The following is a 110,493-nucleotide window of genomic DNA, read 5'->3' on the forward strand; positions in this document are numbered from 1 at the left end:
TCGGCACCCGGGCCTGGCCGCCCAGCTGCCCCTCGGTGCCGACCTCCCGGGCCACCCGGGTCACCTCGTCGGCGAACGCGCTGAGCGTGCCGACCATCGTGTTGATGGTCTGGGCGAGCACGGCGACCTCGCCCTTGGCCTCGACGGTGATCTGCCGGCTCAGGTCGCCCTGGGCGACGGCGGTGGCGACCAACGCGATGGAGCGCACCTGGTTGGTCAGGTTGTTCGCCATCTCGTTGACGTTGTCGGTCAGGTCCTTCCAGGTGCCGGCCACGTTGGAGACCCGGGCCTGACCGCCGAGCCGGCCCTCGGTGCCCACCTCGCGGGCCACCCGGGTCACCTCGTCGGCGAACGCGGAGAGCTGGTCGACCATCGTGTTGATGGTTTCCTTCAGGGCGAGGATCTCGCCCCGGGCGTCGACGCGGATCTTCTGCGTCAGGTCGCCCTTGGCGACCGCGGTGGTGACCTCGGCGATGCTGCGGACCTGGGCGGTGAGGTTGTCGGCCATGACGTTCACCGACTCGGTGAGGTCCTTCCAGGTGCCGGAGACGCCCTTGACGTCGGCCTGGCCGCCGAGGCGACCCTCGGTGCCGACCTCCCGGGCCACCCGGGTCACCTCGTCGGCGAACGACGAGAGCTGGTCCACCATCGTGTTGATGGTGTTCTTCAACTCCAGGATCTCGCCGTGCGCGGTGACGGTGATCTTCTGGGACAGGTCGCCCCGGGCCACCGCCGTGGCCACCTGGGCGATGCTGCGCACCTGGTCGGTGAGGTTGACGGCCATCGAGTTCACCGAGTCGGTCAGGTCGCGCCAGGTGCCGGCGACGCCGCTGACCTGGGCCTGCCCGCCGAGCCGGCCGTCGGTGCCGACCTCCCGGGCCACCCGGGTCACCTCGTCGGCGAACGACGAGAGCTGGTCCACCATCGTGTTGATGGTGCTCTTGAGCTCCAGGATCTCGCCCCGGGCGTCGACGGTGATCTTCTGCGACAGGTCACCGCGCGCCACGGCCGTGGTCACCTGGGCGATGTTGCGCACCTGGCTGGTCAGGTTGCCGGCCATGAAGTTCACCGAGTCGGTCAGGTCGCGCCAGGTGCCGGCGACGCCGGGCACCTCGGCCTGCCCGCCCAGGCGGCCCTCGCTGCCGACCTCCCGGGCCACCCGGGTCACCTCGTCGGCGAACGACGAGAGCTGGTCCACCATCGTGTTGATGGTGACCTTCAGCTCCAGGATCTCGCCGCGCACATCGACGGTGATCTTCTGCGACAGGTCACCCCGGGCCACCGCCGTGGCCACCTCGGCGATGTCGCGCACCTGGTCGGTCAGGTTGCCGGCCATCGCGTTGACCGAATCGGTCAGGTCCTTCCACGTACCCGAGACGCCGGGCACGTCGGCCTGGCCGCCGAGCTGCCCCTCGGTGCCGACCTCCCGGGCCACCCGGGTGACCTCGGAGGTGAACAGGGAGAGCTGGTCGACCATGCCGTTGAAGACGGTGGCGATCTCGCCGAGCAGCCCGTCGGCGTCCTCCGGCAGGCGGGTGCCGAAGTCGCCGTCCCGGACCGCGGTGAGACCGGCCAGCAGCTGCCGGAGGTCCGGGTCGGCCACCGGAACGCCGGCCGCCGGGGTCGTTTCGCGTCGCCGCAAGATCGTCTGGTCGACCACCACTACCGCCTCCGGGACAGCCGGGTGTCCCCCGGCAACGATTGCAACCGCGCAAGTATGCACAGAGCCGCCCCGGCCCGGCACGGGCGAGGCGGGTGGAGAGGAAAACGCACCGCCACCGAGGGGAGTCGGTGGCGGTGCGTGGGTCAGGGCGCGGCGGCAGCGCTCGCGTCGGACCGGGCGGTGAACGGCCGGACGGCGGACCGCCCGGAACGGATCAGGCCTCGGTGAGCTGGCCTCGCAGCTTGGTCAGCGCGCGGGCGAGCAGCCGGGACACGTGCATCTGGGACACGCCGACCCGGGCGGCGATCTCGCTCTGGGTCAGGTTGCCGTAGAAGCGCAGGGTGAGGATCTTCTGCTCACGCTCGTCGAGGGTGGCGAGCGCCGGGCCGAGGGAGGCGCGCAGCTCGGCCAGCTCGTACTCGTTGTCCTCGGTGCCGATGGTGTCGCCCAGCTCGGTGGCGCTGTCGCCGTCACCGATCGGGGTGGAGAGCGAGACGGCGTTGTAGGCGCGAGCGCCCTCCAGGCCCTCGAGCACCTCTTCCTCGGTGACGTCGAGGTGGCTGGCGATGTCGGCGACCGTCGGGGCCCGGTTGAGGGTCTGGGTCAGCGTGCTGTTCGCCTCGGAGATGCGCAGCCGCAGCTCCTGGAGGCGGCGCGGGACCCGGATGTTCCAGGTGCGGTCGCGGAAGTGCCGCTTGATCTCACCCAGGATGGTCGGGATGGCGAAGCCCGCGAAGTCCACGCCCCGGGAGGCGTCGAACCGGTCCACGGCCTTGATCAGGCCGAGGGCCGCGGTCTGGGCCAGGTCGCCGGCCGGCTCGCCGCGGCCGCTGTAGCGGGCGGCGAGGTGGTTGGCCAGCGGCAGCCACGCCTCGATGACCTGGTTGCGCAGGGCCGGGCGCCCGGGGTGGCCCTCGGGCAGCTCGGCCAGGGCGGCGATCAGCTCGCTGGCCCGGGTCTCCTCGCCGGTCACCGCCGTGCGGTGCACCTCGCCGGTCGTGGTCGGCGCGATGGTCGTCGTGGTCATGCTGCCCTTCCTGTCCTGAGGAGAACGGGTGCCTCCTGAGCACCGGTCGTGCCAGTCACCCTAGACCAAAGTCTGCCGCCTGATCAACCGAACGGACGATGGATATTTCCCTCAGAAGTGGACAAATACCCCGTGCCGCACGCCACTTTGACGGTCAGCGGTCCAGCAACGGCCGGTAGTCGGCGGCGGTGAGAGGCAGCGACGAGACGTTCCCGTCGGCCCGGGGCACCTCCAGCGGCTGCCCGTCCCGGCGGAACGCGACGCTGTCCACGTCGGGGCGCTGGGTCAGTGTGCAGACGATCTGCCCGAAGGCGAGGACCTCGTCGTTGCGGCCGGTCTCCTCGCCGGCCTGCCGCACGTCGACGGTCACCACGGTGCCGGCGAGGGTGGCCCCGGCCACGGCTACCGTGCCGGGCAGGGCGGTGGCCAGCCCGCGGTCCCGCTCCGCGCTGTCCGGCCCGGCCAGCAGGTGCTGCAGATGGGTGTCCACCCCCGGTAGGCCGTCGACCCGGCGGGTGACCGCCGCCAGCCCGTCGCCCCGGACGAAGCAGAGCGGCTCGTCCACCCGCCCGTCCGGCTCGGCCGTCGCGGTGCCCGCCGGGGTCGGGAAGCCGCCCGCCGGCGGCCGCACCGGGCGGGGCTCGTCGTCGACCGGCACCCCGCAGCCGCCCAGCAGGGCCGCGGCGATCAGCACCGGGAGCAGCCGCCGGGTCATGCGCCCGCCCCCGGCAGCTCGACCCGGAACCGGGCGCCCGGCTCCCGGTCCACCACGGCCGCGTGCCCGCCGTGCGCGGCGGCGTGCTGGGCCACCAGGGCGAGACCGAGGCCGGTGCCGTCGGTGCCGGCCCGGGCGTGCGCGGCCCGGCCACGGACGAAGCGGTCGAAGATGACCTCCCGATCGGCCTCCGGCACGCCCGGTCCCTCGTCGTCGACCTCCAGGACGCCGATCCCGTCGTGCAGCCCGAGGCGTACGGCGACCGGGCCGCCGCCGTAGCGCACGGCGTTGTCGAGCAGGTTCAGCAGGATCTGCTCGACCCGGCGCCGGTCGACACGCCACCGGGCCGGCGTGCCGTCGACCACCTCGACGAGGCTCTCCGGCAGCGCCCGCTCGCGGCAGGCGGCGCGGGCCAGCGCGGCCACGTCGACCGTGTCGCGGTGCGCGGGCTGCTCGGTGCGGGCCAGCTGGATCAGGTCGTCCACCAGGCGCTGGAACCGGGCCACCTCGTCGGCGACGAGTCCGGCCGCGGTCGCGGTCCGCGCGTCCTGGTGCTCCCGGCGGCGGGTCAGCACGCTCGCGGCGGCGGCCAGGGTCTGCAACGGTGAGCGCAGCTCGTGGCTCACGTCGGCGGCGAACCGGCGGTCCCGCTCGATCCGCCGCACCAACTGGTCGACCATGTGGTTGAACGAGGTGGAGAGCCGGGTGAGGTCCGGGTCGGTGGTGGGGTCGAGCCGGGTGGCGAAGTCGCCGGCGGCGATCCGCTCGGCGGCGTCGGCGACCGCGGTGAGCGGCCGGACGCTGTGCCGCGTCGCGTACCAGCCGAGGGCCGCGCCGGCCCCGGCCACCATGATGGCCACCGCGGTCAGCGCCAGCCCGACCACCTGGAAGGTTCCCTCGACCTCGCGCAAGGAGGTCAGCTCGTAGTAGCCCCGCTCACCGGAGAGCGGGACGCCGACCAGCAGCGTCGGCTGCCCGTCGAGGCGGACCCGCTGCACGGCCGGCTGGCCGTCCGCGACCAGGCGTTGCAGCTCCACCGGGACCGAGCCGGCACCGACGTCGGCGGTGCGGGCGTACCAGCCGTCGCGCAGGTGCAGCAGCGGACGGCGGCTGCTGCCGGTGTCCAGCGAGCGCAGCACCGCCACCACGTCCGGGGTCCCGGTGTCCAGCCCCGAGCGGACCACGGCGGCGTCGTAGTAGGCGGCCCGGACGGCCGCACGCTCCCGCTCGTCGAGCAGCGAGCGGCGGGTCAGGTCGTACGAGAAGAGGGCCATCACGGCGGCGAGCAGCAACGCGCCGACGGCGAACGCGGCGGTGACCCGGGCGCGCAGTCCGAGGCGGGTCATCGCTGGAGCTTGTAGCCGAGGCCGCGGAGGGTGACCAGGTGCCGCGGGTTGGCCGGGTCCGGCTCGATCTTCTGCCGCAGCCGGCCCACGTGCACGTCGACCAGGCGCTCGTCGCCGGTCTCGTACCCCCAGACCCGGCGCAGCAGCTGCTGCCGGGACAGCACCCGGCCGGCGTGTTCGGCCAGCTCGCAGAGCAGCCGGAACTCGGTGCGGGTCACCGCGACGGGCCGGCCCGCGCGGCGGACCTCGCCGGCCTCGGCGCTGATCTCCAGGTCACCGAAGACCTGGGCCGGGACGGCGTCCGTCACGACCCGGCCGCGCCGGCGCAGGGCCCGCAGCCGGGCGGACAGCTCCTTGATCGCCACGGGCTTGACCACGTAGTCGTCGGCGCCGGCCTCCAGCGCCGCGACGATGTCGTGGGTGTCGTCGCGGGCGCTGACCACCACGATCGGGACGTCGTCGTCGCGGCGCAGCCGGCGGATGCACTCGAACCCGTCGAGGCCGGGCAGCATGAGGTCGACCAGCACGTGGTCGGCCGGGTCCTCACGCTGCCGGCGCAGCCCCTCCTCGGCGGTGGCCGCCCCCGACGCGGAATAGCCCTCCTCCTCCAGGGCGAGCAGCAGCGCGAGCCGGATGCGGTCGTCGTCCTCGATCACCAGTACGGCCGTCATATGCGCATCATGACGGCCCGCCCCCGGGGCGCCCAACCACGTCAGCCGTTCCCGGCTTTTGTCATGGAACTGTCACACAACCGCGCGGCGCCCTCCACGGTCACTGCGCAGGGTGGGAGCCGGACCGGACAGTCGCGGGCGGCGAGGGAGGAACGGTGAACGGCAGCACGCTGGTCGGGGCGCTCGTCGTCGGGCTCGCCGTCGGCGCGGTGGGTCGCCTGGTCGTGCCCGGGCGCACGGCCGCGCCGGTCTGGCTGACCCTCGCACTCGGGGTGGCCGCCGCGCTGCTCGGCGCGATCGTCGTGGGCCTGGTCGACACCGGTCCCGGCGGGCCGGCGGTGTGGCCGCTGGTCGTGCAGTCCGGGTTCGCCGCCGTCGCGGTCGTCCTCGCGGTGCTGGCCGCCGGGCGTCCGGCGGCCGGGAAGGAACCGCCGCCCCGACCGGGCGCGCGGCGGAAGGAGGGATTGTGACGGTCGTACCCGCGGAGCACCTGATGCTGCTCATCTGCGACGGCTGCGGCGACAGCGTCACGGGCACCGGCTGCATCCTGCCGGATGCCGAGGTGGTCTGGACGCTGGTGTTCGAGAACGGCTGGGTCGGCTCCCCCTTCGCGTCCGGGCCGCACCACTGCCCCCGGTGCGGCGCGCGGGCCACCCTGCACGACGGCGGCCTCGGCGTCGACGACCTCGACGAGGTGGGCGGGGCGCCGGCCGTCCCCGAGGCCGACTCCGCCGAGCGGGTACGCCGGGCGCTGGCGGAGGCCGCCACGGTGGGCGACCGGGTGCTGGTCGACCTCACCGAGGTTGAGGTGATCGACTCGGCCGGGCTCGGGCTGCTGGTCCGGGCCCACCAGGAGACCCGGCGGGACGGGCGACGGCTGTGCCTGGTGGCGCCGTCCCGGTTCGTGCGCACCGTGCTGCACACGATGCGGCTGGACGGGGTCTTCGCGGTCGTCGACAGCCGGGCCCGGGCGCTGGGCGGGTCGGTCGGTCCGGCGCCGCGCCGTCCCGCGGCTCCGGTGGAGAGCCGAGAACGAGCCGAAGGAGCCCGCAGCTCGTGATGTCCTGGCCGTACCCCGACTTCCCGTTCGCCGGCGACGGGCCCCCGCCCGACGGCGCGGACGTGCGGCTCGCCGCCCTGGTGGCGCAGCGGTTGAGCATCGACTGGACCACCCGGCGCCAGCAGATCACGGTCACGGCGCAGAACGGGGTGGTGATCCTGGCCGGGGTGGTGACCGACGCGGAGACCCGGCGGGCGGCCGGCGAGCTGGCCTGGGACGTCTCCGGGGTGTTCGACGTCTGCAACGCGCTCCGGCTGCGCTCCGGGTGGCGCCGGGGCCGCTGAGTGGTTGCACGGATCGGCGCCCGCCTCCCTCGGGGGTCGCCGCCGGTCAGTCCGCCAGGAGGCCGGCGCGGCGCCAGAGCAGCCGGCCCGGACCGGCGATCAGGCCCAGCTCGGTGAGGTGCTCGGCGATCCGCTGGGCCGACCAGCGCAGCGTGGCCCGCCAGTGCGGGTTCGCCCGGGCTGCGGCCACCCCGTCCGCCGGCGGGATGCCGACGGCCGCGTAGGCCCGCGGGTTGACCAGGCGGCGGGTGATCGAGTACGCGGCCCGCCCGATCACCAGCCGCGCGTAGCCCAGCGCGACCGGACCGGCGGCCTCGACCTGACGGGCCAGCTCGTCGCGGGCGAAACGCACGTGCCGGGCCTCCTCGACCACGTGGATCCGGGACACCATCCGGATCAGCGGCTGGATCGACTCGTCGGCCATGGCCTCCCGCTGGAACGCGTCGAGCATCTCCTCGGCGATGAGGATGGCCGCGTACATCTGCGGGCCGGTGGCGGTGGCCTTGAGCCAGCGCCCGAGTAGGTGGTCGACCGGGTCGGCCCGGTAGACCGGGCAGCCGAGGGCCTCGATGAGCCGACCGAACATGATGGAGTGCCGGCACTCGTCGGCGACCTCGGTGAGCGCGTACTGGGCGTGCCGGCTGGTCGGGTCGGCGTCGTAGTAGTGCCGGATGAGCATCTGCATGAGGATCGTCTCGAACCACAGCCCGGCGCTGGCCACGCCGGCCACCTCGTGCCTGGTCAGCGCGATCCGCTGCTCCTCGCTCATTCCCTCCCACAGCGCGGTGCCGTAGAGGCTGCTGCGCTGCGGCGGCATCCAGTACGCCCCGGGGACGTGCGGCGCCGACCAGTCGATGTCGACGACGGGGTCATAGCTCGTGCGCACCGAGGCGGCGAGCAGGCGGGTGGCCACCGCCTCGCGCGGGAATCCGGCCGACGTCCCCTCCATGGCCCCTCCTAGTTGACGTAACTTCGAGTAACTGTTACGAGTGGTAGCATGCGACGCACCTCCACCGATGTCAATGCCCCGGGCACCCCGCCGGAGCCCGCCGAGCCCGCGCGCAGCGGCCGGCGCGACCGCTGGGCCGACCACCGCGAGCAGCGGCGGCAGGAGCTCGTCGGGGCCGCCGTGCAGGCGCTGCTGCGGCACGGGCCGACCGTCGACATGGATCAGGTGGCCGCCACGGCCGGGGTCAGCAAGCCGGTGCTCTACCGCTACTTCGCCGACAAGGCGCAGCTCTGGCTGGCCGTCAGCGAGGTGGTGGCGGCCCGGGTCGTCGACGCCGTGGCCCCCGCCGTCGAGCGGGTCCGCGAGGAGCGCGCGCTGGTCGAGGCCACCATCGACGCGTACCTGAGCATCATCGAGTCCGAGCCGACGCTCTACCGGTTCCTGCTGCACGAGGCCGGGCATCCCGGCATCCAGCAGGTGGTGACCGGCACGAGCCGGCAGGTGGCCACCGGCCTGGCCCGGGTCATCGGCGACCGGCTGCGCGCGCTCGGGCTCGACGCCGGCCCCGCCGAACCCTGGGCGTACGGGCTGGTCGGGTTCGTGCAGGCGGTCGGCGACTGGTGGGCCACGCACGGCCAGCCGATCCGCCGGGCCGCGCTCACCGACTACCTCACCACGCTGCTCTGGAGCGGCATCGAGGGCGTCCGGCGCGGCGCCGACCTGCCCCCCGAACTGACCCGCGCGCACGAGCGGATCGAGCGGTGAGCTGGCAGGGCCCGGCGGAGATCGCCGGCACCCCGGTCCGGCTGCACGCGAGCGGCCGCTGGGAACCGGTCGACGGGCGCTACCACTGGGCCGGGCGGATCGAGCCGGAGCCCCGCATGCTGCGGCTGCTCCGCTCCGGCCGGCGCGACGTCGAGGTCCGGGTCGGCGAGCGGGTCGCCCGGGGCCGGCTCGCCGAGGCCGACCCGTGGGGCGGGGTACGGATCACCGGCGTGGGCGCCCCGCCATGGCCGCCCGACGCCGAGGAGGACTGACCGCCGCGCGGCGCGGGCGAGGCCGACCGCCAGCCGGCGTACCGTGGGTCGGATGACGCCGACCGCCACCGTCCTGCTGGTGTTCGGACGCGGGGTGGTCGCGGGCGACGACGGCTACCGGCTCAGCGCCGACAGCGCCGCCCGGGCCGGCGCGGCCATCGGGTACGTCCGCGCGCACGCGGCCGAGTTCCGGCGGGCCGCCGGGGCGCGGGTGGTGTTCACCGGCGGCTGGCCGCACGGCCCCGCCGGGGCGCCGGGCCCGCCCGCCGGGTACCGGGAGGGCGAGCTCATGCTGGCCCTGGCCCGCGCCGCCGGGCTCGACGGATGCGCCCGGCTGCACGCCGAGACGCGGTCCCGGACCACCCTGCAGAACCTCGCGCACACCGTCCAGGACGGACTGCTCGCCGGTGAGGTCTTCACCCCGGCCCGGCCGCTCGGGCTGGTCTCCCACCCGTGGCACCTGCCCCGGATCCGGTTCCTCGCCGGCAAGGTGCTCGGGCTGTCCGGCGCGGCGCTGCTGGACGTGCCCGTGGCCGGGCCCGACCCGGTGCCCGCCGGCCGCGAGCGGGTGGCCCGGGCCGCCAGCCGCGTGTGCTATCTCGGCCTGCGCAGCCCGGAGGCGCTGCTGCGGCGGGAACGCCGCCTGGCCCGCTCGGCGCAGCGCGTCGCGGGCCTGTTTCCTGACTGCCCTGGATTCGCCGGCCGGCGGCACGGGTGAGGACGGTCGCCGATCGGCCGGTCGGCGACGGGTCCGCGCGGGAGCAGCTGCCAGTGGTTGCTTTCCTTCCTAAAGCTGAACACAATTTCGTTGTGGCCAACCAGGAGCCGCTGCGCCCGCAGCATGAGTTGGTCGAGGACCTCTTGGGCGTCGCCGGCTCCTTCTCGTACTGGCTGTGCGGTTTGCGCCGCTACGAAAAGGAGCTGGAAAGGTCGGACTTGACAATGGAGGGTGACCGGTGAAGGTCACCCGGATCGCCTACTCGGCCCAGCTGAATCCGGGCAAGTACGCTGCCGTGATGGAGCAGGCCCGCCGGTTGGGTCGGGTGCGCAGCGAGGTGTGGCAGCGCTACGGGTCGATCAACGGGGTCGGGGCCGGGCTGCGGGACCGGCAGGTGCGCGACCGGTGGCTGGCCGACGGCACACACGCGTTGTTTGGTGTGCTGGCGAATGCGTGGAAGGAAACCGTTCGCGACGCGATGGCCGATATCGCAGCGAGCCTGGCGGCGGCCAAGGTCGACGTCCGGCGGGCGATCAGCCGACGCACGAGCGATCCGGCCGAGCGTCAGCGGATGTTCACGGCGTTGAAGGCGGACCAGTGGGCCAGCGATCCGTTCCTGGCCCGGCAGATGCGCAAGCATTGGCGGCGGGGCCGCAACCGCACGCACGATCAGATTGTGGTGCGCGCCGACAAGTACAACACCGCCCTGGATGGGCGGGGCCGGTTGTGGCTGGCGATTCCCGGTCTGGAGCCCCGCAAGATGGTCAGAATCCCGCTGTCCACGGCCGTCGCCCCGACCGGGACGCTGAGGCTGATCCTGCGCGGCGGTCGGGTGGAAATCCACTATCAAGTGGACGCTTCGCAGATGCGCTCATCACAGCGACCGTGCGGCGATGCAACGGTCGGCGTGGACAAGGGCTACACCGAAGCCCTCACCGACTCCGACGGCCAGCCCCACGGTGTACAGCTCGGCGAGCTGCTCACCCGCGAGTCGGACCGGTTGAAGGAACGTAACCGCCGTCGGGCGAAGCTGCGCTCAATCGCCAACAACGCCGCCCTGCGTGGCGACCACGCAAAAGCGCACCGGATCAAGGTCAACAACCTCGGCACCGTTAAGCGGGACCGGCAGGCCGCCCGGCACCGAGCGCGGGTGCGCACGGAGATCTTCACCGCCGTGCACCAGGTCGTGGACAAGGCCAACGCCGTGATCGCCGAAGACCTCACCCAACGCTTCACCGGCCGCAAAAACCTTCCTAAGAACATCAACCGGCGTCTCGCCGCGTGGACCAAGGGAGTCACCGCCGAGGCCCTGAGAAACGTGTCGGAGCGCAGAGGTTCTGCGCTCGTGCACGTCAACGCCGCCTACACCTCACAAACCTGTCACCGCTGCGCTCGGTTCGGCCGACGTCGTGGGGACCGGTTTCACTGCACCTCGTGCGGGGTGGTGTGGCAGGCCGACGTGAACGCCGCGATCAACATCCTGCACCGAGCCGGCGACCCCGACATCGCCCTGCACACCCCACACCACAGGGTGAAGCAGATCCTGCAGGACCGGACCGATCGCCACCGGACCAGACTGCCGGTCCAGGACTCCAGCCCAGCGACCGCCGGGCGGAGAGCGAACTATCCGAACTGCTCAGCCATAAACAACAGTTAGGAAGCAGGTTTCGTGATCGTTCTGGTGCCGGTGTACCGACCCGGGGACCGCCTGCCGCGGCTCGTCGTCGACCTGGCCGCCGCGCTGCCCGCGGCGCACGTCGTGGTCGTCGACGACGGCAGCGGCCCGACCGCTGCCGGGGTGCTCGCGGCCGCCCGCGACCGGGGCGCCACCGTGCTGAGGCGCCGCGTCAACCGGGGCAAGGGCATCGTGCTGAAGACGGGCTTCCGGTACGTCGCCGGCCACCACCCGGGTCGCGACGTGGTGTGCGTGGACGCCGACGGGCAGCACCTGATCCCCGACGTCGTCCGGGTCGCCAACCGGATGCGCGACACCGGGGCGTTGGCACTGGGCGTGCGCCGGTTCGACGGCGAGGTGCCGCCGCGCAGCCGGCTCGGCAACACGGTGACCCGGGCCGCGTTCCGCCTCGCCACCGGCGTCCCCGTGCGGGACACCCAGACCGGGCTGCGGGCGTACCCGGCCGGGCTGCTCGGCTGGCTGCGGACCGTCCCCGGCGAGCGGTTCGAGTACGAGATGAACGTGCTGCTGCACGCGGCCCGGGCCGGACTGCCGATCGCGCAGGTCCCGATCGCCACCCGCTACCAGGGCGGCAACGCCTCGTCGCACTTCTCCTCGCTGACCGACTCGGCCCGGATCTACGGGCCGCTGGCGCGGTTCGCCGCCGCCCGGTTGCTCGGGCCGGATCGACGTGGTGACGGGGTGGCCTCGGCCGAGGTCACGTCGTCTCGTCCCACACCTGCGACTCGAACTCCCTGAGCTGGTGCCGCAGTTCCTCCGGCCACGCCGTCCGGAAGGGATGGTGGTCGGCGGGGATCACCCGGACCATCTCCTCGACCATCTCCCGCGGGTCGCGCTGGTGCTGCAGGAAGTCGGCGAAGTCGGGCCGGTCCAGCAGGGCGGTCGAGGAGTCCCACCACTGGGACATCGCCTCGACCCCGGTGTCGTTGTAGCCGGTCCGGTAGGGGCCGGGGTTGATCACAGCCACCCGGACGCCGCGCGGTTCCAGCTCGCCCTTCATGGCCCAGGCCAGCGCCTCGATGGCGTGCTTCGTGGCGGCGTAGACGCCGATGAACGGCCGGGTCCGGATGCCGACCGCGGAGGACACCCAGACGACCTTGCCGGCGCCCCGCTGAAGCATCGGCGGCACGAGGTCCTGCACGAGCTGCACGTGCGAGAACACGTTCACCTCGAAGGACCGGCGGATCCGGTCCATCGGGATCTCCACCACCGCCCCGGCCTCCTGGACGCCGGCGTTGAGCACCAGGATGTCCGCGCGGTGCCGCCGGGCGGCGGCGCGGTCGGCCGGGTCCGTCACGTCCAACTTGATCACGTCGAGGGTCACCCCGGCGTGCTCGGCCTCGGCGCGCAGGTCGCGCACCTGCGGCCAGATCTCCGCGCCGGCGATCACGTGGTGGCCGGCCCGGGCCAGGCCGAGGGCGGCACCCCGGCCGAGGCCGCTGCCGGCCCCGGTGATGAGGATGTCGGCCACCTCGGTCAGCCCTGCCGGGCCTTCTGCCGGGGATCCGCCTTGTTGAGCACGAACACCTTGCCTCGGCGGCGTACCACGATCGAGTTGGCCTTGCGCTTCAGCGCGCGCAGGGAGCTTCGGACCTTCATCCCGTTCCTCCGTTCCCGCTGGTTTCCCCGTTCGGGGTCGGGTACCCGCCGGGGCCACCGTCATGCGCGGGAACCGGGGGCGGCAGGCTCGCCTGCCGCCCCCGGGCCCGGTCAGGGGTAGCTGACCACGTTCACCGGGACGGTGTTCGTGCCCTGGGCCGTGCCACCGGTGTCGTTGATGATGTGGGTGATCGACCCGTTGCCACCCAGCGAGACGGTGAGCAGGCTGTGGAACCGCACGCCGGCCCTGGTCGGCGCCTCGAAGCCGTGGTACGCGGCGATGGTCGGGTCGACGTTGAAGTAGCAGTAGCTGCCCATCCCCCAGCCCTCGAACGCGCTGACAGCGTCGGCCACCTTGAACGCGGCGTAGCCGACCCGCGAGCCGTTCATCCAGGCCGACGCGCTCGGCGGGTCGTACGGCAACTCGTTCTGGAAGAAGATCGTCCGTCCGTTGTTGCCGTTCCAGATCACCTCGTACTTCTGGTAGTGCTCGACGAAGAGCCCGAGCGCGGTCACGTTGTTGCCGTTGACGATCAGGCCCGTGTCGGCGGTGTTCACGGTCCAGCCGACGCCGCTGCCGTGGTCGGCACGCCAGGCCCAGATGTGGTCGATCAACGCGTCGTTCTGGTTGACCACCAGGCTCGTGGTGGCCTTGCCCGCGCCGGCGCCGCCGATGCGGAAGAAGACGTCCTGGATCGAGGTCGGGTTGGCGGCGTGGCTCGCGGTCGCGCCGGTCGGGCCGACCTGGAGGAGCACCGGCGAGTTGGTCGGGCCGGCGTCGAAGAGCAGCCCGGCCAGCCGGACCCCGTCCACGTCGCCGACGGTCATGGGTACGACCCCGTTCTGCGGGATCAGCGTCGGGTAGCCCACGCCGAGCACCACGGTGCCGGGACGGGTGACCGTGATGGTCTGGCTGACCGGGTAGACGCCGGGGGTGAAGAGCAGGTTCAGGCCCTGCGCCAGGGCGGCGTTGATGGTGGCGGCCGAGTCGCCCGGCTTGGCGACGTAGAACTGGCTCAGCGGCACCGAGGTGCCGGGGGTGGCGCCGCCCAGCCAGGACGCGCCGCTGGCGTTGGTCCGGGTCGACGGGACGAAGACCTGGTAGGTGCCGCCGCCGTCGAGGTAGAGGTACGGGATGTCGCGGCTGACCGGGGTCTGCGCCAGGGTGGTGTACGCCGGGTTGGGGAAGCTGGTGGCCGGCGCGCCGACCACCCCGGAGTTGGTCATGTTCCAGACCGCGTTGAGGTAGCCGCCCACGTTGCTGTCGCGGGTGTACCACTGCTGCTGCGAGTACGGCTGGACCACGCCGGTGATCCGGCTGTCCGCGATGTAGCCGCCGCTGGCCCAGCCGTAGCCGTTCGGGGCCAGGTTGAGGTCGCCCTGGATGTCCATCCGCCGGAACGGCGCGGCCTGCGAGACGGCCCAGCGGGTGAACCCGGCCGACGGGAACACCTGCATGTTCGACGCCGACCGCCAGAAGTTCTGGGTGGCGTTGCCGTTGAACCAGCCGGCGTCGACGGTGACGTCCCCGTGAATCCGGACGTCGCCCGGGTTCCGGCCGAGCCCCATGATCGAGGTGTAGAAGCCGATCTGCGCGTTGATGCCCGAGTAGTCGCCCGGCTTGAACATGAGGGCGTACCGCTGGGTGCCGAACTGGTTCGACTCCTGGGTGCGGAAGACCGCGTCGAGCTGGCTCTGGATGCTCGCGCTGGACATCGACGGGTCGAAGGTGATGACGTTCGGCCCGAGCGAGCCGCCGCCCGGGATGGTGCCGCCGCCGGTGGTGTTCACGGTGAGCTCCCAGAGCGAGTATCCCCAGCCGGTGGCGCGGGCGGTGCCGTACATCCGCACGTAGCGGCCGGAGCCGCTCACGGTGAGGGTGTCGGTCCCCCCGTCCCCGGTGGTGGTGGCGTACACGGTGGTCCAGGCGGCGCCGTCGGTCGAGGTCTGGATCTGGTACGCCCGTCCGTAGGCGGCCTCCCAGGTCAGCACGACCCGGCAGAGAGTGCGGACGCTGCCGAGGTCGACCTGGAGCCACTGCGGATCGCTCGCCGCGCTGGCCCACCGGGTGGTCGCGCTGCCGTCCACCGCCGCCCCGGCGGGGGTGCCGGCGTTCTCGGTGGACGAGGCGGTGGCCGGGCGCCCCTGAGCCGCGTTGGTCGCGGTGTCGCAGCCGGCGCCGCCGCCGGTGGCGCCGTAGACCTGGAACTCCCACAGCGAGTAGCCGTAGGCGGTGGCCCGGGCGGTGCCGGTCATCCGCACGTAGCGGCCGGTGCCGCTGACCGTGAGGTCGTCGGTGCCGCCGTCACCGGCCGCGGTGCTGAAGACGGTGGTCCAGGTGGCGCCGTCGGTGGAGGTCTGGATCTGGTACGCCCGGGCGTACGCGGCCTCCCACACCAGGGTGACCCGGGAGACGGTGGCGGTGGCGCCCAGGTCGACCTGGATCCACTGGGGATCACCGAAGGCGCTGGACCACCGGGTGCCGGTGTTGCCGTCGGTGGCGTTGCTGGCCGGTACGCCGGCGTTCTCCACCGAGGAGGCGGTGGTGGGCCGCCCCTGGGAGAGCAGCGGGTCGGCGGCCCGGGCCGGGGACGGCGGCGCCACCAGGGCCACGGTGGCGAGCAGCGCGGCCAGCACGGCGAGCAGCCGGCGCAGCGGCGGGCGGGGTGGGCTGTGGTGCGGCGGGACGGGTGACATGGGCGTCTCCGTGGCGGGGGTGGTGGGGAGCGGAATGACGAACCGGTTTCCGGCATGTTGCCGTCACCGTTCCGCTGGACCCTTCCTCCGGGCAGGGATACATGTCAATTCTTCGAAGCCACGTCGGAGGCCTTTTTCGCGCCTTGTGAAAAGTCCGGAACTAAGCGGGGACGGCCGCCGGGAGCGCCCTCCCGGCGGCCGCCGCCCGGGTCACGTGACGGCGCAGGGGGTGCCGTTGAGGCTGAAGGCGGTGGGCCGCCCGGTGTTGCCCGTGTGGATGGCCTGGAAGCCGATGCTCACCGAGCCGTTCGGGGCGATGGTGCCGTTGTAGGAGACGTTGCGGGCGGTCACCGCCCCGCTGGCCGGGGCGTACGTGGCGTTCCAGCCGCCGGTGATGCTCTGCCCGCCGGGCAGGATGAAGGCGAGGGCCCAGCCGTTGACCGCCGTGGCGGCCGTGTTGGTGATCGTCACGGCCGCCGTGAGCCCGGTGTTCCACGCGTTCACCCCGTACGCGACCCGGCAACCGCCGGACGGCGGCGGCGTGCTCGGCGGCGGCGTCGTGGGCGGAGGGCTCGTCGGCGGCGGGCTGGTGGGCGGCGGACTGGTCGGCGGCGTCGTGGTGTCCAGACCGAAGAAGCGCACGGCCTGGGCCGCGTCGACCGGCAGGTTGTGCGAGACGCCCTGCATGCTGATCGCCTCGACCGTCGCGGTGCCGCCGGTGCCGCCGTAGCGGGTGCGGGTGTAGCCGGCCTGCGGGCTGTCGGTGTACGCCGGCGTCTGGCCCAACCCGTTCACGTCGGTCCACTGCTTGATCTCTTCGGTGAAGTTCGGGTAGCGCAGCGTCTCGTCGTTGGTCCCGTGCCAGAGCTGCATCCGGGGCCGCCGCCCGCTGTACCCCGGGTACGCGTTGCGGACCAGGTCACCCCACTGCTGCGGGGTCTTCACGACCTGGCCGTTGGCACACTCGCTGTTCCACTCCGAGCCGTTGGTGGTGGCGAAGCAGCCGAAGGGCACCCCGGCGAAGGCCGCGCCGGCGATGAACACGTCCGGGTAGAGCCCGAGCAGCACGTTGGTCATCATGGCGCCCGACGAGACGCCGGTGGCGAAGATCCGGTTCGAGTCGACCGGGTACCGCTGCCGCACGTGGTCGACCATCGACTTGATGCCGACCGGGTCGCTGCCGCCGTCGCGGCGCAGGGCCTGGGGCGAGGAGACGTCGAAGCACTGACTGCTGCGGGTCACCGACGGGTAGACGACGAGGTAGCCGTACCGGTCGGCCAGGGCCGCGAACTGGGTGCCGGAGTACATGGCCGGCCCGGACCCGGTGCAGTAGTGGTTGACCACGAGCAGGCCGGGCCGCGCCGCGACGGTGTCCGGGACGTACAGGTACATCCGCAGGTTGCTCGGGTTGGCCCCGAAGTTCGTCACCTCGGTCAGCGCGGCGGCCGTGGCGGAGCCGGGGGCGGTGAGCGCCGCCAGGGCGGCCAGCCCGGCGGCGGCCACGGCGGCGCCGAGCAGTCTGAGTCTTCTCCTTCTGAGCAGCATGGCATCTCCTGAGGTGGTGGGGACGCCGCGCAGGGCGGGTGCGCCCGCGGCGTGCTCGCCGGCGAGGCGCCTTCGACGGCGGCCCGGACCCTCGGAGACGAGATAGACGACCGCGAATCAAGGCGGTCCGAATCGGAGTCTAGGGCCCGGCCGGATGGCCGACAACAACTTCCGGAAGTCCTCCGGGCCGGCGGCCGGCCGGGACCCGGTCAGGCCGGGATCAGGCCGGCGAGGAAGCGGTCGAGCAGGGCCACCTGTCGGTGGGCCGGAAACGCCGCCGGGTCGAAGAGCGCCTGGACGACCAGGCCGTGCGCGAAGGCCGCGCAGGTGGCCACCAGGTCGTCGGGGTCGGCGCCCGGTCCGCCCGGCGCCTCGCGGAGCGCGGCGTCCACGTGGGCGCGCAGCCGCGCCCGCCACCGGTCGTAGCGGCGGCGCTGATCGGCGGTGAACTCCTCGTCGGCCAGGGCGCCGTCCCAGTAGCTGACCCAGACCCGGCTCATCACGGTCGCCTCGTCGGTCAGCGGCAGCACGTCGAGCAGGGCGGCCCGCAGCGCGGGCCGGCCCTCCCCCGCCGCGGCGTGGCGGTCGCGCGCGTCGGTGTGCCGCTCGGCCACGTCGACGGCGTGCCGCACCAGCGCCCGCTTGTTCGGGAAGTAGTGGGTCAGCAGACCGGTGGAGACCCCCATCTCGGCGGCGACGGCGCGCAGGGTCAGCCCGCCGAAGCCGCGGGCGGCCAGCACCCGCCAGACCGCCGCCGAGACGTCGGCGCGGCGGGCGTCGTGGTCACCTCGTGCCGGCACGGGGGCTAGAGTACATAACAAACGTTCGGTACGCACCTTGGAGCGCCATGTTCTCCCTTCCCCTCACCGACCGGGCCACCCTGCACCCGCTCGCACCGTGGCAGGCGGCGGAGTTCGCCGACTTCGTCGCGCGCACCCGCACCCACCTCGCGCCCTGGCTGCCCTGGGCGCACACGATCACCGACACCGACACCGCCCGCGCCTTCCTCCAGCGCTACGCCGACGCCCAGGCCCGCGACACCGGTTCCATCCACGGCATCCGGCTGGACGGCAAGCTCGTCGGCGGCACCCTGTTCCGCACCTTCGACGCCGCGGCCGGGTCTGCGAGATCGGGGTCTGGCTCGGGCCGGAGGCCGAGGGGCGCGGGCTGGTGACCCGGGCCGCCCAGCTCATGATCGACTGGGCGCTCGGCGAGCGTGGCCTGGCCCGGGTGGAGTGGCGAACCGCGCCGCACAACGCGCGCAGCCGGGCGGTGGCGCGGCGGCTGGGCATGACCCGGGAGGGCGTGCTGCGCGCGGCGTTCCCGTTCCTCGGCGGCCGGCTCGACATCGAGGTGTGGTCGCTGCTGGCCTCCGAGTGGCAGCCGGCCGGGCCCGCGACCGGCGCCCAGGCCGGGTCTCAGAAATGAGGATCTGATCCGACGTCGGCGTGTCGGGGACCGAGAGATCGGTCCCTGCACGCCGAGGTGGCGGGTCAGCGGATGAGGGCGCGGGTGAGGAGGTGCTGCAGGACGTCCTGCTCTTCGGGGGCCAGCGGGGACAGAGGCGAGTCTTCGGAGAGCAGCTCGAGGAGGCGTTCGCGCAGTTCGGCGCCCTTGGGGGTCAGGACGAGCTGCTTGGCGCGTCGGTCGCCGGGATGTGGATGGCGTTCCAGGTAGCCCTGCTCTTCGAGGCGATCGGCGATGAAGGTGACGTTGGAGGGCTCGCAGCTCATCCGTTCGGCGAGTTCGCGCAGGGTCATGGGGCCGGTCAGCTCGCGCAGCGCGGTGCCCTGCGAGGCGGTGAGACCGAGGGTGGCCGCCCGGACCCGAAGGTGGGCTTCGATCTGACTGGCCAGGTCCTTGACCAGCCCGCACAGCTGGCGATCGCCGTCGCCTTGGGCTGGGGTCTCGCGCTCGGTGGCCATGGCAACAAGTCTACTGCAACTCGGATAGTTGCAGTTAGATCTGTTCTAGTTGTAACTTCCAGTCGATGCCGCCACCCGGCGGCACCTTCTCGAGCACGAGGTAGAACCATATGGCCACGACGCCCGATCTCGACCGCATACGGCTGACGAGCGCATCGCGCGCTCGTTCGCTCCGCCTGGGTGATCTGACGATCACCCACGTCCCGGACGGGCTGGCCCGGCTCAAACCGCGCGGCTGGCTGCCCGCCGCCACCGACACTGACTGGGCGGCCTACCGCGATCATCTCGACGACGACGGCTTCCTGGTCGCGAGCATCGGCGGGCTGTTGGTCGAGCGAGGTGACCGAGCGCTGCTCATCGACGCCGGGTTCGGACCCGAGTCCCACCCCGACGACCCGACCAACCCGCTGGTGGGAAGTATCTACGGCGGCGAGTTGCTGGACAGCCTGCGGCCGCTGGGCCGCGAGCCGAGCCGGATCGAGGCCGTCGCCATCACCCACCTGCACAACGACCACCTGGGCTGGGCCTGGAGCACCGCGCAACCGTTCGGGCACGCCACCCACTTCGTCGCGGCACCCGAGTGGGAGCGGCGCGACCTGGCCGCCGAGGGCGGGGCGACCGAGGAACGTCTGGCCACCTTCGCGACCCGCGTCCGTCCGGTCGAGGACAGCGAGGAGATCTTCCCCGGCGTGCGGGCCTCGTTCGCGGCCGGACACACCGTCGGCCACACCACGTACACCATCACCGGCGGCGACCGGCGGCTCATCGCGTTCGGCGACGCACTGCACGCGCCTGTCCAGGTCACCCACCCCGAATGGTCCTGCGCGATCGACCACGACCCCGCCGAATCCGCCGAGTACCGCCGCCGTCTGGTCGAAGAGCTGAGCCGCCCCGACACCATCGGCTACGGCTGCCACTTCGCCGACGTGGTCTTCGGGCGCGCCGAGCGCCGCTCCGACGGCCGGTTCACCTGGATCCCCGTCGCCTGACCGTCCCACCCCGGGGTGGCGGCGCAGCGTTCGCGGTGCCAGCAACTCGTACTAATTGCCAGAGAAACGGAGAACTGTCATGAAGCACATCAAGCTGGGGGACCTGGACGTCTCCCGTATCGGTCTGGGCCTGGTCTCGATGTCCTACGCCTACACGGGAGCCGGCACGGACGACGCCGAGTCGATCCGCACCATCCACCGGGCCCTGGACCTGGGCGTCACCTTCCTCGACACCGCCGAGGTCTACGGGCCGTACATCAACGAGGAACTCCTCGGCAAGGCGCTCAAGGGCCGCCGCGAACAGGCCGTGGTGGCAACGAAGTTCGGCATGATCTCGCATGCGGGCGGCGGGGCAGGGCAACTCGACAGCAGCCCGGCCAACATCCGCACCGCCGTCGAAGGCTCGCTCAGGCGGCTGGGCACCGACTACATCGACCTGTACTACCAGCACCGAGTCGATCCGAACACGCCCATCGAGGACACCGTCGGGACGCTGGCCGAACTGGTCAGCGAGGGCAAGATCCGCCACATCGGCCTGTCCGAGGCCGGACCGGAGACGATCCGCCGCGCCCACGCCGTGCATCCCATCGCTGCCGTCCAGTCGGAGTACTCCCTGTGGACCCGGCACCCGGAGGCACAGGTGCTGCCCCTGCTGCGCGAGCTGAACATCGGCTTCGTGCCCTACTCGCCCCTGGGACGCGGATTCCTCACCGGGCAGATCCGCTCGACCAGCGGCTTCGATGAGACCGACCTGCGTAAGAACAACCCGCGCTTCACGGGCGAGAACTTCCAGCGCAACCTGCGTCTCGCAGACGAGGTCCAGGCCGTTGCCGCCGAAGCGGGTGTCACCGCGGCGCAGGTCGCACTGGCCTGGCTGCTGACCCGGGGCGACGACATCGCCCCCATCCCCGGCACCAAGCGCGTGGCACGCGTCGAGGAGAACAGTGCCGCCGACGCCGTGGAGCTGACCGCCGAGCAGATCGAGAAGCTCGACAACCTTCCTCCCGCTGTCGGCGAGACCCATGACGAAGCCGCGATGCGCCTGCTGGAGCGCTGACCGACAACGTTCCAGCCGGTCAAGCCGGCGAACACCTCATCGAGCGGTTCGGTGCGCAGCGTGCAGACACAGTGACGGTGTCTGCACGCTGCGCACCACGGGCCGGCGGCCTTCGAGACGCCTTCCCGGCCAAGGCCGGAGTCGGAAGAGTCAGGTCAGCACCCGGGTCGGGCTGCCGTCGAGGAAGGCGCCGATGTCATCCGCGGCGTCCCGGTAGAACGTCGCGTAGTTCCGCTCGCTGACGTAGCCGAGGTGCGGCGTGGCCAGCACGTTCGGCAGCGTACGGAAGTCATGACCGGCGGGCAGCGGTTCCTCGTCGAACACGTCCAGCCCGGCCCCCGCGATCCGCCCCTCGCGCAGCGCGGACGCCAGGGCGGACTGGTCGACGATCGCGGCCCGCGAGGTGTTGACGAGGTAGGCGGTGGGCTTCATCTGCGCGAGTTCCCGCGCGCCGACGAGCCCGCGGGTCCGGTCGCTGAGCACGAGGTGAACGGAGACGACGTCGGAGCCGGCGAACAGGGCGTCCAGGCCGGGAGCCAGCCGCGCGCCACCCTCCTCGGCCCGCTCGCGCGTCAGGTTCTGGCTCCAGGCCAGCACGTCCATGCCGAACGCCCGGCCGATCGCCGCCACCTGCGACCCGATCCTGCCCAGGCCGAGCAGCCCGAGCGTACGTCCGTGCAGGTCGGTGCCGAGGGTGTGCTGCCAGGGACCGTCGGTGCGCAGCGCGGTCGCCTCGGGCACCAGGTGGCGTGCCAGGCCGAGGATCAGCGCCCACGTCAGCTCGACCGTCGGGGTCAAGCCGCCGCCCGTGCCGCACACCGTGACGCCGTGCGCCCGCGCCGCCGCCAGGTCGATGGCGGCGTTGCTCATGCCGGTCGTGACGAGCAGCCGCAGGTGGGGCAACCGGTCGAACACCTCGGCGGGAAACGGCGTGCGTTCCCTCATGGCGACGACGATCTCGCAGTCGTGGATGGCCGCCACGAGCTCGTCGGCGCTGGTGAAGTGCTCGCGGAAGCTGGTGGCCCGGACCCGGGACCAGTCCGCCAGGCCGAGTGCCACCCCCTGATAGTCGTCCAGCACAGCGCACCGAGGATAAGTTGACATGACACACAATCGTACGGTCCCGGGCACCAGCACGATCGGAAAGCGGGCCTAAGCCGCCCGGGCGGCGGTACGGCGGCGCACCTCGGCGAGCATCTCGTCCACCGAGCCGGCCGGGTCGGTGACCGGGAACTGCACCGCCCGCACCACCGCCTCCGGGTCCAGCAGCAGGGTGAGCCGCTTCAACCGGGCCACGCCTCCGGCCCGGAAGGTCGGCAGCAGCAGGCCGGCGGCGAGCCGACCGTCCTCGTCGGACAGCAGCGGGAACGGCAACCGGGCGTGCGCGGCGAAGGCGGCGAGCTGGTCCGGGCGCTGGGTGCTCACCCCCCGCACCTCGGCTCCGGCCGCGTGGAACAGCGGGTGCCGGTCGGCGTACGTCCGCGACTCCAGCGTGCACCCGGCGGCGCCGGGGATCTCACCCCAGTCCGGCGGGAGGGCCGGTGCGCCGGGCGCGAACGCCCCCGGGAAGAGGTAGAGCACGGTCCACCGCCCGGGCGCCGCCGGCGGCTCCGCGCCGCCGTCGTGCCGGCGCAGGCTCATCCGGGGTACGCGGCGGCCGACCAGCCGGTGCGCCCGGCGGGCCTCGGCCGAGTCCTCGTCGGCGGTGGCGGTCAGCGCGCCGTCGCCCATGACGTGCCGGGTGCCCCAGTCCTGGAGGGCGACCAGCACGGGCAGCAGTGCCTCCCCTTTCGCGGTGAGCAGGTAGTCGTGGCGCGGCGGGTGCGCCGAGTAGGGCTCACGCCGCAGCACGCCGTGCGTGACCAGCCCGCCGAGCCGCTCGGTGAGCGCCCGCCGGCTGACGCCCAGCTCGCGCTGCAGCCCGTCGAACCGGGTGACGCCGCCGGCGACTTCGCGCACGATCAGCACGGTCCACCAGTCGCCCAGCACGCCGAGCGCCTGCGCGATGCCGCAGTCGGCGTCGCCGAGGTCCGCCCGTCTCACATCCCACCTCCCGCTCAGCTCGCAGGCCCGACTATAGTGCGTTTCAGTTTGGAACTCACTGGCTCGGATCGGGGGTTGGCGGCATGTCCGTCGGGCAGGGGGCCGGGGTGTTCTGGCGCTGGTGGACCGCCGGCACCACCAGTTCGGTGGGGTCGGCGGTCGGTGCCGTGGCGTTGCCGCTCACCGCACTGACCGTGCTGGACGCGTCCGCGTTCGAGATGGGGCTCGTGGCCGCCGCGAGCTACGTGGCCTGGCTGGTCATCGGGCTGCCCGCCGGCGTGATCGTGCAACGGCTGCCGCTGCGCGGGGCGCAGGTCGGCGCCGACCTGGCCCGGGCGGCCGCGGTGGTCTCCGTGCCGCTCGCCTGGTGGTGGGGCCGGCTCACCGTGACCCAGCTGGTGGTCGTGGCGCTGGTGGTCAGCTTCGCCAACGTGCTGTTCGACGTCGCCAACGCCACCTTCCTGCCGGCCATCGTGGGCCGCGACCAGCTGCACGCCCGCAACAGCCTCACCTCGGCCACCCACGCCGCCACCCAGCTCAGCGGCCCGTCCCTGGGCGGCGTCGCCGTGCAGGCGCTCGGCGCGGTGCCGGCCGTGCTGGTCGACGCGGCCAGCTACCTGGTCTCCGCGGCGCTGCTCGGGTCGCTGCCCGCCCGCCGGGTCGACGCACCGGACCGCTGGCCCCCGGTCCGCGCCATGATCGGCGAGGGTTGGCGGTACGTCAGCCGGCACCCGGTGATGGGCCCGACCATGTGGACGGCCACCGCGGTCAACTTCGTCTGCGGGGCGCAGCTGGCCGTCTACCCCCTCTACCTGGTTCGCGAGCTGCACGCCCCGGCCGCGCTGGTCGGTGTGCTGCTCGCGGTCGAGGGGGTCGGCTCACTGGTCGGCGCGACCCTGACCCCCTGGATCACCGGGCGCTGGGGCACCGCCCGGTCGCTGCTGGTCGCCTGCGTGGTGTCCGTCGGCGGGGCGTTCCTGGTGCCGCTGGGCGCCGGCTGGCCGGCGTACCTCGCGTTCGCGGCCGGCAACGTGCTCTTCGCCGGTGGCGTCGTGGTGCTCAGCGTGACCACCCGCACCTACCGGCAGATCGCCAGCCCACCCGACCTGCTCTCCCGGGTGATGGCCACGGTCCGCTTCGTCTCCTGGGGCGCCATCCCGGTGGGCGGGCTGCTCGCCGGGGCGCTCGCCGGGCTCGCCGGAGGCCGGGTCACCCTGTTCTGCTTCGCCGCGGCCACCGTGTTGGCTCCCCTGGCCCTGCTGCTGTCCCCGGTGCGCCGCCTGCGCGACCTGGCCGACCTGCGGATCGAGGAGCCGACCGACCGGGAGAGCGTCGCGGCGGCCCGCTGACCTGAGGCCCTCAGTCCGGCAGGACGGCCGCGGCGACCCGGCGGGCCCGCGCCGGGCGGGTGAGCACGTCGACGTTGTCGAGGTACTGGTCCACCGCGCCGACCGGCGGGCGGGCACGCAGCTCCGGGTCCGCGATGGCGGCGCGCAGCGCGGCGGTGAACCGCTCGGCGTGCAGGACGAGGAACGGCCGGCCGTGGAACGGCCGGGCGGCCGGGTCGACCGGCACGGCCAGCCCGGTGTCGTTCGTCCACGCCGCCACCGCCTCCAGCGCCCGGACCAGCCCGGCCTGCCGCCGGGGCCACCCGCCCGCCCCGAGGGCGACGGTCAGCGCGTCCACCACCGGCGCCGCGGCCGGCAACGCGGCGAAGACCGTGCCGAGCCATTTCGCGTACGGGGGCCAGCGGCGGTGCAGCAGCAGGCCGAGCCGCATCAGGTCACGGGCCAGCCCGGCGGTCACCACCCGGCTGCCCAGCTCGTCGCCGACCTCGGCGCAGCGGCCGGCCAGGTGCTCGGCCTGCCCGACCCGCTGCCACCCGGCCGCCAGCACGTGCCGCCAGACGTCGTCCGGATACCACGCCAGGCGGGCCCGGACGTCGGTGAGCGCCCCGCCCAGCCCGTCGTGGAACACCGCCCCGCCGGTCAGCTCGGCGAGCCGCTGGGTGGGCGTGGCCAGCCAGTCCGCCACCGTCATCCCGGCCCGCGGGTCCCCGCCCAGCCGCTCCCGCAGCCACGCCCCCAGTTCGTCGACGCTCACCCCGTGCCGCTCGCCGTCTGCGCGGACCACGCCGAGCCGGGCCGTCGGGCCGCCGGTGAACCGGGTCGGCCAGCCGAGGAACTCGGCCGGCAGTTCCGCGTCGAGGACCGCCCGTACGGGCGCCACCTCGGCCGCGTCGGCGACGAAGAGCTGGGTGCGTGGCCCCCAGTCGTGGTCGGTCGACCGGGGCGTGTCCAGGCCGAGCAGCTCGGAGCCGCCGTCGAGCAGTGCGGCCGCGTAGCGCAGGCCGGGCAGCCGGCGCGCCAGCAGCGGGGCGACCACCTCGTCGTGGAAGCGGTGCGCCAGGGTCAGCCCGGGTACGAACGTCACTCCGCCAGTCTGCGCACGACGGGCCGCCCGCGCCGCCCGGTTTCCGCCCTACGCCGCCGGTCAGCGGAGGTGGTGGCGGTCCGCCCAGGCGGAGATGGCGGCGGCGATCTCGGCGGGACGGTCCTCCGGTGCGTGGTGGCCGGCCGGCCCGCACGCCACCGTCTCCAGGGCCGCCATGTTCCGCGCGCACCAGTCGGCCAGCTCCGGGGTGATCAGCAGCGTCGGTGAGCCCTCGAAGGTCAGCAGCAGCTTCGGCACCCCGTCGCTGGCGGCCAGCCACCGGTCGTACGCCTCGATCCGGGCGACCAGCTCGGCCGGCTCACCGCCGAGCGGCATCTGACGCGCCCAGGCCAGCAGCGGCCGGCGGCTCTCCCGGCCCGGGTACGGCGCGAGGTAGGTCTTCAGGTCCTCCTCCCCCACCGGCTGGAGCACCCCGCCGGTGAACGCCTGCCGGACGAGCAGGTCCTGGTCGAGCACGAGCTGCTCGCCCACGCCCGGCGTGCGGATCGCCTCGGACCGGGCCCGGGCCTGCGGCGAGAGGTCGCTCCACGCCATCGGCTTGACCATGGTCTCCAGGAACGCCACGCCGCGGACCCGATCGGGGTGCCGGGCCGCCCAGTCGAAGGCGAGCGCGCCGCCCCAGTCGTGGCCGACCAGCACCACGTCGGTCAGGTCGAGCGCGTCGAACCAGGCGTCCAGGTAGCGGGCGTGGTCGGCGAAGAGGTACGGGGAGTCGGGCTTGCCGGAGCGGCCCATGCCGATGAGGTCGGGTGCGAGCAGCCGGCCCGCCCCGATCCGGGGCAGCACCCCGCGCCAGGTGTGCGACGAGCCGGGGTTGCCGTGCAGGAAGACGAACGTCGGCCCGTCGCCGGTCTCCGTGTGGTGGATGGTCGAGTCGAGCACGTGCCTCTCGGGCATGTCCCGGCGCTCCTTCGTCAGTCGGGTGGATCGGGTTCGTCAGTCGGGTGGGTCGAGCGGGGCGTCCAGCAGCGCGGTCAGGTCACGGACGAACCCCGCCGTGCGCGGGTCGTCCCGGCCCCCGAGGGGGGCGAGCAACTGGCCGAGCAGCGCCTGGACGGTGTCGATCGCCGGGCGGACCACCTCGCGACCGCGGTCGGTCAGGGTGAGCCGGACCGCCCGGGTGTCGGCCGCGTCGCGCTCCCGCCCGACCAGGCCGTCGGCCTCCAGGGCCCGGGCCAGCTTCGACACGTAGAGCGGCTCCAGGCCGGTGTGGTCGGCCAGCTCCCGCTGGCTCGGGTGCAGGCCGGCGCGGCGCATCCCGTGCAGCGACGAGAGCAGCACGTACTGCGCGTGGGTGAGGCCGAGCGGGGCGAGCGCCCGGTCGACCGCCACCCTCCAGCGCATCGCCAGCCGCCAGACCAGATGGCCGGGGCTGGGACCGATCGGGATTCCGTCCATGTCGGAAACAGTACATGTACATGATGTACATGGCTAGTGTTTCGGTGGCGGGTCCCCCACCTCGTCGGTGGGCTGTGCCAGGCTGTCGGCGTGGCACACCGACCCCCGATCCTGCTGATCGACTCCCCGAGCCTCTACTTCCGCGCCTACTTCGGCATCCCCGAGTCGGCGGCGAAGACGGACGACGGCCAGCCGGTCAACGCCGTCCGTGGCTTCCTCGACATGCTGGCCCAGCTGGTCCGCACCCGGCGGCCCGACCGGATGGTCTGCGCGCTCGACCACGACTGGCGACCGGCGTGGCGGGTCGAGCTGCTGCCGTCGTACAAGGCGCACCGGGTGGCACCCGAGGGCGGCGAGGTGGTGCCGGACACGCTCTCCCCGCAGGTGCCGATGATCCTGGAGGTCCTCGACGCGCTCGGCATCACTGCGGTCGGCGCCACCGGCTACGAGGCCGACGACGTGCTCGGCACCCTCTCGGTGACCCAGCCCGGCCCGGCCGAGGTGGTCTCCGGCGACCGTGACCTGTTCCAGCTCGTCGACGACGACCGCCCGGTACGGCTGCTCTACGTCGGGCGCGGCGTGGCCAAGCTCGACGACTGCGACGACGCGGCGGTCCGCGCCCGCTACGGCGTCCCGGCCAACCGCTACGCCGACTTCGCGGCGCTGCGCGGCGACCCGAGCGACGGCCTGCCCGGCGTGCCCGGGGTGGGCGAGAAGACCGCGGCCCGCCTCATCGAGCGCTACGACGGCCTGCCCGGCATCCTCGCCGCGCTGGACGACCCGGGCTCCGGCTTCGCCCCCGGGCTGCGCACCAAGCTCAACGCGGCCCGGGACTACCTGGCCGTCGCGCCGAAGGTGGTCCAGGTCGCCCTCGACGTACCGCTGCCGGACCTGGCCACCGCGCTGCCGACGGCGCCGGCGGACCCGGACCGCCTGCTGGAGCTGGCGCAGCGGTGGAACCTCGCCGGCTCGTGCCGGCGCCTCGTGGACGCGCTCGCCATGCCCCGCTCCTGACGGCCCGGCCGGGCCATGTACGGCCCGGCCCGCTCAGGCGGCGGCGTGGTAGGCCAGCACGCCCCGGTTGACCGCCGCGATCGCCTGCCGGGCGGTGGAGCGCAGCTCGGTGGAGGCGCCGCCGGAGTCGGCGAGCTGGCCGAGCAGGTCGACCACCTGCCGGGCCCAGCGGACGAAGTCGCCGGCCGGCATCTCGCCGTCGATCTGGTGCCCGCTGGCGAGCACCTTGGCGAGGGCCTCGCCGCGCGCCCACCGGTAGATCGGCCAGGCGAAGCCGAGGTCCGGCTCGCGGGTGACCGCCAGGCCGCGGGAGGCCTCGTCCGCCTCGATGTCGCCCCACAGCGTCAGCGTCTCCTCCACCGCCTCCGCGACCGGACCGCGGGGCAGGCCGGCGCGCTCGTCGACGTCGCGTCGGGCCTCGAAGACCACCACCGAGACCGCGGCGGCCAGCTCGGCCGGGGAGAGCCCGTCCCACACCTTGCGGCGCAGACACTCGGCGACCAGCAGGTCGGCCTCGGTCCAGATCCGGCCCAGCATCCGGCCGGCGTCGGTGACCTCGCCGTCGGCGGAGAGGTAGCCACGCGCGGTCAGCAACGCGACGATCCGGTCGAACGTGCGGGCCAGCGAACCGGTCCGCCCGGCCACCCGCTGGCGCAGCTCCTCGGTGTCGCGCTCCAGGCGGCGCCGCCGCTCGGCCCAGCGGGCGTGCTCCTCCCGGTCCGGGCAGGCGTGGCAGGGGTGCCGGCGCAGCTCGGTGCGGAGCTGGCTGAGCTGGTGGTCCTCGCCGACCGCCTGCCGGGAGCGCCCGCCGCGGCGGCCGCCGTGCCGGTCCAGCCCGGTGCCGCTGACCTCGGCCGCCAGGTCCCGGCGGGCCGCCGGCGAGCGGTGGTTGAAGTGCTTGGGCACCCGGATCCGGGCGAGCACCTCCGCCGGGGTGGTGAAGTCGCCGGGGCTGACCCGCCCGGCCCACCGGTCCTGGGTGAGCACCAGCGGGCGGGGCTCGCCGAAACCGCCGGTGGCCGGGTCGAGCACCACCGCCAGGCCGGCCCGCCGGCCCGAGGGCACCCGGATCACGTCGCCCACCCGCAGCCGCTCCAGCGAGGCGACGGCCGCCGCCTTGCGCTGGGTCTGGCCCTGCCGGGCCATGGCGCGCTCGCGGTCGGCGATGGCCACCCGCAGGGCGAAGTACTCGTCGAAGTCGCCCTGGTGGCAGGACGCCTCGGCGCCGTACGCCTCGATGGTCTCGGTGTTGCGCTGCACCTGCCGGGCCAGGCCCACCACCGACCGGTCGGCCTGGAACTGCGCGAAGGAGGACTCCAGCAGGGCCCGGGCCGGCTCCGCGCCGACGGTGCCGACCAGGTTGACCGCCATGTTGTAGGAGGGCCGGAAGCTGGACCGCAGCGGGTAGGTGCGGGTCGAGGCGAGGCCGGCGACGTGCCGGGGGTCGGTCTCCGGCGACCAGACCACCACGGCGTGCCCCTCGACGTCGATGCCGCGCCGGCCGGCCCGACCGGTGAGCTGCGTGTATTCGCCAGGGGTGAGGTCGACGTGCGCCTCGCCGTTGAACTTGACCAGACGCTCCAGCACCACGCAGCGGGCCGGCATGTTGATGCCCAGGGCGAGGGTCTCGGTGGCGAAGACGGCCTTGACCAGACCGCGGACGAACAGCTCCTCGACGACCTCCTTGAACGCGGGCAGCATGCCGGCGTGGTGGGCGGCGAGCCCGCGCTCCAGGCCGTCGAGCCACTCCCAGTAGCCCAGCACGGTCAGGTCCTCGCCGGGGATGGCCGTGATCCGCGATTCGACCACCTGGCGGATCTCGGTGCGTTCCTCGGGCGAGGTGAGCCGCAGCCCGGCGGCGAGGCACTGCTGGACGGCCGCCTGGCAGCCGGCCCGGCTGAAGATGAACAGGATCGCCGGGAGCAGGTTCTCCCGGTCCAGCCGCTCGACGATGTCGGGGCGCATCGGCCCGCGCCAGCGGGGCCCGCGGCGGCCCGCGCCGGGGCCGGCGCTGCGCCCCTCCCCCAGCTCCAGCCGGCGCACGGTGTCCCGCGTGTAGCGCAGCAGCTCCGGATGGACGTCGTGCTTGCGGGCCGCGTCGGCGTCGTGGAACAGGTCGAACATCCGCTTGCCGACCAGCATGTGCTGCCAGAGCGGCACCGGGCGGTGCTCGCTGACCACCACGGCGGTCTCCCCGCGCACGGTGACCAGCCAGTCGGCGAACTCCTCGGCGTTGGAGACGGTGGCCGAGAGCGAGACCAGGGTGACCGAGGCGGGCAGGTGGATGATCACCTCTTCCCAGACGCCGCCGCGGAACCGGTCGGCGAGGTAGTGCACCTCGTCCATCACCACGTAGGCCAGGCCCTCCAGCGTGGCCGAGCCGGCGTAGAGCATGTTGCGCAGCACCTCGGTGGTCATCACCACCACGGGCGCGTCACCGTTGATCGCGTTGTCGCCGGTGAGCAGGCCGACCTGCTCGGCGCCGTAGCGGTCGACCAGGTCGTGGTACTTCTGGTTGGACAGCGCCTTGATCGGCGTGGTGTAGAAGCACTTGCGCCGGGTGGTCGGCCCGCCGCCGCCGTCGGCCGCCGCCGGCTTCCCGGGCGTGCCGCGCAGCGCCAGGTGTACGGCGAACTCGCCCACCACGGTCTTGCCGGCGCCGGTGGGCGCGCAGACCAGCACGCCGCTTCCCCGTTCCAGGGCCTCGCACGCCTCCCGCTGGAAGTCGTCCAGGTCGAACCCCAGATCGAGCGCGAATTCGTCCAGGGCCGGAAAGGCGGAAGCCTGCGCGGCCCGGCGGCGCGCCGCGGCGTACCGCTCGGCGGGACTCGACATGTCCCCAAGATTAATCGGTACCGACGACGACCACCCCCCAAGGCCGTCCGGCAGGTGGGTCGGACCGGGTCGGTAGGGTGCACGACGTGCCGGAACATGCCGAACCGCCCCGACTCTCGAGCGACGCCGACGACGCCGTCCGCCCGAGCCCGTCCCGTCGCCCCGTCGAGGCGGTGCTCTTCGACTTCCACGGCACCCTCGCGCAGGTGGAGGAGCCCCGCGAGTGGGTGATCGCGGCCGCGGCGGCCTGCGGGGTCGAGCTGGACCGGGTGCGGGCCACCGCGCTGGCCGACCGGCTGCTCACCGCCGGCCGGGCGGGCGGGCCGCTGCCGGCCCGGGTGCCGCCCCGGCTGGCCGAGCTCTGGGCCGACCGCGACCTCTACCAGCACGCCCACCGGGGCGCCTACACGGGGCTGGCCGAGACGGTCGACGCCGGCATCGACGGGTTCGCCGACGCCCTCTACGAGCGGGTGCTGGTGCCCGAGGGCTGGGTGCCGTACCCGGACACCGAGCCGGTGCTGGCCGCGCTCCGGGAGGCCGGCGTGAAGGTGGCGCTGGTCAGCAACATCGGCTTCGACGTCCGGCCGCTGTTCGCCGCCTGGAAGCTGGATGGGCTGGTCGACGCCTGGGCCCTGTCGTACGAGGTGGGGCGCTGCAAGCCGGACCCGGGGATCTTCCTTCGGGCCTGCGGGATGCTCGGCGTCGACCCGGAGCGGACGCTCATGGTGGGCGACAGCCCCGCCGACGCGGGCGCCGTGGCCGCGGGCTGCGAGGTGCTGGTGCTGCCCGGTGCCGACCCGGGCCGGCCGAACGGGCTGGGCGCCGTGCTCGACCTCGCCCTCCGCAACTGACCGCACCGCCCGGGTGCGCGCCGGATGCCGGCCTCCCGCCGGCGCCGGAGCTGACCAGCGGCGCTAGCGTCACGGCATGACGCCCGACCGCTCCTTCCGTGCCCGGCTCTCCGGTGGCCGGCTCGGCGCCGTCGGGCTGGTCCTCGGCGGGGCGCTGTCGGTGCAGTTCGGCTCGGCCATGGCCGCGTTGCTGTTCCCGCGTACCGGGGTGGCCGGGGCGGTCACCCTGCGGCTGACCATCGGCGCGCTGCTGATGCTCGCCGTGTGCCGCCCCCGGCTGCGCGGGCACGGCCGGGGCGGCTGGGCGGCCGTGGTCGCGTTCGGGCTGGCCCTGGCCGGCATGAACTCGATCTTCTACCAGGCCATCGAGCGGATCCCACTGGGACCGGCGGTGACCCTGGAGGTGCTCGGCCCGATGGCGCTGTCCGTGGTCACCGCCCGGCGGCTGGCCGCCTGGTGCTGGGCCGGGCTGGCCCTGGCCGGGGTGGCCCTGCTCGGGCAGGGCGGGTTCGACCGGCTGGACCCGGTCGGCGCCGCGCTGGCGCTGGTCGCGGGCGCGCTGTGGGCGGCGTACATCGTCTGCTCGGCCCGGGTCGGCGGGCGGTTCCCGGGGGCCGACGGCCTGGCGCTGGCGCTCGCGGTGGCCGCGCTGGTCACCCTGCCCATCGGGCTGGTGGGGTCGGGCGGCCGGCTCTGGCACCCGGCGGTGCTCGGGCTCGGCACCGGGCTGGCCCTGCTCGCCTCGGTGCTGCCGTACACCCTGGAGCTGCTGGCGCTGCGGCGGCTGCCCACGGCGACGTTCGCCGTGCTGATGAGCCTCGGGCCGGCCATCGCCGCGCTGGCCGGGTGGCTGGTGCTCGGCCAGGCGCTGCACCCGGTGGAGGTGCTCGCCATCGGCCTGGTGATCGCCGCGAGCATCGGCGCGGTCCGCGCCGGCGCCCCGGCCACCCCGGCCGCCCCGGCCGCCGCGCCGCCGCCCGCCGCCGCCCGCCGCGCCGGACGCCGAGGGCAGCCCGCTGGTCAGCGCAGCAGCCGCACCGCCGCCGGCACCGCGCTGACCCGCACCGGCAGGTCGAACGCCCGCTCCCCGTCGGCGTACGTGGTGATGCCCTCGGCGTCCAGCTCGACGGTGCGGGCCCGGTAGCTGCGGACCAGCGGGTGCGTGACGTGGGTGCCCTGGTAGATGCGCGGCTTGACCCGCATGAGGGTGGGCCGGTCGAACCGGCCGCCGACCACCACGTCCAGCAGGCCGTCGTGCGGGTCGGCGTCCGGGCAGATCCGCATGCCGCCGCCGTAGCTGGCCGTGTTGCCCACCGCCACCAGCACCGCGTCGACCTCGTGTTCGGCGCCGTCGAGGCGCAGCCGGTAGCGGCGCGGCCGGAGCCGGGCCAGCTCGACCAGGATGGCCAGGTCGTAGCGGCGCGGGCCGCGCGGCCAGCGCATCCGGTTGGCCCGCTCGTTGACGATCGCGTCGAAACCGGCGGCCAGCACGGCGCCGTACCAGCGCTCGCCGCCGCCCGGGCTGGTCAACCGGGCCAGGTCGACCGGGCGGGCGCGGCCGGCGCGCAGCGCGTCGGCGATCACCTCGACGGCCGCCAGGGGGTCGGCCGGGAAGCCGGTGTCCACGGCGAAGTCGTTGCCGGTGCCGGCGGGCACCGGGCCGAACGGCACCGTCGTGCCGGCGACCGCCTGCAACGCCCGGTGCACCGTGCCGTCCCCGCCGACGGCGACCAGCGCGCCGGCGCCGTCCGCGACCGCCGCGTGGCACGCTGCCTCCGCCTCCTCCGGGGTACGCGCCCGCAGCAGCTCGACCGGCCGGCCGGCGGCGCCCAGCCGCTCCAGCAACTGGGGCAGCAGGCCCTCGTGCCGTCCCCGGCCGGCGGTCGGGTTGGCGAGCACGGCCACCGGGCCGGGCGGGACAAGATCGTGCGCGGTCACGGCGAGCACCGTACGGCACGAGCCACGCCCCTCACCAGGGGCGACACCCTCGTTCGCGACGGACGGGGCAGCGCGGCGAGCGACCGCCCGGCATACTCCCCGTGATGCGCACCCGCATCCTGCTCGCCGTCGCGGCTCCGGTCGCGCTCGCCCCGCTCCTGCTGGCCGGCGGCCTCTGGTGGGCCCAGCGCCCGGTCGAGCCGGCCTGGCACGACAACGCGGTCGCCGACGCCACCGAGACCGCCGACCGGATCCAGGCGCGCTTCGCACGCGATCACCTCTACAAGGCTGCGGACTACGCGCACACCGCCGGTCAGGAGCCCGGGGTGGCCGTGCTCCAGGTCCACGGCGAGACGCACTGGCAGACCGGGGTCACCCTGGTGCTCCGGGTCACCGGGCACGGGCAGGGGGTCAACGGCAAGGGCATGGTCATCGAGGGGGACGTACAGGTCTGCTTCCGGTTCCGGCTGGGCCCCGAGCGGGACGGCCGCGACGACGGCATCGACTGCCCGTCGGGCGACCCGCTGCCGGTCCGCCCGGACCCCTCCCTGAGCGGAGTGGACGACCGGCTGAAGCGGGCCCTCGCGGCCGCCGGCCCGGACGAGGTGGCCGTCCGCGCCGCGGTCGACGGCCTCGGGCTCGACCCGGCCGTTCGGCGGGAGGTCGCCGCCGCCGGCGGCACGGTCGGCGTGGCCCTGCGCGCCACCCAGTACGACTGCCTGCTGGCCCGGGTCGGCCCGAAGGGCGCCCAGACGTGGCGGCCCTCCCACACCCAGCTCGCCCCCGGGGAACTGCCCTGCACGGCCGGCACGGCGCTGAGCAGCCAGTTCGGCCGCTACCCGCGCTGACGGTCAGAACGTGATGCGCACCTTCAGCGCGGTCCGCTCGTCCATCGCCCGGTAGCCGTCCGGCACCCCGTCGAGGGTCACCGAGCGGTCGAAGACCGGGGACGGGTCGATGGCGCCGTCCAGCACGTCGACCAGCAGCTCGGGGATGTACGCGCGGGCCGGCGCGACGCCGCCGGCGACGGTCACGTTGCGGTCGAACATCTGCTGGATGTCCACCCCGGCGCTGCCGCCGTGCGGCACGCCGACGTAGCCCACCGCGCCGCCGTCGCGGGCGATCGAGATCGCGGTCCGCATCGACTCCTCGGTGCCGACCGCCTCCAGCACGGCGTGCGCGCCCTGGCCCTTGGTCAGCTCCCGGACCGCGGCGATCGCCGCCTCGCCCCGCTCGGCGACCACGTCGGTGGCCCCGAAGGAGCGGGCGATGTCGGTCCGCGCGGTGTGCCGGCCCAGCGCGATGATCTGCTCGGCGCCCAGCCGCTTCGCGGCGAGCACCCCGCAGAGCCCGACCGCGCCGTCGCCGACCACGGCCACGGTGGCCCCGGGGCGGACCCGGGCGGCGAGCGCCGCGTGGTGCCCGGTGGCCAGCACGTCGGACAGCGCCAGCAGCGCGGTGAGCAGCCGCGGGTCGCCGGCGGCCTCGGCGGGCAGCTTCACCAGGGTGCCGTCGGCGTACGGGACCCGCACGGCCTCGCCCTGGCCGCCGTCCGAGCCGACGGAACCCCAGAAGCCGCCGTGCGGGCAGGAGGTGTGCAGCCCCTCGCGGCAGAAGTCGCAGGTGCCGTCGGACCAGACGAACGGCGCCACCACCAGGTCGCCGACCCGCACCGAGCCGACCTCGGCGCCGACGGCCTCGACCACGCCGAGGAACTCGTGACCGATGCGCTGCCCCGGCTGCCGCTGGGCGACCCCCCGGTACGCCCACAGGTCACTGCCGCAGATGCAGGCCAGCACGGTGCGGACGACGGCGTCGGTGGGGGTGCGGACGGCCGCGTCCGGCACCTCCTCGACCCGGATGTCGTTCGGGCCGTGGATCACGGTGGCGCGCATGGCGGAGGTCCTCCCGGTGAGCGGGGCGGGCGCCGGGGCGGTGCGGCCGGCGGCGGGGCGGGCGGCCCCGGGCGAACACTAGACCGCCCGGGACGCGCCGCGAATCCCGTTCACCGGCCGCGTGGCGGGGCTCACCGCTCAGCGCACGATGAGCTGCCTGGTCACCGGGGCGGCGCCGTCGCCCTTGACCTTCAGCGTCCAGGTGCCGGCGCCGACGAACGTCACGACCGCGTCCGCCGTGCCGTTCGGCTCGGCCTTGACCTCGGCCGCGCGCTTGCCGTCCGGGTTGAGCACGTCCAGCGTCCGGGCCGCCGTGGTCTTGTTGGTCACCCGGAACTGGATCTTCTCGCCCGGCTCGGCGATCAGCCCCTCCGCGCCGGTGATCCCGGCCGCCGTCAGCTCGACGGCGACCTCCCGGTCGTACGCCGTCTCGGCGGCGGCGCTGGCCACGGCGCCGTCGTCGGAGACGGTGATGCGGGTGCGCACGCCGTCGCCCTGCCGGCCCGGCTTGCAGGCCACCTCGTACAGGCCGGTGGCGAGGGTGGCCCGCAGGTCCCCGGTCTTCCCCGGTGCGACGTCCGCCGCCTCGGCGACCACCTTGGTGAAGCCGGCCCCCTCACGGCCGTACAGGAAGACCCCGGTGGCCTGCTGCCCCCGGTTGGTCACCGCGAAGGTGACCGCGCCCGGGTTGAAGAGGGTGGTGGCGACCTCGCAACTGGTGTCGGTGGCGGTCACCGGGACCTGCCAACCGGTGGGAGCGGGGTCGTCGTCACCGCAGGCGGTGAGGGCGGCGGTGGCGCAGATCGCGGCCACGACGGCGGCGGTACGGCTCTTCATCGGCTCTCCGGGGCGGAGGTCAGGGGCTGACCAGGACGGACGCCGACAGCCACCCCCGGCACACCGCCCGGGGGGACTTCGGCGGAGTCAGGAGAGTGTAAGCGGGCCGGCCGTCCTGGCAAGGGGACAGGTTGACTGGATCGTGGCCACCCGCCGAGGCGGGTCAGCGGGTGAGATGGGCCAGGCCGCTGCCGATCACGTCCCGCCGCCCCCACCGGCCCGGCACGTCGAGCAGCTCCACCCGGCCGAACCGGGCCGGCACCCGCGGCGCCATCAGCAGGTGCTCGCCGGCCGCCTCCAGCCCGAGCAGGGCCCGCAGCAGCAGGAACGGGGCCGCCGTCGCCATCGCCTGCGGGCTGTTCGCGGTCGGAAAGCTCACCGGATACTCGGTCAGCACCCGGTCGTAGCCGGCGAACGCCTCGGGCAGCCGGCCGTGGAAATAGCGGGAGACGTCCACGATGGCCTCGGCGATCCGCCCCGCCTCCTCGGCGAAGCCGTAGCGGCGCAGGCCCCAGGTGATCAGCGCGTTGTCGAACGGCCACACCGCACCGACGTGGTAGCCGAGCGGGTTGTACCGCTCCTGCCCGGTGGCCAGGCTGCGGATGCCCCAGCCGGAGAAGAGCCGCGGCCCGACCAGGTGAGCGGCCACCTCCGCGGCCCGCTCCGGCGGGACGATGCCGCTCCACAGCAGATGGCCCATGTTGGACGCCAGCGCGTCGACCTGACCGCCGTCACCGTCCAGGGCCAACGCGTAGTAGCCCCCGTCGGCGATCCAGAAGTCCCGGTCGAAGCGTTCCCGCAGCGCCGCGGCCTCCCGCTCCAGCCGGTCGGCGTACGCGGGGTCACCCCAGAACTCCCGGGCCATCCGGGCGCCCCGCAGCTTCGCGTCGTACGCGTACCCCTGGAGTTCGCAGGTGGCCAGCGGCGGGCCGGGCAGCCGCCCGTCGGCGTGACAGATCGCCTCCGGCGAGTCCTTCCACCCCTGGTTGGCCACCCCCGAACGCTCGTTGCGCCGCAGGTACCGGATGTAGCCGTCGCCGAGCAGGTCGCCGTACTCGTCGATCCACCGCAGAGCCGCCCGGGCCTCGTCCTCGAACTCCCGCACCAGGTCGACGTCGCCGCTCCACCGCTCGTACTCGTCGAGCAGGATCACGTAGAGCGGGGTGGCGTCGGCGGTGCCGTAGTACGGGGAATGCGGATACTGCTCGAACGCCACCGTCTCCCCGTAGCGGAGCTCGTGGAGGATCTTGCCGGGCTCCTCGTCGCGGAAGTCGTCGAGCACCGCGCCCTGCTCGATGCCGAGCATCCGCACGGTCGCCGAGGCCAGCTCCGGCGCGACCGGCAGCGCCATGAAGCTGGTGAGGATGCTGTCCCGGCCGGTGATGGTGGCCGCCCAGGGCAGGCCGGCGGCAGGCATCACCTGGTCGGGCAGGCTCAGCGGCGAGTACCGCAGCGCCGCCAGGTCCACGAGGCTGCGCCGGTAGATCTCGGTCAGTGCCTCCCAGTCGCAGCTGAGCTGGGGCGTCCGGGACAGCCACCCGGCCAGGTCGTGCTGCCGTTCCTCGGTGCCGGCCCGGGGCCGCCGCTCCAACCGGTCCCGGACGTCCACCCCGTCCGGGCGCAGCACCAGCGCCCGCACGCGCAGCGTCATCGTCCAGGCCCGCTTGGGCGCCAGCGGCACCGTCCAGGTGAAACCCCGCTCGTCCACCCGCACCGGTTCGCTGCTGGTCACCACCGTCTCCCGCCAGAACCGCTCCCGCTGGTAGCCGAGGCGCAGCCCGCGCTCCTCGCACCGCTGGTAGAGCCGCCCCGGCGGGGTGCGCTCGGTGACGACGCCCAGGACCGGCGCGAAGTCGCTGCCCACGTCGAGCCGGAGGGTGAACTCCGCCGGCGCGTGGTGGTGGTTGAACACCGTCAGCCGCTCCTCGAGGGCGCCGCCGGTGATCGCGCGCTCCCGGATGAGCGAGGACTTGGCGTCCACGTAGTGCGTCGGGGCGCCCGGGACCAGGAAGAACCGCAACTGGAGGTGGTCCCGCTCGGCGATGGAGAGCGACGTCAACCGCTCGCCGTCCAGGGTGAGGCGCCAGACCGACAGGAACCGGGTGTCGAAGTCGAAGAAGCCGACGGGATTGGCCGCGGTCGCGTCGATGTCGCCGTTGTCCTCGCTGAGGACGAAGACGTTGCCGTCCAGCACCCGGATCAGGTTCGGGATCATCCGGGCTCCCCGCGCTCGCCGGCGCGGACCCGCGGGTGCCGCGTCCCGGGCGGTGCCGGGAAAAGTCGCTCCAGCAGCACCACGAACCGGAAGTGCCCCTCGGCGACGATGTCGTTGCGCAGCCAGGCGGTGAGCGGCTTGGCCTCCCCCCTGGCCATCCGGAGGAAGAAGTCCCGCCGGGTGCGGATCACCGTGTCGGCGTACCGGGCGCGGTGTGCCACCGCGAGCCGGCCCTGGTGGATGGTGACGTGCCAGACGTCGAGCCCGTCGGTCCCCTCCAGCTCGAACCGGATCGTGCCGGTGGTGCGGCGCAGCAGCCGCTCGGGTGCCTGCCGGGCGAGCTGCGCGAAGAACGCCTCGATCGGATCGGACACCGCACCGCCTCCCGGGAGAGGGCCCCCGCGCCGCCGGCACCGATGCCCGGCGGGCCGCGATGACGGGTGCGTCCGCGCCGCCTCGGGCGCCGCCCCAGACTATCGCCGCGCCCCGGCAGGGACCCGGCGATCGGGGGAACTGCGGAGGCCGGCAGGATGGCGGGATGCGCCTGGTCTCCCTGCTCCCCTCGGCCACCGAGATCGTCTACGCCCTGGGGCTCGGCGACGACCTGGTCGGGGTCACCTTCGAGTGCGCGGTGCCTCCCGCGTACCGGGCCGGCACCACCGTCGTGGTCGGCGGCCGGGACACCCGCGGCATGAGCCCCGGCGAGATCGACGCTTACGTCAGGAGTCAGCTCGCCGCCGGCGCGGACCTCTACACCCTGCACGCCGGGGCGCTGGCCGGGCTGGACCCGGACCTGATCCTCACCCAGGACCTGTGCCGGGTGTGCGCACTGCCGTCGGGCCGGGTGGCGGACGCCGTCGAGCACCTCGGCTGCCGGGCGGAGGTGCTGTCGCTCGACCCGTACACCCTGGCGGACGTCCTGGACACGATCCTGGCCGTGGGCGCGGCGGCCCGGGTGCCGGACCGCGCCGAGGCCCTGGTGGACGGGCTGCGGGCGCGGCTCGCGGCGGTCCGCGCGGCGGTGGCCGGCCGGCACCGGCGGCGGGTCGCCGTGGTGGAGTGGGTCGACCCGCCGTTCGGCGCCGGGCACTGGATCCCCGACCTGGTCGAGGCCGCCGGCGGCGAGCCGGTGGCGACCCACCCCGGGGCCCGGTCCACGCCGACCACCTGGGCCGCGCTGCGGGCCGCCCGGCCCGAGGTGGTGCTGGTCGCGCCGTGCGGCTTCGACCTGGACGGGGCCGCCGGGCAGGCCGCCGGGGTGGCCGCGCACTTCCCCGGCGCGGAGATCTGGGCGCTGGACGCGGACGGCCTGGTGGTGCGGGCCGGCCCGCGCCTGGTCGACGGGGCCGAGGCGATCGCGGCGATCCTGCACCCGGACGCCGTCCCCGCCGCGCCGGAGGGCGCGGCCCGCCGGGTGGCCTGAGCCCGCCGGCGCCGGTGGCGCCCAGCGCGGGCGGCGGCGTCCCGCGGACCCGACCACCGCACGTCGCCGACGGCACGTCGGTCCGGCTCAGGCGGCGCGGCGGGCCGGTTGGCCGTCCCGACCGAGCGGGGCGAGCCGGCGCCAGCGGGGCAGCTCGGTCACCACGGTGGCCGCCGCCAGCAGGGTCACCGCGACCGCGACCGGCCGCGGCCAGGCCGCCCAGGCCCCGAGCGTGGCGGCGACCAGTTGCAGCAGCACCAAGGCGACGGTGACCGGCCCGGACACCGGCACGATGACCTGCCGCTTGTCGCCGGGGGTGGCGAACACGGTGGGCAGGCCGATCAGCAGCACCACCGAGGCGACCGCCAGCACCACGGAGTGCCGGGCGAGAGCCCACGGGGCGGCGACCCAGGCAACCAGTTCGGTCAGGAAGCGCAGCGCAGAGGGCAGGTCGGGACGCCCGGCCCGGTCGTTGTCGGTCACGGCCGCCAGTATGCCGAGCCACCGGAGCCGACCGCTGTCCGGCAAACCCGCTTGCCGCCCGCGGCGCGGCCGGGCAGGGTGGCGGCGTGGACCTGCGCAGCTCCCTGGCCGACGCGGCGGACCTGGCCGCCGGCACGGTGGTGCTGGTCGAGGGGGCCAGCGACCGGTGCGCCATCGAGGCGGTCGCGCGCCGGCAGGGCCACACCCTCGCCGGGGTGGCCGTGGTGCCGATGGGCGGCGTGACCAACCTCCGGCACTTCCTCGACCTGTTCGCCGACCGCCGGGTCGCCGGCCTCTACGACGCGGGCGAGGAGGGGTACGTGCGGCGGGTCCTGGCGTCCCGCGGCACCGACCTGTCCTCCGCCGGGATCGCCCGGCTCGGCTTCCACGCCTGCCGCGCCGACCTGGAGGACGAGCTGATCCGGGCGCTCGGGACGCCGCGGGTCGAGGAGCTCGTGGAGGCCGCTGGGGACCTGCGGTCGCTGCGGCGCTTCCAGCGGCAGCCCGCCCAGCAGAAGCGGCCGCTCGCCGGTCAGCTTCGCCGCTTCATCGGCACCCGGTCCGGCCGCAAGAGCCGGTACGCGACCCTGCTCGCCGACGCCCTCGACCCGGCCCGCACGCCCGCCCCGCTGGACCGGCTGCTGGCCCAGCTCTGACCGCCCCAGGTGCACGAACGCCGCCCCCGGGTGCGGGGGACGGCGTTCGCGTCAGGTGCTCGGGTGGACCGGTCAGGTCATGTCGTCGTAGCGGCGCTCGATCGGCGCCGGGGCGGCGACCGGCTCGGGCGGCCCGACCGGTGCGGTCGTCTCGACCCCACCGGCGGCCCCGACCGGTTCGACGGACAGGTCCAGCGGCGAGACCTCATCGTCGGGCACGTCGGCGTAGATCTCCCGGCCGCGCCCCCGCCGCTTGTCGTTGATGAACGCCACCGCCACCGCGCCGAAGTAGAGCGCGGAGAGGCAGAACGCCAGCGCCGTCATGCCGAACGGGTCGGGCGTCGGCGTGACCACCGCGGAGAACGCGAAGAACACGAAGATCGCGACCCGCCACCAGCCCAGCAGGCGCTTGGCGCTGGCCAGCCCGACGAAGTTGAGCATCAGCACGATGAGCGGGAACTCGAACGCCACCCCGAACAGCAGGATCAGGTTCGTGACGAAGCCGATGTAGCGGGTGATGTCCAGCGTCGTGGTGACGTCGCCGCCACCGGAGACGTTGAGCAGGAACTCCAGGCCCTTGGACGTGACGAAGAACGCCAGCACCGCGCCGGCCGCGAACAGCGGCGCGGCCAGGGCGGTGAAGAAGTAGGCGTAGCGCCGCTCGTGCCGGTGCAGGCCCGGGGCGATGAACGCCCAGAGCTGGTAGAGCCAGATCGGCGCCGCGATGATCAGGCCGACCCAGAGAGCGACCTTCATCTGCAACAGGAACAGGTCGGCCGGGCCGAGCTGGACGAAGTTGCAGTCGCCGTTGGCGAGCCGCGCCTTCGGCAGGTTGCAGTAGGGCATCTGCAGCACGTGCAGGACCCGGCCGGAGAGCCAGACGCCGACCCCGAAGCCGACCAGGATCGCCAGCGACGCGCGGAACAGCCGGTTACGCAGTTCCCGGAAGTGCTCGATGAGCGTCATCGAGCCGTCGGCGGCCCGCTCGAACGTGCTCGGGCCGCGCTTCTTCAACCCGAAGGCCACGGTGGTGGGGCCCTTTCGGATCAGTTCTCGCGGACGCGCTGCACCGGGTCGACCGGCGGGGCGACCGGCTGCTGCGGCTGCGGGGCGAACTGCTGCTGCTGCGGCTGCGCGACCTGCTGCTGCGGCGCGAGCGGCTGGTAGCCGGCCTGCGCGTCGGCCTTCTCGGCCAGGTCACGGTCGTCGTCGTGCAGGCTCTTGGTCTCGGCCTTGATGATCCGCAGCGAACGGCCCAGCGAGCGGGCCGCGTCGGGGAGCCGCTTCGCGCCGAAGAGCAGGATCAGCACGACCACGAGTACGGCGATGTGCCACGGCTTGAGGGCACCCATGGGAAGCTCCAGTCGCTCTGTGTCGGTGAGGGTGGTCGGAGCCCATCGTACGTGCGTCGAAGACGGTTGCCACCCTGCCGGGCCCCCGGTTGCGGGCCTGGTCGGTGAAGTCTCGGCCAACCCGGAGTGTCCCGTCAACCACCCACGGGGGCGCAATCGTGCGCGGATCCGGCCGCGAACGCGCAGCTACCGAGCAGCGGACCGACCGCCGTCGATCACTTCCCGCGGCTGGCCTTGATCAACGCGATCCGCTCCTGCGCCACGCCCACCCGCTCCTGGAGCGACTCGGCCCGCGCCTGCAGCTCCTCGGCGGCGGAGCGCAGCGACTCCGCCTCGGCCTGGCGCCGCTGCAGGGCCACCGCCGTCCGGCGCAGCCGGGGCAGCCGGGCCAGCACCGGCCGGACCGCCAGGGCCAGCACCACCAGCGCGAACAGCACGACCCCGAGCACGATCCACGTCACCACGGCGGTCAGCCTACTGGGTGACGCCGGCCACCGCCGGGTCGGCGCGGTCGACCGGAGTGGCGTACGCGTCGAGCGCGGCGGCCGCCTGGGCCCGCACCTGCTCGGCCAGCTCGGTCGGCGCGACCACCGTCACGTCCGGCCCGAGCCCGAGCACGAACCGGCGGGCCCAGCCCAGGTCGGTGACCCGCAGCGACACCAGCCACTGCTCGCCGTCGGCCTCGACCCGCTCGCACGGGTAGTACTCGGTGATCCACCGCTCGCCCCGGCCGATCCGCAGGGTGATCAGCGGCAGGTCCGGCGAGGGACGGAACACCCCGTCGCTGAGATCGTGCGGGCGGGCCTGCGGCGGGACCACCGCCTGCTCGGCCAGCTCGGTGACCGCGTCGATCCGGTCGGCCCGGAACAGCCGGACCGCCTCGGCCCGGCGGCACCACGCCTCCACGTACGCCCGGCCGCCGACCATCAGCATCCGCAGCGGGTCGATGGTGCGCTCGGTCGTCTCGTCCCGGGCGGCCGTGTAGTAGGTGATCCGCAGCGCGCGGCCGCGCTCCACGGCGGCGCGCAGCTCGCGGACCCGGGCCGTGTCGCCGGGCAGCCGCACCTCGACCGGGGCGCCGGCCAGGTCACCGGCCGCGCTCTCGATCTTGGCGAGGGCCCGCTCGACCGCCTCGCGGTTGGCCACCCCGGGCGTCTCGGCCAGCATCCGCAGCGCCACCACCAGGGCCAGGGCCTCGTCGGGGGTGAGCCGCAGCGGGCGGTCGATGCCGGCGTCGTAGGTGATGGTCACCCGGTCGCCGTCGAACGCCATGTCGATCAGGTCACCGGGGCCGTAACCGGGCAGCCCGCACACCCAGAGCAGCTCCAGGTCCTCGCGGAGCTGCTTCTCGGTCACCCCGAGGTCGTGCGCCGCCTCGGCGATCTCGATGCCGGGGCGGGCCAGCAGGTAGGGCACCAGGTTGAGCAGCCGGGCCAGCCGGTCCGCCGACGCGCGGCCGCCCCGGGCCGCCGGGCGGGTCACCGGGCACCCCCCGTCACGGCCAGGTCGTCGTGCCGGGTCGCGATCTCCTTGAGCCGCTGGATGACCGCCTCGCGGACCTCCGGCGGCTCCAGCACCCGCACGTCCGGGCCGTAGCCGACGATGTGGCCGGCCAGGTAGTCGGCGTCGGCGTAGGGCAGGACGAGGCGGTCGCCGTCCGGCCCGGCGTGGGTCTCCACCGCCCAGCGGCGCAGCCCCGCGGCGCGGCCGGCGGCGACCAGCACAGTGGCCCGGCCGGTCCGCTCCACCGGCCCGGACCAGCGGGCCACGTGACTGATCAGGTCCACCCCGACGGGCGGCTCGTACGCCCCGGGCTGCCCGGTCACCCGGACCGCGCCCACCACGCGGGAGAGCCGGAAGCAGCGGGTCGCCGCCCGGTCCAGGTCGTGGCCGACCACGTACCAGCGGCCGCGCCAGCAGACCACGCCCCACGGCTGCACGCGGCGGCGGGTCGGTGCGTCCCGGTCGGGCACCCGGTAGTCGAAGTTGACCTCGCGCCGGTCGCGCGCGGCGGCGGTCAGCGGCGCGAACGCCGGGTCGACCGTGACCATCGGCTCCAGGCCCAGCGTGGCCTGCGGGTCCACGTCGATGCCGGCGGCGCGCAGCTTCGCCAGCCCGGAGGAGGCGGCGGCGGCCAGGCCGGCGTGCTGCCACAGCCGGGCCGCGATGCCCACGGCGGCGGCCTCGTCCGGTTCGAGCGGGATGTCGGGCAGCGCGTACTCGCGGGGCGCGATCCGGTAGCCCGGCTCGGCGTCGAACACGCTGGCCGTGCCGGTCTCCAGCGGCACCCCGAGCTCCCGCAGCTCGGCCTTGTCCCGCTCGAACTTGCGCTGGAACGCCTCGTGGTCCTTGGCGTCGTCCGGATCGTGCTCGTAGCCGGGCACGGTCGCGGCGATCTGCGCGGCGGTCAGGAACCGTCGCGTGGACAGCAGGCAGATCACCAGGTTGACCAGGCGTTCGGTACGGGTCCGCGACACGTGGGAAACGCTAGCAGCCCGCACGTCCGCGGCGCGCACCCGCGCGGGCGCGGCGCGCGGGAGTCCCGCCGCGGAGGCGATCCACACCACACCGCCCCGGGCCCGCCTCGCTCGTCGCGCGGAGGCCCGATGACGGCCATAGGGTGGATCGCATGGCGGGGACGGAGGCCAAGAGCGAGAGTGTCGGCACGGTCGTGGTGGCCGGCGCGGCGAACCTCGCCATCGCGATCGCCAAGCTGATCGCGGGCCTGCTCTCCGGCTCCGCGGCGATGCTCTCCGAGGCCGCCCACTCGGTCGCCGACACCACCACCGAGGTCCTGCTCTACATGGCGCTGCGCCGCGGGGCGCGGCCCGCCGACACCCGGCACCCCTTCGGGTACGGCAAGGAGAGCTACGTCTGGGCCTTCCTCGCCGCGCTGTTCACGTTCGTGGTCGGCGCCGGCTTCGCCATCACCCACGGCGTCACCACGATCCTCGTGCACGAGCACACCGGCCACTACCTGGCCTCGTACGTCGTGCTGGCGGTCTCCTTCGCCATCGAGTCGGTCTCGCTGGCCCGGGCGGTCCGGCAGGTCCGCAACGAGTCCCGGCGCTGGCGGGCCACCCCGCGCCGCTACCTGCGGCTGACCGCCGACACCACGGTCAAGGCGGTCTTCCTGGAGGACAGCGCCGCGCTGATCGGCCTGCTGCTCGCCGCCGTCGGGCTCACGCTGTCGCACCTCACCGGCGAGGAGATCTACGACGGCGTCGCCTCGATCCTCATCGGCGTGCTGCTGCTGGTGGTCGCCGGCATCCTGGCCCGCAGCAACATCTCGCTGCTGGTCGGCCGGGCCGTGTCCGACCGGGTGCACCGGCAGATCGAGCACGAGCTGGCCGGGCTGCCCGCGGTGGACCGGATCGACACCCTCATGACCATGTTCCTCGGCCCGGAGGACATCCTGGTCGCCGCCAAGGTCGACTTCCAGAACGACGCCACCGGCGCGGACATCGAGGCCGCCGCCGACGAGGCCGAGCGGCGGCTCACCGACAGGTTCCCGGAGATCGGGTACGTCTTCCTCGACCCGACCCGGTCGAGGCGCGGCAGCGACGGGCACCGGGCCCGGACCACCCAGGACGAGGACGAGCGGGCCGTGGACCAGGAGCCGGGCGGGGTGCCCTGACCGGCGTGCCGGCGACCCGGCCGCATCCGGGCCCGTCGCCGGCCGATACTGTGCCCGGCATGGTGCGATGGCGGTCCGGCACGGTCACGGCGGTACGGCGGCGGTGGGCCGGCGCCGCCGAACTCGACGTCGACCTGCCCGACGGCGCCCGGATGCGCGCCCTGGCCTACCCGGCCCTGGTCGGTGACCCGGAGCCCGGCGACCGGGTGCTGCTCAACGCCGGCGCCCTGCTGATGGGCCTCGGCACCGGCGGGTACGCCCTCGTCGTGGCCCTGCCCGACCGGCTCCCCGCCGACCCGCCGCAGGCCGGCGACACCCGCGACGCCGGCCACCTGGTCAAGGCCCGCTACACCCCGCTGCAGCCGATCCTGCTGGGCGTCGACGAGGAAGCCTCCCCGCACCACGCACGGCTGGCCGCCGCCGAGTCCGTCGACGGGATGCCGGTGGTGACCGCCGACCTGCACTCCGCGCTGCCGGCGATCCTGGCCGGCGTCCACGCCGACGCCCCGGACGCCCGGGTGGCCTACCTGCTCACCGACGGCGGGGCGCTGCCGGCCTGGTTCTCCCGCACCCTCGCCGGGCTCGCCGGCCACCTCGCGGGCACGGTCAGCGTGGGCCAGGCGTTCGGCGGCGACCTGGAGGCGAGCACCCTGCACAGCGGCCTGCTCGCCGCCCGGCACGTGCTCGGCGCCGACGTCGCGATCGTCGCCCAAGGGCCCGGCAACCTGGGCACCGGCACCCGCTGGGGCTTCTCCGGGGTGGCCGTCGGCGAGGCGGTCAACGCGGTCGCCACGCTCGGCGGTCGGCCGGTCGGCTCGCTGCGGATCTCCGCGGCCGACCCCCGCCCCCGGCACCGTGGCGTCTCCCACCACAGCCTCACCGCGTACGGCCGGGTCGCCCTGGCCCCCGCGGACCTGGTCGTGCCGGACGGCCTGGACCCCGCTCTCGCGACGGAGGTGGGCGCGGCGCTGGCCCCGCTCGCGGCGCGGCACCGGATCGTCACCGTGCCCACCGACGGCCTGGACGCGGCGCTGCGGGCCAGCCCGGTCGGCCTGTCGACGATGGGGCGCGGGCTCGACGGGGACCACGCCTACTTCCTGGCCGCGGCCGCCGCCGGCCGGCACGCGGCCCGCCTGCTCGGCTGACGCTCAGCGCGCCCCGTAGCCGTGCGCGACGATGTGCTCCGCGGCCCGGGTGTAGCCCGCCGGGTCGGCCGGCGCCAGCGTCCCCAGGCCGTCGACGTAGCGGTTGTACATGCAGAACGCGGCGGCGATCAGCACCGTGTCGTGGATCTCCAGGTCGGTGGCGCCCTCGGCGCGGGCCGCCTCGACCAGCTCGGCAGTGACCTCCCGGCCGCCGCGCTGCACCGCCCCGGCGATCCGCAGCAGCGCCCGCAGCTTCGGATCGACCGGTGCGCCGTCCAGATCCCGGCGGACCTGCTCCACCAGCGGCATCCCCGCGGGCAGCTGGGCCGCGGCGAACGCCGAGTGCGACGCGCAGCAGAACGTGCAGGCGTTCAGCTCCGACACGTACGCGGCGATGAGCTCCCGCTCCCCCGCGGTCAGTGTGGGATGCGGGGCGTGCAGCAGCGTGTCGGCGAGGTCGAACAGCGGCTTGGCGGTCTCCGGGCGGTAGCGGGCCAGCCCGTTGATGCCGGGGTGGGCCTGCTCGTCCAGGCCGAGGTCGATGTGTGCGATCACGTCACGCTCCCTCGTCGTCGACTGGGGAGCACACGACGGCACGTGTCGGCTTCCCTGTGAGCCATAGACGAGCATGCGGGCGGTGACGCGGTCAAGGCCCCGGCTCGGCGACCCGGGACGGCCGGATCCGGCACGTCCAGCGGCGCGCCGAGCCAGCCCTCGGCCGGCCCGCACGGCCCGTCCACCCGACCGCCCCACGTGCCGGCCGGCGGCAGGTGCACCAGCGGCAGCAGGTACTGCACCGAGTGCAGCAGGGCGGAGCGGTCCCGGTCCGGCCAGCGCCGCGCCAGCAGCTCCCGAAGCCGGGTGCGGCTCAACGGCTGCCCCGCGGCGTACGCCGCCAGCTCGGCGGGATCGACGCCGACGGTTGCCCGGCCCATGAACTGCCGTTGCAGGCGCGCCGTCAGCCGGGTCAGCCGGCGAAGAAGATCAGCCCCAGCCAGGCAACCACGATCAGCACCAGCGCGGCGGCCAGCACCCAGGTCGGCACCGCGTACTCGCCGCGGCGGTTGCGCTCGACCTCGGCGCGGATCTTCTCGCGGCGCCGCTCGACCCAGTTGAGCTTCTCGGTCCCGCCGTCGCGGCCGGCGGACCTCTCGCGGCCGGGGCGGCCGGCAGGTTCGGAAGTGTTCATCGCGACGCCAGCGTACCCGTGGGCCGGCGGCCGCCGCACCGGCCGCCCACCTCCGGGTCACATGCTCGCGATGAGCCGCTCCACCCGCTCGTCGTACGCCCGGAACGGGTCCTTGCACAGCACCGTGCGCTGCGCCTGGTCGTTCAGCTTCAGGTGCACCCAGTCGACGGTGAAGTCCCGCCGCTTCTCCTGGGCGTGCCGGATGAACTCGCCGCGCAGCCGCGCCCGGGTGGTCTGCGGCGGGGTCTCCTTCGCCTCGAAGATCTCCGGGTCGGTGGCCACCCGGTCCACCTCGCCGCGCCGCTCCAGCAGCCCGTAGAGCCCTCGGCCGCGCCGCAGGTCGTGGTAGGCCAGGTCCATCTGCGCCACCCGCGGGTGCGACAGCGGCAGGTCGTGCTTGCGCTGGTAGCGCTCGATCAGCCGCAGCTTCGTCACCCAGTCGATCTCCCGGGCCACCGGGTCCAGGTCGCCGGTCTCCACGGCCCGCAGCACCCGCGCCCACAGGTCCACCACCCGCTTCGCGGTCTGGTCGCCGCCGCGGCGCTCGACGAACTCGGTCGCCTTCGCCAGGTATTCCTGCTGGATGTCCAGCGCCGAGACCTCCTTGCCGGAGGCCAGCCGCACCTTGCGCCGGCCGGTGATGTCGTGGGACACCTCCCGGATCGCGCGGATCGGGTTCTCCAGCGTCAGGTCCCGCATCACCACGCCGGCCTCGATCATCCGCAGCACGATGTCGGCCGTGCCGACCTTCAGCAGCGTGGTGACCTCGTTCATGTTCGAGTCGCCGACGATCACGTGCAGCCGCCGGTAGCGCTCGGCGTCGGCGTGCGGCTCGTCGCGGGTGTTGATGATGGGCCGGCTGCGGGTGGTCGCCGAGGAGACGCCCTCCCAGATGTGCTCGGCCCGCTGCGACAGGCAGTAGACCGCCCCGCGCGGCGTCTGGAGCACCTTGCCGGCGCCGCAGATCAACTGGCGGGTGACCAGGAACGGGATCAGCACGTCGGCCAGCCGGCCGAACTCGCCGTGCCGGGACACCAGGTAGTTCTCGTGGCAGCCGTAGGAGTTGCCGGCCGAGTCGGTGTTGTTCTTGAACAGGTAGATCTCGCCCGCGATGCCCTCGTCGTGCAGCCGCTTCTCCGCGTCGACGAGCAGCCCCTCCAGGATCCGCTCCCCCGCCCGGTCGTGGGCCACCAGGTCGGTCACCGAGTCGCACTCCGGCGTCGCGTACTCGGGGTGCGAGCCCACATCCAGGTAGAGGCGGGCTCCGTTGCGCAGGAAGACGTTGCTCGACCGGCCCCACGACACCACCCGCCGGAACAGGTACCGCGCGACCTCGTCGGGGGACAGTCGACGTTGCCCGCGATAGGTGCAGGTGACGCCGTACTCGGTTTCGAGGCCGAAGATTCGCCGCTCCATGATGTGACATTAGCCGCCCGGGGCCCCGGATGGGCAGCGCTCAACCCACTGGTCTCATCCGCACCGGGCCGGGCATTCCCCGCGTTCGCACGTCCCACGGCCGGGTACGGTCCCAGCCGTGAGAATCCTCGTCACCGGCGGCGCCGGCTTCATCGGCTCGGCGTACGTCCGGCGGCTGCTCACCGACGCCGAGCCGGACCTCACGGCAAACGCCGTCACCGTGCTCGACGCCTACACCTACGCCGCCACCGAGGGCGCCCTCGACCCCGTCCGCGCCGACCCGAGGCTGCGGGTCGTCCGCGGCGACATCCGCGACCCCGCCCTGGTCGACGCCACCGTCGCCGACCACGACGCCGTCGTGCACTTCGCCGCCGAGTCGCACGTGGACCGCTCCATCGCCGCCGCCGCCGACTTCGTGACCACCAACGTGGTCGGCACCCAGACCCTGCTCGACGCGGCCCTGCGCCACGGGGTACGCCGCTTCGTCCAGGTCTCCACCGATGAGGTGTACGGCTCCATCGCCACCGGCGCCTGGACCGAACAGGCCCCGCTCGACCCCAGCTCCCCGTACTCGGCCAGCAAGGCAGCCGGCGACCTGCTCGCGCTGGCCTACCACCGCACCCACGGCCTCGACGTCGTGGTCACCCGCGGCGCCAACACCTACGGGCCCTACCAGTACCCCGAAAAGATCATCCCGCTGTTCGTCACCAACCTGCTCGACGGGCACGACGTGCCCCTCTACGGCGACGGCGGCAACGTGCGGGACTGGCTGCACGTCGACGACCACTGCCACGGCGTCGCGCTTGCCCAGGCCCGCGGCCGGGCCGGCGGCATCTACCACCTGGGCGGCGGCGCCGAACTCACCAACCGGGAGCTCACCGGCCGGCTGCTCGCCGCGTGCGGCGCCGGCTGGGAGCGGGTCCGGCCGGTCGCCGACCGCAAGGGCCACGACCGCCGGTACGCCCTGGACTGCGCCACCACCCGCCGCGAACTGGGCTGGGCCCCCACCGTCGACCTCGACCACGGGCTGGCCGCCACCGTCGACTGGTACCGGGCCAACCGCGCCTGGTGGACGCCCCTGAAGCCGCACCGCTGACGGGGGCCGGGCCCGGGACCCGGCACCCGCCCGGCGTCACTCCTCGGGCTGCTCCTCCTGCGGCTGACCCTCCAGGTCGGCCGAGCCCGCCGACGTGGTCGGCTTCTTCGCCTCCTCGGTCGGCACCGTCGGGGTCTTCGCCCGCCCGGCCGCCGGCGCGGCGTCCGCGCTCGCGTCGCCGTCCAGCAGCGCGGTCAGCGCGGCCCCGGTGATCCGCCGGAACGTCCGCCCCACCCGGCGCCGGTCCAGGACCGCCACCTCCAGCTGGTTCGCCGCGATCGTGCGGGCCGCCCCGCCCTCGCCGCCGACGCTGCTCAGCGCCTTCATGGCCGCCCGGACCGCCTCCGACAGCGACATGTCCGGCCGGTGCTCGTTCTTCAGCACCCCGGTGATCGCCTCGGCCTGGCCGCCCATCGCCATCCGGCCCGGCTCGTCGTTGACCGACCCGTCGTAGGTCAGCCGGTAGAGCGAGTCGTCGTCCGGCGTGGCGCCCACCTCGGCGACGCAGATCTCCACCTCGAACGGCTTCGACTGCTCGGTGAAGATCGCGCCCAGCGTCTGTGCGAACGCGTTCGCCAGGCCCAGCCCGGTCACGTCCCGCCGGTCGTAGCTCAGGCCGTTCAGGTCGGCCATCCGCACCCCGGCGCGGCGCAGGTTCTCGAACTCGTTGTATCGGCCCACCGCGGCGAAGCCGATCCGGTCGTAGATCTCACTGACCTTGTGCAGGGTGCTGGACAGGTTCTCCGCGACGAAGAGCACCCCGCCCTCGTAGCTCAGGACCACCGCGCTGCGGCCCCGGGCGATGCCCTTGCGGGCCAGCTCGGAGCGGTCGCGCATGATCTGCTCGGGCGAGGCGTAGAACTGCATGGCCACGGCGGCGGTTCTCCTTCGGGCGCTGTGCTGCGGACTGCTGACTCAGGTGTGGGAGCGGGGTCAGCCGCCCGGGTTCTCCATGCGGCCGGACACCACGCCCTCGGCGATCGCCGCCGTCTCGGCGTCGGTGAGCCGGTGCGTGCCCTCGGCGGTCGCGGTCATCACCACCGGGTAGATCCGGCGGGTCAGGTCCGGGCCACCGGTCGCGGTGTCGTCGTCGGCGGCGTCGTAGAGCGCCTCGACGGCCAGCCGGGTCGCGTCGTCGATCGACAGGCCCGCCCGGAACCGCTTCTTCAGCGCGGACTTGGCGAACAGCGAGCCGGAGCCGATCGCGTCGTAGCCGGTCTCCTCGTAGGGGCCGCCGGTCACGTCGAAGCTGAAGATCCGCCCGGCGCGGGCCGGGTCGGCGGCGGCCAGGTCGAAGCCGGCGAAGAGCGGGATCACGGCGAGGCCCTGCATGGCGGCGCCCAGGTTCCCTCGGATCATCGAGGCCAGCCGGTTGGCCTTGCCGTCGAGCGAGAGCATGGCGCCCTCGATCTTCTCGTAGTGCTCCAGCTCCACCTGGAACAGTCGCATCAGCTCGATGCCGATGCCCGCGGTGCCCGCGATGCCGACCAGCGAGTACGCGTCGGCCGGGTGGACCTTCTCGATGTCCCGCTGGGCGATCAGGTTGCCCATCGTGGCGCGCCGGTCGCCGGCCATCACCACGCCACCGCTGGCCGAGATGGCCACGATGGTCGTCGCGTGCGGCGCCAGGTCGGCGGCCATGCCGGGCGGCAGCGGCCGACGGCCGGGCAGCATCTCGGGAGCCACCTTGCTCAGGAACGTTGTGAAGGAGGACGTCCCCGCGTTGGTGAACACATCTGGAAGACGCCCGGATGGATCAAAACCCGCTGCCACGTGGTTCCTCTCAGGTACGTGATCGCCCTGGCCAGCCTCGCGGGACTGTCACGGAACTGGCCAAGACCACCGGTGCAGTTGAAGCAGAGTATCCCGCGCACCCATCCGGCGCGATGATCGTGGTCCACATGTTCCGGACCGGGCGCGACGCGGTCCGCGGCGTCCGGCGGACGAGCTTTCGCCTCCCCCGATTCCGCGCCCGCGGCGGCCCCGCCGGGAAGCGGGCCGCCGCGCCGGGTCCTACCGTAGAACGCCGGACCGTCCCGTCACGGCCGGTCGCGGCAGGGCACCACGAAAGTCGTTCGTGCGAGCGAGCCCATTACCGGAAGAAACGGGCATTTCGCTCACTGACCGCCCTTCTGGACATATCCGCGGACGAACTCTTCTGCGTTCTCCTCCAGGACGGAGTCGATCTCGTCGAGCAGGTCGTCGACGTCCTCGGTGATCTCGGCGTGCCGCTCGGCAACCTCGGGGTTGGCCTGCGCGGTGACCTCCTCGACCTCCTCGTGCGACTTGCCGGACTGGGTCTGGCCGCCTTCTTGGGTCGCCATGGTGTGCCTCCTCCACGATCCTGCGATCAACTTACCTCGCGCGGACGACGAAAAGCCCGTCGCGCGCCGGGAACCGGCACGGGACGGGCCTTCCGGCATCCGGCTCAGCCGCCGGTCAGCATCTCCAGCAGATCCTTGGCGGTGTCGCAGCGGTCGAAGAGCGCCCCCACGTGCTTGCGGGTGCCCCGCTCCGGCTCCATCATCGGCACCCGGACCAGCGACTCCCGGCCCACGTCGAAGATGACCGAGTCCCAGCTCGCGGCGACCACCTCGGAGGCGTACTGGGCGAGGCAGCGGCCACGGAAGTAGGCCCGGGTGTCCTCCGGCGGCTCGGTCATCGCCGAGCGGGTCTGCTCGTCGGTGAGCAGGGTCTTCATCGAGCCCCGCTGCACCAGCCGGTGGTAGAGGCCCTTCTCCGGGCGCACGTCCGAGTACTGCAGGTCGACCAGCTGGAGCTTGTGCGAGCCCCAGCCGAGCTTCTCCCGCTCCCGGTAGCCCTCCAGCAGCCGCAGCTTCGCCACCCAGTCCAGCTCGTCGGCGCAGAGGAACGCGTCCCGGCCGAGCCGGTCCAGCATGCTCTCCCAGCGGTCGAGGACGTCGATGGTCTGCGCGTCGGCGTCGGCGCCGTAGCGGTCGTCCACGAAGGACCGCACCCGCTCCAGGTACGCCCACTGCACGTCCAGCGCGGTCAGCTTGCGGCCGTCGCGCAGCCGCATGAGGTGCTTGAGCGACGGGTCGTGGCTGACCGCGCGCAGCTCGCTGACCGGGTCGGCGATGCCCAGGTCGGAGCCGAGCGCCTTCTCCTCGATCATGGTGAGGATCAGCGCCGTGGTGCCGACCTTCAGGTAGGTGGAGATCTCGGAGAGGTTGGCGTCGCCGATGATGACGTGCAGCCGGCGGTACTTGTCGGCGTCGGCGTGCGGCTCGTCGCGCGTGTTGATGATGGGCCGCTTGAGGGTGGTCTCCAGCCCCACCTCGACTTCGAAGAAGTCGGCGCGCTGGGAGATCTGGAAGCCGCTCTGGCCGCCGTCCTGGCCGATGCCGACCCGGCCGGCGCCGCAGACGATCTGCCGGGTGACGAAGAACGGCGTCAGGTACGCCACGATGTCGGCGAACGGGGTCTGCCGCCGCATCAGGTAGTTCTCGTGCGAGCCGTAGCTGGCGCCCTTGTTGTCGGTGTTGTTCTTGTAGAGGTGGATCGGGTGGGTGCCCGGGATGGTGGCGGCCCGCTTGGACGCCTCGGCCATCACCCGCTCACCGGCCTTGTCCCAGCGCACCACGTCGAGGGGGTTGGTCACCTCGGGCGTGGAGTATTCGGGGTGCGCGTGGTCGACGTAGAGGCGGGCGCCGTTGGTGAGTATGACGTTGGCCAGCCCGAGATCCTCGTCGGCGAGCGCCTCGGCCGGGTCGTAGGCCGCCCCGGAGTAGGTGAAGCCGCGGGCGTCGCGCAGCGGCGACTCCTCCTCGTAGTCCCAGCGGGCCCGGCCGCCCCGGTTGAGTTCCGGCCGCGCCCCGTAGGCGTTGACCACCTGGGAGGAGGTGACCATCGGGTTGGCTCCGGCCTGGCCGGGCACGGAGATGCCGTACTCGACCTCGGTGCCCATGATCCGTCTAACGCTCATCGACCTGCCCGCTCCGCTCGCCCGTCCCGGTCCCCCGTCAGGTCGAGCGTAGTCGCCGTCACGCGGGAAGGGGGCGTGGCGGCCCGGGGCGTCCGGTGTGGCGGGGCGCGACGCCGGGCGGGCGCGGACGCGGGGAGGCCCGCGGCGCGGTGCGCCACGGGCCTCCGTCGTGCCGTCGGACTACAGGTACTGGCCGGTGTTGCTGGCGGTCTCGATGGACCGGCCGGCCTCGGCGCCCTTGCCGCCGGAGACGAGCGTGCGGATGTAAACGATCCGCTCGCCCTTCTTGCCGGAGATGCGGGCCCAGTCGTCGGGGTTGGTGGTGTTGGGCAGGTCCTCGTTCTCCCGGAACTCGTCGACGCAGGCGTCGAGGAGGTGCTGGAGCCGCAGGCCCTTGCGCCCGGAGGTGAGGAACTCCTTGATGGCCATCTTCTTGCCCCGGTCGACGATGTTCTGGATCATCGCGCCGGAGTTGAAGTCCTTGAAGTAGAGGACTTCCTTGTCGCCGTTGGCGTAGGTGACCTCGAGGAAGCGGTTTTCCTCGGTCTCCGAGTACATCCGCAGCACGACCGCGTCGATCATCGCCGCCACGGTGGCCTGCGGGTCGCCGCCGTGCTCGGCGAGGTCGTCCGCGTGCAGCGGCAGGCCGGAGAGGATGTACTTGGAGAAGATGTCCTTGGCCGCCTCGGCGTCCGGTCGCTCGATCTTGATCTTCACGTCGAGCCGGCCGGGGCGCAGGATCGCCGGGTCGATCATGTCTTCCCGGTTGGAGGCGCCGATGACGATGACGTTCTCCAGGCCCTCCACGCCGTCGATCTCGCTGAGCAGCTGCGGGACGATCGTGTTCTCCACGTCCGAGGAGACACCGGAGCCGCGGGTGCGGAAGACGGAGTCCATCTCGTCGAAGAACACGATCACCGGCGTGCCCTCGCCGGCCTTCTCCCGCGCCCGCTGGAAGATCAGCCGGATGTGCCGCTCGGTCTCGCCGACGTACTTGTTGAGCAGCTCGGGGCCCTTGATGTTGAGGAAGAAGCTGGTGTGCCGCTCCTTGCCCTCCCGCTCGGCGATCTTCTTGGCCAGGGAGTTGGCCACCGCCTTGGCGATGAGCGTCTTGCCGCAGCCGGGCGGGCCGTAGAGCAGGATGCCCTTCGGCGGCCGGAGCTGGTGCTCGCGGAACAGGTCGGCGTGCAGGAAGGGCAGCTCGACCGCGTCGCGGATCTGCTCGATCTGCGAGTGGAGGCCACCGATGTCGGTGTAGTCGACGTCGGGCACCTCCTCCAGGACGAGCTCCTCGACCTCGCTCTTCGGGATCCGCTCGTAGGCGTACGCCGAGCGGGGCTCGATCATGAGCGAGTCACCGGCCCGGATCGGCGAACCGATCAGGGTCTCGGCGAGGTGCACGATCCGCTCCTCGTCGGAGTGCGAGACCACCAGCGCCCGGTCGCCCGGCGCGCCGTCGGGACCCGCGAGGATCTCCTTGAGCATCACGACCTCGCCGACCCGCTCGTAGCCGAACGCGTCGACGATGTTGAGCGCGTCGTTGAGCAGGACCTCCTGGCCCCGGCGCAGCTCGTCGACCTCGAGCGAGGGCGAGACGGCCACCCGGAGCTTGCGGCCGCCGGTGAAGACGTCCACGGTGCCGTCGTCGTGCTTGGCCAGGAAGACGCCGTAGCCGCTCGGCGGCTGGGCGAGGCGGTCGATCTCCTCCTTGAGCGTCACGATCTGCGCGCGAGCCTCCTTGAGGGTGCTCACGAGCCGTTCGTTGTTCTCGGTCAGCCGCGCCAACTGCGCCTGGGTGGCCGCCAGCCGCTCCTCGAGCTGCCGGACGTGTCGGGGGCTTTCGGTCAACTTGCGCCGCACCAGGGCGAGTTCCTCTTGAAGGAACGCAACCTGCGTGGAGAGATCGTGGGCCTCCTTCTCCCACCGTGCGGCGCGCGAGTCCGCGTCGTCGCTGCGTGCCACGTCCCACCTCCCCGGGGGGCTTGAACGTTCTGACCTAACACTAGCCGCTATGAGCCCGATTCGGTCCTCCGCAACGCGCTCGTCACCGAAGCTTGATCGCCAAGGGCTGGTCGTCGGGCGGGTACGGGCGTTCGGGTACCGTCGGAGCGTGGGACGGGAGAACATGGGGGGTGCTTCGTGACCGACGTCGCGACGGACCAGCTGCAGGTCTGGGTCGATCAGGACCTGTGCACGGGTGACGGGCTGTGCGTGCAGTACGCGCCGGAGGTCTTCGAGTTCGACGTCGACGGCCTCGCGTACGTCAAGGGGCCGGACGGCGAGCTGCGCCAGGCTGCGGGCGCCCGGGTGGACGTGCCGGAGCACCTGCGCCTCGAGGTGATCGACTCGGCGAAGGAGTGCCCCGGCGAGTGCATCCACGTGGTGCGCGCCGGTGACGGCACGGAGGTGGCCGGCCCGGAGGCCGACGACTGAGCTGACGGGCACGACGGGCCGGAGACCGCCAGGTCCCCGGCCCGCGGTGTCTCAGAGCATGGGGCGGCCGACGACCGAGGCGACCAGCCGGGCGAACTCCTCCAGCCGGGTGATCTGCCCGGCCCCGCCGTCGTCGAGGGTCTTGCCGAAGCGCAGCGCGTCGTGCCGGGGCGCGCCGGTCATCTCGTCGCTGGGCGGCGCCTCGTCCAGCGAGCTGAGCAGCAGGTAGACGTCGATGCTGTCGACCCGTACCTCGCCGGTGTCGGCGCGGGTGAGCCGCCGCCGGCAGCCGACCTCGGTGACCGTGGAGACCGGCACCACCCGCAGCGAGGAGGTCATCGAGCCGGGCGGCCCCTCCCCCGGCGGGACGTCCTCGCCGTGCCAGAGCACCAGCCGGCTGCCGTCGCAGACGACGACCTCCTGCCACACCCCGTTGACCTCGTTGACGAAGCGTTCCAGGGTGAAGCCGAGCACGGAGGCGCCGCGCAGCACCCCGCCGAGGGCGTCCAGGGCGATGTCGGGGTCGCGCAGGTAGGCCCGGGCGGCCGACTCCAGGTCGGTGTAGGGCGACCAGTCGGGGAACACGGCGGGCAGGTCGCCGTTGCCGTAGCCCGGGTTGCTCATGCCACCGCCTCCCGGACCGTGCGCCGCCGCCGGTCCGGACCGCCGGGGCGGGCGCGGCGCCCGCCGCGTGCCCCGATCCGCTCGCTCATGCCACCGTCTCCACCCGCTCGGTGTCGTCCCCGCCGGGACCCATGATCCGCCCGCTCATCCGCGCCCGCGCCGCGGGGTCACGCCCCGTCCGGCTCCGCCCCCTCGGCGGCCGTCCGCCGGGCCGCCTCGGCGGCGCGCAGCGCGTCGCGGCGCTGGGCGTACGCCTCGGCGCCCTTGCTGGGCTTGCGGCGTCGCGGCGGGGCGGTGACCCCGGGGGCGAGCTTGCGCGCGGACACCAGGAAGGCGGTGTGCGCGATCATGCGGTGGTCGGGCCGGACCGCGAGCCCCTCGGCGTGCCAGTCCCGGACCAGGGACTCCCAGGCGCGGGGCTCGGTCCAGCCGCCCCGCTCGCGCAGCGCCTCGACCAGCTCGGAGAGCTGCGGCGTGGTGGCCACGTAGCCGATCAGCACACCGCCGGGGACGAGGGCCCGCTCGACCATGTCGAGCATCTCCCAGGGGGTGAGCATGTCCAGGATGATCCGGTCGAACCCGGTCTCGGCGCACTCGGCGACGTCGCCGACGTGCAGCCGCCACGCGGGGTGCGGGCCGTTGAAGAACGCCTCGACGTTGCGCCGGGCGATCTGGGCGAAGTCGTCGCGCACCTCGAACGAGTGCAGCTCGCCCTCGGTGCCGACGGCCCGCAGCAGCGAGCAGGACAGCGCGCCGGAGCCGGCGCCGGCCTCCAGGACCTTCGCGCCGGGGAAGATGTCGCCCATGGCGACGATCTGCGCCGAGTCCTTCGGGTAGATCACCTGGGCGCCGCGCGGCATGGACAGCACGTAGTCCGACAGCAGCGGCCGCAGGGCCAGGAACGCGGTGCCGCCGCCGGCGGTGGTGACCACGCTGCCGTCGGGCAGGCCGATCAGCGTGTCGTGGCTGAGGATGCCCCGGTGGGTGTGGAACTCCTTGCCGGGCTCCAGCGTCACGGTGTGCATCCGGCCCTTCGGGTCGGTCAGCTGGACCCGGTCGCCGGGGCGGAACGGCCCCCGGTGGACCGGGGGCAGCGCCGGGACGGTGGAGGTTTCTGCGGTCACGTGTTCGTCTTCCGTTTGGGTTCGAGGAGCTGGGCGAGATCCGCGATGTGCAGGACGCCGACCACATCTTCGCCTGCCGTCACGACGTACTGCGCGCCCGGGTGGGTGCGCACGGTCTCCAGCACCCGCTCGCCGTCGGCGTCGACCGGCAGCGCGGGCACGCGGCCCAGGTCGCGGGCCACCGCGTCCACCGCCAGCCACGGGCGCCGTTCCGCGGGTACGGCGGCGACGCGGGCCGGGTCGACCAGCGCCACCGGGCGGCCGGCGGAGTCGACCACGGCGAGCGCGGCGTCGGGCGTGGGCCCCTCGGCGCGGCGGCGCTGCGCCTCGGCCAGCGGGGTCCCGGTGGGCACCGGCAGCAGCGGGCGGGCCAGCCGGGCCAGGTCGACCAGCGGCAGGCGGCGGCCGATCCGGGCCATCCGGATGGACTGGCCGGCGCCCCGCCAGAGCGTCACGGCGACCAGCAGCATGAGCGGCAGGGCGAGCGGGGCGAGCGCCCGCCGCAGGGTGAACAGCAGGACCAGCGCCACGGTGGCGACCGCCACGGCACGGCCGACCCAGCCGGCCACCTCGGTGCCCCGGTGCCGGTCCCGGGTGACCGCCCAGACCGCGGCGCGCAGCGCCCGCCCGCCGTCCAGGGGCAGCCCGGGCAGGCTGTTGAAGACGGCCACCACGACGTTGCTGACCGCGAGCTGGAAGGCGAGCTGGTGGGCGAGGGTGCCGGCGGGCAGGGCCAGGGTGGCGGCGACCGACCCGGCGCCGAGCACCGCCGAGACGGCCGGCCCGGCGAGGGAGACCAGCAGGTCGACCTTGGGGCTGGGGGCGTCCCGGTCCATCTCGGTGTAGCCGCCGAGCAGCTCCAGGGTGATCCCCCGCACACCGATGCCGTAGCGCCGGGCGGTCAGCGCGTGCCCCAGCTCGTGCAGCAGCACCGAGCCGAGCAGGGAGACCACGAAGCCGAGGCCGACCAGGTAGCCGCCGAGGTGGCCGAGGTCGAGCTGGCGGCGGGCCAGCGCGGCGTAGAGCACGGTGACGACCGCGCTGAGCAGCAGCATCGAGGCGTCGGCGCGCAGCGGCACCCCGAAGACCCGGCCGAGGGTCAGACCGGGCCGGCGTGACGGTCGGGTCCGCTGCTCCACCGGGACGATGCTACGCGGGGCCGATCATGCCCCGGTGCGGCGACGGCAGCCCTGTCACACCGGTGCCCTAACCTTCCGGGCATGACGGCGGAACCGGTGATCGACACGCAGCAGGGCCCGACAGCAGAGGCACCGGCCACCGTCCGGGCGTCGCTGTCGCCGTCGCGGGCGGCCGACTTCAAGACCTGCCCGCTGCTCTACCGGTTCCGCAGCATCGACCGGCTGCCCGAGCGACCCACCGTGGAGCAGGTCCGGGGCACGCTCGTGCACGCCGTGCTGGAGCGGCTGTTCGACCTGCCGGCGGGGGCCCGCACCCCGGAGTCGGCCGGCGACCTGGTCGCCCCGCAGTGGGACCGGCTGGTCACCGAGCAGCCGGAGCTGGCGACGCTGTTCGCCGAGGGCGACACGGCCGCCGTGGAGGGGTTCCTCCGCTCGGCGGCGGCGCTGCTGGAGGGCTATTTCGCGGTGGAGGACCCGCGCCGGCTGGAGCCGGCCGAGCGGGAGGCGCTGATTTCCGCGGTCGTGGACGACGAGCTGCTCATCCGGGGCTACCTCGACCGGCTGGACGTGGCGCCCGACGGCGCCCTGCGGGTGGTCGACTACAAGACCGGCGGCGCCCCGCGCGAGGCGTTCGAGGCGCGCGCGCTGTTCCAGCTGAAGTTCTACGCCCTGGTGCTGTGGCGGACCCGGGGGGTGGTGCCGCGGGTGCTGCGGCTGCTCTACCTCAAGGACGCCGAGGTGTGCGACTACTCCCCCGACGCCGAGGAGCTGCTGCGCTTCGAGCGCACGGTGGTGGCGCTCTGGCAGGCCATCGAGCAGGCCACCGCCCGGCAGGACTTCCGGCCCCGGCCGAGCCGGCTCTGCGACTGGTGCAGCCATCAGGCGCTGTGCCCGAGCTTCGGCGGCACGCCGCCGCCGTTCCCGGTGGCCGGGCCGGCCGACCCGCTGACCGACGCCCGGTCCCGGCCGGCCGCGCCCGGCGCGGACGAGTGACCCTCCTCCTCGCGGAGGAGGCCGGGTTCGGCTTCGGCGACGAGGGCCGGCGCCGGGCGGCGGCTAGCGTCGGAGCATGACCAACCGGCTACGCGGGTGGGCGCGGGACCGGCCGCTGGCCGCGGACGCCGCCACGGCCGTCGCGCTGGCGCTCGTGGACGCGGCGTTCCTGCTGCTGACCCCGCGGGAGCTGCGACCCGAGCAGCTCTGGGCGGCGCTGGGCTGGAGCGTGCTCTGCGCCGCCCCGGTGGCGATCCGCCGGGTCGCCCCGTGGCCGGCCGTGGGCGCGGCGGTGGCCACGCTGGCCGTGCCGGTGCTGTTCGCGCTGGCGCCCACCACCCAGGGGCTGACCTTCATCGTGCTCACCTACACCATGGCGGCGCACCGGCCGCTGCGCGCGGCCTCCCTGGCCGCGCTGCTGCTCTGGGTGCCGGTGGTGCTGGCGAACGTGGTCGCGCCGCTGGACGGGGTGCTCGACATGGGCCCCGGCGTGCTGGTGCTCGACAACCTGCTCACCGCGTCGGTGGCGTTCGCGGTGGGCCGGGCGGTGCAGGCGCGCCGGCAGTCCACCCGGATGCTGCGGGAGCGGGCCCGGATCGCCGAGGCCACCCAGCGGTCGTTGGCCGAGCAGGCGGTCGCCGACGAGCGGCGCCGGATCGCCCGGGAGCTGCACGACGTGGTGGCGCACCACGTCAGCGTGATGGGCGTGCTGGCCACCGGGGCGCGCCGGGTGCTGCGCCGGGACCCGGACGCGGCGGACGAGGCGATGGCCACGGTCGAGGAGACCGGGCGGGCCACGCTGCGGGAGCTGCGCCGGCTGCTGGACGTGCTGCGCACCGACGCCGAACCGGCCGCCGAGCTGACCCCGCAGCCGGGGCTGACCGGCATCGAGGCCCTCGTCGAGCAGGTCCGCGAGGCCGGGCTGCCGGTCACGCTGCGGGTCGACGGCACGCCCGGGCCGATGGAGGACGGGGTGGCGTTGACCGTCTACCGGATCGTGCAGGAGGCGCTGACCAACGCGCTCAAGCACGCCGGCCGGGCCACCGCGCTGGTCCGGCTCACCGTCACCCCGGGCTTCCTGGCGGTGGAGGTCACCGACACCGGGCGCGGTCCGGCGCCGGTGGCCGATCGGATCGGACACGGTCTGGTCGGCATGCGGGAGCGGGTCGCCCTCTACGGTGGGGTCCTACGGACCGGCCCGCGGCCCGGCGGCGGCTTCCGGGTGTACGCGCGGATTCCGCTGGAGCCGGCCGGGGCGGTCCCGGCGTGACCGGCGCCCGGCCGAACGAGGGAGACCGATGACCGACAGCACCGCCGGCCGACCGGTGCGGATCCTGCTCGCCGACGACCAGCCGCTGCTGCGTACCGGCTTCCGGATGGTGCTGGGCACCGAGGACGACCTGGACATCGTGGCCGAGGCCGGTGACGGGGTGGAGGCGGTGGAGCTGTCCCGGCGGCTGCTGCCGGACGTGGTGCTCATGGACATCCGGATGCCGCGGATGGACGGGGTGGCGGCCACCCGGGCGATCGTGGACGCCCGCCTGCCCGTGCGGGTGCTCATCCTCACCACCTTCGACCTGGACGAGTACGTGGTCGGCGCGCTGCGCGCCGGGGCCAGTGGCTTCCTGGCCAAGGACGTGCCGGCCGAGGACCTGGTGACCGCGATCCGGACGGTCGCGGCCGGGGAGGCGGTGGTGGCGCCACGGATCCTGCGCCGGCTGCTGGACCGCTTCGCCGACGTGCTGCCCGACCCGGCGGCCACCCCGCCGAAGGCGTTGGACGCGCTGACCGAGCGGGAGCGGGAGGTGCTCGTGCAGGTGGCGCGCGGGTTGTCCAACGCCGAGATCGCCCGGGAGCTGTCGGTGAGCGAGACCACCGTGAAGACCCACGTCGGGCACGTGCTGACCAAGCTCGGGCTGCGGGACCGGGTCCAGGCCGTGGTGCTGGCGTACGAGACCGGGCTGGTCCGCCCCGGCGGGTGAGGTGGTACCGGTCACCTACCGTGACCATCGGCGGTGCGGCGGGGTTGACCATGACGTGACGTGAGGTCCTAGCGTCGGCGGCGCCGGCCGGTCAGGGATGACCCTGAGCCGGCGTCGGGGGTGACCCCAACGGAAATTCCGGCGAGGCTCCGCCCGGGGGCGGACGGATCCGTGCCCGCCGGCACGGAGGATGGAAACTGCGCACCGACCAGCGGGGGCGGTGCGGACCAGCAGGCTGACGGAAGAGGTAGATGAACGTGACCGCGACGGTAGGGCAGCAGGCGCAGGCCGCGGCCCGCGCCAGCGACGTGTGGAAGGTGTACGGCAGCGGCGAGGCGCAGGTGATCGCGCTGCGGGGGGTGAGCGCCGAGTTCGAGCGCGGCCGGTTCACCGCGATCATGGGCCCGTCCGGCTCGGGCAAGTCGACGCTGATGCACTGCCTGGCGGGCCTGGACTCGGTGACCCGGGGCACCGTCATGATCGGGGACACCACGGTGACCGGGCTGGGCGACGCCGGCCTCACGAAGCTGCGCCGCGACAAGGTGGGCTTCATCTTCCAGCAGTTCAACCTGCTGCCCACGCTCACCGCGCAGGAGAACATCCTGCTGCCGCTGTCGATCGCCGGCCGCAAGCCCGACCCGGCCTGGTACGACACGGTGATCGACACGGTCGGCCTGCGGGAGCGGCTCGGGCACCGCCCGGCGCAGCTCTCCGGCGGCCAGCAGCAGCGCGTGGCGTGCGCCCGGGCCCTGGTCGCCCGCCCCGAGGTGATCTTCGCCGACGAGCCGACCGGCAACCTGGACTCCCGCTCCGGCGCCGAGGTGCTCAACTTCCTGCGCAACTCGGTCCGTGAGCACGGCCAGACCATCGTCATGGTCACCCACGACCCGACCGCCGCCGCGTACGCCGACCGGGTGGTCTTCCTGGCCGACGGTCAGATCGTCTCCGAGCTGATCGAGCCGACCGCCGACACGGTGCTGGACACCATGAAGAAGCTCGACGCGTCGGCCGAGGTGGGCAGCTGATGTTCCGCGCCACTCTGAAGAGCCTGCTGGCGCGCAAGCTGCGCCTGCTGCTGTCCGGCCTGGCGGTCGTGCTCGGTGTCATGTTCGTCTCCGGCGCGTTCGTGCTCACCGACACCCTCGGCCGCTCCTTCGACGCGGTCTTCTCCGACGCGTTCTCCGACGTCGACGTCAACGTGGCCGCGAAGCCGAAGGTCACCCTGTCCGAGGTCGAGGGCGAGCAGGTGGCGGCCCCGGTGCCCGCGTCGGTCGTCGACCGGGTCAAGGCGGTGCCGGGCGTCACCGACGTCCGCGGCGTGGTCAACGCCGACGGGGCGCGGCTGATCGGCAGCAACGGCAAGGTGGTCACCTCGTTCGGCCCGCCGCAGCTCGGCGAGAACTGGCTCGGCGAGGGCGACCTGGTGAAGCTGCGCGAGGGGCGCGCGCCGCAGGCCGACGACGAGATCGTGGTCAACGTCGCGCTCGCCGAGGCGGCCAAGGTCAAGGTCGGCGACCGGGTCGGCGTGCTGACCCTGGCGCCGAAGAAGGAGTTCACCCTGGTCGGCGTCTTCGGCTACAGCGGCGGCCGGGACTCGGTCGGCGGGGTCAACGAGGTGGCGTTCACCACCCCGGTCGCCCAGCAGCTGATGCTCGGCAAGCCGGGGGTGTTCTCCAACGTGACCGCGCAGGCCGCCGACGGCACCACGCCGGAGGCGCTGCGCGACGAGGTGTCCCGCGCCCTCGGCGCGGACTACGAGGTGAAGACCGGCAAGCAGCTCGCCGACGACGCGTCCGCCGGGCTGAAGGAGGGCCTGTCCTTCTTCAACAAGATCCTCCTCGGCTTCGCCGCGGTGGCGCTGCTGGTCGGCACCTTCCTGATCCTCAACACCTTCTCGATCATCGTGGCCCAGCGCACCCGCGAGCTGGCGCTCATGCGGGCCATCGGCGCGAGCGGGCGGCAGATCATCGGCTCGGTGGTGCTGGAGGCCGTGGCGGTCGGCCTGATCGCCTCGGTGCTCGGGCTCGCGGCCGGCATCGGGGTCGGCGCGCTGCTGGCGTACCTGTTCGGCAAGCTCGCCGGCGGGCTGACCCTGGCCGGTCTGGGCGTGCCGCCCGCGGCGGTCATCGGGGCCTTCGCGGTCGGCACGGTGATCACGGTGGTGGCGGCCCTGCTGCCCGCCCTGCGCGCCTCGCGCATCCCGCCGATCGCCGCCATGCAGGATGTCGCCACGCCGGACCGGCCCCTGACCAAGGTGACCGTCGGCGGTTCGGTGGTCACCGCGATCGGCGCGGGCCTGCTCTTCCTCGGGCTCGGCGGCCACGCCGGCGACAACACCCTCGCCATCATCCTCGGCGGCGTGCTGTTCGCGTTCATCGGCGTGGCGCTGCTGACACCGCTGATCAGCCGGCCGGTCGTCGCCCTGCTGGGCACGATCTTCGCCTGGTCGGTGCCGGGCAAGCTGGGCCGGCTGAACTCCGGCCGCAACCCCCGCCGCACGGCGATCACGGCCGCGGCGCTGATGGTCGGCATCGCGCTGGTGACCGGGGTGACGGTGATCCTCGACTCGGCCAAGGGCAGCATCAGCGCCCTGGCGGAGGACACCATCAAGGCGGAGCTGGTGATCTCCGGCGCCCAGAGCGGCCCGCGCCCGCCGAGCTTCGACCCGGCGGTGCTGCAGAAGGCCGCCGCCATCCCCGGGGTGCGGCTGGTCGACGGCGAGTACGGCGACATGGCCACGCTGAACGGCCAGCGCACCTGGGTGGCCGCGTCCAGCGACGTGGCCGCGCTGGAGCAGATCTTCGGGGCGAAGGCGACCGCCGGTGACATCAGCCGGCTGAACCCGGACCAGATGCTGCTCAGCTCGGACACCGCGAAGTCCCGCAACCTGTCGGTCGGCTCGACGGTGAACGTCCAGCTGTCCCGGGGCGAGGCCCGCACCTACACGGTCAGCGGCATCTACGAGAGCTCGCAGCTGACCAACCCGGTGGTGCTGCCGCCGCAGGCGGCCACCGACTTCGCCATCCCGCAGCCGATCCAGGGCTTCCTGCAGCTCGCCCCGGGCACCTCGGTCGCCGCGGTGCAGCCGCAGGTCGAGCAGCTGCTCGCCGACAGCCCCGAGGTGTCGGTGGCGGACCGGGCCGCGTTCATCAAGCAGCAGACCAGCCAGCTGGACACGCCGCTGCGGATGATCCAGATCCTGCTGGCGCTGGCCATCGTGATCGCGGTGCTGGGCATCATCAACACCCTGGCGCTGTCGGTGCTGGAGCGCACCCGGGAGCTGGGCCTGCTGCGGGCGATCGGCCTGCGCCGGGCGCAGACCATGCGGATGATCACCGTGGAGGCGGTGGTGATCTCGATCTTCGGCGCGCTGCTCGGCGTCGTGGTCGGCACCGGCCTCGGCGCGGCCGTGGTCCGGGCGCTCAAGGACGAGGGCATCACCGACCTGGTCCTGCCCTGGAGCCAGATGGCGACCTTCCTGGTCCTCGCGGCGATCATCGGAGTGGTGGCCGCGGTGCTGCCCGCGATCCGCGCCGCGCGGATCAACGTGCTGGGCGCCATCGCCCACGACTGACCCGGCACGCACGACGGCCCCCGCCACCGAAGGGTGGCGGGGGCCGTTCCGTTCCCGCCGGCTCCCCGCCCGCTGCCAGACTCGGGCCACGGGGGTGAGGGGTGTGACGGAGGACGCCTACGCGCGGGCGCTGGAGAACGCCGAGGGGCTGCTCGGCCGGCCGCTCACCCTGCCGCTCGGTCCCGGCGAACCGGCCGTCGGCGCGGACTTCCGCCGGCTGGCCACCCAGCACACCTTCGGCGACGTGTGGCCGCGCGAGGGCCTGGACCTGCGCGCCCGCTGCCTGGTGTCGGTGGCGGTCGCCGCGGCGCTGGGCACCCACGAGCCGCTGCGCGGCCAACTGCGGATCGCGCTGCACTCCGGGGTGACCCGCGAGGAGATCGTCGAGGTGTTCATCCATTTGGCCGCCTACGCCGGCGCCGCGCGGGCGTTCGACAGCTACCAGATCGCCGTGGCGGTGTTCGGCGAGGGCGACTGACCGACCGGCTCAGACGGGGCGTTCACCGAGCAGAGCCGAGAGCAGCTCCAGGTCCGCGGCGGTCAGGCTCTCCAACTGGTGTACGCCGTCCGCGGGCGGCAGCGGCACCTCGGCGGGTACGGCCAGCACGGCGGCCCCCGCCGCCAGGGCACTGGCCACCCCGGTCGGCGAGTCCTCGATCGCCACGCACCGCTCGATCGGCACACCGAGCAGCCGCGCCGCGGTCAGGTACGGCTCCGGGTGCGGCTTGGCGGCCTCGACCTCGTCGCCGCAGACCACCGCGTCGAAGCTGTCCCGGCCCAGGGTGTCGAGGGCGACCTCGACCAGCGGCCGGGTGCTGGAGGTGACCAGGGCGGTGGGGATGCCCGCGGCGCGGACCGCGCGCAGCAGCGCCAGCGCCCCGGGCCGCCAGCGCAGCCCGTCGCGGAACAGGTCCAGGATCCGGGCGTTGATCCAGTCGGCGCTGGCCTGCGGGTCCCGCTCCGGCTGGCCCAGGTCGTCGTGCACGATCCGCATGGAGACGGCCATGCTGGTGCCGATGATCGCCCTGCGGGCGGCCTCGGAGAGGGTGCCCCCGTAGACCGCGGCGAGCTCCTGCAACGCGACGTCCCAGAGTTTCTCGCTGTCGACCAGGGTGCCGTCCATGTCGAAGAGCACGGCGGCGGGATGGGTGCTGCTCAGCGGGGGCCTCCTCGGGTGCGGGTACCCACCGATCCTCTCAGCCGCGCCCCGCCGGCCGGTCACCGTCCCCGGCGGGGGTGACCTGCGGCATCAGCCGAGGTCGCAGGCGTCCAGGGAGTTCTCGTAGCCGCGGAAGAACGACTCGCTGCGCTGCTCGGCGGTGCCGTGCGAGCCCTCGGCGAACCAGGGCTGGTCCGGGTCGTCGCCGACCGCCAGCAGCCCCTCCCGGAACTCGTCCAGGTCGCCCTCGGCCAGGGTCAGCGCCCCCGAGCGCACGTTGTCACCGATGTACGCCCCGGCCATGCAGTCGGCCTGCAACTCCTGCTGGATGGTGAAGTTGTAGCGGATGCCGAGGCGGACCTGGACGCCGTGGGCGTACTCGTGGCCGAGCAGGTAGAACAGGAAGGCGTCACCGACCTGCCGGAACGCACCCACCGACCAGTTCACGTCGTAGGCGATGAAGTCGCCGGCCGAGCAGTAGACGGCGTTATTGCGCGGCAGCCCCTCGCCCCCGCAGGACACCTCACCGGACCGGGTGTACGGCACGACCCGCCGGATCGGCTGGAACTGCTTGCCGGAGGCGCGGAACTGCGCTGTCCAGTAGCGCTGGGCGATGCCGACCGCGTCGGAGAAGTCCTGCTTGAACTCGGCCACGCTGGTGGTGCCGTCGGCCCGGGTCGAGGCCGCCCCCGGGGAGGCCGGCTGGCCGCTCTGCCGCGGGCGGGGCTGCTCCGGCTCGCCCTGGTCCAGCCCGCCGCCCATGCAGCCGGCCGCCACGACCACGGCGACCAGCAGCCCGGCGATCGGTCCCGGCCGCTGGCGTCCCGCGTTCTCCCCCACCGATGCCTCCCCGGCTGATCCGCTGTGTGAGCGCAGTACCCCGACCGTGCGCCGTTGATGCCATCCGGGATCACGTGCGCAGGCCGGACTTCGTTCAGCCGGGGGCGGTGAACGGCGGCAACCGGACAGCCGCCGGCTGCCGGTGCCGCGCCGCGTCAGCCGGTGAAGCCGTGGCCGCCGTTGTTCCAGCCGTCGTGCTGCGCGTGCTCCCGCTCGGCCGCCCGCCGGTGCTGCTCTCCCCGGGCCGCCCGGACCGCCGCCGGGTCCTCGTCGGTGGCACGCCGGCGCCGGTCCCGCCAGGAGACGAACCCGACCATCACGGCCACGACCGCGGCCAGCACCGCCAGCGTCACGAGGATCGTCGTCATGCGGCCACTGTAGGACCGCCCCGCACGCCTGGTCACCGCTACGCTGCGGCGGTGATCGACACCGATTTCGACGCGCACGAACGGTCCCGGTGGGCGGGCCGCGCCGAGGCGTACGCGCGCAGCTTCGGCCGGCTCTGCGCGTATCCGGCGGGGGCGCTGCTGGACGCGGCGGGCGTCCGGACCGGACGGCGGGTGATCGACGTGGGCACCGGACCGGGCACCGTCGCGGCGGCGGCCCTGGGCCGCGGCGCCGAGGTGGTGGCGGTCGACGCGGAGCCCGGCATGCTCGACGCGGCCCGGCGGGCCGCACCCGGCGCCGAGGTCCGCGCGGCGGTGCTGCCGTGCCTGCCGGTCCCGTCCGGCGACTTCGACGCGGCGGTGGCGAACTTCGTGCTCAACCATGTCGGCGACCCGGCCGCCGGCGTGGCCGAGCTGCGCCGGGTGGTCCGCCCCGGCGGCCGGGTGGCGGTGACCGTCTGGCCGTTCCCGCAGCCGCCCCTGCAACGACTCTGGGGTGCGGCGCTCGCCGCGGCCGGCGTCGCGACACCGCCCGACCTGCCCCGGGTCGCGCCCGAGCGGGACTTCCCCCGCACCGAGGCGGGCCTGGCCGGGCTGCTGGCCGCCGCCGGGCTGGCCGAGGCGCGGTGCGGGACGCTGACCTGGGCGCACCGCACCGACCCGGAGGACTGGTGGGCCGGTCCGGCGGCCGGCATCAGCACCATCGGCCACGTGCTGGAACGGCAGCCGCCGGCCACGCGCGAGCGCGTCCGCCGGGAGTACGACCGGCTCGCCGCGCCCTACCGGCAGGACGACGGCAGCCTGGCGCTGCCCACCGCCGCGCTGCTCGCCTCGGGCCGGGTCGACTGATCCGCCCGTGGGCTGGTCTCCGGGGCGCCTCGCGGCTCCGACGTCCCGGCCGGACGGTTGCCCGAGGGCCCGGCCGGCGTCCGTCCACTGCCCCGGCGCCGCCCCACGGGTGGGTCGCGGACGCGCGGATGCGGACGCCCCGGCCGGGGCGCCTGCGGTGTGGCGTGGCCTCAGTCCAGGCCGCGCATGATGTGCGGTTCGCCGTCGTCGTCACCGAAGCAGCGGTGCAGCGTCTGCGCCCGGGCCCACAGGTCCAGGCTGCTCGGCGGCCCGACCTGCGGTGGACCCGCCGGCGCGTTCAGCACGGGGGCCGGGTCCGGCGGAACCTTCGAAGCGATGTCGTCGGTCATCTCCGCCCCTTTCGTCGTACCCCCATGCTCGTCCTCGGACGTCACAGCCGCATCTCTCGGACTGCCCCGCCGTGGACGGCGACCGCGGCACGCGCTGCGGGTCGGGGGCGCTTACCCGCCCGGGCCGGGCCGGTAACCCGTACTCCGGTCACCGTAGCGGGCGGGGCCGGGCCGCACAGCGGGTTTCCCGCGCCCGGCGGTCAACGGCGGGCGTCGAGGAGCCGGTCGAGGTTCGACGCGGTGCTGATGAGGGACAGGTGGCTGAACGCCTGCGGGAAGTTGCCGGCCTGCTCCCCGGACGGGGTGATCTCCTCCGAGTAGAGGCCGACCTGGCTGCTGTAGGTGAGCATCTTCTCGAAGGTCAACTGCGCGTCGTCGAGCCGGCCGGACTCGGCCAGGGCCTGCACGTACCAGAAGGTGCACATGGTGAAGGTGCTCTCCCCGCCGGAGAGGCCGTCCGCCGTGGCGCCCGGGTCGTACCGGTAGACCAGGCTGTCGGAGACCAGGTCGGCGTCGATGGCCCGCAGCGTCGACTGCCACATCGGATCGGTCGGGGCGATGAAGCCGAGCGAGGGCATGGCGAGCAGCGCCGCGTCGAGCACGTCGGTCGCGAAGTGCTGAACGAACGCTGCCCGTCCTGAGTGGTAGCCGCGCGCCATGATCTGCTCGTAGATCCGGTTCCGGGTGTCCGTCCACCGGACGGTGTCGGCGGGGCGCCCGTTGCGGTGGGCCAGCCGGACGGCCCGGTCGAGGGCCACCCACGACATCAGTCGCCCGTAGGTGAAGTCCTGGCGACCGGCCCGCGTCTCCCAGATCCCGTCCTCGGGCTGGTCCCAGTGCGCGCAGAGCCAGTCCATCGTCCGGACCAGGTCAAGCCAGCCCTCGTGAGGGCTCTTCAGGCCGTGCTCGTTGGCGAGGTGCAGGGAGTTGAGTACCTCGCCGTAGATGTCGAGCTGCAGTTGGTCCGCCGCGCCGTTGCCGATCCGCACCGGCGCGGACCCGCGGTAGCCCTCGAAGTGGTCGAGCACCTCCTCGGTGAGTGCCGGTGAGCCGTCGACGCGGTACATGATCTGCAACGGCACGCCTGCGTCCTGGGCGTCACGGAGGCGGGCGTCGACCCATTGCTGGTACTGCACGGCCTCGTCGGTGAAGCCCAGGCTGAGCAGGGCGTGCACCGAGAAGGCCGCGTCCCGGATCCAGGTGTAGCGGTAGTCCCAGTTGCGTTCGCCGCCCACTCGTTCGGGCAGCCCGGCGGTGGGGGCGGCGATCAGCGCGCCGGTCGGCGCGTACGTCATGAGTTTCAGCGTCATGGCGGACCGCTCGACCATCTCCCGCCACCGCCCCGTGTAGCAGGAGCGGCCGATCCAGCGCCGCCAGAAGTCCCGCGTCTGTTCGAGCAGCTCGCGCGCCTCCTCGGGCGGGTAGAGACGCGGTGGTCCCGGCGATCCCGTCTCCAGGATCACGCCGCCGGCCTCGCCCTCGTGCAGGGTGGCGACCAGGTGGATGCCCTCCTCGGTCCGCTGGAACTCGTGCTCGTCGGACAGGCGCTCGGCGTACCGGATGGGATTCAGGGTGAGGGATTGACCGGGACTGCGAAAGACCGTGCCGGACGGGTGCACCTCGAGCACGTGCCCGTCCCGCCCGTAGTTGAACCGGGGGTGGCACTCCAATCGGAACCGCATGCTGCCGCGGACCATCCGCAGCATCCGGACCAGCCGGTGGTGGTCGGTGGCCCGGTCGCCCGCGACCGGCATGAAGTCCACCAGCTCGCCCACACCGTCGGCGCTGAGGAAGCGGGTGATGAGGATCGGGGTCCCGGGTAGGTAGAGCTGCTTGCTGGTGTAGTCCACACCGTCCGGCGTGATCTGGAAATGGCCGCCCCGACGGCGGTCGAGCAGCCCGCCGAAGATGCTCGGCGAGTCGAACCGGGGCGCGCAGAACCAGTCCAGCGTGCCGTCCTTCGCGATCAGCGCTGCCGTCTGCAGGTCGCCGATGAGGCCGTGGTCCTCCACCGCGGGGTACGAGTCCACCAGGACCTCCACCTCGTCTCGCCGTTGCTCCCGGCGTCTACCCCGGTCCCGCCGCCACACACCTGAGCACCCGGCAGCTCGCCCGGTTCGGCGCGGCCCGCGGCGTCCGTCCGGTTTCGGTCATCCACTGTTCACGGAACTTGATCTAGACCGTCACTTCCATCTCTGTCTATATGGATGCCACACGCCAATCCCATCCGGATGGAGTCCCATGACCCGCACCCTGCGCGCCACGGCCATCAGCCTCGCCGCGATCCTGGCCGCCACCCTCGGCCTCACCCCGCCCGCCCCGGCCGCCGGCTACTCCGCCTCCCTGACCACCGCCGTCGCCGGCCTCCCCGTGGCCACCGAGGTCCGCACCGGCTACAGCCGCGACCTCTTCCCACACTGGATCGACGCCGACGGCGACGGCTGCACCACCCGCAACGAGGTCCTCCTGGCCGAGGCCACCACCAAGCCCACGATCAGCGGCACCTGCACCCTGTCCGGCGGCCGCTGGTACTCCTACTACGACAACGCCTACTGGACGCTCACCGGCGACCTCGACATCGACCACATGGTGCCGCTCGCCGAGGCCTGGGACTCCGGCGCCCGCGCCTGGACCACCAGCCGCCGCCAGGCGTACGCGAACGACCTGGGCGACTCCCGCGCGCTGGCCGCGGTCACCGACAACGTCAACCAGGCCAAGGGCGACCAGGACCCGGCCACCTGGCTGCCGTCGTACGCCTCCGCCCGCTGCCGCTACGTCGGCGAGTGGGTGGGGGTGAAGGTACGGTGGCGCCTCACCGTGGACAGCGCCGAGAAGAGCGCCCTGACCAGCTGGGCGAACAACTGCCCCGCCGCCACGATCTCGGTCACCTACGCGTACTGACGCTCTGCTTGGATCCTGGAGGGTTGCCGTTCGGAGCGGACGTCAACTCTCCAAGATCTACGCGGGGACGGGGAGGCGAAAGATGGAGTCGCAGTCCACGGTCGGCGCGGACGCTGTCGCCCGGGCACGTGAGCTGGCACTGGCCAAGCAGTACGAGCCCGCAGTCGCCATCCTGCGTGAACATCTGACGACGCATCCGGACGACGCCGTTGCCTGGCGCCGCCTCGCCGGCGCCCTGCTCGGCTGCGACCGCCCCGCGGCAGCGGTCGAGGCGGCCGGTCGAGCGATGGACCTCGCCCCCGACGACGTGGTGGCGCACCGCCACCGGGCACTGGCTCTCCACATGCTCGGGCGGCACCCTGAGTCGTACGCCGACGCGAAGCGCGCGGTGGAGCTCGCACCCGATGACGACGAGGCGCTCAGCCTGCTCGCCCTGAACGTCCTCAACGTCGATCGCGACCCGGCCCGAGCCCGGGCACTGGCCCGGCGGGCGCTCACCGCGAATCCCGACAGCCTGCCGGCCCGGGATGTGGCCAGGGTCTGCCGGAGGATCCGCCGCACCACCACGACGACCGCGCTGTTCCTCGCGGCCGCCCCGGCCGGGATGGCGCTGATGGGTCTGTGGCTCATCACATACGACACCGGCAGCGCGGGCGACCGTCGCTGGATCACCTGGCCGGCCGTCGCGGCCGGCGCCACCGTCCTTCTCAGCCTGCTGCTGGGACGGTCGCGCCGCACCGCGCCTCCGATGCTCACACCGCCCCAGATGCTCGCGACGATGAGCACCTCCGGCATCGCCGCGGCCGGTGCGGCGTACGGCGGCACCCGATCGCTGCCCGCCGCGGGCGCCGTCGGCCTCGTCGCGCTCGTCATCTCCGGCGGCTACTCGTTCCTCCTCCTCCGCGCGGCGCGGCGTGGCGCCGTGGCGGAGAAGCGGAAGAGGGCCGTCCGGTCCGCCGACCGGAACTCCTGACGCCCCAGCTCTCCCGGGTTCGCTGCGGTCCACACTCGCCGCCGCCGGGATCGTCACACCCGTCGGGCATGGTGGCGGTCTGGTCGAGGCCGGTGTGGCATCGACCTCACGAACGTGGAGGAAACCGTGGTGGTCACCGCCGATGATCTCGACGCCGCGCTGTCGAGGGTGGTCGCCGGCCTGCGACCGGCGACCGGCCTGGACTGGTCCGCGCGCGCCGGCGGTCTCGAGTGGGACTGCTGGCACACCGCCGAGCACGTCGGCGACTGTCTGATGTCGTTCGCCGCCCAACTCGTGGCCCGGCCCGAGGAACGGTATGTGCGCTTCATGGCGATCGTCGACAAGGACGCCTCTCCCGCCGAGGTGCTGGAGTTCGCCGAGACCGGCGGCCGCATCCTGGCCGCCACAGTCCGCACGTCGGGACCGGACGTTCGGGCCTACCACCCCACCGGTCACGCCGATCCGGAGGGCTTCGCCGCGATGGGGTGCGCCGAGGCGTTGCTGCACGGCGACGACATCGCGCGGGGCCTCGGCCTCGCCATCGATCCACCGCCGGGCGTGTGCGACCGGGTACTCGCCCGGCTGTTTCCCGAGGCGGCGCAGGACCTCGGCGGGGTCGACCCGTGGGCGGCACTGCGGTGGTGCACCGGCCGGACCGCGCTGCCCGGGCATCCTCGGCGACAGGAATGGCGCTGGCGCGGCGCTCCACCGGCCAGTCAGGCCGTGATGCCTCGGCCAGGTGGCGAGGGCCGCAAGGATCGCGCAGTCTGGCTAAGCTCCCGCTCATGAGTGAGACGGCGCCCGAGCCTTCCCCGTCCGTAGCGCCCACCGAGGCCGAGGCCCTGCTGTCCGTCCTGGACCGCAACCGCCGGACCTTCGCCTGGAAGACGTCGGGGCTCGACGCGGACGGTCTGCAGGCGACCACGGCGGCCAGTGCCATGACGATCGGTGGTCTCGTCAAGCACATGGCACTGGTCGAGGCGGACTGGCTGGCGGTCAAGCTCGCCGGGCTCGACTACGGCGCACCCTGGGACGCCGTGGATTTCGACGCCGATCCCGACTGGGAATGGCGCACCGGGGCGCTGGATGCTCCGGAAGACATCCACGCGCTGTGGCGGGACGCGGTCGAGCGCTCGCGCACGGTCGTCGACGACGTCATCACGGAGCGCGGGCTCGACGGACCGGCGTCCTTCACCTGGCCCGACGGTCGCACACCCTCCGTGCGCGCCATGCTGTTGGACATGGTGGAGGAGTACGCACGGCACACCGGCCATGCCGACATCCTCCGGGAAGCGATCGATGGTCGAGTCGGCGAGAGCGCGCCTCCGGACTTCACCGTCTGACGTCCACCTGCCGCCGAGCGAAGGTCACTGGCGTTGGTGCGCGTCGCGCGGCCCGGCGACGGCATGATCTTGGCATTGCCGATCTTGTATGCGAGGCTTCGGCGGTGACCCACTTCAGCGTCCGCTCCGCCACCCAGGCCGACGACGAATTCATGGTCGACATGCTCGCGGAGGCCATGAACTGGCTGCCGGAACGCAACTGGTCCCGCGACCAGATCATGGCGGACCCTCAGCTGGCTCACTATGTCGCCGGTTGGATGCGGCCGAACGACGTCGGCCTGGTCGCCGTGGACCCGGCCGACCGGCCCGTCGGCGCGGCCTGGCTCCGATACCTGACCGCCGCCGATCAGGGCTACGGGTACGTGGGTGACGACGTGCCGGAGCTGACCATCGGCGTGGTGGAACCCTGGCGAGGCCGCGGTGTGGGCCGGGCGCTCCTGCGCGCTGTCCTGGACACCGCGCGGGAACATGGCATCCCCAGGGTGTCGCTGAGCGTGGAGCGGGCGAACTTCGCCGCGAGGCTGTACGCCGCTGAAGGGTTCCGCACGGTCGACTCGTTCGAGGACGCGGACACGATGGTCGCGGAGATCGGGGCCTGACGCTCGGCGCTGTTCAGCCGGTTGCCGAGGACGGGTTCACGACCTGGTACATGGCGTGGTCCTGCCACCGGCCGGCGATGTTGAGGTATTCCGGCGCCATGCCGTACCGCACGAACCCGTTGCGTTCCAGAACCGCCTGCGACCTGACGTTGTGCAGCAGGGTCTCTGCCTGCACCCGGTGCAGCCCCAACTCCTCGAAGGCCACCCGCACGATCTCACGCACGGCACGGCTCGCGAACCCTCGGCCATTGTGGCTCGCGCTCACCCAGTAGCCCATGGCGCAGGACTGGAACGGGCCGCGCACGATGCCGTTGAGGGTGATCCGGCCGATCACGCGGCCGGAGTCGTCGAGGATGACGTGCGGCAGCTTCGAGCCCTGCTCGTGCTGCTGGAGATCGGCCTGGATGACGGCGTGCTGGCCGTCCGCGGTGAAGTAGTCGTCGCTCCGGACCGGGTCCCACGGCGCGAGGAACTCACGGTTGGCGCGGAGCAGCTCGGCCAGGGCCGGCGCGTCCTCCAGACTGATGAGTCGGGTGATGTTCACCGGCCCATTGTCCCGGCGCGCAGGTCCCCTCCCTCACCGGGACGGGCCGCGCGCCGGAGGCACGCCGCGCATCGCGGCGCTGTCCAGCCGGAACCACCTCGCCGACCGGATCCGCCACTGGATCAGCCGAGGTTCGCCATTCCCCGCCGCCTTCATTCCGAACTCGCCGCGGGCCGCGGTCCAGAATGGCGGGAACCCCAGCCGTGGCATGACGGCCGACGGCTGGGGAACGCCGTCAGGCCGGAAGCTCGATCATATCCACCAAAACCGTAGTGTAATTCGCCTGGACCGTTGATCTGAAGTTCCAAATCGCCGTGTCGTCGCCGGCGACCACCTGGATTCCGGACGGACTGGCGTAGAGGTTGCCGTTCGTTGTTCTCCAAGCCGTAGTGACCGTTTGGGGTCGGAGCAGGAGGTCGCAGTTCCCGTACCGCTGTTCGAGCTCTGCGCCCCACCACTTGAAACTTGTGTTGCAGGAGTAAACGCTACCGGCGGTCTTGTACTGCGTGTACCAGTTGTTGAGGTACGTGTTTGCACAGGTTGCCGTGCTGTAATTCACGCCCTCCCACGTCCCGTCGAAGTACCAACTCACGTAATTCCCGGGGGCAACCGTCTTGCAGCTGTTGCCGTAGAAAACGATAGAGGCACTGCTGTAATAAGGAGCAACGGAAACGGTGCTTGATCCACAGTTCTTGTAGTACTGGCGCATCGGGTTACCCTGAGGCGAGCCCGGGTTGAATGATGTCCAGCACGGAACGGCGGCATTGGCGGGACTGGCCGCTACGGTCGTCGAAAGAGCCATCAGGACGCCCGCGATGAACATCGAGAAACGTTTCTTCATTTTCCACCTTCCGTGATGATCATGGCATGGTGGATCATGGCACAGATCCTTGCAGGCCGATGTCCGCAGCGACATAAGATCATCAAGCGACTTCAATACTGGCATCCCCGGCATTGCCAGGTCTCCGTGTGCCGCCCGCGCCATCGAAGGCGTACCGCATCACCAAAGAGGAACGATCGTGGCAGGGGCCTACGTCGGCACCGAAGGCGTGTCCGCTGATGCCGGCTCAACCGGAGGCCGCCCCCGCGACGTGTCGTGATGCGGGCAGCGCACATCCGCTGATCACTTGGCGTAGCAATGTGGAAAGACCCTCGGCGTATCGGCTTCAAACGGACCGAACGGCCCCTGACCTGCGCTGGGCTCTGCCGTCGATCGTCATCGTTGGTCGTCGTTGGTTCACCTCAGACGGCCTGTGCACGGCATGATCTTGCGGCTCGCTCGGTGTCGTCAGGGTGGCTGCTTGTCCCCCAGAGATCGACAGCGCGGTCTTGTTCGGCGCGCTTCGCTGATCGGCGGTCTGGACGTGCTTCCTGTGATTCCGCTAGGTGTCGTCCGTTGCTGGGCACCACTGCTGTACTGCTCACCTCTGCCTGTGGCCTCAGGTCGACGACTACTTAAAGAGACTAAAGTCGCATGGTGCACCTGGAACTGATGCGAGACAAGGCGCGGGAGTTCCCGCAGATCGATGAACCGGCGGCCTACACATCTGCCCGGATCTGGCACTGCAGCTATCGGACGTTGGCTCCGCTGTCCTGGTTCACTGGTCTCCGTACGCTGGAGATCGCCACGTACCCCGACGGGACGCTTGACCACCTTGCCGGCCTGACGGCGCTCGAAGAACTTCGCGTGGTGCACCTGCCACACGTCGCAGCCCTCGCTCCGCTGGCGAGCCTGACATCGCTGCGACACCTCACCCTTGCAACGCTGCCCAGTTGGGATTCTTCGGGCAAGGTGACCGAAGTCCACTCGCTCGCACCGCTGGCCCTGCTATCAGCACTGGAAACGGTCCACCTATTCGGTGTGCGGCCACCCGACCAGCAAGTGGACGACCTGCTCGCAATCGCTTCCCTTCGTTGGGCGCGGATCAGCAAGTACCCGAAGAAGGAGATCGAGCGGCTGTCCTCGGCCCTCGCCTCGCGTGCCGACGAGTAGGCCGCGGGCGGGACGTACACGCCGTTGCATCCGCTGCCCTGGGATTAGAACCCCTTACACCCACCCTCGGAAGCGAACATCATCAATCGGACCGGTCGGGCCTTCAACCAGTGCGAAGTCTGCCGACGCTTGCCAACGTCTGCCACCACCCGGTTGCCCTCGGTTGTAGTGGATCTGCACCTGAAGATCTTGTGCGCCAGCCTCTGTCGTCAGCCCTGGATGGAGCCTCCGGCACGCAATTCCCACTAGCAGGAATTCTTGCTCAGCGCTTGGTGGTGCTTATTAGCATCAGCCCATGGAGACAGTGTTCAATGCTGGCGCATTGGTGGCTGCCCTACTCTCCCTCGCCATCTCGGCTTGGATCGCGATCAGGCAGTACACGGTCATGGACCGCGCCAACCAACTTCCGATGATCGTTGATCTCATTCGGCAGGTCGGCTCGGCGGAACTGGTCGAAAAAGAGGAGTTCCTTCTGGCAGAGATTGGTCAGCATAATCCAGAATGTGGCATCTCCAAGCTCCCGGACGACCTTCGAAGGGCCGCAGCCTACGTAACTTCCTACTACCTAACGCTCGCCTACCTGGCCGCATACAAGGTGGTCGACAAGACTCTGGTGGCGCTTCCGATCCATTACAGACTAGAGCGGGTTTGGAGTGTTATTGAGCCATACGTCCAAGGCGAGCGCAAACTGCGCGGAAGCCACTTCTCTTACATGAACTTCTTGGAAGACTTCGTCACCTGGGTAAGAGATCAAGAAATTCCTAACAACCCTGACAAGTTCCGCATACACGGATTCTTCGAAAGTTAACCTGCTGAGCCACAACATCATGCAGGACAGCCCAACTCACCCCGCGGTTGGATGACCTGCTCCCTGCCATCCTCGCCATCCCGTTGGCTTTCGTCGGCGCGCCCACACCCAGGATCTGCCAGTTCCCATGGCGGCCCAGGGCTTCGTCGTATGTCGCGCCGCCGGCGGGCTAACACCCGACGTGCTGGCGGCCGAGGGCCAGAGGCGCGGCGGCGGGCCATCGGCCCGGCCCAGGTTCGGCGGCGCGAGCGGCCCGCGACGGCATGATCATGCGAATCAGAGCCAATCCAGGTACTGCACCGCAGGTCAGAGCACCTGCGGGATCACTTGGCGTTGAAGTAGTTGGCCTCGGGGTGGTGGACGACGATCGCGTCGGTGGCCTGCTCCGGGACGAGCTGGAACTCCTCCGAGAGCTGCACGTTGATCCGCTCGGCGCCGAGCAGCTCCACGATCTTCGCCCGGTCCTCCAGGTCCGGGCAGGCCGGGTAGCCGAACGCGTACCGGCAGCCCCGGTAGTCGGTGCGTAGCAGGCCGACCAGGTCCGCCGGGTCCTCGTCGGCGACCGTACGCCCGCCCGGCAGGACCAGCTCGGCCCGGATCCGCCGGTGCCAGTACTCGGCCAGCGCCTCGGTGAGCTGCACCGACAGGCCGTGCACCTCCAGGTAGTCGCGGTACTCGTTGCCGGCGAACATCTTCGCCGTGTACTCGCTGATCGGCTGCCCGACGGTGACCAGCTGCAACGCCACCACGTCCAGCTGCTCGCCCTTCGGCCGGAAGAAGTCGGCCAGGCAGAGCCGGCGCTCCTGCCGCTGCCGCGGGAACGAGAACCGGGCCCGCTCGGAGTGCCCGTTCTCGTCCAGCACCACGAGGTCGTTGCCCTCGGAGTAGGCCGGGAAGTAGCCGTAGACCACAGCCGCCTCCAGGACCTGGTCAGCGATGAGCCGGTCCAGCCAGTACCGCAGCCGCGGCCGGCCCTCGGTCTCCACCAGCTCCTCGTACGACGGGCCCTTGCCGCCGCGGGCCCCGCGCAGCCCCCACTGGCCCAGGAAGGTGGCCCGCTCGTCGAGCAGCGCCGCGTAGTCGGCCAGCGGCACGCCCTTGACCACCCGCGTGCCGAAGAACGGCGGGGTGGGCACGTCGACGTCGGCGGCCACGTCGGAACGGACCGACGCGTCGTCCAGCTCCGGCAGCGCCTCGCGGACCAGCGCCCGCTGCCGCTCCCGCCGCTCCCGGCGGGCCGCCAGGGCGGCCTCCCGCTCCGGGTCCACCACCGGCGCGCCGCCCCGCTTGGCCGTCATCACCCGGTCCATGAGGGACAGCCCCTCGAACGCGTCCCGGGCGTAGTGCACCTGCCCGGGGAACACCGAGCGCAGGTCGTCCTCCACGTACGCCCGGGTGAGCGCCGCGCCGCCGAGCAGCACCGGCCAGCGCTCGGCGACCCCGCGGGCGGCCATCTCGGCCAGGTTCTCCTTCATGATGACCGTGCTCTTGACCAGCAGGCCGGACATGCCGATGGCGTCGGCCCGGTGCTCCTCGGCCGCGTCGAGGATCGCGTTGATCGGCTGCTTGATGCCGATGTTGACGACGTCGTAGCCGTTGTTGGACAGGATGATGTCGACCAGGTTCTTGCCGATGTCGTGCACGTCGCCCTTGACGGTGGCGAGCACGATGCGTCCCTTGCCGTCGTCGTCGGTCTTCTCCATGTGCGGCTCCAGGTAGGCCACCGCGGTCTTCATCACCTCGGCGGACTGGAGCACGAACGGCAGTTGCATCTGGCCGGAGCCGAACAGCTCACCGACCACCTTCATGCCGTCCAGCAGCAGGTCGTTGATGATGGACAGCGGCGTGCGCCCCTGCGCCATCGCCGTGTCCAGGTCGGCCTCCAGGCCGTTGCGCTCCCCGTCGATGATCCGCCGCTTGAGCCGCTCGTCCAGCGGTAGCGCGGCCAGTTCCTCGGCGCGGGTGGCCCGCGCCGAGGCGGCGTCGACGCCCTCGAAGGCCTCGATGAACCGCTGCACCGGGTCGTAGCCCTCGCGGCGCCGGTCGTAGACCAGGTCGAGCGCGATCTCGCGCTGTTCGTCGGGGATCTTCGACATCGGCAGGATCTTGCTGGCGTGCACGATGGCCGAGGTCAGGCCGGCCTGCGCGCACTCATGCAGGAACACCGAGTTGAGCACCTGCCGGGCCGCCGGGTTCAGGCCGAAGGAGACGTTCGAGATGCCCAGGGTGAAGTTGACCCCCGGGTAGCGGGCGGCGATCTCCCGGATCGCCTCGATCGTCTCGATGCCGTCGCGGCGGGTCTCCTCCTGCCCGGTGGCGATCGGGAACGTCAGCGCGTCGATGAGGATGTCCTCCCGGCGCAGCCCCCACCGGCCGGTCAGGTCGTCGATGAGCCGGCACGCGACGCGTACCTTCCAGTCCCGGGTGCGGGCCTGGCCCTCCTCGTCGATGAGCAGCGCCACCACGGCGGCGCCGTGCTCCCGGACCACCGGCATCACCCGGGCGTAGCGGGACTCCGGGCCGTCGCCGTCCTCGAAGTTGACCGAGTTGACCACGCAGCGGCCGCCGAGCATCTCCAGCCCCGCCTCGACCACCGCCGGCTCCGTGGAGTCCAGCATGATCGGCAGGGTGGAGGCGGTGGCGAACCGGCCGGCCAGCTCGCGCATGTCCTGCGTGCCGTCCCGGCCGACGTAGTCGACGCAGAGGTCCAGCAGGTGCGAGCCGTCCCGGGCCTGGCCCCGGGCGATCTCGACGCAGGCCTGCCAGTCGGCCGCGAGCATCGCGTCGCGGAACGCCTTGGAGCCGTTGGCGTTGCTCCGCTCCCCCACCATCAGGATGCTGGCGTCCTGGGCGAACGGCACGTGGTGGTAGATCGACGAGACGCCCGCCTCGGGGCGCGGCTCCCGGGCCACCGGCCGCCGGCCGCGCAGCCGCTCGACCAGCACCCGGATGTGCTCGGGCGTGGTGCCGCAGCAGCCGCCGACCAGGGACACGCCGTAGTCGGTGACGAACCGGTCCAGCGCGTCGGCCAGCTCGTCCGGGCTCAGCGGGAAGTAGGCCCCGTCGGCGGTCAGCACCGGCAGGCCGGCGTTCGGCATCACCGAGACCGGGATGCGGGAGTGCTGGGACAGGTAGCGCAGGTGCTCGCCCATCTCGGCCGGGCCGGTCGAGCAGTTGAGACCGATCAGGTCCACGCCGAGCGGCTCGATGGCGGTCAGCGCCGCGCCGATCTCGCTGCCCAGCAGCATGGTGCCGGTGGTCTCCACGGCCACCTGGCAGATGATCGGGACGTCCCGCCCCAGCTCGGCCCGCGCCCGCTTGGCGCCGACCACGGCGGCCTTGACCTGGAGCAGGTCCTGGCAGGTCTCGATGATCAGCGCGTCCGCCCCACCGGCGATCAGGCCGGCGGCGTTCTCCTGGTACGCGTCCCGCAGGGTCGCGTACGCCGCGTGCCCGAGGGTGGGCAGCTTCGTGCCGGGCCCCATCGAGCCGAGCACGAACCGCGGCTGCTGCGGCGTCGCGTACGCGTCGGCGGCCTCCCGGGCGAGTCGCGCGCCCGCCTCGGACAGCTCGCGGATCCGCTCGGCGATGCCGTACTCGGCGAGGTTGGGCAGGTTGGCGCCGAAGGTGTTGGTTTCCACGCAGTCCGCGCCGGCGGCCAGGTAGGAGTCGTGCACGCCCCGGACCACGTCCGGGCGGGTGACGTTGAGGATCTCGTTGCAGCCCTCGAGGCCCTCGAAGTCGTCCAGGGTCAGGTCGGCGGCGTGGAGCATGGTGCCCATCGCGCCGTCGGCGATCAGGATCCGGTCGGCCAGCACATCGAGCAACGAAGTCCGCACAGGGCCAGGTTAGTGCGGCGCGGCGTGGAGAGGTCACCGCAACATGGGCATCCCACATACTGTCAGCGGGATCACCGCGTACCTTTCATCCGGTTCGCCCGACTGGTCGGGTCGGCGGACCGGCGCGGCCGACGGGCCGCGCCCGGCGGCGGCACGTAGGCTGGCGACGTGAAGGACATCAGGGACGCGACCGTACGACGGCTCGAGGTGACGGCGTGACCGAGTTCGACGGACTGCCGGTGCTGCGGTCCCCGGTAGCCATCGCGGCCTTCGAGGGGTGGAACGACGCCGCCGACGCCTCGACCGCGGCTGTGGAGCATCTGGAGCAGGTCTGGCAGGCCCGGCAGGTGACCGAGCTGGACCCGGAGGACTTCTACGACTTCCAGGTGAGCCGGCCGACCATCACGATGGCCGACGGGGAGACCCGCCGGGTCGAGTGGCCGACCACCCGTTTCATGGTGGCCAGCCCCGAGGGCACCGAGCGCGACGTGGTGCTGATCCGCGGCATCGAGCCGAGCATGCGCTGGCGCACCTTCTGCGAGCAGGTGCTGGAGATCTGCCACAGCCTGGAGGTCGAGCGGGTGGTGCTGCTCGGCGCCCTGCTGGCCGACGTGCCCTACACCCGGCCGCTGCCGATCAGCGGCAGCGCCTCGGACGCCGACGCCGCCAAGCGCTACCAGCTCACCCCCACCCGCTACGACGGGCCGACCGGCATCGTCGGCGTGCTGCACGACGCCTGCACCCGGGCCGAGGTGGACGCCGTGTCGTTCTGGGTGCACGTGCCGCACTACGCCAACAACCCGCCCTGCCCCAAGGCCACCCTGGCGCTGCTGCACCGGGTCGAGGAGGTGCTCGACCTGCCGGTGCCGATGGCCGACCTGGCCGAGGAGGCCGCCGAGTGGGAGCAGCGGGTACGCAGCGCCGCCGAGCAGGATGCCGAGCTGGGCGAGTACGTCCGTGAGCTGGAGGAACGGGTCGGCGACGCCGGCATCACCCCGCTGACCGGGGACGAGATCGCCCAGGAGTTCGAGAAGTACCTGCGCCGCCGGGGCGGTTCCGCCGGCCCCACGGCCGGCTCCTGGTAGCCCTGTCGCACTGAGAACCGGGTCCCGGTGGGGCCCGGTTTTCGCGTGTCCGGGGTGGCGCGGTCACACCCGCTAGGGCATCCTAGGAACCTAGCTGTCATGAGGAGGCGGGCATGCAGATCAATCCCGGCGCGGCCGAGTTCCCGCACCGGCAGATCGCCGCGCAGCTCAAGGCCCAGGTGCGCCGCGGCGACTGGGGGCCCGGCGAGCGGCTGCCGTCCATCCCGGCCATCGCCGAGATGTTCGGCGTCGCCAAGCAGACCGTGCAGCGCGCCGTCGACCAGCTCCGGGTCGAGGGCATCCTGATCACCAAACCCGGCTCCGGTACGTACGTCCGGGGCACCCGGCGCCGGCTCAACCGGCTCTCCCGCGGCCGGTACGGCGGCTTCCGCGGCTACCACACCGACCTGGCCGCCCGGTACCGGCAGCAGCTCGTCTCGGTCGGCCGCGCCGCCGCCCCGCCCGAGGTGGCCGACGCGTTCGGGGTGGCCGACGGCACCGAACTGCTCTGCCGGCGGCACCTGGTCCGCACCGACGACTCACCCGTCGAGGTCGGCGCCTCCTGGTTCCTGCCCGCCGACACCGCCGGCACCTCCCTGGAACGCGCGGAGGCGTTCGGCCGCCCGCTCTACCAGGAGGCCGAGGAGGCCACCGGCCGCCGGTACGTCACGGCGACCGACACGATCAGCGCCCGCCAGCCCAGCCGGGAGGAGGCGGAGATCCTCCAGATCCGCCCGGACACCCCGGTCCTGCACCTGCTGCACGTCGCCTACGACGCCCAGCGCAAGCCGATCGAGGTCGCCCACGCCACCTGGCCCGGCCCGATGACCACGCTCACCGAGGAGTACCGGATCCCCGCGCCGGCGCCCGACCAGGACCCCGACCCCGGCCTCGTCCTCGGCTAGTCCCTCCCCCGGGCGAGGGCGGAACCATGCCGGGATGAGGCGCTCAGAGGCGGATGCCGAGGAGGGCGTCGACGGTGTCGGCGAACAGCTTCGGGGCGGCCGCGTCGTCGGCGACCCCGGCGAGGGCCCGGTCGGCCCATTCGTCGGCCACCGCCAGCGCGCCGGGGCTGTCCAGGTCGTCGGCGAGACGGGCGCGTACCCCGGCCAGGAGCTCGTCGCCGGACGGGCCGGCCGGCGCGGCGGCGGCCCGGCGCCAGCGGGCCAGCCGCTCCTGCGCCTCGGTGAGCAGCTCGTCGGTCCACGAGCGGTCGCTGCGGTAGTGCCCGCTGAGCAGGGCCAGGCGGACCGCCATCGGGTCGACGTGGTCGGCGCGGAGCCGGGAGACGAAGACGAGGTTGCCACGGGACTTCGACATCTTCTCGCCGTCCAGGCCGATCATGCCGGCGTGCACGTAGTGGTCGGCGAACGGGGCCTGCCCGGTCAGCCGCTCGGCGTGCGCCGCCGAGCACTCGTGGTGCGGGAAGAGCAGGTCGTTGCCGCCGCCCTGGACGGCGATCCGGTCGCCCAGCAGGTTCAGCGCGATCACCGCGCACTCGATGTGCCAGCCGGGGCGCCCGGCGCCCAGCTCACCGCCCGGCCAGGACGGCTCGCCCTCGCGGGCGCCGCGCCACAGCAGCGGGTCCAGCGGGTCACGCTTGCCGGCCCGGTCCGGGTCGCCGCCGCGCTCCGGGAAGATCTCCAGCATCTGCTCGCGCGACAGGTTCGACTCGTAGCCGAACGCGGGAGCGGCGGCGACGTCGAAGTAGACGTCGCCCGTGCCGTCGTCGAGCCGGTAGGCCGCGCCGTCCTTGAGCAGCACGAGGACCTTCTCGGCGATGTCCGGGATCGACTCGACCGCGCCCACGTAGTGCGCCGGCGGGATGATCCGCAGCGCCTCCATGTCCTCGCGGAACAGCGCGGTCTCCCGCATGGCCAGGACCTTCCAGTCCTCGCCGTCGCGCTCGGCCCGCTCCAGCAGCGGGTCGTCGATGTCGGTGACGTTCTGCACGTACCGCACGGTCAGGCCGGCGTCCCGCCACATCCGCTGCACCAGGTCAAACGTGATCATGGTGGCGGCGTGGCCCAGGTGGGTCGCGTCGTACGGGGTGATGCCGCAGACGTACATGCTGGCCGCGCCGTCGGGCTGACTGGAGTGGAGGCCCTGCCGCGCCGAGTCGTACAAGTTCAGTGGCGTGCCCTTGCCCGGCAGCCGTGGCACCTCGTGTCCCGCCCAAGACTCCATGATTTCCAGCCTAACGATCCGTCAGCCGCTCGGGTGGCGCGCCTCGGGTGATCAACGCGACAGCGGCTCACATGGGCGGCCAGGGCATGGCCGGCCACTCCGCGGGCGGCAGCGGGAACCGCGCGGTCTCCCGCAGCCGGTCCACCCGGGCCGCCACCTCGGCGACCTCACGGAGGGTGAGGTGTTCGGCCAGCTCGTCGCCGAGCGCCCCGGTGAGCTGGCCGGCCAGGTCGTCGAGCATCGCCACCGCGTCCGGCGGGAGCTGCCGGCCGGCCCAGCCCCAGAGCACGGTGCGCAGCTTCTCCTCGACGTGGAAGCAGACCCCGTGGTCGACCCCGTAGACCCGGTCGTCGGGACCGACGAGCACGTGGCCGCCCTTGCGGTCGGCGTTGTTGATCACGGCGTCGAGGACGGCCAGCCGGGCCAGCCGGGGATCGTCGGCGTGCGCCAGCGCGTACGCGGCCCCGTCGTCGTCGCGCGCCGCGGCGACCGGGAACCAGCGCGGCGGCACCGTCTCGGCCGGCACGAAACCGACAAGCGGCTCGGCGTCCTCCGGCTCGTCGATCCAGAGCTGGCAGGAGCCGGGACCGAACGGACCGTCCCGCAGCACGGTCGGCGGCACCAGATCCCAGCCGGTGGCCTGCGAGACCAGGTAGGCCGAGACCTCCCGGCCGGCGAGCGTCCCGTCCGGGAAGTCCCAGAGCGGGCGCTCGCCGCGGACCGGCTTGTAGACGCAGCGCGCGGACGCCCCGTCGAGGGTGATGATGCCGCGCAGGGTGGTGTTGGAGGCGTCGACCAGCCGCCCCTCCAGGGTCAGTTCACCGTCGCTGAGCAGTCGCAGCGAGGCGACGCCGTCCTGTCGGGGCTGAAGTTCGGACGACGTCACCGGTGGTAACCGTTGTGCCGGGGACAGAGGTGACCGGCCGGGTCGAGCGGCTGGCCGCAGAGCGGGCAGGGCGGACGGCCGGCGTTGACCACCCGCCGGGCCCGCTCGATGAACGCGCGCGTCGCGTCGGGGGTCAGCCGGACCCGGAGCCGATCGAGGTCGTCGTCCGGTTCGTCCGGGTCCTCGTCGGTGTCGTCGTCCGCGTCGCCGAGCTCGACCTCGGCCTCCGCCTCACCGGCGGCGATCGCCTCGATCACCACGGTGGCGGAGTCCACGTCGAAGGCCAGGCCCAGGGTGCCGACCCGGAACTCCTCGTCGACCGGGGTGTCGAGCGGGTCGTTGTCGCCCGTCACCGGGGCCGCCTCCGGAAGCTCGACGCCGAAACGGCGCTGCGCCTCGGAGAGCAGCTCCTCCAGCTTCTCGGCGAGCAGGGACACCTGGACCTTTTCCAGCGCGACGCTGACCAGCCGGCCTCCGCCGCGCGCCTGGAGGAAGAACGTGCGCTCCCCCGGCGGGCCGACGGTTCCGGCGACGAACCGCTCCGGCGGCTCGAAGGCGTGCACCTGGTGGGTCATACCCACGACCCTATCCGGCGTGCCGAACCGTCGCGCAGCGCACCGACGCCGAATCCGCCCAGGGCGAAACGCCAGGGCCGCCGCCCGCCCTTCCCGGGCGTGGCGGGGCGGCTCACCGGGCCGCCCCCGCGCCGCCGCCCACCGCCGCGTCCGAGTCGGTCGCCCGGGTCGCCCGCCGGCGCCGCTTGCGCGGCGGCGGGACCAGCCCGGCGAGGTCGCCGCCGGTGTCGTTGAGCCGGACCAGGAAGGGCCGCAGCGGCGTGTAGCGGATCGCGGTCACCGACGCCGGGTCGGCCACGATCCGCTGGAACAGATCCAGGTGTACGCCCAACGCGTCGGCCACGATCGCCTTGATCACGTCGCCGTGGCTGCACGCCAGCCAGACCGCCTCGGGCCCGTGCTCGGCGCTGATCCGGGCGTCCCAGGAGCGCACAGCGGCGACCGCCCGCGCCGACATGGCCGCCATCGACTCCCCCTCCGGGAACACGGCGGCGCTCGGGTGCTGCTGCACCACCGGCCAGAGCGGCTCCTTCGCCAGCTTCTTCAACGGCTGCCCCTCCCAGGCGCCGTAGCCGCACTCGATGAGCCCCTCCTCGACCATCGGCGCCGCCCCGGGCAGGGCCAGCTCCAGGGTCTGCCGGCAGCGGATCAGCGGGCTGGTCACCACCGCCGCGAGGGGCAGCCCCTTGAGCCGCTCGCCCACCGCCGCGGCCTGGGCGCGCCCGGTCTCGTCGAGCTCGACCGGTTGCCGGCCGGCCAGGCCACCGTCGGCGTTCGCGGTGGTCCGGCCGTGTCGCAGAAGCAGAAGGGTCGCCACGCAGACCACCCTAGGCGCTCCCACCCCCTTGATCGACTGCGCCACGGGATGTGGCGGTGTCGCCCGTCGGACTACCCGCACCGGGGCGAGGTGTGACGGCGGACACGCCGACGCCCGGAACACCGGGGCCGGTCGGGCCGTTGTGCAGAGCGTCGGTGTGTCCAGTGTCCCCGGGCCTCACCTAAATTGCCTTCGCGGAATACCGTCCGGCTGGAGCCGCGTCGTGCCACTCGCCGAGAGGCGACCTGCACACCGACACCCACAGCGCCGCCCGTCCCTCCGGGGCCGGGCGGCGCTGTGGTTTCCGCCCTGGTCACTCACCGTTCCGGCGCTGGCCCCGGCGTTCTGCAACGTGCTCGCCGACGCCGGGTCGGGACGCAGCACGTCCGATCGCGGCACCCCAGGTGACAGGTGCTCAATGACCGCCTTTGCTCTGCACCACCCCACGCAACACCAGAGGTGCCGGAGTGTTGCTTCCGTGGCGGCAGAGCAAAGGGGCCGAGTCGGAACATGGCGACCAGTCGGCGACGGCCTGACGGGCTGGCGATTGGCGCTCACTGCCTCACGGTCTGGGATGTATGTCCGGTTCCGGCGCTGCCGGGGGCGGTGAGTGGAACGCTGTGGGTGACTCCGGGGCCGGGATACACCCATAGCGTTCCACCGACGGTGCCGGTCTGGGCGGGCTGTCCGTTTCGGGGGGTGACCGGCGGCATCCCGGCGGTGGAATGGCCGGTGGGTGGGGGTCGTTATACCCGGTGCACGACCGAGGACCGCGCCCCGCTCGACGGGGTGACCGGCCCGCCCGCCGAGGCGGAACTCCCCGAGCGGGACTGCCCGCCGAGGCGGGTGCCCCGCCCCCGGGAATGATGGTGGCTGGTCGGTCGTTGTACATGGTCCCGGCGCGACGAAGAGGCCCCCGCCCCGTCCGCTGGATGATCCCCCTTAAGACTTCTTGAGCGCCTGACGGTGCTTGCGCCCACCAGCTAAGAGCCGACCCCCCCGTCGGTGTGGTGGTGCGCCAACCCCCGAATGGAGCCATCCCCCATGAACACGATGCTGCGTAAGAGCGTGCTGGGTATTGCTGGTCTGGCCTTCACCGGTGGTGTCTTCGCCGGTCCGGTCGCCGCCCACGCCGACGCCCGCCCCGTGCAGGGCAAGCCGGCCGCCGTGGCGACCGTGCAGGGCGCCCAGTCGCACATCGACCTGAACGACGAGCAGATCGCGAACGCTAAGGCGATCATCGCGGCGACGAAGAAGGCCGGTCTGCCCGAGCGGGCCGCGGTGATCTCGATCGCCACGAGCCTGCAGGAGTCGAAGCTGGAGAACCTCGGCCACCTCGGCGACGCCAACGACCACGACTCGCTGGGCCTGTTCCAGCAGCGCCCGAGCTCGGGTTGGGGCACGCCGGAGCAGATCACCAACCCCGAGTACGCCACCCTGGCCTTCGAGAAGGGCCTGAAGCAGGTCGACGGCTGGGACACCATGCCGCTGACCGAGGCCGCGCAGACCGTGCAGGTGTCGGCCTACCCGGACGCCTACGCCCAGTGGGAGCAGCAGGCCACCGACATCGTTCACCAGCACTGGAACAGCTGACCCACACAACGACCGCTGGCCGGCACCCCAACACGGGGTGCCGGCCAGCGGCGTCTCGGCATCAGATCAGGTGGCGGCGATCGTGCCGGTGAGGAGCAGGCAGAGGACCAAGGAGCCGAGCGCCACCCGGTAGAGGACGAACAGGTACAGGGTGTGGTGCGCGACGTAGCGCAGCAGCCAGGCGATGGCCGCGTACCCGATGCCGAAGGCGATCACCGTGGCGACGACCATCTGCGCCACGCTCGGCGCGGCGGTGCCCGGCGCGGACGGCTCGAAGACGTCCGGGATGCTGAACACGCCGGAGATCACCACAGCCGGGATGGCCAGCAGGAACGAATAGCGGGCCGCCGTCTCGCGGGTGAGGTTGAGCAGCAGGCCGGCGGTGAGCGTGCCGCCGGAGCGGGAGACACCGGGGACCAGCGCGGCGGCCTGGGCGAAGCCCATGATGACGCCGTCGCGCATCCGGAAGTTCTCCAGCGTGCGGGTCTGCCGCCCCCAGTACTCGGCGAAGGCGAGCACGATCGCGCCGATGATCAGCGTAGTGGAGACCAGCCACAGGTTCCGGCCGGCGGTGCGGATCTGGTCCTTGAAGAGCAGCCCGAAGATGCCGATCGGGATGGTGCCGACGATGACGTACCAGCCCATGCGGTAGTCGAGGCTGGAGCGCACCGAGCGGTCGAACAGGCCGAGCACCCAGGTCCGGACGATCCGCCAGATGTCCTTGAAGAAGTAGATGAGCACCGCCGCCTCGGTGCCCAGCTGGGTCACCGCGGTGAACGACGCCCCGGCGTCCCGGTCGAAGAAGATCGCCGAGGTGATCCGCAGGTGCCCGGAGGACGAGACCGGCAGGAATTCCGTGAGCCCCTGGACGATGCCCAGGACGATGGCCTCGACCCAGGTCACTCGCCGACTCCGGAGAGGTCCAGCGCCTCGGCGACGGTCCGCAGGGTCTGGACGCCGCTGTCCCGGTCCGCCACGAACAGGGTGACCGACAGGGTGGTCACGCCGGCGGCCGCGTACTCCCGCATCCGCTCGGCGATGCGCTCCTTCGGGCCGAGCAGCGAGGTGCGGTCGATGAACTCCATGGGCACCGCGGCGGCCGCGTCGCGCTGCCGCTTGGCCAGGTAGAGGTCCTGCACCTCGCGGGCGGCGTCGCCGTAGCCCATCCGGGTGGCGAGCTGGTTGTAGAAGTTCTGCTGCCGGCTGCCCATGCCGCCGACGTAGAGGGCCGCGTACCAGCGGACCAGCTCGGCGCAGGTGGCGATGTCGTCGCCGACCACCACGGGCACGGACGGGACGACGTCGAAGCCGGCCAGCTCCTTGCCGGCCTTGGCGCGGCCAGCGCGGACCGAGGCGAGCTGCTCCTCGGCGAACTCCGGGGCGTAGAAGACGGCCAGCCAGCCGTCGGCGATCTCGCCGGCCAGCTCCAGGTTCTTCGGCCCGACGGCGGCCAGGTAGATCGGGATGTGCTCGCGCGGCGGGTGGAAGCCCAGCCGCAGCGCCTTGCCCGGGCCGTCCGGCAGCGGCAGCGTGTAGTGCTCGCCGTCGTACGCGACCTCCTTGCGGGCCACGGCCAGCTTGACGATGTCGACGTACTCCCGGGTGCGGGCCAGGGGCTTGGCGAAGCGGACGCCGTGCCAGCCCTCGGAGACCTGCGGGCCGGAGACGCCCAGGCCGAGCCGGAACCGGCCGCCGGAGAGCGCGTCGATGGTCGCCGCGGTCATCGCGGTCATCGCCGGGGTACGCGCGGGGATCTGCATCACCGCGGCGCCCACGTCGATCCGCTCGGTCTGGCCGGCCATCCAGGCCAGCATGCTCGGCGAGTCGGAGCCGTAGGCCTCCGCTGCCCACACCACCGAGTAGCCGAGCCGATCCGCCTCCTGGGCCAGCGCCAGGTGGTCGGCCGGCGTGCTCCACGCCGTCTGGTATCCGAGGCTGAGCCCGAGTCGCACTGGTCCTCCCACCATCCGCACCACAGGTCGCATCAGGTTACGCAATGGGGGCGGTGGAGCGGATCACCGGCTCACATCGAACACGTCACACCCGCCCGGCAGGTCGGGCGGGAACTTGACTCCGGGCGAGGATATCCGTGACGCCGGGTTCGAAATAAGGTTCACCCATGCAACAGCGACCGCTCGGCCGAAGCGGGCTGGCGGTTTCGCGGCTCGCGCTCGGCACCATGACCTGGGGACGGGACACCGATGCCGACGACGCGGCCGCCCAGCTGAAGAGTTACCTCGACGCGGGCGGCAACCTCGTGGACACCGCCGACGTGTACGCCGACGGCGACGCGGAGTCGGTGATCGGCTCCCTGCTGGGCAGCCTGGTGCCCCGCGACGACCTGCTCATCGCCACGAAGGCGGGGCTGCGGCCGGGCAGCGGCCGCCGCCGGGACGGCTCGCGGGGGCACCTGCTGCGCACCCTGGAGGCCTCGCTGCGCCGGCTCGGCACCGACCACGTCGACCTCTGGCAGGTGCACGGGTACGACCCGGACACCCCGCTGGAGGAGACGCTCTCCGCGCTCGACCACGCGGTGTCCAGCGGCAAGGCCCGGTATGTCGGGGTGTCGAACTTCTCCGGCTGGCAGACCGCCCGCGCCGCCGCGTGGCAGGCCGCCTGGCCGGGACGCGCCCCGGTGGTCGCCGCCCAGGTGGAGTACTCGCTGCTGGAGCGGGGCGTGGAGCGCGAGGTGCTGCCCGCCTGCGAGGCCATGGGGCTGGGCGTGCTGCCGTGGTCGCCGCTGGGTCGCGGAGTGCTCACCGGCAAGTACCGCAACGGCCGCCCGGCGGACTCGCGGGCCGTGTCGCCGCACTTCGAGCGCTTCGTCGCCACCTACCTGGAGCCGCGCTGCTCCAGCATCGTCGAGGCGGTCGCCATCGCGGCGGGCGGCCTGGGCGTGTCGCCGCTGGAGGTGGCGCTGGCGTGGGTCCGGGACCGGCCCGGCGTGACCGCGCCGATCCTCGGCGCCCGGACCGTGGGGCAGCTCCTCGGCGCGCTGCAGGTGGAGCGGATGACCCTGCCCGAGGAGATCGTCACGGCGCTGGACGACGTCTCGGCGGTGCCGGTGGGCTACCCGGAACGGGACGGCTGAACCCGCCTCGGGGCGGGGCGCGGAGGGCGACGCGGGTCACCGGCAGGGGGTGGCGAGAGGCCGCCGAGCTGGGCAGCATAGAGGGCATGGACTACGAATACGCGCCGCTCCGGTTGCCCTCGAATGTTGATCGGTTGACCGCCGCGGCGCAGCTGGCGATCCAGGCGGAGTTCTCCGGCTGGGAGCTGGCCCGGGTGCGGCTCTACCGGGACGGCACGCGGCAGGTCATGCTGCGCCGGCGCCGGGTGAACCAGCCGCAGCCGGGCCTCTCCTACTGACGGCTGCCGGGCAGGACCGTCCCCGGAGCCACCGCGCGGTGGCTCCGGGGGCGTCGTTGCCTAGTGGGCGTGGTCGTGCTCCTCGTCGAGCTCCAGGAACGGGTGCTCGTCGAGCCGGCCGACCAGCCGGTCGTCGGCGGCCGGCTGGAACGGGCCGACCGGGTCGTCGTCGTCGAACGACTCCAGGTCGACCGGGGTGCCGACCTCGCTGACCATGACCACGCCGTCGAGCGGCTCCAGCTCGGGCACGTCGAGGGCGGAGAGCGAGCCGTCGCCGGCCTGCAGCAGCTCCAGCACCGCCTCGCCGACACCCTCGACCGGGGCCGGCTCGTCCTCCTCCGGGGTGCCCTCGCGGCGGGCCGCCTCGGCCGCCCGGATGAGGGCGGAGACGCTGGGGACGCGGTAGTCCCGCCGCTGCCGCACCGAGATCACCCGCGGGTGCGGGTCGGTCGCCTCGACGCCCTCGGCACCGCCGAAGCGCTCGTCGGCCTCGTCCGGGTCGATCGACTCGACGTCCCACGGCGTCACCTCGCCGAACGCGTCGAGCAGTTGCTCGTCGTAGGCGAACGACGCGTTGTTCAAATTGACGTACGCCTGCCAGACGGCGTCGTCGTCGATCCGGCCCTGGGCGGCGCGGACGGCGGCCAGGTGGGCGCGGGCCGCGTCGATCACCCGCTCGAGGGCGGCGTCCAGCTCACCGTGCTGGTCGGTCATGTGAGGCAGTCCCTTCGCGATGGGGGAGGTTCCGCGCCGACGGCGCGACGGGCACGGTCAGCAGCTGCGGAGAAAGCGGTCGAGAACCCGCACGCCGAACTGTAGTCCGTCCAGTGGAACCCGCTCGTCGATGCCATGGAACAGGCCGGAGAAATTGAGGTCAGCGGGCAGCCGGAGCGGCGCGAACCCGAAGCAGCGGATGCCGAGCTGGGAGAACGCCTTGGCGTCGGTGCCGCCGGAGAGCATGTACGGCACCGGCAGGGCGCCCGGGTCCTCGGCGCGCAGCGCGGCGGACATGGCCTCGACCAGGTCGCCGTCGAAGGTGGTCTCCAGGGCCGGCTGGCGCTGGATGTACTCGATGGCGATGTCCGGCCCGACCAACTCGCGCAGCTGCCGCTCCAGCACCTCGCTCTGCCCGGGCAGGCTGCGGCAGTCGATGGTGGCGGTGGCCCGGCCCGGGATGACGTTGTCCTTGTAGCCGGCGGTCAGCCGGGTCGGGTTGGCGGTGTTGCGGATGGTCGCGCCGATGATGTTGGCGATCGGGCCGAGCTTGGCGATCGCGGTCTCCGGGTCGTCCGGGTCGATCTCGATGCCGAGGACGTCGGAGATCTCGGCGAGGAACGCCCGTACGGTGTCGGTCATGACCACCGGGAAGCGGTACGCCCCGATCCGGGCGACCGCCTCGGCGAGCGCGGTCACGGCGTTGTCGTCGTGCACCATCGAGCCGTGGCCGGGGCGGCCCTTGGCGTGCAGGCGCAGCCAGTCGATGCCCTTCTCGGCGGTCTCGATGAGGTAGAGCCGCCGCGACTCGTCCACCGCGTAGGAGAAGCCGCCGACCTCGCCGATCGCCTCGGTGCAGCCGTCGAAGAGGTGGCGGTGCCGCTGGGCGAGGAAGTGCGCGCCGTAGTCGCTGCCGGCCTCCTCGTCGGCGGTGAAGGCGAGCACGATGTCGCGGGACGGGCGGACGCCGGCGCGCTGCCAGCCGCGGACCACGGCCAGGACCATCGCGTCGAAGTCCTTCATGTCGATGGCGCCGCGGCCCCACAGGTAGCCGTCGCGGATCTCGCCGGAGAACGGGTGCACCGACCACTCGTCCGGGTCGGCGGGCACCACGTCGAGGTGCCCGTGCACGAGCAGCGCGTCCCGGCCCGGGTCAGTGCCGGGGATCCGGGCGACCAGGTTGGCCCGGCCCGGCGCGGACTCGTGGAGTTCCACGTCGACGCCGACCTCGGCGAGCTTCTCGGCGACGTACTCCGCGGCCCGGCGCTCCCCGACGCTGGTGTCGTTGTCCCCGGTGTTGGTGGTGTCGATGCGCAGCAGGTCGCGGCAGAGGTCCACGACCTCGTCGGTGGGGTCCGGTCGGGCGGAGGCGGGGTCGCTCGTCATCGCTTCTTCATACCAGCAGGGCCGGCCGGCCGGTCGCCCCCGGTCGGGGCGCGGTTTCGCGGATCGCGCGGGCGGGTACCGCCGGACCACCACACCCGTCGATCGGCTGTTCCGCGGCGCCCGACGCGCCGAGCCCGGATGGCCGTGGCCGCCAGCTCACGGAGGGCACCATGACCGTCCCCCTGCCGCCGTTGCCACCCACCGCCGACGACGCGTACCGGCCGGGCGGGCGGAGCCTGGCCGACCTCGTGGACCGGGAGCACCGGATGCTGCTCGGGCTGGCCGAGCAGGCCGGCGACGCGAGCCTGGACCCGGCGCGCCGCCGTGAGGTGCTGGACGTGCTGACGGCCGCGGTGTCCCGGCACGTCTCCGCCGAGGAGCAGTACCTCTTCCCGGCCGCCCGGGCCGCCGTCCCGGAGAGCGCCGAGCTGGTGGACCGGGAGATCGAGGCGGACGCCGCCCTGCTGACCGCGCTGAAGGGACTGTCCGGCCCGGACGACCCGGCGGTGGCCGATGTCGCCGACCGGGTGCGCCGGCACGTCGGCCGGGTCGCCGCGCTGGTGACGCCGCTGCGCGAGGTGGCCAGCGACGCCGAGTTGATCCGGCTGGGCAACCGCTGGGAGATCGCCGAGGAGGCCGCGCCGACCCGGCCGCATCCGGGCACCCCGGCCACCCCACCGTGGAACAAGATCGTCGAGCCGGCCGTGGGTGTGCTGGACAAGGTGCGCGACGTGGTCTCCGGGCGGCGGACCCGCCTCGCGGACCTGGAGCGTCCCCGCGACGTCTGACGGCTGTCCCATACAGGTATACCGATGCCGTAAGACCCTTCCGCCCAGCCGTTGGGTGGTCCTACCGTCACGTTATGAATCTGGAGCTGCGACACCTGCGGGTGGTGTGCGCGATCGCGGAGACGGGAAGCGTCACCAAGGCGGCCTCCACGCTCGGCCTGGCCCAGCCGGCGCTGACCGCCCAGCTCCAACGCATCGAGCGGGCCCTGGGCGGGCCGCTGTTCGAGCGGGACCGCCGGGGCGCCCGGCCCACCGCGCTGGGTGAGCTGGTGCTGGACCGGGCCCGGGTGCTGCTGCCGGCCATGAAGGGCCTGCAGGACGAGGCGGCCCGGCTGGCCGGGGCGGGCGACGCGCTGAGGCGCTACCGGTTCGGCGGGGTGAACAGCCCCATCCTCGGGCGGCTGGTGCACCGGCTCGCCGCCGAGCGCCCCGACGTGCAGATCACCATGTACGCGTCGTGGTCGGCGGACGAGCTGGCCCACCTGGTGGCCGGCGGGCGGCTCGACTTCGCGCTCACCGGGGTGTGCGGCGACGCCACCCCGTCGGCGGAGTCCGGGCTGAGCTGGCGGGAGGTGGCCGTCGACCCGGTCTTCGTGCTCCTGCCGCAGACCCACCCGATGGCCGATCGGGACGAGGTGCGCCTCGTCGACCTGCGCCGCGAGCAGTGGGTGGCCGCGCCCGGCGACGGCTGCTTCGGCGACTGTTTCGCCGCCGCCTGCGCCCGCGCCGGCTTCACCCCCCGCAAGGTCTACGAGGCGGACGTGCGGGGCTGCCTCGACCTGGTCGACGCCGGCGAGGCCGTGGCGCTGTGCCAGGCCACCTTCCGCCCGGTGGCCGGCCTGGTGACCCGCCGGCTCGCCGGGGCGCCGCTGCGCTGGCGGCTGCTGCTCGGCTGGCACCCGGACGCCCCGGCGGCCCGGGTCGCCGAGCCGGTGCTGGAGGCGGCGGTGGCGGCGTACACCGACGCGCTGGCGAACCACCCGGACTACCTGGCCTGGTTGCTGTCCCACCCGGACTTCGGCGTGCAGTCGACCACCCCGGGCGGGGTGCGAACCGCCTGAGCGCGGGTATCTGGGCGACATGACTGATCTGTACCCCGCCGCCGACGAGCGGGAGCTGCTGCGCCAGGCGGCCGCCGCGCACACCGCCGCCTCCGCCGACCTGGAGGCGTTCCTGCGCCGGTTGCCGGAGGTGCCGGAGCCGGCCGACATCACCGAGTTCGCCAACCTGCTCAGCCGGGAGGAGCGGGCCCGCGGCGAACGGCAGGACGCCGCGGACGCCGCCGGGCTGATGCTGCCCAGCATGGAATCGGAGTAGACCGACGGCGGCGGCACCCGGGACGCGTTCCCGGGTGCCGCCCCTGCCGCGGTCAGCGTTCGATGAGGACGTCGTGGCCGAGGTCGAGCAGGGAGTGCCGCCACTCGTCGTCGGCGTTGCCCCGGCTCGGCTTCTCCGCGCTGAGCGCCCGGATCCGCTCGATGGCGTCCCGCATCACCTCGATGTCCTCCGGGGTCAGGTCCACCTTGCGCTTGGTGAGCACCTGGAGGATCCGCCGCCCCGGTTCGGGCAGGTCCAGGTCCGGGTTCGGGCCGAACGCCTCCTCCCCGGATCCGCGGGTGAGCAGCCACTGCCGGAGCTGCTCGGAGGGGACGTTCACCTCGGCGTGGAAGTCGTCCCAGATCACCTCGACCTCCGGATCGAGTCGCGCCTCGCGTACCATCACGCCTCCTCTCCCGACGGCGACCCGGACGGCGTCGGGTCGCCCTCGCCCTTGTCGGTCTGCTGCTTCAAGCCCTCCGGCGGCACCTTGACCCGGGCCGGGTTGGCCGTCGGCGGCGCCACGATGGGTTCGCTGCGTTCGGTGTCCTCCCGGCTCTCCTCCGGTTCGGTCATGTCCGCCCTCCGATCCGTCGGGTGTGGGGCGTCTTCCCTCATCGCGGATGGGACGTCGTCGCGGCCGTGTAGTCGCGGTCGCCGGCGGCCACGTCGATGGCGAGCTGGCCGTCCCGGGCGTCGACGGTGATCTGCTGGCCGGGCGAGATCTGGTTCTCCAGCAGCATCCGGGAGAGCCGGTTGTCGACCTCGCGCTGGATGACCCGGCGCAGCGGCCGGGCGCCGAACTCGGGCTGGTAGCCGTGCTCGGCCAGCCAGTCCACGCCGGCGGTGGTGAACTCGACGCGGATGTCCTGGGCGTGCAGCCGGCGGCGGGTCTCCTCCAGCAGCAGCCCGGTGATCTGGCGGAGCTGCTCGGCCTCCAGCCGCTGGAAGATGATGACCTCGTCGATGCGGTTGATGAACTCGGGCCGGAAGTTCTCCTGGAGGCGGCGCATGAGTCGCTCGCGCAGGTCGTTGGCCTCCTGCTCGCCGGGCTCACCGGCGCCGAAGCCGACCGTGCGCTGGGTGCCGGTGATCAGCTCCGAACCGAGGTTGCTCGTCATGATCAGCACGGTGTTCTTGAAGTTGACCGTGCGCCCCTGGCTGTCGGTGAGCCGCCCGTCGTCGAGCACCTGGAGCAGGATGTTGAACACGTCCGGGTGGGCCTTCTCGATCTCGTCGAGCAGCACCACCGCGTACGGGCGGCGCCGCACCGCCTCGGTGAGCTGGCCGGCCTCCTCGTAGCCGACGTAGCCGGGGGGCGCGCCGACCAGCCGGCTGACCGTGTGCCGCTCCTGGAACTCGCTCATGTCGACCCGGACCATCCGGTCGGCCTCGCCGAACAGCGCCTCGGCGAGGGCCCGGCCCAGCTCGGTCTTGCCGACGCCGGTGGGGCCGAGGAAGAGGAAGCTGCCCATCGGCCGGTTCGGGTCGGCCAGGCCGGTACGCGAGCGGCGCACCGCCTCGGCCACCGCGCTGACCGCCTCGTCCTGGCCGACCACCTTCTCGTGCAGGTGCCCCTCCAGCCGCAGCAGCCGGTCCCGTTCCTCCTCGGTGAGCTGGTTGACCGGGATGCCGGTGGCGCGGGAGACCACCTCGGCGATCTCCTTCGGCCCGACCTCGGGCACGTGGTTGGGGCCCTCGTCGCCACGGGCGCGCCGGAGCTGGTCCTCCAGCTCGGCGGTGCGGTCCCGTAGCTGGGTGGCCCGTTCGTACTGCTCGTCGGAGACGGCCTGTTCCTTGTCCCGGCGCACCTCGTCGAGCTGCTGCTCCAGGTCGCGCACGTCGGCGGCGGGGGTGCGGGTGCGCAGCCGGACGCGGGCGCCGGCCTGGTCGATGAGGTCGATGGCCTTGTCCGGCAGGTAGCGGTCGGTGACGTACCGGTCGGAGAGTTCGGCGGCGGCGACCAGCGCCTCGTCGGTGAAGCGGACCTGGTGGTGCGCCTCGTACCGGTCGCGCAGGCCGCGCAGGATGGCGACGGTGTCCTCGACGGTCGGCTCGGGCACCAGCACCGGCTGGAACCGGCGGGCCAGCGCGGCGTCCTTCTCGATGCTGCGCCGGTACTCGTCCAGCGTGGTCGCGCCGATCACCCGCAGCTCGCCGCGGGCCAGGGCGGGCTTGAGCATGTTGGACGCGTCCATGCCGCCCTCGCTGCCGGCTCCGCCCGCGCCGACCAGGGTGTGGATCTCGTCCAGGAAGACGATCAGCTCCTCGCGGTGGGCGCGGATCTCGTCGATCACCTTCTTGAGCCGTTCCTCGAAGTCGCCCCGGTAGCGGGTGCCGGCGACCAGGCTGGCCAGGTCGAGCTGGATGACCCGCTTGCCGAGCAGCGTCTGCGGGACGTCGCCGTCGCAGATCCGTTCGGCCAGCCCCTCCACGATGGCGGTCTTGCCGACGCCGGCCTCACCGATCAGCACCGGGTTGTTCTTGGTGCGCCGGGACAGGATCTCCACGGCCTGCTCGATCTCGTCGGCCCGGCCGATCACCGGGTCGATCTGGTCCATGCGGGCCAGGTCGGTGAGGTCCTGGCCATACTGGTCGAGGGTGGGCGTGCCGCGGTCCGGCTTCGGGCCGGTCATCGGGCCGCGCTCGGCGCTGGCCGCCTGGAGCGCCTCGGGCTGGATCCGCCCGGCGGCGAGCATGCGGCCGGCCGGCGACTCCGGGTTGAGCGGGAGCGCCATGAGGATGTGCTCGGGGCCGATGTAGTTGGCGCCCATGGCCCGGGACAGCTGGTGGGCGTCGAGCAGCGCCCGCTTGGCGGCCGGGGTGAGCGACAGGTTCGGCGGGACCTCCCCGCGGGGCGCCCCGTCACCGCGCCCGCCGAGCGCGTTGACCAGCGCGTCCGGGTCGGCGCCGGCCCGGCGGACCAGGTCGCGCAGCGGCTCGCGCTGCAACGCCGCCCACAACAGGTGGTCGGTGTCCAGGTCGGTGCTGTGTTTCTGGGCCGCGCGGCGGGCCGCGTCGGCCAGCATCTCCCGCGCGTCGGCGGTCATGAGCCGGGTGATGTCGACCCGATGCGCCGGTCGGCGTCCCCCCTCGCCCCGCCCGAAGTACCGGGCCAGGAACTCGTCCCACGGGTCGTTGCCGAAGTCACCGGGTCCCATCATCTCTGTCCTCCGCAGTCGGTCGGCACGGCCGCCGGGGCGCGACATGGCGCGGCACGGTCGGCGGTGGCTACCCGGCGGTCGGCGCGGCAAACGCGGGCGGGTGGCACGCTGGGGGCATGGAGACCCGGCCCCTGCTCATCGTCGACGGCGCGAACGTCGTGGGCTCGCGCCCTGACGGCTGGTGGCGGGACCGGGCCGGGGCCGCCGCCCGGCTGCGCGACGCGCTGGTGCCCGTCGCCGAATCGGGCCTGCCGCCGGAGCTGCCACCGCCGGTGGAGGTGGTGCTCGTGGTGGAGGGCGCGGCCCGGGACGTCCCGGCGGTGCCCGGGTGCGCCGTGGTCTCCGCGCCCGGATCCGGCGACGACACGATCGTCGCGCTGGTCACGGCCGCCCCGGACCGCCGGCGGGCGGTGGTCACCGCCGACCGGGAGCTGCGGTCCCGGGTGGGCGCGCTCGGCGCCGAGGTGTACGGCCCGCGCCGGGTGCCCCGCTGACGGCCTCCGGCGCGTCCCGTCGACGGGACTCGAGGGTGCGCCCGCGGGACCCCCGGCACCCCCATGGAGCGCCTTTCCGCACGTCAGAGCGACAATCGGACAGCCGGGCAGGAACGCCGCGAGGGTGGATGTTCTCCCGCCCCTCGGGATGGGTTGTAATGGAGATCTCCCCGCCCCCAGGAGGTCCCCCGTGGCGAGCGTCGCCGAGCTGAAGGCAGCCATCGATGTCGCTCTCCAACAGATAGGAGACGGGCAGACAGCGGTGCAGGCGGCCGGGGAGAAGCTGGCCGAGGCGCAGCAGACCCTCGCCGGCGCGCTGGAGGGCAGCGGCCACGAGACCGTCGAGGCGGCCCAGGCCTCGCTGACCCAGGCCAGCCAGGAGCTGGAGGAGTGTCTCGCCGCCACGCTGGTGGCGGTCGAGCAGGCGCAGCTCTACGTCGCGACCCTCTGAGGACCGGTCGTGTCCATCGTCGAGGACATCGGCGCGCAGGTCCGCGCCGCCGCCGAGGAACTGCCCCTGGCCCAGCTCGCCGCCGCGCTGGAGAAGTTCGGCCAGGCCACCGAGCGGCTGCGCTGGGTGCGCCAGGAGTCCGCCAACCCCATGGGGGTGCCGGAGCTGTCCGCCGCGACCGAGCACGCCGAGACCGCCGGCTACGCGCTGCGGGTGGCGCAGGAGCAGCTGTCGGCGTACCTGGCCGCGATCGGGCTGGCCGCCGACGGGGCGCCCGCGCCGAAGGCCACGGACCGCCGGCCGAGGCACGACGCGGCCCGCGGCGAGAGCGGGCCCCCGGCCGCGGGCGCCGCCCCGGAACCCGACGAGCAGCCGGCGGTACGCCGCTGGTGGGCGGTTCGGGTGGCGGAGCTGACCGGCGGCCGGGAGGGCGCACCCGACGAGCCGGACGAGCGGGTCGGGGACTCCCGCGAGCTGCTGCGCCGGGTGGTGACCGGGATCCGCGCCGGCGACCGGGACCGGCTGCACCGGGAGCTGCGCCGGGCGCACGCCGACGCCGGGCTGGGGCTGGCGGCGATCGCCCCGCCGATGCTGCGCGGCCTGGCCGGCGAGCTGCTCGGCCACCCGCCGCGCGCCGACGACCTGGGCCGGCTGCGCCGGGAGCTGGACGGCCGGGTCCGCGACCTGCTGCCCGGCCTGCCCCCACCGGTGCTGGACACCCTGCTCACCCGGGTCTGCCGGATGCCGCCACCGCGCCGCGCCGACGACCAGGAGCAGCCGCACGCCGCCGACCCGGCCGTCACGGCCGGGGTGGTCACCGGGGTGCTGCTCGACCGGCTCGGCCGCGACCTGCCGAAGGACACCGACGACCGGGAGCCGTCCCGTGGCTGACGTCCGCGCGCAACTGGTGACGCGGGTCCGGGGGATGCTCTCCGAGGCCCTGGGCGCCACCCGCAACCGGCTCGCCGCGGCCGACGCCGACCTGGCCGCCGGCCGGGACCGGCTGGCCCGGGTGCGCCGCGCCGCCGCCGCCGTACCCGAGCGGGTGGGCGCGCAGCGGGACCGCCGGCTCACCGAGATCGACGCCCGGCACGCCGCCCGGATCGCCGAGCTGGCCCGCCGGGCCGCCGCCGCGGCCGGGCGGGAGGCGCCGGGGGCGGCGTCCGCGCCCTGGGACGACTGGCGAGCCACCCCCGCCGGCCGGGCCGAGCCACCCGGCGCGGTCCGGGTCGGCACGGTCCGCATCCCCGGCGCCGAGCCGGTCCCGGCGCTGGTCCCGCTGCTCGACGCCGGGCACGTGCACCTGGCCGGCAGCGACCGGGAGGGCGTCGCCGCGGTCGTGCCCGCGCTGCTGCTGCGCTCGGTCGGCCGGGCCGACCCCGGCGCGGTCCGGCTCTTCGGGTACGACCCGGAGCACCTGGGCGGCGGGCTGGCCGGGTTCGCCCCGCTCGGCACCGCCGGGCTGCTCACCTTCGTCGGCCCCGGCGGCCTGGGCCGGCTGCTCGACGACCTGGTGGAGCAGATCCGCCGGATCAACGAGACCGTGCTGGCCGGCGAGTACGCGTCGCTGCGCGAGCTGGCCGCCGCGACCGGCCGGCGCCCGGAGCCGTGGCGGGTGGCGGTGCTGCTCGGCGGCGACGAGCTGTCCCGGCACGAGCGCGGCCAACTGGACCGGGTGGTACGCACCGGGGCGGCCTGCGGCGTGCACCTGGTCGTCCGCGGGATCGACCTGCCCGACGGGCCGACCGTCACCAAGGTGGTGGTCGACCCGGACGACGCCCGGATCGGCGGCCTGCCGGTGGCGCTCGACGCCCCGCCGCCGGCCGGGCTGGTCACCGAGACCTGCCGCGAGGTGGCCTCCCGGGTCAACGCCGGTCCGCCGCCGGCGCCCTTCACCGACCTGCTCCCCCCGCCCGGCGAGTACTGGCGGGAGGACTCGGCGCACGGGCTGACCGCGCCGATCGGCGAGGGCCCGCACGGGAGGCCGGTGCTGCTCACCCTCGGCGACTACCCGCCGCACGCGCTGATCGGCGGCCCGTCCGGCACCGGCAAGACCAACCTGATCTTCGCGTGGATCGGCGCGCTCGCCGCCCGCTACTCCCCCGCCGAGCTGGAGTTCTACCTGCTCGACTTCAAGGAGGGGGTGTCCTTCGCCCGGTTCGCCCAGGGCCGGCGTGACCCGAGCTGGCTGCCGCACATGCGGCTGGTCGGGATCAACGTGAACACCGACCGGGAGTTCGGGCTGGCGCTGCTGCGCTTCCTCGCCGAGGAGCTGCGCCGCCGGGCCGACGCGGCGAAGAAGCACGAGGTCACCAAGCTGGCCGAGCTGCGCGCCGTGGACCCGACCGGGCACTGGCCGCGCATCGTGGCGGTGGTCGACGAGTTCCAGGCGCTGCTCGCCGGGCGGGACGTGGTCGCCCGGGAGGCCGCCGACCTGCTGGAGGACCTGGCCCGGCGGGGCCGCTCGCAGGGCATCCACCTGGTCCTCGCCTCCCAGGACGTGCGCGGCATCGAGGCGCTGTGGGGGCGGCCCGCCCTGGTCGCCCAGTTCACCCTGCGCATCGCGCTGCCCAAGGCGCTGCGGATCCTGGCCGAACGCAACGACGCCGCGCAGTCGCTGCCCCGGCACCACGCCGTGGTCAACGCCGAGTCCGGCCTGGCCGAGGGGAACGAGGTGGCCCGGATCCCGTCGGCCGGCGACTGGGAGACGTGGAGCCAGCTCCAGCACCGGCTGTGGCGGATGCGCCCGCAGGACGCCGCCCCGGCCCGCCTCTTCGACGGCGACGCGATCCCGAGGCTGACCGAGGCGCCCGACCACCGGGCGCTCACCGCCCCCGAGCAGGGGGTGCCGCGCAGCCCGGTGGCGCTGCTCGGCGAGATCATCGACGTGCAGTCCCGCTCGGCGGCACTGCGGCTGCCCCGGGCCCCCGGGCGGAACCTGGCCGTGCTCGGCACCCGGGTCGACGAGGCGTGCGCGGTGCTCGACGCCGCCGCCCGCTCCCTGGCCCGGCAGTACCGGCCCGGCACCGCCCGCTTCTCCATCGCCTGCCTCGACCCGGACGCCGACCCGGCCGCCCGCGCCCTCTACGAGGACCTGGCCGACGACGCCGCCTGGTACGACGAGGAGACGGTGCCCGAGCTGATGGCCGAGGTGGGCGACGGGCTCGGCGCTCCGGGCACCCCGAGCACCCCGCACTTCCTGCTGCTGTACGCGGTGGACGCGGCCGCCGGGCAGCTCGCGGGGAAGGCCGGCGCGCGGACCGGGCTGGAGCAGCTGCGCCGGATCCTGCACGACGGGCCGGAGCGGCGTACCCACGTGCTGGCCTGGTGGCGCGGCGTGGCCCGGATGCGGGTCGACCTGGGCGGGCCGGCGGCGCGCACCGACCAGATCGGCGCCTGGGTGGCGCTCGACGTGCAAGGCGCCGAGCTGGGCTCCTCGCTCTATCCGGGCACCGGCGGCCCGGACTGGTACCCCCGCCCGTGGCGGGGCCTCTACTTCGACCGGGCGGTGCACCGCACCGGACAGGTGATCATCCCTTATGGTCCGTCCCGATGAACGAACCCGTTGCCAGTGAGACGTACGCCGCCCACATCCGCCGCCTCGCCGACCTGACCGCCCGGGTGGCCGCCCAGCGCGCCGAGGCGCACGACTGGTACGCGCAGCAGGTCGCCGCCGCCGACCGCGCGGTGGCCGACGCCGCCGCGCAGGTGCGGCGGGCCGAGGCGGAGGTGGCCGAGGCGCAGCGGATGGTGGAGCGGGTGGACACCGAGGCCGCCCACCTGTGGGGGCAGCTCCGGGAGCGGATCGGCGCCGGCGGCCGGCGGCTGGGTGACCCGCCCGGGCCGGCCCGGGACGCCACCGGCGACCCGGTACCGCTGCTGCGCGGCGTGCGCGAGCTGCTGGACCGCACCCGGCAGCCGGGCGAGCTGCCCGGCTCGGCGAATCCGCTGCTGGTGGGCTGCGGCATCGGCGGCGCGCTGGTGGCGTACGCCCTGGGCGAGGGCGCCCGGGCGCTGGGTGCCGGTTCCGGCGGGGACCTGGCCGTCGGCATGCCGGTGCTGGCCCTGGTGGTGACGCTGCTGGGCCCGCTGGTCGGGCTGGCGCCGGCCCGGCTGCTCGCCGACCGCCGCCACGCCGTGCTGACCCCGCGCCCGATCCTGCTGGTAGCGGCCGCCGGCCTGGCGACCACGGCCCTCCTGCTGACCCTGACCGCCACCCGCTGACCCCCACCACCTGCCCCCACCCCGCACGCTCGGCGTCGATCATGAAGTTGGCGGCGCCGCCGACGGCGTGTCGCGCCGCCAACTTCATGATCGACGGGGCGGGAAGGGTGGGAGGCGGGGGGCGGGGGGTTAGGCGGGGGTTAGGACGGCTTCCTTCAGGAGGCGGCGGGTCAGGACCAGGCGGTCGGCGTCGTCGTCCAGGCCGGGCAGGTCGCCGACCCGGGTCACCTCGCCGGCGAGCAGCGCGCGCAGGGCCGGCTCGCAGGTGCCGGGCAGGGTGATGGTGCGGTCGACGAGGCGCAGCGCCACCTTCCCGTCCCCCGTCGGGGTGAGCTGCCAGCGCAGTCCGGCCCGGGGCGCGACCCGGCTGTCCGCGTCGAGCGCGACCAGGGCGGCGGCCTGGGCGAGGGGCCGGATCGGCGCCGGGCGGGCGGCCGGCCAGGCCCGGTCGCGCAGCCGCGCGGCCACCGCGGCCGGGTCGGCCCGCAGCAGCCAGTCGCGCAGCGCCTCGACCGTCTCGGTCAGCTCCGGCTCGATGGCGTCCGGTTCGGCCACGTCGAGGCCGAACGGCAGCCCGGCGCGCAGCCGGGCGTCCTCGGCGGCGAGCCCCAGCAGCTCCTCGACCAGGGCGTACCGGGTCAGCGCCCGGATGCCCACGGTCAGGTGCAGCGAGCTGCACTCCTGCGCCTGGGCGCTGTGCAGCCAGCCGCGCGGCAGGTAGAGCGCGTCGCCGGGTTCGAGCACCACGTCCAGCGCGGCCCGCCCCTCGGCGACCGCGGAGACCTCGTCGGCCCGGCCGCCCCACGGCTGCTTCTCCAGCGGGTCGGGCAGCACCGGCGGGTGGATCCGCCAGTGCTTGCGGCCGTCCACCTGGAGCACGAACACGTCGTGGGTGTCGTAGTGGGTGGCGAAACCCTGGTTGCCGGCCGGGGTCAGGTAGGCGTTGACCTGCAACGGCTGGGCCAGCGCGGCGCCCAGGTCGCGGGCGAAGTCGACCACCGCCGGCCAGGTGCGGTGCAGGCCCTGGAGGACCAGGGTGGCGCCGTCGGCGTACAGACCGAGGATCTTCTCGTCGAGGACCTGGTCGCCGATCTCGGCGCCCGCGCCGCCGCCGCCGGTGAAGCGCGCCGCCGGCACCAGCTGGCCCTCCTTGGCGACCCGCAGGAACGGGGTACGCAGGCCGCGGCGGCTGAGCAGCTCGTCGGCGTCGGCGGGGCTGAGCAGGTCGGTGAAGCCGGCCGGGTTGGGCAGCTCGGCGGCCCGGGACAGCAGTGGGCTGCGCCCCCAGTGGTCGGCGGCGAACTTGGCCGGCTCGACGGCCACGCAACGCGCGAGGGCGTCGGCCGCGGAAGACAGAACCGCCGGGCGGCCACGGCCGCCCGGCGGGTCGAGGTGCGTCACGGCCATCCGTCAGGCGCTGCCGTCGGCGCCGCCGTCGCGCTGACCGGGGGTCGCGCCACCGTCGGCCGGGCCCTCGGCGCTGCCGTCCGCGCCACCGTCATGCTGGCCCGGGGTCGCGCCGCCGTCGGCCGGACCCTCCGCGCCGGTGTCGGCACCCTGGTCCCGGCCGCGCTCCGCGCCGCGGTCCGCGCCGCCGTCGGCGCCGCCGTCCTGCTGGCCCGGGGTCGCGCCACCGTCGGCCGGGCCTTCGGCACCGCCGCCGCCGGTGGTCTGCATGTCGTCGTCGTTGAGTGCCATGGGTCTCCCTCGGTGTGCCGCCCCGTCGTCGGGGTCCGTGTGCAGCGGGTGGTACCCCACGCCTGATCTTCTCTAACCACACCGTAGACGCCCGAACCCCGCCGCACGGACGGTTCGCCGGGCCCCGCCGAGGTCGCCGCGCGGTGGGGCGCGTCCGGTGCCAGGATGGCGGGAAGGAAACACGGGAAGGGGGTGGCCGTGGGGCAGCCGGAGCCGTCGACGCCGCTGGCCGAGGACTGGCAGCGGGCGCTCGCCGTGGTGGCCCACCCGGACGACCTGGAGTTCGGCGCGGCCGCCGCGGTGGCCCGCTGGACCGGGCAGGGCAAGCAGGTCGTCTACTGCCTGCTCACCAGCGGCGAGGCGGGCATCGACGCCATGCCCCCGGAGCGCAGCCGGGTGCTGCGGGAGGAGGAGCAGCGGGCCTCCGCCGCCGTGGTCGGGGTGGACACCGTGGAGTTCCTCGGCCTCCCCGACGGGCTCCTGGAGTACGGCGTGGCGCTGCGCCGCGCCATCGCCGCCGTGGTGCGCCGGCACCGGCCGGACATCGTGCTCACCAACAACTTCCGGGACACCTGGGACGGGGCGTACGCGTTGAACCAGGCCGACCACATCGCCTGCGGCCGGGCCACGCTGGACGCCGTCCGCGACGCCGGCAACCGCTGGATCTTCCCGGAGCAGCTCACGGACGGGGTGGAGCCGTGGTCCCGGGTCCGTGAGGTCTGGGCGGCCGGCTCCCCGCAGGCCCGGCACGGGGTCGACGTGACGGCCAGCTTCGACCGCGGCGTGGCGTCGCTGCGGGCGCACGGGGCGTACCTGAGCGGGCTGGGCGACGGCGGTTTCGACGCCGAGGAGTTCCTCGAGGGGCTGGCCCGACCGGCCGGCACCCGGCTGGGCGTCCGGTACGGGGCCGCCTTCGAGGTGTTCCGGATCGACCTCGCCTAGGCGGCCGCGATGATCCTGGTCGGCACGTCGGGCTGGCAGTACCGGGACTGGCGGGAGCGCTTCTACCCGGCGAAGCTGCCGCAGCGGCTCTGGCTGGAGCACTTCGCCGACCGGTTCGCCACGGTCGAGGTCAACAACGCCTTCTACCGGCTGCCCGAGCGGGACACGTTCGTGGCCTGGCGGGACCGCACACCCGACGACTTCTGCGTGGCGGTGAAGATGAGCCGCTACCTCACCCACATCAAGCGGCTGCGGGAACCGGCCGAGCCGGTGGCCCGGTTCCTGGACCGGGCGACCGGGCTGGGCGACCGGCTGGGGCCCGTGCTGGTGCAGCTCCCGCCCACCATGCGCGCCGACCCGGCGGCCCTGGACGCCACCCTGCGGCTGTTCCCCGGCGAGGTGCGGGTGGCCGTCGAGCCCCGGCACCCGACCTGGTGGACCGACGACACCCGGCGGGTCCTGGAGCGCCACCGGGCGGCGCTCGTCTGGGCCGATCGGCTCAGCCGCCCGATCACGCCGCTGTGGCGCACCACCGACTTCGGCTACCTGCGGTTGCACGAGGGCCGGGCCCGGCCATGGCCCCGCTACGGCCGCGCCGCGCTGGCCACCTGGGTGCGCCGGCTGGCCACCGCCTTCCCGGGCGGCGAGCCGGCGTACGTCTACTTCAACAACGACCCGGGCGGCGCGGCCATCGTCGACGCGGTGGCGTTCGCCGGGCTGGCCCGGCGGGCCGGGCTGCCGGTCACCCGGACGCCGCCGGCCCGCCCCGCCGGTGCGGCGGAGCGGGCCGGGAACGGGCCCGGTCAGGGAATCATGTGACCGAGGTCCTTCGGCATGGTGGCCTTCACGTCCTCCCACTCGCCCTGCGTCACGTGCCGGCGCAGGGTGTCCAGCACCACCTGCACCACCCGCTGCGGGCCGCCCTCCACGTCGTACGGGAAGCCCTGCCGGACCTCGTAGAGGAAGTCGTCGCGGTTCAGCTTGATCGGCACGTTCTCCGGCTGCCAGCCGTCGAAGTAGATGCCGCGCACCAGCACCGGCAGCTGCTGGGCGAACTCGGCGCTCTCCTGCACCGGCATCCGGTCCCGCAGCAGGTGCAGCACCGTGCGCAGCGCCGCGTAGGACTGGTTGCGCTGTGCCTTCGGCCAGCCGTACGCCGACTCGATCTCCTTGAGGATCACGTTCGTCTTGTCGAGCGAGGACTCGAACGCGGAAATCAACTGCTCAGCCATCTGCCCACCCCCGTGCGTCGTTCTCCCAGCGTCGGTCGTCGGTGCGTCGCGGCGGCCCGCTGGGCCCCCGCCAGAGCCGGGTCGGGCTGAACCGACCGGGCCGCCCGCCGCGCCGAGGCACGTCGGGACTCCCGACCACGTGCAGCACACCGCCGCGGCGTCGATCCGCTACGACCCGCACCGTCATGACCCCACCTCCTCCTCGGCCGCGCGATCGCGCCGGTCGACGGACCGCGCACACCGTCCATGCTGCTGGCCCGCCGGGTGAGGCGCCCTCACCCGGGCCGGGTGAACTCCTCAGCCGGCGTCGAGCAGGC

Annotated in this window: 115 protein-coding genes and 2 pseudogenes (2 of these 117 running past the window's edge); 52 read left to right on the forward strand and 65 right to left on the reverse strand. The window is 73.5% G+C overall.

The genetic code is table 11. The annotated features are described in order from the left end of the window. The 5 genes from RMN56_RS31040 to RMN56_RS31060 form a co-directional block, all read right to left on the reverse strand. Positions 1 to 1,603, reverse strand: partial view of a HAMP domain-containing hybrid sensor histidine kinase/response regulator gene (locus RMN56_RS31040; protein WP_313721431.1) — the beginning only. 2,846 nt of this gene lie to the left of the window's left edge; the window shows 1,603 of its 4,449 coding nt (coding positions 1-1,603); the start codon lies at positions 1,601 to 1,603; its stop codon lies off the left edge, out of view. A gap of 274 nt (positions 1,604 to 1,877) precedes the next feature. Further along, on the reverse strand, positions 1,878 to 2,690 hold the full coding sequence (locus RMN56_RS31045; protein ID WP_313721433.1) for a SigB/SigF/SigG family RNA polymerase sigma factor: 813 nt from the start codon (positions 2,688 to 2,690) through the stop codon (positions 1,878 to 1,880). Positions 2,691 to 2,844: 154 nt separating this feature from the next. Continuing rightward, a complete protein-coding gene (locus tag RMN56_RS31050) occupies positions 2,845 to 3,405 on the reverse strand; it encodes a GerMN domain-containing protein (RefSeq protein ID WP_313721434.1) in 561 nt (186 codons plus the stop codon). After that, positions 3,402 to 4,751, reverse strand: coding sequence for a sensor histidine kinase (locus tag RMN56_RS31055; protein WP_313721435.1), 1,350 nt, complete (start codon positions 4,749 to 4,751; stop codon positions 3,402 to 3,404). Before RMN56_RS31055 ends, RMN56_RS31050 begins: the two co-directional genes overlap by 4 nt. Next, on the reverse strand, positions 4,748 to 5,422 hold the full coding sequence (locus tag RMN56_RS31060) for a response regulator transcription factor (protein WP_262286069.1): 675 nt from the start codon (positions 5,420 to 5,422) through the stop codon (positions 4,748 to 4,750). The genes RMN56_RS31055 and RMN56_RS31060 overlap by 4 nt, the downstream gene beginning before the upstream one ends. A 155-nt stretch (positions 5,423 to 5,577) precedes the next feature. On the opposite strand from RMN56_RS31060, the gene RMN56_RS31065 reads away from it, so the two are divergent. The 3 genes from RMN56_RS31065 to RMN56_RS31075 are packed head-to-tail and all read left to right on the forward strand — an operon-like array spanning position 5,578 to position 6,766. Then, on the forward strand, positions 5,578 to 5,892 hold the full coding sequence (locus tag RMN56_RS31065; protein WP_313721436.1) for a hypothetical protein: 315 nt from the start codon (positions 5,578 to 5,580) through the stop codon (positions 5,890 to 5,892). Beyond that, positions 5,889 to 6,482 carry an STAS domain-containing protein gene (locus tag RMN56_RS31070; RefSeq protein WP_313721437.1) on the forward strand — a complete coding sequence of 198 codons (594 nt, stop codon included), beginning with the start codon at positions 5,889 to 5,891 and terminating at the stop codon, positions 6,480 to 6,482. The genes RMN56_RS31065 and RMN56_RS31070 overlap by 4 nt, the downstream gene beginning before the upstream one ends. After that, positions 6,482 to 6,766 carry a BON domain-containing protein gene (locus RMN56_RS31075; protein ID WP_313724900.1) on the forward strand — a complete coding sequence of 95 codons (285 nt, stop codon included), beginning with the start codon at positions 6,482 to 6,484 and terminating at the stop codon, positions 6,764 to 6,766. Before RMN56_RS31070 ends, RMN56_RS31075 begins: the two co-directional genes overlap by 1 nt. A 46-nt stretch (positions 6,767 to 6,812) precedes the next feature. Here the strand turns inward: RMN56_RS31075 and RMN56_RS31080 are convergent, their stop codons facing one another. Further along, positions 6,813 to 7,715, reverse strand: a complete 903-nt coding sequence (locus tag RMN56_RS31080) for an AurF N-oxygenase family protein (protein ID WP_313721438.1) — start codon at positions 7,713 to 7,715, stop codon at positions 6,813 to 6,815. A gap of 48 nt (positions 7,716 to 7,763) precedes the next feature. Here RMN56_RS31080 and RMN56_RS31085 point away from each other — a divergent pair, with 48 nt between their 5' ends. From RMN56_RS31085 to RMN56_RS31110, 6 genes are all read left to right on the forward strand, one after another. Beyond that, a complete protein-coding gene (locus RMN56_RS31085; protein WP_313721439.1) occupies positions 7,764 to 8,480 on the forward strand; it encodes a TetR family transcriptional regulator in 717 nt (238 codons plus the stop codon). Then, entirely contained in the window at positions 8,477 to 8,752 is a 276-nt protein-coding gene (locus tag RMN56_RS31090; protein ID WP_313721440.1) for a DUF4873 domain-containing protein, read from the forward strand. Before RMN56_RS31085 ends, RMN56_RS31090 begins: the two co-directional genes overlap by 4 nt. A gap of 52 nt (positions 8,753 to 8,804) precedes the next feature. Next, positions 8,805 to 9,470, forward strand: a complete 666-nt coding sequence (locus RMN56_RS31095) for an ElyC/SanA/YdcF family protein (protein WP_313721441.1) — start codon at positions 8,805 to 8,807, stop codon at positions 9,468 to 9,470. Positions 9,471 to 9,562: 92 nt separating this feature from the next. Next, complete coding sequence (locus RMN56_RS31100) at positions 9,563 to 9,712, forward strand: hypothetical protein (RefSeq protein ID WP_313721442.1); 150 nt, start codon at positions 9,563 to 9,565, stop codon at positions 9,710 to 9,712. After that, positions 9,709 to 11,127 (forward strand): RNA-guided endonuclease TnpB family protein, encoded by a 1,419-nt coding sequence (locus RMN56_RS31105; RefSeq protein ID WP_313721443.1) that lies wholly within the window; start codon positions 9,709 to 9,711, stop codon positions 11,125 to 11,127. Before RMN56_RS31100 ends, RMN56_RS31105 begins: the two co-directional genes overlap by 4 nt. Positions 11,128 to 11,139: 12 nt before the next feature. After that, positions 11,140 to 11,904: a glycosyltransferase family 2 protein gene (locus tag RMN56_RS31110; protein WP_313721444.1), complete on the forward strand. Its 765-nt coding sequence runs from the start codon at positions 11,140 to 11,142 to the stop codon at positions 11,902 to 11,904. Here RMN56_RS31110 and RMN56_RS31115 read toward each other — a convergent pair. The 5 genes from RMN56_RS31115 to RMN56_RS31135 form a co-directional block, all read right to left on the reverse strand. After that, positions 11,864 to 12,637 carry an SDR family oxidoreductase gene (locus tag RMN56_RS31115; protein WP_313721445.1) on the reverse strand — a complete coding sequence of 258 codons (774 nt, stop codon included), beginning with the start codon at positions 12,635 to 12,637 and terminating at the stop codon, positions 11,864 to 11,866. The genes RMN56_RS31110 and RMN56_RS31115 overlap by 41 nt on opposite strands. 5 nt (positions 12,638 to 12,642) lie before the next feature. After that, positions 12,643 to 12,765 (reverse strand): 50S ribosomal protein L36, encoded by a 123-nt coding sequence (locus RMN56_RS31120; RefSeq protein ID WP_091265774.1) that lies wholly within the window; start codon positions 12,763 to 12,765, stop codon positions 12,643 to 12,645. A 111-nt stretch (positions 12,766 to 12,876) separates the two neighbouring features. Then, complete coding sequence (locus RMN56_RS31125) at positions 12,877 to 15,462, reverse strand: pectate lyase-like domain-containing protein (protein WP_313721446.1); 2,586 nt, start codon at positions 15,460 to 15,462, stop codon at positions 12,877 to 12,879. A gap of 210 nt (positions 15,463 to 15,672) precedes the next feature. Further along, a complete protein-coding gene (locus RMN56_RS31130; protein WP_313721447.1) occupies positions 15,673 to 17,007 on the reverse strand; it encodes an extracellular catalytic domain type 1 short-chain-length polyhydroxyalkanoate depolymerase in 1,335 nt (444 codons plus the stop codon). 209 nt (positions 17,008 to 17,216) lie between these two features. Continuing rightward, a complete protein-coding gene (locus RMN56_RS31135) occupies positions 17,217 to 17,807 on the reverse strand; it encodes a TetR/AcrR family transcriptional regulator (protein WP_313721448.1) in 591 nt (196 codons plus the stop codon). Between the two features lie 47 nt (positions 17,808 to 17,854). Here RMN56_RS31135 and RMN56_RS31140 point away from each other — a divergent pair. Beyond that, positions 17,855 to 18,435, forward strand: a pseudogene (locus RMN56_RS31140) (GNAT family N-acetyltransferase). Between the two features lie 65 nt (positions 18,436 to 18,500). Here RMN56_RS31140 and RMN56_RS31145 read toward each other — a convergent pair. After that, positions 18,501 to 18,932 carry a MarR family winged helix-turn-helix transcriptional regulator gene (locus RMN56_RS31145; RefSeq protein ID WP_313721449.1) on the reverse strand — a complete coding sequence of 144 codons (432 nt, stop codon included), beginning with the start codon at positions 18,930 to 18,932 and terminating at the stop codon, positions 18,501 to 18,503. 110 nt (positions 18,933 to 19,042) lie between these two features. Here RMN56_RS31145 and RMN56_RS31150 point away from each other — a divergent pair, with 110 nt between their 5' ends. Next, on the forward strand, positions 19,043 to 19,921 hold the full coding sequence (locus tag RMN56_RS31150; protein ID WP_313721450.1) for an MBL fold metallo-hydrolase: 879 nt from the start codon (positions 19,043 to 19,045) through the stop codon (positions 19,919 to 19,921). 79 nt (positions 19,922 to 20,000) lie between these two features. Further along, a complete protein-coding gene (locus RMN56_RS31155; RefSeq protein ID WP_313721451.1) occupies positions 20,001 to 20,978 on the forward strand; it encodes an aldo/keto reductase in 978 nt (325 codons plus the stop codon). A gap of 150 nt (positions 20,979 to 21,128) precedes the next feature. Here RMN56_RS31155 and RMN56_RS31160 read toward each other — a convergent pair whose 3' ends face one another. Then, positions 21,129 to 22,058, reverse strand: a complete 930-nt coding sequence (locus RMN56_RS31160) for a D-2-hydroxyacid dehydrogenase family protein (protein WP_313721452.1) — start codon at positions 22,056 to 22,058, stop codon at positions 21,129 to 21,131. A 72-nt stretch (positions 22,059 to 22,130) separates the two neighbouring features. Then, positions 22,131 to 23,021 (reverse strand): winged helix-turn-helix transcriptional regulator, encoded by an 891-nt coding sequence (locus RMN56_RS31165; RefSeq protein ID WP_313721453.1) that lies wholly within the window; start codon positions 23,019 to 23,021, stop codon positions 22,131 to 22,133. An 83-nt stretch (positions 23,022 to 23,104) separates the two neighbouring features. Between RMN56_RS31165 and RMN56_RS31170 the strand changes: the two genes are divergently transcribed. Further along, positions 23,105 to 24,370, forward strand: coding sequence for an MFS transporter (locus tag RMN56_RS31170; protein WP_313721454.1), 1,266 nt, complete (start codon positions 23,105 to 23,107; stop codon positions 24,368 to 24,370). Positions 24,371 to 24,380: 10 nt separating this feature from the next. Here RMN56_RS31170 and RMN56_RS31175 read toward each other — a convergent pair whose 3' ends face one another. Genes RMN56_RS31175 through RMN56_RS31185 form a run of 3 tightly spaced genes read right to left on the reverse strand, consistent with a single transcriptional unit; the run spans position 24,381 to position 26,873 of the window. Next, positions 24,381 to 25,454: a DUF4037 domain-containing protein gene (locus RMN56_RS31175; protein WP_313721455.1), complete on the reverse strand. Its 1,074-nt coding sequence runs from the start codon at positions 25,452 to 25,454 to the stop codon at positions 24,381 to 24,383. Between the two features lie 60 nt (positions 25,455 to 25,514). Next, a complete protein-coding gene (locus tag RMN56_RS31180; RefSeq protein WP_313724901.1) occupies positions 25,515 to 26,393 on the reverse strand; it encodes a haloalkane dehalogenase in 879 nt (292 codons plus the stop codon). Positions 26,394 to 26,411: 18 nt separating this feature from the next. Then, entirely contained in the window at positions 26,412 to 26,873 is a 462-nt protein-coding gene (locus tag RMN56_RS31185) for a MarR family winged helix-turn-helix transcriptional regulator (protein WP_313721456.1), read from the reverse strand. Between the two features lie 90 nt (positions 26,874 to 26,963). On the opposite strand from RMN56_RS31185, the gene RMN56_RS31190 reads away from it, so the two are divergent. After that, on the forward strand, positions 26,964 to 27,887 hold the full coding sequence (locus RMN56_RS31190; protein WP_262286092.1) for a 5'-3' exonuclease: 924 nt from the start codon (positions 26,964 to 26,966) through the stop codon (positions 27,885 to 27,887). Between the two features lie 33 nt (positions 27,888 to 27,920). Here the strand turns inward: RMN56_RS31190 and RMN56_RS31195 are convergent, their stop codons facing one another. Then, entirely contained in the window at positions 27,921 to 30,722 is a 2,802-nt protein-coding gene (locus tag RMN56_RS31195; RefSeq protein WP_313721457.1) for a DEAD/DEAH box helicase, read from the reverse strand. 86 nt (positions 30,723 to 30,808) lie between these two features. On the opposite strand from RMN56_RS31195, the gene RMN56_RS31200 reads away from it, so the two are divergent. Together RMN56_RS31200 and RMN56_RS31205 are read left to right on the forward strand one after the other, a co-directional pair. After that, positions 30,809 to 31,573: an HAD family hydrolase gene (locus RMN56_RS31200; RefSeq protein ID WP_376787247.1), complete on the forward strand. Its 765-nt coding sequence runs from the start codon at positions 30,809 to 30,811 to the stop codon at positions 31,571 to 31,573. Positions 31,574 to 31,988: 415 nt separating this feature from the next. After that, positions 31,989 to 32,435: pseudogene (locus RMN56_RS31205) on the forward strand (EamA family transporter); the annotation flags it as partial. Between the two features lie 158 nt (positions 32,436 to 32,593). On the opposite strand, the gene RMN56_RS31210 reads toward RMN56_RS31205, so the two are convergent. Further along, positions 32,594 to 33,520 carry a diacylglycerol kinase gene (locus RMN56_RS31210; RefSeq protein ID WP_313721459.1) on the reverse strand — a complete coding sequence of 309 codons (927 nt, stop codon included), beginning with the start codon at positions 33,518 to 33,520 and terminating at the stop codon, positions 32,594 to 32,596. Between the two features lie 95 nt (positions 33,521 to 33,615). Between RMN56_RS31210 and RMN56_RS31215 the strand changes: the two genes are divergently transcribed. Beyond that, complete coding sequence (locus RMN56_RS31215) at positions 33,616 to 34,359, forward strand: hypothetical protein (RefSeq protein WP_313721460.1); 744 nt, start codon at positions 33,616 to 33,618, stop codon at positions 34,357 to 34,359. A gap of 3 nt (positions 34,360 to 34,362) precedes the next feature. Here RMN56_RS31215 and RMN56_RS31220 read toward each other — a convergent pair whose 3' ends face one another. The 4 genes from RMN56_RS31220 to RMN56_RS31235 all read right to left on the reverse strand — a co-directional run bounded on the left by RMN56_RS31220 (position 34,363) and on the right by RMN56_RS31235 (position 38,832). After that, a complete protein-coding gene (locus RMN56_RS31220; protein WP_313721461.1) occupies positions 34,363 to 35,406 on the reverse strand; it encodes a zinc-dependent alcohol dehydrogenase family protein in 1,044 nt (347 codons plus the stop codon). A 138-nt stretch (positions 35,407 to 35,544) separates the two neighbouring features. After that, the gene (locus RMN56_RS31225) at positions 35,545 to 36,243 is read right to left on the reverse strand and encodes a hypothetical protein (protein ID WP_313721462.1); all 699 of its coding nucleotides are present in this window, start codon (positions 36,241 to 36,243) and stop codon (positions 35,545 to 35,547) included. Between the two features lie 163 nt (positions 36,244 to 36,406). Then, entirely contained in the window at positions 36,407 to 38,458 is a 2,052-nt protein-coding gene (locus tag RMN56_RS31230) for an amylo-alpha-1,6-glucosidase (protein ID WP_313721463.1), read from the reverse strand. Continuing rightward, complete coding sequence (locus RMN56_RS31235; RefSeq protein WP_313721464.1) at positions 38,455 to 38,832, reverse strand: SCP2 sterol-binding domain-containing protein; 378 nt, start codon at positions 38,830 to 38,832, stop codon at positions 38,455 to 38,457. Before RMN56_RS31235 ends, RMN56_RS31230 begins: the two co-directional genes overlap by 4 nt. Before the next feature lie 164 nt (positions 38,833 to 38,996). Between RMN56_RS31235 and RMN56_RS31240 the strand changes: the two genes are divergently transcribed. Further along, positions 38,997 to 39,881 (forward strand): ABC transporter substrate-binding protein, encoded by an 885-nt coding sequence (locus RMN56_RS31240; protein WP_313721465.1) that lies wholly within the window; start codon positions 38,997 to 38,999, stop codon positions 39,879 to 39,881. Positions 39,882 to 39,968: 87 nt separating this feature from the next. Here the strand turns inward: RMN56_RS31240 and RMN56_RS31245 are convergent, their stop codons facing one another. Then, a complete protein-coding gene (locus tag RMN56_RS31245; RefSeq protein ID WP_313721466.1) occupies positions 39,969 to 40,364 on the reverse strand; it encodes a hypothetical protein in 396 nt (131 codons plus the stop codon). A gap of 86 nt (positions 40,365 to 40,450) precedes the next feature. On the opposite strand from RMN56_RS31245, the gene RMN56_RS31250 reads away from it, so the two are divergent. Next, positions 40,451 to 41,020: a TOPRIM nucleotidyl transferase/hydrolase domain-containing protein gene (locus RMN56_RS31250; RefSeq protein WP_313721467.1), complete on the forward strand. Its 570-nt coding sequence runs from the start codon at positions 40,451 to 40,453 to the stop codon at positions 41,018 to 41,020. A 72-nt stretch (positions 41,021 to 41,092) separates the two neighbouring features. Here the strand turns inward: RMN56_RS31250 and tatC are convergent, their stop codons facing one another. The 5 genes from tatC to RMN56_RS31275 form a co-directional block, all read right to left on the reverse strand. Further along, positions 41,093 to 42,046, reverse strand: a complete 954-nt coding sequence (gene tatC, locus RMN56_RS31255) for a twin-arginine translocase subunit TatC (RefSeq protein ID WP_313721468.1) — start codon at positions 42,044 to 42,046, stop codon at positions 41,093 to 41,095. Positions 42,047 to 42,066: 20 nt separating this feature from the next. Continuing rightward, complete coding sequence (tatA, locus tag RMN56_RS31260) at positions 42,067 to 42,372, reverse strand: Sec-independent protein translocase subunit TatA (RefSeq protein ID WP_313721469.1); 306 nt, start codon at positions 42,370 to 42,372, stop codon at positions 42,067 to 42,069. Positions 42,373 to 42,587: 215 nt separating this feature from the next. After that, the gene (locus RMN56_RS31265) at positions 42,588 to 42,836 is read right to left on the reverse strand and encodes a hypothetical protein (RefSeq protein ID WP_313721470.1); all 249 of its coding nucleotides are present in this window, start codon (positions 42,834 to 42,836) and stop codon (positions 42,588 to 42,590) included. 10 nt (positions 42,837 to 42,846) lie between these two features. Continuing rightward, positions 42,847 to 43,854, reverse strand: coding sequence for a helix-turn-helix transcriptional regulator (locus tag RMN56_RS31270; protein WP_262286109.1), 1,008 nt, complete (start codon positions 43,852 to 43,854; stop codon positions 42,847 to 42,849). Continuing rightward, positions 43,851 to 44,849, reverse strand: coding sequence for a helix-turn-helix transcriptional regulator (locus tag RMN56_RS31275; protein ID WP_313721471.1), 999 nt, complete (start codon positions 44,847 to 44,849; stop codon positions 43,851 to 43,853). Before RMN56_RS31275 ends, RMN56_RS31270 begins: the two co-directional genes overlap by 4 nt. Positions 44,850 to 45,001: 152 nt before the next feature. Between RMN56_RS31275 and RMN56_RS31280 the strand changes: the two genes are divergently transcribed. Then, positions 45,002 to 46,009, forward strand: a complete 1,008-nt coding sequence (locus tag RMN56_RS31280; protein WP_313721472.1) for a cation diffusion facilitator family transporter — start codon at positions 45,002 to 45,004, stop codon at positions 46,007 to 46,009. A 59-nt stretch (positions 46,010 to 46,068) separates the two neighbouring features. Then, the gene (locus RMN56_RS31285; RefSeq protein ID WP_313721473.1) at positions 46,069 to 47,154 is read left to right on the forward strand and encodes a DUF3866 family protein; all 1,086 of its coding nucleotides are present in this window, start codon (positions 46,069 to 46,071) and stop codon (positions 47,152 to 47,154) included. Between the two features lie 3 nt (positions 47,155 to 47,157). Here the strand turns inward: RMN56_RS31285 and RMN56_RS31290 are convergent, their stop codons facing one another. The 4 genes from RMN56_RS31290 to pafA are packed head-to-tail and all read right to left on the reverse strand — an operon-like array spanning position 47,158 to position 49,759. Beyond that, complete coding sequence (locus RMN56_RS31290) at positions 47,158 to 47,706, reverse strand: carboxymuconolactone decarboxylase family protein (RefSeq protein ID WP_313724902.1); 549 nt, start codon at positions 47,704 to 47,706, stop codon at positions 47,158 to 47,160. Then, positions 47,706 to 48,089 (reverse strand): DNA glycosylase AlkZ-like family protein, encoded by a 384-nt coding sequence (locus RMN56_RS31295; RefSeq protein WP_313721474.1) that lies wholly within the window; start codon positions 48,087 to 48,089, stop codon positions 47,706 to 47,708. Before RMN56_RS31295 ends, RMN56_RS31290 begins: the two co-directional genes overlap by 1 nt. Before the next feature lie 32 nt (positions 48,090 to 48,121). After that, positions 48,122 to 48,343: a hypothetical protein gene (locus RMN56_RS31300; RefSeq protein WP_313721475.1), complete on the reverse strand. Its 222-nt coding sequence runs from the start codon at positions 48,341 to 48,343 to the stop codon at positions 48,122 to 48,124. Between the two features lie 57 nt (positions 48,344 to 48,400). Further along, positions 48,401 to 49,759, reverse strand: a complete 1,359-nt coding sequence (pafA, locus tag RMN56_RS31305) for a Pup--protein ligase (RefSeq protein ID WP_313721476.1) — start codon at positions 49,757 to 49,759, stop codon at positions 48,401 to 48,403. Positions 49,760 to 49,877: 118 nt separating this feature from the next. Here pafA and rfbB point away from each other — a divergent pair, with 118 nt between their 5' ends. Continuing rightward, a complete protein-coding gene (gene rfbB / locus RMN56_RS31310; RefSeq protein ID WP_313721477.1) occupies positions 49,878 to 50,855 on the forward strand; it encodes a dTDP-glucose 4,6-dehydratase in 978 nt (325 codons plus the stop codon). 36 nt (positions 50,856 to 50,891) lie between these two features. On the opposite strand, the gene prcA is transcribed toward rfbB, so the two are convergent. The 6 genes from prcA to arc all read right to left on the reverse strand — a co-directional run bounded on the left by prcA (position 50,892) and on the right by arc (position 56,763). Further along, complete coding sequence (gene prcA / locus RMN56_RS31315) at positions 50,892 to 51,728, reverse strand: proteasome subunit alpha (protein WP_262286117.1); 837 nt, start codon at positions 51,726 to 51,728, stop codon at positions 50,892 to 50,894. A gap of 60 nt (positions 51,729 to 51,788) precedes the next feature. Then, positions 51,789 to 52,628 carry a proteasome subunit beta gene (prcB, locus tag RMN56_RS31320; RefSeq protein WP_313721478.1) on the reverse strand — a complete coding sequence of 280 codons (840 nt, stop codon included), beginning with the start codon at positions 52,626 to 52,628 and terminating at the stop codon, positions 51,789 to 51,791. Further along, on the reverse strand, positions 52,547 to 52,756 hold the full coding sequence (locus RMN56_RS32835) for an endonuclease domain-containing protein (RefSeq protein WP_376787248.1): 210 nt from the start codon (positions 52,754 to 52,756) through the stop codon (positions 52,547 to 52,549). Before RMN56_RS32835 ends, prcB begins: the two co-directional genes overlap by 82 nt. A 216-nt stretch (positions 52,757 to 52,972) precedes the next feature. Next, on the reverse strand, positions 52,973 to 53,179 hold the full coding sequence (locus tag RMN56_RS31330) for a ubiquitin-like protein Pup (protein ID WP_073836803.1): 207 nt from the start codon (positions 53,177 to 53,179) through the stop codon (positions 52,973 to 52,975). Between the two features lie 104 nt (positions 53,180 to 53,283). Further along, positions 53,284 to 54,801: a depupylase/deamidase Dop gene (dop, locus tag RMN56_RS31335; protein WP_376787249.1), complete on the reverse strand. Its 1,518-nt coding sequence runs from the start codon at positions 54,799 to 54,801 to the stop codon at positions 53,284 to 53,286. 180 nt (positions 54,802 to 54,981) lie between these two features. Then, complete coding sequence (gene arc, locus RMN56_RS31340; RefSeq protein ID WP_313721479.1) at positions 54,982 to 56,763, reverse strand: proteasome ATPase; 1,782 nt, start codon at positions 56,761 to 56,763, stop codon at positions 54,982 to 54,984. A 177-nt stretch (positions 56,764 to 56,940) separates the two neighbouring features. On the opposite strand from arc, the gene RMN56_RS31345 reads away from it, so the two are divergent. After that, positions 56,941 to 57,234, forward strand: a complete 294-nt coding sequence (locus tag RMN56_RS31345; protein ID WP_313721480.1) for a ferredoxin — start codon at positions 56,941 to 56,943, stop codon at positions 57,232 to 57,234. Positions 57,235 to 57,285: 51 nt separating this feature from the next. Here the strand turns inward: RMN56_RS31345 and RMN56_RS31350 are convergent, their stop codons facing one another. From RMN56_RS31350 to RMN56_RS31360, 3 genes are all read right to left on the reverse strand, one after another. After that, positions 57,286 to 57,858, reverse strand: a complete 573-nt coding sequence (locus RMN56_RS31350; RefSeq protein ID WP_313721481.1) for a hypothetical protein — start codon at positions 57,856 to 57,858, stop codon at positions 57,286 to 57,288. 167 nt (positions 57,859 to 58,025) lie between these two features. Then, a complete protein-coding gene (locus RMN56_RS31355; RefSeq protein WP_313721482.1) occupies positions 58,026 to 58,982 on the reverse strand; it encodes a tRNA (adenine-N1)-methyltransferase in 957 nt (318 codons plus the stop codon). Next, entirely contained in the window at positions 58,979 to 60,037 is a 1,059-nt protein-coding gene (locus RMN56_RS31360) for a M50 family metallopeptidase (protein ID WP_313724905.1), read from the reverse strand. The genes RMN56_RS31355 and RMN56_RS31360 overlap by 4 nt, the downstream gene beginning before the upstream one ends. Positions 60,038 to 60,202: 165 nt before the next feature. Between RMN56_RS31360 and RMN56_RS31365 the strand changes: the two genes are divergently transcribed. The 6 genes from RMN56_RS31365 to RMN56_RS31390 all read left to right on the forward strand — a co-directional run bounded on the left by RMN56_RS31365 (position 60,203) and on the right by RMN56_RS31390 (position 67,148). After that, positions 60,203 to 61,114, forward strand: a complete 912-nt coding sequence (locus RMN56_RS31365) for a RecB family exonuclease (RefSeq protein WP_313721483.1) — start codon at positions 60,203 to 60,205, stop codon at positions 61,112 to 61,114. Between the two features lie 76 nt (positions 61,115 to 61,190). Further along, complete coding sequence (locus tag RMN56_RS31370; RefSeq protein WP_313721484.1) at positions 61,191 to 62,384, forward strand: sensor histidine kinase; 1,194 nt, start codon at positions 61,191 to 61,193, stop codon at positions 62,382 to 62,384. Between the two features lie 28 nt (positions 62,385 to 62,412). Continuing rightward, positions 62,413 to 63,096 carry a response regulator gene (locus tag RMN56_RS31375; RefSeq protein ID WP_154226162.1) on the forward strand — a complete coding sequence of 228 codons (684 nt, stop codon included), beginning with the start codon at positions 62,413 to 62,415 and terminating at the stop codon, positions 63,094 to 63,096. A gap of 257 nt (positions 63,097 to 63,353) precedes the next feature. Then, on the forward strand, positions 63,354 to 64,121 hold the full coding sequence (locus tag RMN56_RS31380; RefSeq protein ID WP_313721485.1) for an ABC transporter ATP-binding protein: 768 nt from the start codon (positions 63,354 to 63,356) through the stop codon (positions 64,119 to 64,121). Further along, positions 64,121 to 66,670: an ABC transporter permease gene (locus tag RMN56_RS31385; RefSeq protein WP_313721486.1), complete on the forward strand. Its 2,550-nt coding sequence runs from the start codon at positions 64,121 to 64,123 to the stop codon at positions 66,668 to 66,670. The genes RMN56_RS31380 and RMN56_RS31385 overlap by 1 nt, the downstream gene beginning before the upstream one ends. A 103-nt stretch (positions 66,671 to 66,773) precedes the next feature. Further along, on the forward strand, positions 66,774 to 67,148 hold the full coding sequence (locus tag RMN56_RS31390; RefSeq protein WP_313721487.1) for a carboxymuconolactone decarboxylase family protein: 375 nt from the start codon (positions 66,774 to 66,776) through the stop codon (positions 67,146 to 67,148). Positions 67,149 to 67,157: 9 nt separating this feature from the next. Here the strand turns inward: RMN56_RS31390 and RMN56_RS31395 are convergent, their stop codons facing one another. The 3 genes from RMN56_RS31395 to RMN56_RS31405 all read right to left on the reverse strand — a co-directional run bounded on the left by RMN56_RS31395 (position 67,158) and on the right by RMN56_RS31405 (position 69,037). Further along, positions 67,158 to 67,805 carry an HAD family hydrolase gene (locus RMN56_RS31395; RefSeq protein ID WP_313721488.1) on the reverse strand — a complete coding sequence of 216 codons (648 nt, stop codon included), beginning with the start codon at positions 67,803 to 67,805 and terminating at the stop codon, positions 67,158 to 67,160. 114 nt (positions 67,806 to 67,919) lie between these two features. Next, positions 67,920 to 68,858, reverse strand: coding sequence for a neutral zinc metallopeptidase (locus RMN56_RS31400; protein ID WP_313724906.1), 939 nt, complete (start codon positions 68,856 to 68,858; stop codon positions 67,920 to 67,922). Beyond that, the gene (locus tag RMN56_RS31405) at positions 68,825 to 69,037 is read right to left on the reverse strand and encodes a hypothetical protein (RefSeq protein ID WP_313721489.1); all 213 of its coding nucleotides are present in this window, start codon (positions 69,035 to 69,037) and stop codon (positions 68,825 to 68,827) included. Before RMN56_RS31405 ends, RMN56_RS31400 begins: the two co-directional genes overlap by 34 nt. A gap of 51 nt (positions 69,038 to 69,088) precedes the next feature. On the opposite strand from RMN56_RS31405, the gene RMN56_RS31410 reads away from it, so the two are divergent. Continuing rightward, positions 69,089 to 69,904: a class I SAM-dependent methyltransferase gene (locus RMN56_RS31410; RefSeq protein WP_313721490.1), complete on the forward strand. Its 816-nt coding sequence runs from the start codon at positions 69,089 to 69,091 to the stop codon at positions 69,902 to 69,904. 170 nt (positions 69,905 to 70,074) lie between these two features. On the opposite strand, the gene RMN56_RS31415 is transcribed toward RMN56_RS31410, so the two are convergent. Beyond that, positions 70,075 to 70,254, reverse strand: a complete 180-nt coding sequence (locus RMN56_RS31415) for a hypothetical protein (RefSeq protein ID WP_313721491.1) — start codon at positions 70,252 to 70,254, stop codon at positions 70,075 to 70,077. 200 nt (positions 70,255 to 70,454) lie between these two features. Next, complete coding sequence (locus RMN56_RS31420) at positions 70,455 to 72,284, reverse strand: glycoside hydrolase family 15 protein (protein ID WP_313721492.1); 1,830 nt, start codon at positions 72,282 to 72,284, stop codon at positions 70,455 to 70,457. Between the two features lie 211 nt (positions 72,285 to 72,495). Between RMN56_RS31420 and RMN56_RS31425 the strand changes: the two genes are divergently transcribed. From RMN56_RS31425 to RMN56_RS31445, 5 genes are all read left to right on the forward strand, one after another. After that, positions 72,496 to 73,155, forward strand: a complete 660-nt coding sequence (locus tag RMN56_RS31425; protein WP_313721493.1) for an HNH endonuclease family protein — start codon at positions 72,496 to 72,498, stop codon at positions 73,153 to 73,155. Between the two features lie 82 nt (positions 73,156 to 73,237). Beyond that, positions 73,238 to 74,128, forward strand: coding sequence for a hypothetical protein (locus tag RMN56_RS31430; protein ID WP_313721494.1), 891 nt, complete (start codon positions 73,238 to 73,240; stop codon positions 74,126 to 74,128). 114 nt (positions 74,129 to 74,242) lie between these two features. Beyond that, positions 74,243 to 74,917, forward strand: coding sequence for a maleylpyruvate isomerase mycothiol-dependent enzyme family protein (locus RMN56_RS31435; RefSeq protein WP_313721495.1), 675 nt, complete (start codon positions 74,243 to 74,245; stop codon positions 74,915 to 74,917). Next, on the forward strand, positions 74,914 to 75,471 hold the full coding sequence (locus tag RMN56_RS31440) for a DinB family protein (protein ID WP_313721496.1): 558 nt from the start codon (positions 74,914 to 74,916) through the stop codon (positions 75,469 to 75,471). Before RMN56_RS31435 ends, RMN56_RS31440 begins: the two co-directional genes overlap by 4 nt. A 104-nt stretch (positions 75,472 to 75,575) precedes the next feature. After that, the gene (locus RMN56_RS31445) at positions 75,576 to 76,070 is read left to right on the forward strand and encodes a GNAT family N-acetyltransferase (protein ID WP_313721497.1); all 495 of its coding nucleotides are present in this window, start codon (positions 75,576 to 75,578) and stop codon (positions 76,068 to 76,070) included. A 13-nt stretch (positions 76,071 to 76,083) separates the two neighbouring features. On the opposite strand, the gene RMN56_RS31450 is transcribed toward RMN56_RS31445, so the two are convergent. Further along, positions 76,084 to 76,614: a GNAT family N-acetyltransferase gene (locus tag RMN56_RS31450; protein ID WP_313721498.1), complete on the reverse strand. Its 531-nt coding sequence runs from the start codon at positions 76,612 to 76,614 to the stop codon at positions 76,084 to 76,086. Positions 76,615 to 76,849: 235 nt separating this feature from the next. Next, positions 76,850 to 77,455, reverse strand: a complete 606-nt coding sequence (locus tag RMN56_RS31455; RefSeq protein WP_313721499.1) for a hypothetical protein — start codon at positions 77,453 to 77,455, stop codon at positions 76,850 to 76,852. Positions 77,456 to 78,088: 633 nt separating this feature from the next. On the opposite strand from RMN56_RS31455, the gene RMN56_RS31460 reads away from it, so the two are divergent. Then, positions 78,089 to 78,607 carry a hypothetical protein gene (locus RMN56_RS31460; protein WP_313721500.1) on the forward strand — a complete coding sequence of 173 codons (519 nt, stop codon included), beginning with the start codon at positions 78,089 to 78,091 and terminating at the stop codon, positions 78,605 to 78,607. A 295-nt stretch (positions 78,608 to 78,902) separates the two neighbouring features. After that, positions 78,903 to 79,415, forward strand: coding sequence for a DUF4760 domain-containing protein (locus tag RMN56_RS31465; RefSeq protein ID WP_313721501.1), 513 nt, complete (start codon positions 78,903 to 78,905; stop codon positions 79,413 to 79,415). A 323-nt stretch (positions 79,416 to 79,738) separates the two neighbouring features. On the opposite strand, the gene metH is transcribed toward RMN56_RS31465, so the two are convergent. Continuing rightward, positions 79,739 to 83,254: a methionine synthase gene (metH, locus tag RMN56_RS31470; protein ID WP_313721502.1), complete on the reverse strand. Its 3,516-nt coding sequence runs from the start codon at positions 83,252 to 83,254 to the stop codon at positions 79,739 to 79,741. A gap of 215 nt (positions 83,255 to 83,469) precedes the next feature. Between metH and RMN56_RS31475 the strand changes: the two genes are divergently transcribed. Then, complete coding sequence (locus RMN56_RS31475; RefSeq protein WP_030504102.1) at positions 83,470 to 84,339, forward strand: PAC2 family protein; 870 nt, start codon at positions 83,470 to 83,472, stop codon at positions 84,337 to 84,339. A gap of 113 nt (positions 84,340 to 84,452) precedes the next feature. Further along, on the forward strand, positions 84,453 to 85,244 hold the full coding sequence (locus RMN56_RS31480) for a GntR family transcriptional regulator (protein ID WP_313721503.1): 792 nt from the start codon (positions 84,453 to 84,455) through the stop codon (positions 85,242 to 85,244). Positions 85,245 to 85,287: 43 nt separating this feature from the next. Here RMN56_RS31480 and mshC read toward each other — a convergent pair whose 3' ends face one another. The 4 genes from mshC to RMN56_RS31500 form a co-directional block, all read right to left on the reverse strand. Then, complete coding sequence (gene mshC / locus RMN56_RS31485) at positions 85,288 to 86,526, reverse strand: cysteine--1-D-myo-inosityl 2-amino-2-deoxy-alpha-D-glucopyranoside ligase (RefSeq protein ID WP_313721504.1); 1,239 nt, start codon at positions 86,524 to 86,526, stop codon at positions 85,288 to 85,290. 67 nt (positions 86,527 to 86,593) lie between these two features. Then, positions 86,594 to 87,412, reverse strand: a complete 819-nt coding sequence (locus RMN56_RS31490) for an Rv2133c family protein (RefSeq protein ID WP_313721505.1) — start codon at positions 87,410 to 87,412, stop codon at positions 86,594 to 86,596. Beyond that, positions 87,409 to 87,987: an Rv2134c family protein gene (locus tag RMN56_RS31495; protein WP_313721506.1), complete on the reverse strand. Its 579-nt coding sequence runs from the start codon at positions 87,985 to 87,987 to the stop codon at positions 87,409 to 87,411. The genes RMN56_RS31490 and RMN56_RS31495 overlap by 4 nt, the downstream gene beginning before the upstream one ends. Positions 87,988 to 88,099: 112 nt before the next feature. Beyond that, a complete protein-coding gene (locus RMN56_RS31500) occupies positions 88,100 to 88,813 on the reverse strand; it encodes a histidine phosphatase family protein (RefSeq protein ID WP_313721507.1) in 714 nt (237 codons plus the stop codon). 1,035 nt (positions 88,814 to 89,848) lie between these two features. On the opposite strand from RMN56_RS31500, the gene RMN56_RS31505 reads away from it, so the two are divergent. After that, a complete protein-coding gene (locus tag RMN56_RS31505) occupies positions 89,849 to 90,397 on the forward strand; it encodes a hypothetical protein (protein WP_313721508.1) in 549 nt (182 codons plus the stop codon). Between the two features lie 66 nt (positions 90,398 to 90,463). Here RMN56_RS31505 and RMN56_RS31510 read toward each other — a convergent pair whose 3' ends face one another. Then, entirely contained in the window at positions 90,464 to 91,300 is an 837-nt protein-coding gene (locus RMN56_RS31510; RefSeq protein WP_313721509.1) for an undecaprenyl-diphosphate phosphatase, read from the reverse strand. Next, positions 91,297 to 92,349, reverse strand: a complete 1,053-nt coding sequence (locus RMN56_RS31515) for an LLM class F420-dependent oxidoreductase (protein ID WP_091265972.1) — start codon at positions 92,347 to 92,349, stop codon at positions 91,297 to 91,299. The genes RMN56_RS31510 and RMN56_RS31515 overlap by 4 nt, the downstream gene beginning before the upstream one ends. Positions 92,350 to 92,516: 167 nt before the next feature. Here RMN56_RS31515 and RMN56_RS31520 point away from each other — a divergent pair, with 167 nt between their 5' ends. Continuing rightward, positions 92,517 to 93,488: an aldo/keto reductase gene (locus RMN56_RS31520; RefSeq protein ID WP_313721510.1), complete on the forward strand. Its 972-nt coding sequence runs from the start codon at positions 92,517 to 92,519 to the stop codon at positions 93,486 to 93,488. Between the two features lie 86 nt (positions 93,489 to 93,574). Continuing rightward, on the forward strand, positions 93,575 to 93,766 hold the full coding sequence (locus RMN56_RS31525; RefSeq protein ID WP_091265978.1) for a DUF5703 family protein: 192 nt from the start codon (positions 93,575 to 93,577) through the stop codon (positions 93,764 to 93,766). Between the two features lie 60 nt (positions 93,767 to 93,826). Here RMN56_RS31525 and RMN56_RS31530 read toward each other — a convergent pair whose 3' ends face one another. Continuing rightward, positions 93,827 to 94,480 carry a hypothetical protein gene (locus RMN56_RS31530; protein ID WP_313721511.1) on the reverse strand — a complete coding sequence of 218 codons (654 nt, stop codon included), beginning with the start codon at positions 94,478 to 94,480 and terminating at the stop codon, positions 93,827 to 93,829. 57 nt (positions 94,481 to 94,537) lie between these two features. Next, the gene (locus tag RMN56_RS31535; protein ID WP_313721512.1) at positions 94,538 to 95,866 is read right to left on the reverse strand and encodes a M20/M25/M40 family metallo-hydrolase; all 1,329 of its coding nucleotides are present in this window, start codon (positions 95,864 to 95,866) and stop codon (positions 94,538 to 94,540) included. Positions 95,867 to 96,036: 170 nt separating this feature from the next. Here RMN56_RS31535 and RMN56_RS31540 point away from each other — a divergent pair, with 170 nt between their 5' ends. From RMN56_RS31540 to RMN56_RS31550, 3 genes are all read left to right on the forward strand, one after another. Next, on the forward strand, positions 96,037 to 96,654 hold the full coding sequence (locus tag RMN56_RS31540; RefSeq protein ID WP_313721513.1) for a hemerythrin domain-containing protein: 618 nt from the start codon (positions 96,037 to 96,039) through the stop codon (positions 96,652 to 96,654). 74 nt (positions 96,655 to 96,728) lie between these two features. Further along, a complete protein-coding gene (locus tag RMN56_RS31545; RefSeq protein WP_313721514.1) occupies positions 96,729 to 97,715 on the forward strand; it encodes a LysR family transcriptional regulator in 987 nt (328 codons plus the stop codon). A 19-nt stretch (positions 97,716 to 97,734) separates the two neighbouring features. Continuing rightward, entirely contained in the window at positions 97,735 to 97,971 is a 237-nt protein-coding gene (locus RMN56_RS31550) for a hypothetical protein (protein WP_313721515.1), read from the forward strand. Positions 97,972 to 98,023: 52 nt separating this feature from the next. On the opposite strand, the gene RMN56_RS31555 is transcribed toward RMN56_RS31550, so the two are convergent. From RMN56_RS31555 to RMN56_RS31565, 3 genes are read right to left on the reverse strand one after another with little or no spacing between them, the layout of a single operon-like run. Beyond that, positions 98,024 to 98,374: a DUF3140 domain-containing protein gene (locus RMN56_RS31555; protein WP_151464370.1), complete on the reverse strand. Its 351-nt coding sequence runs from the start codon at positions 98,372 to 98,374 to the stop codon at positions 98,024 to 98,026. Then, on the reverse strand, positions 98,374 to 98,547 hold the full coding sequence (locus RMN56_RS31560; RefSeq protein ID WP_313721516.1) for a hypothetical protein: 174 nt from the start codon (positions 98,545 to 98,547) through the stop codon (positions 98,374 to 98,376). The genes RMN56_RS31555 and RMN56_RS31560 overlap by 1 nt, the downstream gene beginning before the upstream one ends. Positions 98,548 to 98,585: 38 nt before the next feature. Continuing rightward, the gene (locus RMN56_RS31565; protein WP_313721517.1) at positions 98,586 to 101,135 is read right to left on the reverse strand and encodes an ATP-dependent Clp protease ATP-binding subunit; all 2,550 of its coding nucleotides are present in this window, start codon (positions 101,133 to 101,135) and stop codon (positions 98,586 to 98,588) included. Positions 101,136 to 101,251: 116 nt separating this feature from the next. On the opposite strand from RMN56_RS31565, the gene RMN56_RS31570 reads away from it, so the two are divergent. From RMN56_RS31570 to RMN56_RS31590, 5 genes are all read left to right on the forward strand, one after another. Continuing rightward, positions 101,252 to 101,629, forward strand: a complete 378-nt coding sequence (locus RMN56_RS31570; RefSeq protein WP_313721518.1) for a hypothetical protein — start codon at positions 101,252 to 101,254, stop codon at positions 101,627 to 101,629. A 190-nt stretch (positions 101,630 to 101,819) separates the two neighbouring features. Beyond that, a complete protein-coding gene (locus tag RMN56_RS31575; protein WP_030504016.1) occupies positions 101,820 to 102,080 on the forward strand; it encodes a hypothetical protein in 261 nt (86 codons plus the stop codon). Between the two features lie 9 nt (positions 102,081 to 102,089). Continuing rightward, positions 102,090 to 102,971: a hypothetical protein gene (locus tag RMN56_RS31580; protein ID WP_313721519.1), complete on the forward strand. Its 882-nt coding sequence runs from the start codon at positions 102,090 to 102,092 to the stop codon at positions 102,969 to 102,971. Next, positions 102,964 to 105,636, forward strand: coding sequence for an FtsK/SpoIIIE domain-containing protein (locus tag RMN56_RS31585; protein WP_313721520.1), 2,673 nt, complete (start codon positions 102,964 to 102,966; stop codon positions 105,634 to 105,636). The genes RMN56_RS31580 and RMN56_RS31585 overlap by 8 nt, the downstream gene beginning before the upstream one ends. Beyond that, the gene (locus RMN56_RS31590; RefSeq protein ID WP_313721521.1) at positions 105,633 to 106,304 is read left to right on the forward strand and encodes a hypothetical protein; all 672 of its coding nucleotides are present in this window, start codon (positions 105,633 to 105,635) and stop codon (positions 106,302 to 106,304) included. The genes RMN56_RS31585 and RMN56_RS31590 overlap by 4 nt, the downstream gene beginning before the upstream one ends. A 129-nt stretch (positions 106,305 to 106,433) precedes the next feature. On the opposite strand, the gene RMN56_RS31595 is transcribed toward RMN56_RS31590, so the two are convergent. Next, positions 106,434 to 107,705, reverse strand: coding sequence for a cupin domain-containing protein (locus RMN56_RS31595; RefSeq protein ID WP_313724907.1), 1,272 nt, complete (start codon positions 107,703 to 107,705; stop codon positions 106,434 to 106,436). 9 nt (positions 107,706 to 107,714) lie between these two features. Continuing rightward, the gene (locus tag RMN56_RS31600; RefSeq protein ID WP_262285180.1) at positions 107,715 to 108,002 is read right to left on the reverse strand and encodes a hypothetical protein; all 288 of its coding nucleotides are present in this window, start codon (positions 108,000 to 108,002) and stop codon (positions 107,715 to 107,717) included. 198 nt (positions 108,003 to 108,200) lie between these two features. Between RMN56_RS31600 and RMN56_RS31605 the strand changes: the two genes are divergently transcribed. Continuing rightward, positions 108,201 to 108,944 (forward strand): PIG-L deacetylase family protein, encoded by a 744-nt coding sequence (locus tag RMN56_RS31605; RefSeq protein ID WP_313721522.1) that lies wholly within the window; start codon positions 108,201 to 108,203, stop codon positions 108,942 to 108,944. 9 nt (positions 108,945 to 108,953) lie between these two features. After that, a complete protein-coding gene (locus tag RMN56_RS31610; protein WP_313721523.1) occupies positions 108,954 to 109,763 on the forward strand; it encodes a DUF72 domain-containing protein in 810 nt (269 codons plus the stop codon). On the opposite strand, the gene RMN56_RS31615 is transcribed toward RMN56_RS31610, so the two are convergent. Further along, positions 109,748 to 110,176, reverse strand: a complete 429-nt coding sequence (locus RMN56_RS31615) for a DUF2267 domain-containing protein (RefSeq protein ID WP_151461720.1) — start codon at positions 110,174 to 110,176, stop codon at positions 109,748 to 109,750. The genes RMN56_RS31610 and RMN56_RS31615 overlap by 16 nt on opposite strands. 297 nt (positions 110,177 to 110,473) lie before the next feature. After that, a protein-coding gene (locus tag RMN56_RS31620; RefSeq protein WP_313721524.1) for a DUF72 domain-containing protein crosses the window boundary here: on the reverse strand, positions 110,474 to 110,493 show its final stretch. 853 nt of this gene lie beyond the right edge of the window; only the last 20 of its 873 coding nucleotides appear in the window; the start codon falls outside the window, past its right edge — the gene reads right to left on this strand; the stop codon is at positions 110,474 to 110,476.

Source organism: Micromonospora halotolerans, from assembly GCF_032108445.1.
GTDB classification, from domain to species: Bacteria; Actinomycetota; Actinomycetes; order Mycobacteriales; family Micromonosporaceae; genus Micromonospora; species Micromonospora halotolerans.

Coding starts and splice junctions, on each gene's coding strand:
- RMN56_RS31425 (WP_313721493.1), top strand. CDS start 72,496: ATGACCCGCACCCTGCGCGCCACGGCCATCAGCCTCGCCGCGATCCTG.
- RMN56_RS31300 (WP_313721475.1), bottom strand. CDS start 48,343: ATGAACACTTCCGAACCTGCCGGCCGCCCCGGCCGCGAGAGGTCCGCC.
- RMN56_RS31415 (WP_313721491.1), bottom strand. CDS start 70,254: ATGACCGACGACATCGCTTCGAAGGTTCCGCCGGACCCGGCCCCCGTG.
- RMN56_RS31240 (WP_313721465.1), top strand. CDS start 38,997: ATGCGCCTGGTCTCCCTGCTCCCCTCGGCCACCGAGATCGTCTACGCC.
- RMN56_RS31465 (WP_313721501.1), top strand. CDS start 78,903: ATGGAGACAGTGTTCAATGCTGGCGCATTGGTGGCTGCCCTACTCTCC.
- RMN56_RS31330 (WP_073836803.1), bottom strand. CDS start 53,179: ATGGCGACCCAAGAAGGCGGCCAGACCCAGTCCGGCAAGTCGCACGAG.
- RMN56_RS31530 (WP_313721511.1), bottom strand. CDS start 94,480: ATGACCGACCAGCACGGTGAGCTGGACGCCGCCCTCGAGCGGGTGATC.
- RMN56_RS31455 (WP_313721499.1), bottom strand. CDS start 77,455: ATGAAGAAACGTTTCTCGATGTTCATCGCGGGCGTCCTGATGGCTCTT.
- RMN56_RS31565 (WP_313721517.1), bottom strand. CDS start 101,135: ATGATGGGACCCGGTGACTTCGGCAACGACCCGTGGGACGAGTTCCTG.
- RMN56_RS31460 (WP_313721500.1), top strand. CDS start 78,089: ATGGTGCACCTGGAACTGATGCGAGACAAGGCGCGGGAGTTCCCGCAG.
- RMN56_RS31215 (WP_313721460.1), top strand. CDS start 33,616: ATGCGCACCCGCATCCTGCTCGCCGTCGCGGCTCCGGTCGCGCTCGCC.
- RMN56_RS31295 (WP_313721474.1), bottom strand. CDS start 48,089: ATGGGCCGGGCAACCGTCGGCGTCGATCCCGCCGAGCTGGCGGCGTAC.
- RMN56_RS31350 (WP_313721481.1), bottom strand. CDS start 57,858: ATGAGCAACCCGGGCTACGGCAACGGCGACCTGCCCGCCGTGTTCCCC.
- pafA (WP_313721476.1), bottom strand. CDS start 49,759: ATGGAGCGGCGAATCTTCGGCCTCGAAACCGAGTACGGCGTCACCTGC.
- RMN56_RS31535 (WP_313721512.1), bottom strand. CDS start 95,866: ATGACGAGCGACCCCGCCTCCGCCCGACCGGACCCCACCGACGAGGTC.
- RMN56_RS31220 (WP_313721461.1), bottom strand. CDS start 35,406: ATGCGCGCCACCGTGATCCACGGCCCGAACGACATCCGGGTCGAGGAG.
- RMN56_RS31495 (WP_313721506.1), bottom strand. CDS start 87,987: ATGACCCACCAGGTGCACGCCTTCGAGCCGCCGGAGCGGTTCGTCGCC.
- RMN56_RS31185 (WP_313721456.1), bottom strand. CDS start 26,873: ATGGACGGAATCCCGATCGGTCCCAGCCCCGGCCATCTGGTCTGGCGG.
- RMN56_RS31225 (WP_313721462.1), bottom strand. CDS start 36,243: ATGAAGAGCCGTACCGCCGCCGTCGTGGCCGCGATCTGCGCCACCGCC.
- RMN56_RS31055 (WP_313721435.1), bottom strand. CDS start 4,751: ATGACCCGCCTCGGACTGCGCGCCCGGGTCACCGCCGCGTTCGCCGTC.
- RMN56_RS31590 (WP_313721521.1), top strand. CDS start 105,633: ATGAACGAACCCGTTGCCAGTGAGACGTACGCCGCCCACATCCGCCGC.
- RMN56_RS31125 (WP_313721446.1), bottom strand. CDS start 15,462: ATGTCACCCGTCCCGCCGCACCACAGCCCACCCCGCCCGCCGCTGCGC.
- RMN56_RS31130 (WP_313721447.1), bottom strand. CDS start 17,007: ATGCTGCTCAGAAGGAGAAGACTCAGACTGCTCGGCGCCGCCGTGGCC.
- RMN56_RS31525 (WP_091265978.1), top strand. CDS start 93,575: ATGGACTACGAATACGCGCCGCTCCGGTTGCCCTCGAATGTTGATCGG.
- RMN56_RS31560 (WP_313721516.1), bottom strand. CDS start 98,547: ATGACCGAACCGGAGGAGAGCCGGGAGGACACCGAACGCAGCGAACCC.
- RMN56_RS31505 (WP_313721508.1), top strand. CDS start 89,849: ATGAACACGATGCTGCGTAAGAGCGTGCTGGGTATTGCTGGTCTGGCC.
- RMN56_RS31615 (WP_151461720.1), bottom strand. CDS start 110,176: ATGGCTGAGCAGTTGATTTCCGCGTTCGAGTCCTCGCTCGACAAGACG.
- RMN56_RS31170 (WP_313721454.1), top strand. CDS start 23,105: ATGTCCGTCGGGCAGGGGGCCGGGGTGTTCTGGCGCTGGTGGACCGCC.
- RMN56_RS31285 (WP_313721473.1), top strand. CDS start 46,069: ATGGTGCGATGGCGGTCCGGCACGGTCACGGCGGTACGGCGGCGGTGG.
- RMN56_RS31375 (WP_154226162.1), top strand. CDS start 62,413: ATGACCGACAGCACCGCCGGCCGACCGGTGCGGATCCTGCTCGCCGAC.
- RMN56_RS31050 (WP_313721434.1), bottom strand. CDS start 3,405: ATGACCCGGCGGCTGCTCCCGGTGCTGATCGCCGCGGCCCTGCTGGGC.
- RMN56_RS31280 (WP_313721472.1), top strand. CDS start 45,002: ATGGCGGGGACGGAGGCCAAGAGCGAGAGTGTCGGCACGGTCGTGGTG.
- RMN56_RS31365 (WP_313721483.1), top strand. CDS start 60,203: ATGACGGCGGAACCGGTGATCGACACGCAGCAGGGCCCGACAGCAGAG.
- RMN56_RS31540 (WP_313721513.1), top strand. CDS start 96,037: ATGACCGTCCCCCTGCCGCCGTTGCCACCCACCGCCGACGACGCGTAC.
- RMN56_RS31120 (WP_091265774.1), bottom strand. CDS start 12,765: ATGAAGGTCCGAAGCTCCCTGCGCGCGCTGAAGCGCAAGGCCAACTCG.
- dop (WP_376787249.1), bottom strand. CDS start 54,801: ATGAGCGTTAGACGGATCATGGGCACCGAGGTCGAGTACGGCATCTCC.
- RMN56_RS31520 (WP_313721510.1), top strand. CDS start 92,517: ATGCAACAGCGACCGCTCGGCCGAAGCGGGCTGGCGGTTTCGCGGCTC.
- RMN56_RS31600 (WP_262285180.1), bottom strand. CDS start 108,002: ATGGCACTCAACGACGACGACATGCAGACCACCGGCGGCGGCGGTGCC.
- RMN56_RS31195 (WP_313721457.1), bottom strand. CDS start 30,722: ATGTCGAGTCCCGCCGAGCGGTACGCCGCGGCGCGCCGCCGGGCCGCG.
- RMN56_RS31430 (WP_313721494.1), top strand. CDS start 73,238: ATGGAGTCGCAGTCCACGGTCGGCGCGGACGCTGTCGCCCGGGCACGT.
- RMN56_RS31385 (WP_313721486.1), top strand. CDS start 64,121: ATGTTCCGCGCCACTCTGAAGAGCCTGCTGGCGCGCAAGCTGCGCCTG.
- RMN56_RS31045 (WP_313721433.1), bottom strand. CDS start 2,690: ATGACCACGACGACCATCGCGCCGACCACGACCGGCGAGGTGCACCGC.
- tatA (WP_313721469.1), bottom strand. CDS start 42,372: ATGGGTGCCCTCAAGCCGTGGCACATCGCCGTACTCGTGGTCGTGCTG.
- RMN56_RS31555 (WP_151464370.1), bottom strand. CDS start 98,374: ATGGTACGCGAGGCGCGACTCGATCCGGAGGTCGAGGTGATCTGGGAC.
- RMN56_RS31550 (WP_313721515.1), top strand. CDS start 97,735: ATGACTGATCTGTACCCCGCCGCCGACGAGCGGGAGCTGCTGCGCCAG.
- RMN56_RS31360 (WP_313724905.1), bottom strand. CDS start 60,037: ATGCTGCTGCTCAGCGCGGTCGTCACCGTGCTCTACGCCGCGCTGGCC.
- RMN56_RS31150 (WP_313721450.1), top strand. CDS start 19,043: ATGGCCACGACGCCCGATCTCGACCGCATACGGCTGACGAGCGCATCG.
- RMN56_RS31095 (WP_313721441.1), top strand. CDS start 8,805: ATGACGCCGACCGCCACCGTCCTGCTGGTGTTCGGACGCGGGGTGGTC.
- RMN56_RS31145 (WP_313721449.1), bottom strand. CDS start 18,932: ATGGCCACCGAGCGCGAGACCCCAGCCCAAGGCGACGGCGATCGCCAG.
- RMN56_RS31440 (WP_313721496.1), top strand. CDS start 74,914: ATGAGTGAGACGGCGCCCGAGCCTTCCCCGTCCGTAGCGCCCACCGAG.
- RMN56_RS31075 (WP_313724900.1), top strand. CDS start 6,482: ATGTCCTGGCCGTACCCCGACTTCCCGTTCGCCGGCGACGGGCCCCCG.
- RMN56_RS31155 (WP_313721451.1), top strand. CDS start 20,001: ATGAAGCACATCAAGCTGGGGGACCTGGACGTCTCCCGTATCGGTCTG.
- RMN56_RS31610 (WP_313721523.1), top strand. CDS start 108,954: ATGATCCTGGTCGGCACGTCGGGCTGGCAGTACCGGGACTGGCGGGAG.
- RMN56_RS31085 (WP_313721439.1), top strand. CDS start 7,764: ATGCGACGCACCTCCACCGATGTCAATGCCCCGGGCACCCCGCCGGAG.
- RMN56_RS31480 (WP_313721503.1), top strand. CDS start 84,453: ATGCAGATCAATCCCGGCGCGGCCGAGTTCCCGCACCGGCAGATCGCC.
- mshC (WP_313721504.1), bottom strand. CDS start 86,526: ATGGAGTCTTGGGCGGGACACGAGGTGCCACGGCTGCCGGGCAAGGGC.
- RMN56_RS31060 (WP_262286069.1), bottom strand. CDS start 5,422: ATGACGGCCGTACTGGTGATCGAGGACGACGACCGCATCCGGCTCGCG.
- RMN56_RS31405 (WP_313721489.1), bottom strand. CDS start 69,037: ATGACGACGATCCTCGTGACGCTGGCGGTGCTGGCCGCGGTCGTGGCC.
- RMN56_RS31370 (WP_313721484.1), top strand. CDS start 61,191: ATGACCAACCGGCTACGCGGGTGGGCGCGGGACCGGCCGCTGGCCGCG.
- RMN56_RS31230 (WP_313721463.1), bottom strand. CDS start 38,458: ATGATCCCGAACCTGATCCGGGTGCTGGACGGCAACGTCTTCGTCCTC.
- RMN56_RS31080 (WP_313721438.1), bottom strand. CDS start 7,715: ATGGAGGGGACGTCGGCCGGATTCCCGCGCGAGGCGGTGGCCACCCGC.
- RMN56_RS31545 (WP_313721514.1), top strand. CDS start 96,729: ATGAATCTGGAGCTGCGACACCTGCGGGTGGTGTGCGCGATCGCGGAG.
- RMN56_RS31570 (WP_313721518.1), top strand. CDS start 101,252: ATGGAGACCCGGCCCCTGCTCATCGTCGACGGCGCGAACGTCGTGGGC.